We start from the raw sequence: 114575 nt of genomic DNA, 5'->3' as shown, positions 1-114575 counted from the left end.
TATCGGCTCATGGAGCCGGTCGGCCGCGGCGGTATGGGCACGGTTTGGCGAGCGCACGATGAGTTGCTCGACCGTTACGTAGCGGTCAAGGAAGTGCGCCTGCCCACGGTTCTCGACGAGGAGCTGAGGGCCGAACTCTGTGCCCGCACCGAGCGTGAGGGCAGGGCCACGGCGATGGTCGCGCACCCCTCGGTGATCACCGTCTTCGACGTCGTCACCGAGGACGAACGTCCATGGATCGTGATGGAGCTGCTCCAGGCCCGGTCTCTGGAGCAGCTCATCATGGAGGAGGGCCCGCTGCCGCCGCGCAGGGCCGCGGAGATCGGCAGGCAGGTGCTCGGCGCGCTGCGGGCCGTCCACGCCAAGGGCATCCTCCACCGCGACGTCAAGCCCAGCAACGTGCTGGTCACCGACGACAGGGCGGTGCTCACCGACTTCGGCCTGGCCGCCATGGAGGGCGACGCCTCGATCACGCAGGCGGGCATCGTGCTCGGCTCGGCCGGCTACATCGCGCCCGAGCGGGTACTCGGCGCGAAGGCCAGTCCCGCGGCCGACCTGTGGTCGCTCGGCGCGACCCTCTACACGGCCGTCGAGGGCAGGGGCCTGCACGGCAGGCGTACGGCCGCCGCCGCGCTGGCCGCGCTCACCAGCGGCGAGCCCATCCCCATGGTCAAGGCGGGGCCGCTGGCCCCCGTGCTCGACGCCCTGCTCAGGATCGACCCGGCCACCAGGCTCGACTCGGTGCGCGCCTCGCTCATGCTGGCCCGCGTCGCGGCCGGAGGGGCGGCGGAGGACCCGCTGGCCACCAGGACCAGCAGGATCCCGCGTCCAGGCCCGGCGCGCAGGCCCACCCATCGCGGCCTGCACAGGGCGGAGACGACCGCGCCGACTCCCGTCGTCCCGCTTCCGAGGGCGCACCGCAGGCCGGGCGAGGGCGTGCACAGGAAGGTCGTCGAGCAGCGGCCCAATCCATCGGCCTACGCCCGATTTATGGCCACGGTGATAAAGTTGTTCCTTCCACGACGCTTCTGGCCGCGTGAACTTCGCAAGCGTGGGTAAAGCGTTCTCCAAGCGAGAATAGATATCTTCTTCTCATGCCGGAACAGCAGAAGCGCCTGCTCGCGGAACGCTATGAGCTGATCACTCCGATCGGCAGAGGGACGATGGGAACCGTGTGGCGGGCCCACGACCGTGCCCTCGGCCGCGAGGTGGCGATCAAGGAGATCCGCCAGGATCCAGGGCTCACCGAGGAGCAGCGCGTCGAACTGCGCGAGCGCATGGTCCGCGAGGGCCGTACCGCCGCGCGGATCAGCCACCCTTCCGTGGCCTCGATCCACGACGTCCTCATCCAGGACGACAGTCCGTGGATCATCATGGAGCTCGTCGAGGCCCGCTCCATGGAGCAGGTCATCGAGGAGGAGGGTCCGCTGCCGCCGCGGCTGGTGGCCGAGATCGGCGTCGACCTGCTGGGCGCGTTGCGCGCCGCCCACGCCCAGGGCGTCACGCATCGCGACGTCAAGCCGGGCAACGTGCTCATCACCGAGAACGGCAGGATCGTCCTCACCGACTTCGGCATCGCCAAGGCCGAGGGCGACACCCGCCTGACCAAGACCGGCATGGTGATCGGCTCCCCCGGCTACACGGCGCCCGAGCGGGCGCGCGGCGAGTACACGGGCGCGGAGTCCGACATCTGGTCGCTCGGCGCGACCCTGTACTTCGCCGTGGAGGGCAGGCCCGCATACGAGCGCGCGACGGTGGCCGAGACGCTGGCCGCGCTGATGACGGAGAGCGCGGATCCGCCCACGCAGGCGGGGGCGCTGCGCCCCGTGCTCGAAGGGATGCTCCACAAGGACCACCGCCTGCGGCTGACCGCGGCCAAGGCCGAGACCCTGCTGCGGATGGTGGCCGACACGCCGACCAGCGACATCCCGAAGGTGATGGAGGCGTTCGACCCCGACAGGACGATGGCGGTGCAGCGACCCAAGCCGGCGCGGCCCACGCCGGTCGAACCGGTCGACGAGGGCGCCATCGTGACCTCGCGGCTGACCCTCCCCAACACGCGTGCCGACAAGCCGGTCTTCCCGCCGCCCGGCGCCGGGGCCCCCCAGGGCCCGCGCCCGCACGGCGAGCCGGGCGGCCCTGGAGCGTTCTCAGGGCCCGCCGGGCAGCAGGGGCCCGGCGCGTTCTCGGGACCCATGGGCCAGGACGGCAGAGGCGCCTTCGGGGGCCCGGCGGGGCCCGCTACCGGCGCGCCCGCGGGTCCCGCGCAGCAGCAGGGGCCCGGTCCCCGGCAGGGGCCTGGTGCTCAGCAGGGGCCAGGTGCCCAGCAGGGGCCAGGTGCCCAGCAGGGGTACGCCGGCGGGCCGGGGTTCCCCGGATACGCGGGTCCGCCGCCCGCCGCCCCCTACAACGGCATGCCCCCCGGACAGGGCGGCGGCTCGGCCGTACCGGCTCAGCCCGGCGGCTACGGGACCGACCACCCCGACCGGCAGCCGGGCCTGGGCACCGACCTGTTCGCCATCGCGGGAGCGAAGACCCCGGAGAAGGAGGGCAACAGGGCGGGCGTCCTCATCCTCATCGGCGTCGCCATCGTGGCCCTCGCCGTGATCGCGATTCTCGTCATCGCCGCCATCTCCTGACCCCGGCACGCCGCGCTCGATCCGGATCGCACAGACTTGGACACATGAGTGAATTCCGGATCGAGCACGACTCCATGGGTGAGGTCCGCGTCCCCGCCGACGCCCGGTGGCGCGCACAGACGCAGCGAGCCGTGGAGAACTTCCCCGTCTCGGGACGCCGCCTGGAGCCCTCTCACATCGCCGCGCTCGGCCTGATCAAGGCGGTGGCCGCCGAGGTCAACGCCGAACTCGGAGTCCTCGACAAGGACGTGGCGGAGGCCGTCGCGCAGGCCGCCGCCGACGTGGCGGAGAACGAGTACGACGCGCACTTCCCCATCGACGTGTTCCAGACCGGCTCGGGCACCTCCTCGAACATGAACGCCAACGAGGTCATCGCCACGCTGGCCCAGGAGCGGCTCGGCCGGCCTGTGCACCCGAACGACCACGTCAACGCCTCGCAGTCGTCCAACGACGTGTTCCCCACCTCGATCCGCGTCGCCGCCGCCACCGAGGTCGTCTTCCATCTGATCCCCTCGCTGCAGCACCTGGCGGTCGCGCTGCGGGCGAAGGCGACGGAGTTCGACCGGACCGTGAAGTCCGGCAGGACCCATCTCATGGACGCCACCCCGGTCACGCTGGGCCAGGAGTTCGGCGGCTACGCCTCCCAGATCGAGCACGGCGTCAACCGCGTCAGGTCGGCCCTCGCCCACGTGGTCGAGCTCCCGCTCGGCGGCACCGCCGTCGGCACCGGCATCAACACCCCGCCGGGCTTCGCGGCGAAGGCGATCGAGAAGCTCAGCGAGGCGACCGGCATCCGGTTCGTCGAGGCCGAGGACCACTTCGAGGCCCAGAGCAGCCAGGACGCGATCGTCGAGCTGTCCGGCCAGATGAAGGTCGTCGCCGTCTCCCTGAGCAAGATCGCCAACGACCTGCGATGGATGGGCTCGGGGCCCCGCGCGGGCCTCGGCGAGATCAACCTGCCCGACCTCCAGCCCGGCTCCTCGATCATGCCGGGGAAGGTCAACCCGGTCATCCCCGAGGCCACGGCCATGGTCGCCGCCCAGGTCATCGGCAACGACGCCGCCATCACCTTCGCGGGCGCCTCCGGCAACTTCGAGCTGAACGTCATGCTGCCCGTCATCGCCAGGAACGTCCTGGAGTCGATCGGCCTGCTCGCCAACGTCTCCCGCCTGCTGGCCGACCGCTGCGTCGGCGGCATCACCGCCAACACCGAGCGGCTGCGCGAGTACGCCGAGTCCTCGCCCTCGATCGTCACGCCGCTCAACCGGCACGTCGGCTACGAGGAGGCCGCGAAGATCGCCAAGCAGGCCCTGGCCGAGCGCAAGACCATCCGCGAGGTGGTCATCGAGCGCGGACACGTCGCCAACGGCACCATCTCGGAGGAGGAGCTCGACGCGATCCTGGACGTGCTGTCCATGACGAAGCCCTCCCCCTGAGGCGCTCCACGCGCGGAGCCGGGGCCTTCGGGGTGATCGGCCGCCCGAGGGTGCTGCCCTGGCCGGGGCCGGCAAAGGTATTCCCGGCATATGCCAACGTTCTGCCCGGCCTGCGATAACGATTCGCCAACGCCGCCATCCGAACGACCCATCACGTCGTCAGAGGAAGTCGTCAACCCTCTGGCGAAAGGCAGGACGGCCCCGTGCAACAACCGGATTGCGTTTCGCGCTCGGTGGTCAACGGCGCCGGCGACCGGGGTATCGATGCCGGTGTGGCCGTCCCGCGCCCGCGGGGAGCCGAGGGAGGCGATGTGAGCGTCCCAGGACAGCACAGGTCGGCGCAGCGCGGTCCGCCGTCGCTCCATGAGGTTGCCAGCTCTACGACAACGTCCCCCGAAGGAGCGAGAGGAGGCGTGGCGCCGACGCCGGCGTCACCGACCAGATGAAGATCCTGTTTCTCCGCCTCATGCAGGCCATGCGCGACGCCAGGACCAAGGACCTGACCAGGCACCTGTCCGCCACACCACTGGAGCACATCTACGCCCGTTTCGGACGCGACATCCTCGCTCAGGCCGCCCAGGACCGCACGCTGTCCGACGCCATCGCCAGGGAGGTCGCCGAGATCGACAGGTCACTGGAGGAGGAGGGCGTCGACCCCACCCCCGTCGAGCTGCGCTCCTTCCTCATGGGCTACGGCCAGGGCGTCATCGACTCCGCGGTGATCAGACCCGACCTGGTCGCCAAGGACACCAGTTGCGGCAGCGTCTACCCGAGTTCGGTGGTGAAGCTGGGCGCGCTGAGCCAGAAGGCGTTCGCGGGCGGGCTCATTAAGATGTCCACATAGTGATCCATAGAGGTATGTGGCCGGGCTCCATGTGCCTCGGAAGGGGAAGGGTCTAGGGTCCGAGGCATGACCGACGAGCTGACCGGGCGAACGGCCCTGGTGACGGGGGCGGGTAGCGGGATCGGCAGGGCCTGCGCCGTCAGGCTGGCCGCCGCCGGCGCCAGGGTGCTGGCCGTGGACATGTCGGCCGAGTCTGCGGAGCGGGTGGCGAAGGAGACGGGCGGCGTCGCGGTCGTCGCCGACCTGTCCGACCCCCGCTTCCTGGACGAGCTGCCCGACCAGCCTGTCGACATCCTGGTCAACAACGCGGGCTTCCAGCACGTCGCGCCGATCGAGGAGTTCCCTCCCGAGACGTTCGCCAAGATCGTCAAGGTCATGCTGGAAGCGCCGTTCCTGCTGGCCAGGCGGGTACTGCCGGGCATGTACGCCGCGGGCTGGGGCAGGATCGTCAACATCTCCTCCGTCCACGGCCTCAGGGCCTCGCCGTACAAGGCGGCCTACGTGGCCGCCAAGCACGGGCTCGAGGGGCTGTCGAAGGTGATCGCGCTCGAAGGGGCGGGCAAGGGTGTGACGTCGACGTGCGTCAACCCCGGCTACGTGCGCACCGAGCTGGTCGAGCGGCAGATCGCCGCGCAGGCCGCGTCCCACGGCATCCCCGAGTCCGAGGTCGTGGAGCAGATCATGCTCGCCCCCGCCGCGATCAAGCGCCTGATCGAGCCCGAGGAGGTCGCCGGGCTGGTCGCCTACCTGTGCGGGCCGGCGGGCTCGTTCATCACGGGCGTCTCCCTCCCCGTGGACGGCGGATGGACGGCTCGCTAGCGTTCCTCGACCTGCTGGCGCGCGAGGCGTCGGCGGTCGAGTTCGAGGGACCGACGCTCAAGGCCAGGGCCGAGGGCGCGAGCGCGCGGACGATCGAGGAGCTCGAAGAGGCCAAGCTGGCCGCGCTCAAGGTCCGGGCGCTGCTCAGGCGGAGGGCGCGCCGCGAGGCCGAGCTGAGCGCGCTCTACGACACCGCGGGCGACCTGGCGGGGCTGCGCGACCTCGACGCCGTGCTCGAGGCGATCGTGCACAGGGCCAGGCAGCTGCTCGGCACCGACACCGCGTACATGACGCTGCACGACCCCGAGCGCGGCGACACCTACATGCGGGTCACCGACGGCTCGATCTCCGCCGCCTTCCGGGCGCTCAGGCTGGCGATGGGCGCCGGGCTCGGCGGCCTGGTGGCGCAGACCGCGACGCCGTACTCCACCGCCGACTACTTCGCCGACGCTCGTTTCCGCCACACCACCGTCATCGACGAGGCGGTCAAGGAGGAGGGCCTGGTGGCCATCCTCGGCGTGCCGCTGCGCCTGGGCCAGCGGGTGATCGGCGTGCTGATGGCCGCCAACCGCAGCGCGCGGCCGTTCGCTCAGGAGGAGGTGGCGCTGCTGGCCAGCCTGGCGGCGCACGCGGCGGTCGCGATCGACAACGCCAGGCTGCTGCAGGAGACGCGCAACGCCCTGGAGGAGCTCTCGCACGCGCACAGGATCGCGAGGGAGCACAGCGACGCGGTGGAGCGCGCGGCGCTCGCCCACGACAGGATGACCTCGCTGGTGCTGCGCGGAGGCGGCATCGAGGACGTGGCCGCCGTGGTGACCGAGGTGCTCGGCGGCACGCTGGCCGTGCTCGACGAGACGGGAAGGCCACTGGTCGGCGAGGTGGAGCCGGGCGTCCTCGACGCGGCCGTGCCGGGCAGGACCGTCCGCAGGGGCGATCTCATGATCACGGCGAGCGCCCCGCTGTGCACGCTGGTGCTGAGGAGCGACCCGCACAGAAGGGACGCCGCGGACGAGCGGATCCTGGAGCGGGCGGCGCTGGTCTGCGCGCTGCTGCTGCTGTTCCGCAGGAGCGTGGCCGAGGCCGAGGGCAGGGTGCGCGGCGAACTGCTCGACGATCTCATCTCCCGCGCGGCCGTTGACCCGCAGGGCCTCACCGACCGCGCCCGCAGGCTCGGTGTCGACCTGACCGCCCCGCACGTGGTCGTGGTGGCCAGGCACGAGGGCCAGCGAGAGCGGGCCGCCTTCTGGGCCTCCTCGCAGGCCACGCTCTCCGGCGGCCTGGCCGCCGCCCGCGGACAGGAGGCGGTGCTGCTGCTGCCGGGCGCCGACCCCGGCGCGGCGGCCCAGCGTGTGGCCGCCGAGCTGACCATCTCGCTCGGCTCCCCCGCCACGGCGGGCGCGACGGGCCCGATCACCGACCCCACGCACGTCCCGCGGGCGCACAAGGAGGCGCTGCGCTGCGCCGAGTCGCTCCTGGCGCTCGGCCGGGCGGGTGAGGGCGCGAGCGCGACCGAGCTCGGTTTCGTCGGGCTGCTGATCGGCGAGGGCCGCGACGTGAGCGCCTTCGTCACCGGCACGCTGGGCCCCGTGATCGACTACGACGAGCGCAGGGGCACCGCGCTTCTCAAGACGCTGGCCGCCTACTTCGGCTCCGGCTCCTCGCCCTCACGCACCGCCGAGGTCATGCACATCCACGTCAACACCGTCACCCAGCGGCTCGACCGCGTCGCCCAGTTGCTCGGCGACGGCTGGCAGGAGCCCGAACGCGCCCTGGAGATCCAGCTGGCGCTCCGCCTGCACCGGCTCAGCGGCTGACCCACATATCACCGCCCCAGAGTGTGGGGTGTGCGCCCATATGAGTGACACCGGTCACTCTTTACCGTGGGCGCAACCCCCCACTCCATCAGACAGGCGAAAGCGCATGAGCATCAAAAAGATCGTGGCCGCGAGCCTGATCGGCACGACCATCGAGTGGTACGACTTCTTCCTGTACGGCTCGGCGGCCGCACTCGTGTTCAACAAGCTGTTCTTCCCCGACTCCGACCCGCTGACCGGCACGCTGCTGGCCTTCCTCACCTACGCCGTCGGCTTCGTCGCCCGCCCCCTCGGCGGCCTCGTCTTCGGCCACTTCGGCGACCGGCTCGGCCGCAAGACGCTGCTCGTCATCAGCCTGCTCATGATGGGTGTCGCGACCTTCCTCATCGGCTGCCTGCCCACCCACGCCGCTATCGGCGCGGGCGCGCCGCTGCTGCTGACCGCGCTGCGGCTGGTGCAGGGCTTCGCGCTCGGCGGGGAGTGGGGCGGCGCGGTCCTCATCGTCTCCGAGCACGGCGATGCCGGCAGGCGCGGCTTCTGGGCCTCGTGGCCGCAGGCGGGCGCTCCTGGCGGCAACCTGCTCGCCACGGGCGTGCTCGCCCTGCTGGCCGCCTTCCAGTCCGACGAGACGTTCCTGTCGTGGGGATGGCGGGTGCCGTTCCTGCTGTCGGGCGTGCTGGTGCTGATCGGGCTGTGGATCCGGCTGTCCATCACCGAGTCGCCGGTCTTCCAGCAGGCCCCTCCCCTCGAGGACAAGACGCCGATCGCGGGCGTCCTCCGGCACCACTGGCGCGACGTGCTGATCGCCATCGGCGCCCGCATGGCCGAGAACATCTCCTTCTACCTGATCACCGTGTTCGTCATCACCTACGGCACGACCGTCGTGAAGCTGGACAAGCCGACCGTCCTGAACGCGGTGCTCATCGCCTCGGCGATCCACTTCATCACGATCCCGCTGTGGGGCGCGCTGTCCGACCGCGTCGGCCGCCGGCCGATCTACCTGGCGGGCGCGGCGGGAATCGGCGTGTGGATCTTCGCTTTCTTCCCGCTCATCAACACCGGCGGCTTCCTGGCCATCACGCTGGCCGTGACGGTGGGCCTGCTCTTCCACGGCATGATGTACGGCCCGCAGGCCGCCTTCTTCTCCGAGCTGTTCGGCACCCGGATGCGCTACACGGGCGTGTCGATCGGCGCCCAGCTGTCGGCCATCGTGGCGGGCGCGCTGGCTCCGATCATCGCGGTCAAGCTCCTGCAGGACTTCGGCACCTGGGTGCCGATCTCCGTCTACCTGGCGGTGGCGGCGGCGCTCACGCTCATCGCGGTCTACGCTGCCCGCGAGACGCAGGGCAGCGACCTCGCGGAAGGGAAGGTCAGCGCATGAAGGTCACCACCACCAGGCTCACCCACAACGTCCTGAGCGGGCCACGCGACGAGGGCGAGCCCGTGCTGTTCGTCCACGGCAACGTGTCGTCGGCCGCGTTCTGGCGCGACACCCTGGCCGCGCTGCCCGAGCCGTACCGGGCGCTCGCGGTGGACCTGCGCGGCTTCGGCGACAGCGACCCCGCCCCCGTGGACGCCACGCGCGGCCTGCGCGACTTTTCCGACGACCTGATCGCCCTGGTCGAGGCCATGGAGCTGGGCCCTGTCCACCTGGTGGGCTGGAGCATGGGCGGCGGCGTCATCACCCAGCTCCTGCGTGACAGGCCCGGCCTGGTCCGCTCGCTCACTCTCGTCAACCCCGTCTCCCCGTACGGCTACGGCGGCACGGAGGGCGCCGACGGCGTCCTCACCCACGCCGACGGCACCGGGTCGGGCGCGGGCGCCGTGAACCCCGACTTCCTCGACAGGCTCGCCAAGGGCGACCTGTCTGAGGAGGCGCCCACGTCCCCCCGCAGCGTCTTCCGCTCCTCCTACGTCGCCAAGCCCGTCGCCGACGAGGACTTCTACGTGGCCGCGATGCTGACCACGAAGGTCGGCGAGGACCACTACCCCGGCGACGCCGCCACGTCCGAGGCCTGGCCCGGTGTGCGTCCCGGCACCCGCGGCGTCCTGAACGCCATGGCGCCGAACCACTTCCGCGTCGACGACCTCCACACGATCGACCCCAGGCCGCCGATCCTGTGGATCAGGGGCGCCGACGACGTCATCGTCTCCGACGCCTCGCTGTTCGACCTCGCCCACCTGGGCGTTCTCGGCGTCGTGCCCGGCTCGCCCGGCACCCAGGCGCAGCCCATGGTCACCCAGACCAGGGCGGCGCTGGAGCGCTACGGCCACTACCGCGAGGCCGTGCTGGCCGAGTGCGGACACAGCCCGCACCTCGAACACCCCGAGGAGTTCCGCAGGCTGCTCGTGGAGCACCTTCAGTCGCGTAGGTAGCGATGCCTGCCCGCGCGTGCCAGCCGCAGGACGAACCGTGCGCCTGGCACGCGACGGGCCAGCCTGCGCAGCGGGGTGTCGGGGCCCATCGGGTCGTGCTCGGGGTCGACCGCCGTGATCGGCACGATCTCGATCCTGCCGCCGCGCATCTCCAGCGCGAATCGCAGCCCCGTCTCCGACTCGTCGGTGCGCAGCGACGACACCCACGAGCCAGGACCGAGCTGGTCCTTGCCCGGCAGCAGCCGGGCGACGGGCACCTTGGCGACCAGCTGCCCCGCGGTCCTGCCGGGCAGCCCCGGCTCGACCAGCGCGGGAGCGCTGATCTCCCGGTGCCGGGTGGTGTGGCGCAGCACCAGCTCGATGGCGGGACCGCCGCTCGGCGGCACGTACGGCACCGGCACCACCACGTAGATGTGGCGCTTCTGCCTGGTGACGGTCGTTCCGCGGGAGACGAGCGCGATCGAGTGGGAGAACGACCTGGGCTCGATGCACAGGCTGAGCTCCCCGTCGTCGCTCCAGCACGGCACGACCAGGCGCCGCCTCGGCCGTTCGGCCAGCACGCCCAGGCAGGTGAACGGCCCTTCGGAGTGCCTGACCGTGGTGGCGGCGCGGTGCGCTCCGCCGTACATCCTGACGTGGACCGCCCAGAGGCCCGACGGCAGCGCCTCGCCGAGCGCGGCGGTGGTGACGTCGATCCGCGCCTGCCCGTGCACCTGGACCCTGACCCTGCCGCCTTCCCTGATGCGCACGATGTCGCAGACCACGGGGACGAAGTAGACGTCGCCTGTCTCCTCCTGCCTGACGTAGACCTCGATGCGGGCCTTGGCGACGGCGTCGGTGACGTCCGTGACCGCGTCGGGCAGCAGCGTCTGGTCGACCGACCCCGGCGGACGCCAGTACAGCCTGTCCTCCTCCTCGCGGAACCTGGCCGGCTCGCCCGCGGAGGTGTGGATCTCCACCGCGAGGCCCAGCTCCAGCACCTCCCCCGACCAGCGCACATCGCTCAGCTCGGCCCTCAGCTCGCCGCGCCGGGACTCGTTGGCGAAGCTGACGAGCTGGTCCAGGCGGCCCGCGCGCATCATGGACGCGACGGCGCGCAGGTGGACGGGCAGGTAGCGGTCCAGGCGCTCGGGGAAGCGCTCGAGCACCAGCTCCCTGAAGATGGTGAAGGTGAGGCCCCTGTCGACCGACGACCCCGCGAACCTGGGGGTCAGGAACGGGCGCAGCACCATCGAGCGGTACCAGAACGCGTAGATCCGGTCGCGCTGGCGCCCCTCCTCCGTGCCGCCGTCGACGACGTCGAGCAGCGCGCGCAGTTCGGTGACCACGACCGCGGGCTCGTCGACCCGTTCCTCCTGCTCGCCCAGGTGGCAGCACACCTCGTCGGCGAGCACGGCGATGATCTTCGCCCTCAGGTAGGCGCAGAGCGAGAACGCCTGCTCCGCCACCTTCCCCCCAGACACGGCGAAGCCGAGCCGCTCCTGCTCGAGGAAGGACCGCCGGTAGAGCTTGTGCGGCGTGAGCAGCGTGAGCAGCCGGTCGCGCAGGATGTCGGCGCGCTCGCTGTTGGCCTCGAAGGCGACCATCGGCGGCCCCGCGTCGCGTACGAGCCTGCCGACGAGCACGTCGGCCTCCGTCTCCACGGCCCGCCCGTGCATCAGGGCGAGCGCCCCCCGCTCCAGCCTGTCGCCCTGGTCGAGCAGGTAGACGTAGTCGCCCCTGGCGCTGGCGATGCCCACGTTGCGACCGCGCAGGGGCGTGCCGGTGTACGGCAGGTGCAGCACCCGCACGTTGCGCCTGACGGACGCGACGGTGTCGAGCCGCTCGGCGATCCCGTCCGTGGAACCGTCGTCCACGAAGATCACTTCGTACTCGTCCGGCGGCAGCGTCTGCTCCAGCACGGAGCGGATGCACTCGTCGGCGGTGTCGCCGGGATTGTGAACATTCACGATCACGCTGACCTTCACATGGCCAGCGTGAGCCGTCCCGTCACCGTCGGCGAGCGGACTTGCCCATCACTGGGGGTGTCAGTACCAGCCCGTTGCCGTGGAATGGCCCCACGCGCCACAAGGCGTACCGTAACGACCCTTGATATAACCCAGGCCCCACTTGATCTGGGTGGTCGCATTGGTCTGCCAGTCGCCGCCCGCGCTGGCCATCTTGCTGCCCGGCAGCGACTGCGGGATGCCGTAGGCGCCGGAGTAGCGGTTCATGGCCCGCTCGTTCCAGCCGGACTCCTTCTGCCAGAGCTTCTCCAGGCAGCCCCACTGGTCGTCGCCGAAGCCGAAGCTCGACAGCATGCCCTTGGCCACGGCCTTGTTGCTGCCGGGCGAGGGGTTGCTGCCGGGAGGGAAGTTGGCGGCGGGGATGCCGTCGCCGCCCGGTCCCTGGTCGACGACCTCGATCGGGTTCAGCTTGGGCTTGCCCTTGCGGCTGGCGGCGAGCTGGTCCTTGCGCATCGCGTCGACCGCGGCGGACTTGAGCACGTCGGCGCTGGGGTCGGTGGCGAAGGGGTCGCCGCCGAGCAGGCCGTTCATCTCCGCGAGGCTGAGCTGCTGCGGGGGCGGGGACGAGGCGTTCTGGTAGGCGGTGTAGGCGACGAAGCCGCCGCCGCCGAAGACGACCACGAGGGTCAGGCCGATGATCAGAACCCGCTTGGCTGACAGCCTGGAGGAACGGGCCGGGCGCCGCCGGCCGCGGGGCACCTCGGGTGCGGAGCGCTCACTCAACTGCGGACCTGGGTTCACGACCTATGAGCTTGCCCTGACTTGGGGGGTGGTTCGCAACCCAAACATGGCATTCGGTTGGACTTCCCTTGACCAACCAGGGCTTTTCAGATCATGTGATTTTCGTCACAGCAGAGAAGCGGTCCGCCCCTCGAACCCCCGCACCGAGGGGAGGACTCCCCTCAGGCTGCCCGGTGTTCTTTGTGGTCTTGTGCCTGACATGTCACAGTTTCATGACACGGAACGTATGTGCCCAGGTTGGAAGAATAATGTGCGCGTGGCAGGAATCCTCCTCGTCGAAGACGACCCGTCCGTCCGGACCGCGCTCGAGCTGGCCCTGACCCGTCAAGGTCACTCCGTCACCTCCTACGCGACCGGCGAGGAGGCCCTCGACCACGTCAGATCGCGCAGGCCCGAGATCGCCATCCTGGACGTCATGCTGCCCGGCATCGACGGCGTCGAGGTCTGCAGGCGCATCCGCAGGCTCGACCAGTTGCCCGTCATCCTCCTCACCGCCAGGGGCGACGACCTCGACGTGGTCGTCGGCCTGGAGGCGGGCGCCGACGACTACGTGGTCAAGCCGGTCGAGCCCCGCGTGCTCGACGCGCGCATCAGGGCGATCCTGCGCAGGGCCGAGTCGAGCACCTCCGACCGCATCACCTTCGGCGACCTGGTCATCGACAGGGGCGCGTTGAAGGTCAGCCTGGCGGGCAAGGAGATCCACCTCACCCCCACCGAGCTACGCCTGCTGCTGGAACTGGTCCGCCATCCCGGCCAGGTGCTCAACCGGCGCTACCTGCTGCGCGTGGTCTGGGACCACACCCACGTGGCCGACTCCCGCCTGGTCGACGCCTGCGTCCAGCGGGTGCGCGCGAAGATCGAGCCCAGGCCGGCCGAGCCGACGTTCATCCACACAGTGCGCGGCTTCGGCTACCGGTTCAGCCCCCCGTGATCGCGTTCCTCACCGGCCTGCGCGGCCGACTCGTCATCACCTTCACCGTGGTCGCCGTGGCGGCCTCCGCCCTGGTCGCCGGCATCGGCTTCGAACTGGCCAAGGGCGCGCTGATCGACAGGACCACCAGGGACGCGGTCGACAACCTCACCAAGGACCTGCGTCGCATCGACTTCGCCGTCGGGGCGCTGCGCCCCGGCGAGGTGCCGCCGAGCGGCGAGGAGCTGAACAACCTCGCCAACTCGTTGTCCGGGCCCGACAGGCACGCGCTCCTGGAGTACCGGGGTCTCTACTACCGCGACGAGGCGGGCGCGTTCGGCCCCGACGACGTCACGGGAGAGCTGCGCGGCCAGGCGCTCCGCAAGCTCGTCAGCCAGCGCAGGATCATCGACGGCGAGCTGTGGCTCGTGCTGGGCACGCAGGTCTACCGCTCCGGCATCGACGACGTCCCCAGGCCCACGGGGCTGCTGGTGTTCGAGTACGTGTCGTTGAGCGAGGAGCAGCGGACGCTGTCCAACCTCAGGGAGGCCTTCGCGCAGGCGGGCGCCATCACCCTGCTCATCGCGCTGACGGTGGCGCTGGTGTCGGCCAGGCACGTGCTCCTTCCCGTCGGCAGGCTCAGCGCCGCCGCCCAGGCGCTCGGCCGCGGCAGGCTGGACACGCGGCTGCCCGTCCACGGCAAGGACGAGCTGTCCGAGCTCACCGCGCATTTCAACGACGCCGCCGCCGCGCTCGAACTGAGCGTCTCCGAACTGCGCGCGCTGGAGGCCATGTCGCGCAGGTTCGTCGCCGACGTCTCCCACGAGCTGCGCACCCCGCTCACCGCGATGACCGCGGTGGCCGACATGCTGTCCGAGGAGGCCGACCGGCTGCCCGAGCAGCCCGCCCAGGCGGTCAGGCTGGTGCTGTCGGAGGTGGAGCGGCTGAGAGAGCTGGTGGAGCACCTCATCGAGGTCAGCAGGTTCGACGCGGGCACGGCCACGCTGGCGCTGGAATCCGTCGACGTCGCCGACGCCATCAGCGACAGCCTGGAGATGCGCGGCTGGGGCGAGGACGTCAGGGTGCAGGCGCCCACGGGTGTCGTCGTCAACGTCGACCCCCGCAGGTTCGACGTCATCGTGGCCAACCTGGTCGGCAACGCGCTCAAGCACGGCGGCCCGCCCGTCCTGGTCACCGCCCGCAGCACGCCCAACGGACTGGAGGTGAAGGTGCGCGACCACGGCGACGGCATCCCCGCGGACGCGCTGCCGCACGTCTTCGACCGGTTCTTCAAGGCGGGCACCGGCCGCGTCCGCAGCCAGGGCAGCGGCCTCGGCCTGTCCATCGCGCGGGCCAACGCCCACCTGCACGGCGGCACGATCTCGGTGCGGTCGCAGAAGCCCGGCACCCTCTTCACGGTCTGGCTGCCCCACCCATGAGACGCCTGCCGTTCCTTCTGGCCGCCCTGCTGCTGCTCCCCGGGTGCGGCATCACGCCCAGCCCGGTCGCCACCCTCACGTCGGCGCCCGTGATCAGCACCGAGCCGATCTGGGCCAAGATCTACCTGATCAAGAAGGGACGCCTGGCGCTGCAGGAGGTCAGGGTGGCGAGCAAGACCACCGAGGACCTCATGCGCACGCTGATGGACCTCGCCAACCACCCTGTGGAGTCCGGCCAGGACACCGACCTGTACGGCATGCGCTACCAGGACGTCGACTCCGAGCCCATGGGCCAGCGGACGCAGCGCATGGACCCGGAGAACAAGAGCCTCGTCCTCTACGTCACCCTGCAGGGCGAGAGGGAGCTGAGCCGCGTGGCGCTCGCCCAGATCGTGTGCACGGCGCGGATGCGCCCCGAGGTCGCCAAGGTGCAGGTGAACATCACCAGGAGCGTCTCACCGTCGTCGACGACGGGAAGGCGCACCTGCGGGGAGTTCCACGACCTGGTCCCCGCGGGCGCGCCCTCCTGAGCCCGTCTACAGGGTGATGTCCTCCAGCATCTCCGTCACCAGCGCGGCGATCGGCGAGCGCTCGGACCTGGTCAGCGTCACATGCGCGAACAGCGGGTGGCCCTTGAGCTTCTCCACCACCGCAACCACGCCGTCGTGCCTGCCGACCCTGAGGTTGTCGCGCTGGGCGATGTCATGGGTGAGCACGACCCGGGAGTTGGCCCCGATCCGGCTCAGCACCGTCAGCAGCACCCCGCGTTCCAGCGACTGCGCCTCGTCCACGATCACGAAGGCGTCGTGGAGCGAGCGTCCGCGGATGTGGGTGAGCGGCAGGACCTCCAGCATGCCCCTGTCGAGGACCTCCTCGATCACCTCGGGCGTGGTCACCGCGCCCAGCGTGTCGTAGACGGCCTGCGCCCACGGGCCCATCTTCTCGCCCTCGGTGCCTGGCAGGTAGCCGAGCTCCTGACCGCCGACCGCGTAGAGCGGGCGGAACACCACGACCTTGCGGTGCTGGCGGCGCTCCAGAACGGCCTCGAGGCCCGCGCAGAGCGCCAGAGCCGACTTGCCGGTGCCCGCCCTTCCGCCGAGGGACACGATGCCCACCTCGGGGTCCATGAGGAGGTCCAGGGCGATGCGCTGCTCGGCCGAGCGACCGTGCAGGCCGAACGCCTCCCTGTCGCCGCGGACCAGCCGTACGGACTTGTCGGGCAGCACCCTGCCGAGCGCCGAGCCCCTGCTGGACAGCAGCCTCAGGCCGGTGTGCGTGGGCAGCTCCCGCGCCTCCTCCAGGTCGGCCGTGCCGTGCTCGAAGAGCGCCCCGACGTCATCGGCGGTGACCTGGATCTCGGCCATGCCGGTCCAGCCCGACTCGGCGACCAGTTCGGCGCGGTACTCCTCCGCCGACAGGCCGACCGAGGCGGCCTTGATCCGCAGCGGCAGGTCCTTGGACACCAGCACGACGTCCTTGCCCTCGGCCGCGAGCGTGCGCGCCACGGTGAGGATGCGGGTGTCGTTGTCGCCGAGCCTGAACCCGACCGGCAGGATCGACGGGTCGCTGTGGTTCAGCTCGACCCTGATCGTGCCCTCGCCCGCCGGCATCGGCTCGTCGAGCCTGCCGTGCTTCACCCGCAGGTCATCGAGGTAGCGCAGTGCCTTGCGTGCGAAGTAGCCGAGCTCGGGATGGTGCCGCTTGGCCTCCAGCTCCGTGATCACGACGATCGGAAGGACGATCTCATGCTCGGCGAAGCGGGTCATCGCCGCCGGGTCGGCGAGCAGGACCGACGTGTCCAGCACGTAGGTGCGCTTGGTGGTGGGGTAGTTGCTCGAGGACACTGCCACACGTTCTCCCCCGGGCGCCCCATGGAATGGGCGCCCTGCAGACGAGGCGGGAATTCGGACCGGACCCGCACCCGCGAGAGGCGCCGGGTACCGGCCCCCCTCGGCAGGTCTATGCGCAAAGGCGGGCCCTCTCCGGAGTGACCGGCCTGTGGTCGGCCACTTGCAACGTTAGGTCCTGAATACCCGCCACCGAAGCGGCCAAGCGTCTGTTCACGAGCTGTTCGTGAACTTGTCTCAGGACCCGTAACGTCGGTGTCTCGCGGCGTAGTCGCGCAGCGCCCGCAGGAAATCGACCCTGCGGAAGTCAGGCCAGTAGGCCTCGCAGAAGTAGAACTCGGAGTGGGCGCTCTGCCAGAGCATGAAGCCTGACAGTCGCTGCTCGCCCGACGTCCTGATGAGGAGGTCGGGATCGGGCTGGCCGCGAGTGTAGAGATGCTCCGCGATGTGCTCCACATCGAGAACCTCGACCAGGTCCTCGATGCTCGCCCCCTTGCTGGCGTGCTCCTGAAGGAGTGAGCGCACCGCATCGGCAATCTCACGTCTTCCTCCATACCCAACCGCAACGTTCACAATCAGCCCTGGACGGTGTGATGTGACTTCTTTTGCGTTTTTCAGGACATTCGCCGTCCTGGCTGGGAGGAGATCCAGCGCGCCGACGGGGCTGATGCGCCAGCCCTCGTCCACCAGCTCCTGCGTGACGTCCTCGATGATCTTCAGGAGCTGTTCGAGCTCCTCCTTGGGCCTGTTGAGGTTGTCGCTGGACAGCATCCAGACGGTGACGACCTCCACGCCCGCCTCACGACACCACGTGAGCAGCTCGGAGATCTTGTCGGCGCCCTTCCTGTGCCCCTTGCTGACGTCGCGCATGCCCATCGCGCGCGCCCAACGGCGGTTGCCGTCGATGATGACCCCGACATGGCGGGGGAAGTTGTCGCTGTCAGCTGACAGCTTGGCCTCCAACCGGCGCTCGTACAGCCGGTAGACCAGATCGCGCAGGCCCACGGAGTCCCTCCCCAGCGGTGCTGTGCCTTTGTGGTCGACTCACGACCTAACAGGCAATTATCACCGCCTTTCGAGACTGCTGGCCCCCTCAATCGGATTCCTTGCGAGCTCCTGGGGCTCCAATGCCCCTTCCGCCTCTGCGACCAGCGACTCCACGAATTCCGCGAGTTCGCCCGAAGTCAGCACCGCCCGCATCCCGATTCCCGCGGGACCCCACGCCTCCACGTAGGCCCGCCTGGTCACGCGCCACTCGCCGCCGCCGTCGCGCCCGGGCACCCAGATGGGAAGGGTTCGCAGCTGGCAGCGCAGCTCACCGCCGCCCACCACCTGCGACCTGGTCCGGTACCTGAAGGCGAACAGCTCACCGTCCGGCTCGTCGCCGGGGAACCTGTCGTCGGGATCCGGCCACGTCCACGCCTGCTCCCGCCCCGCGCGGGCGGCCCACACCCCGCGCGCCAGCCGCGCGAGCAACCAGCCGCACCGCTCCCCCACCATCCCGTACGGCGCGCCGTCGCGATGCAGCGCCAGGGTGACCTCGTACGGCACGCCGAGGCTGTCCGTGCACACCACGGGTGTGACACTCAGATATGAGCCGTCGACGCAGCGTAGTCCCCCCATGGACAGAAGTTATCCGTCCTAAATCTCGCTAAACCCATAGAAACGGGCAGCATTACCGCCGAGCACCTTGTCCTGGTCGACCCCGCCCAGAAGCGCCCTGTACACCGTGAAGACCGTCTGATAGTCGGCCGCCAGCAGCGCCACGGGCCAGTCGCTGCCGAACATCAGCCGGTCGGGGCCGAACACCTCCACCGCGTGCTCCACGTAGGGCCGCAGGTCCTCCACCGTCCAGCTCCCGTGGTCGGCCTCGGTGACCAGGCCCGACACCTTGGCGTGCACGTTGGGGCAGCCCGCGGCGGCGCGCAGCAGGGAGGCCCACGGCTCGAGCTCGTGAGCGGCGATCCTGGGCTTGGAGAGGTGGTCGACGATGACGTTCAGCGTCGGATGACGCTCCGCGATCGTGACGACGTGCTCCAGGTGCCGGGGCAACAGCGACACCACGTCGAACGGCACGCCCGCCTCGGCCAGCAGCCCCAGCCCTTCGAGCACGGCGTCCTGGACCAGCCAGTCGGGATCCGGCTCCGTGTGGATGAGGTGCCGGACACCGGAAAACTTCGGATGTCTGAGGTAGCGGTCGAGCGCCGCGGCCGCTTCCTCGGGACGGTCGAGCGGGACCCAGCCGACGACTCCCGCGATGAAGTCGTGCGCCTCGGCGAGGGCGAGCATCGCGTCTGTCTCCCAGAAGGAGTCGTCGGCCTGGACCACGACCGTCCTGTCGACGCCCGCGGCGGCCAGCTCGGGAGCGAGGTCCTCGGGGGCGAAGGTGCGGTGGATCGCCGGCAGCTCGGGGGTGGGCCAGGCGTAGGCGCCGGTCTCCAGGTTCCAGAAGTGCTGGTGTGCGTCGACTATCACGCGGCAAACATAGGATGTCTGCCTGGCTCCGGCAAGACCCGCCTTCCCGCCCGTCGCCCATGGCCCAGGCACGCCGACCGCTCGACGCGTCAGACGGCACGGCGAGGCCCTCGCCGATCGCTCGACACGACGGACGGCACGGCGAGGCCCTCGCCGATCGCGGCTCTGGGACACGCCGCCGGCGGGGAGCGCCGACGCAGGCTCCCCACGCCAGGTGCGGCCGGGAGACCCGGCTCCCCGGGTCAGGCTCGTCCAGGAGACCCGGCGGGAGCGTCTGCACCGGCTCCCCAGATCAGGTGCGGCTGGAAGGCCCAGTTCCCCAGGTCAGGCTCGTCCAGGAGACCCGGCGGGAGCGTCGGCACCGACCCTCCAGGTCAGGTGCGACCGGGAGGTCCTCCTGAGGGTGGATGCCCCGGCTCAGCGGCGGCGGAGTGAGAAGGGCCAGCGGGTGCGGGGGCTCTGGGCGGGTGCCGGGTCGTGGAGGATCCCCCGGGCGCGCAACCAGTCGGCGAAGTCGTCGGCGTCGGCGCGGTACCTCGGCGGGGGCTCTGTGCGGGCGGCCGCGTAGGCGGCGAACTCGTCGACCAGCCGGGGCCCCGCCGCGGCGGCCGCGTCGGGACGGAGCCTGGCCACGATGCCGCGCCGCTTGCCCAGCAGGCTCCGCGCCTGGACGGCCAGCCGTACCTCGTCGAACCCGGCGGGCGGCGCGCCCCCGGCGACCAGCGCCGCGACCACGCCCGCCTGCGCGGCCTCCAACCGCGCCCGCACGTCCTCCACCGCCGTCTCCCCCGTCTCCCCCGTCTTCCGCGTCTTCCGCGTCTTCCGGCCGGCCGACGCGGCCCCCAGACCCGCCCGCAGTGCCGCCCCACCAACCGGCACGACACCCGACCCCGCCCGCGGCACCCCTCCACCGGCCGACGCGGTGACCGGGTCCGTACGCGGCACCCCTCCACCAACCGACGCGGTGACCGGGTCCGTGCGCAGCACCTCTCCACCGGCGGACGTGGTGACCGGGTCCGTGCGCGGTGCCCCGGCGGCGGGCGCCTCGGAGGCCGCCGTCTCCGCCTGCTCGGCTGCGGGCTCCGGGGCTCGTCGTGCGGTGGTCATCGCGGCCCTACGAGCCCGTCAGGCGGCGGCCGCCCGTGGCCATCGCCGTGCGGACACGGTCGAGTTCGGCGGCAAGGGCGGCGTCGCTCGGGTAGTGGTCGTCCCACTCGAGCAGCACGCCCGGCGGCGCGACGCGGGCGCACAGCTCCTCCAGCACGTCCAGCACCTGGTCGGGGACCGCATGGGCGTGGGTGTCGTGCCAGACCCCGTCGTGCAGGTGCCCTCCCGCCACGTGCACGTAGGCGAGGGACGCCAGCGGCAGCACGTCCAGCGCCTCCACTGCGGACAGGCCGAGGTTGACCTGGTTGGTGTAGAGGTTCGCGACGTCGACGAGGAGCTGGACGCCTGTGCGGTCGACGAGTTCGCCGAGGAACTCGGCCTCGGTCAGCTCGTCCTCGGGCCAGCCGAAGATGGCCGCCACGTTCTCCAGCGCCAGCGGGACGGGCAGCGCGTCCTGGGCGCGCATGATGTTCTCGGCGACGACCGCGAGGCTCTCGCGGGTGCGCGGGACGGGCAGCAGGTGCCCCGCCTCCATCCCGCCCGCGCGCACGAACGCCAGGTGCTCGCTCACCAGGGGCGATTCGAGGGCCTTCGCGCAGGCCGCCAGGTGTGCCAGGCGTACGGGGTCGGGAGGGGCGGCGTCGCCGAGGCCGAGGCCGACGCCGTGCGGGATCACGGGGACGCCTCTCTGGCGCAGCACCCGCAGCGACTCGGGGAGCGCGACGGGCCTGATGTTCTCGGCGACGACCTCGACGAAGTCGACGTCCGGGAGGCGTTCGACGGTCAGGTCGATCTCGGGCCGCCAGCCGATGCCCACGCCGAGCCTGTGGTCGGTGGACTTCACCGCTCACCCGCCGCCGCAGCCGCCGCCGCACCCGCCACCGCAGCCGGAGCCGCCGCCGCAGCTGGACCCGCCGCCTCCGTCGGAGGAGGATCCGCCGAAGTCGCCTCCGCCGCTGCTGATGTCGGAGCTCGACCCGCCGCCGCAGGAGCCTGACGCGCAGCCGCCCGAGGAGGACGAGGAGGTCCTGGCGTGGACGTCGTCCTCGAGCTCCTGCCTGAGGGACGGGTCGTCGAGCTCGCTCAGGCCGTACAGGGCGACGGGCACGCCGATGGCGAACGCCAGGTCGGGGGCGTGGGAGCGGCCGGCGCCCCGTACGTGCCGCTGCTGGGCCCTGGACAGCTCGAGCCGGCCTGCGGCGCTCAGAAGGTCGGCGAGCGCGCGACGCTGCCGGCGGACGACGGCGCGTCCGCCGAGCCAGAGTCCGGCGCAGATCAGCAGCGTCAGCACCGTGACGAGCTCGGCCGGCACCGTGCCGGAGATCATCATGACCAGCGTGAAGATTCCGAGGACGGCCGCGAGACCGGACCATCCCGACAGGCGGGTCAGGCGGGTGCGCACCGGCACGAGGGAGCCGTCGGGCACGAGCAGGCCGACCGCCGTCAGGTGGTGCCGCAGATCGTTCATGACGGGCCCGTTGCCGATGTCGTGGCGCAGCGTGCCGATCGAGGCGCCGCCAGGCCTGGCGGCGACGGCGGCGAGCACCGCCTGCTCGACGGGGTCGCTCGAGCCTGCCCCCGCCACGTGGTGGACCAGGCCGCCCCTGGAGATCCGCAGCGCGCCGGCCCTGGCCATGAGGGCGATCGCGGTGTTGACGACCCGCCGGGGGCCGCCGGCGAGGTAGGCGAGCTCGTAGTGGCCGAGTTCGCCGCCGCCGACGTTGGCGGCGACCTCTCGGACTCGCGCGTGCTCCCGCCTGAGGGAGGATGCGGCGCTGGTGACCGCGACGGCCAGGAGTAACGCCAGGACGAACAGAACAAATTCCATGCACTGCCTCCCTGAAGGGAAGGAGAACCGTCTCCCTATGAGACGCGCGGTGCCCCTTCAGAAGTTTCCCTCAAACCGGTCCGGCGCAGGAAGAGCACGGACGGCCGGTGCATGGCGCACGGAAGAACTGTCCCAAGCCATGCCGGACCGTGGCGCCCGGCATGGCGACGACATCACAAACGGTCGAGGAGCGCCTCGTACTCGCTCCACAGCTCCTTGGGCAGGTGGTCGCCGAACTTCTCGAAGTGCGCGGGGATCAGCGCCGCCTCCTCCCTCCACACTTCACGGTCGACGGTGAGGAGCGTGCGCAGGTCCTCCTCCGGCAGGTCGAGACCCTCGGTGTCCAGCTCCTTCGGCAGCAGGCCGATCGGCGTCGGCACGGCCTCCGCCTGGCCGTTCAGCCGGTCGACGATCCACTTGAGCACGCGGCTGTTCTCGCCGAAGCCCGGCCAGATGAAGCGGCCCGAGTCGTCCTTGCGGAACCAGTTCACGTAGTAGATGCGCGGCGGCTTCGCGCCCTCGCGTCGGCCGATCGACAGCCAGTGGCCGAAGTAGTCGCCCATGTTGTAGCCGCAGAACGGCAGCATCGCGAACGGGTCGTAGCGCAGCTCGCCGACCTTGCCCTCGGCGGCGGCGGTCTTCTCGGAGGCGACGTTGGCTCCGAGGAAGACGCCGTGCTGCCAGCTCAGCGATTCGGTCACCAGCGGCACCGCGGTCGCGCGGCGGCCGCCGAACAGGATCGCCGAGATGGGCACGCCCTTGGGGTCCTGCCACTCGGGCGCGATCGTGGGCGCCTGGGAGGCGGGCGTGGTGAAGCGGGCGTTCGGGTGGGCGGCGGGCTCATCGGAGTCCGGCGTCCACGAACGGCCCTTCCAGTCGGTCAGGTGCGCGGGCGGCTCGTCGGTGAGCCCCTCCCACCACACGTCGCCGTCGTCGGTGAGCGCGACGTTGGTGAAGATGCTGTTGCCCCAGAGCGTCTTCACGGCGTTGGCGTTGGTGGTCTGGCCGGTGCCGGGCGCGACGCCGAAGAATCCGGCCTCCGGGTTGATGGCATACAGTCTGCCGTCGGCGCCATAACGCATCCACGCGATGTCGTCGCCGATCGTCTCGACCTTCCAGCCAGGGATGGTGGGCTGGAGCATGGCGAGGTTCGTCTTGCCGCAGGCGCTCGGGAACGCGGCGGCCACGTAGCGGGTCTCGCCCGAGGGCGGGGTCAGCTTGAGGATGAGCATATGCTCGGCCAGCCAGCCCTCGTCGCGGGCCATCACGCTGGCGATGCGCAGCGCGTAGCACTTCTTGCCGAGCAGCGCGTTGCCTCCGTAGCCGGAGCCGTACGACCAGATCTCGCGGGTCTCGGGGAAGTGGCTGATGTACTTGGTGGTGCTGCACGGCCACGGCACGTCCTGCTGACCCTCGGCGAGGGGCGCGCCGACGGAGTGGACCGCCTTCACGAAGTCACCGCGCCGCTCGATCAGCCGGAGCGCCTCAGCGCCCATGCGCGTCATGATCCGCATGGACACCGCGACGTACGGCGAGTCGGTGATCTCGACACCGAGCTGGGAGATGTCACCGCCCAGCGGCCCCATGCAGAACGGCACCACGTACATCGTGCGCCCGCGCATGCAGCCCTTGAACAGCTCGCCGAAGGTCTCGCGCATCTCGGCGGGCGCGATCCAGTTGTTCGTGGGACCCGCGTCCTCCTCGCGCTCGGAGCAGATGTAGGTGCGGTCCTCCACGCGGGCGACATCGCTCGGGTCGGACTTGGCATAGAAGCTGTTGGGCCGCTTGGCGAGCCGGGTGAAGGTTCCCTGGTCCACGAGCAGGTTGGTCAGGCGCGTCCATTCGGCCTCGGACCCGTCGCACCATTCGATCCTGGCGGGCTGGGTCAGGGCGGCGATCTCGTTCACCCAGTCGACCAATTTCTGGTTGGTCGTCGGGGTGGGTACTTCCACGGAAAGGGACACGGTGGTGGCTCCTCCACTCTTTTCTGGGCCACGTCATCATTAACGACTAATGCCGACAAAGGCTAATTGGAGTAGACCTTTGCGCAGGCAGTGGCCTTGATGGAGGGGGAACCTACCCATCGCGAAGCGATTTAAAGAACGGAAATTGGTCCAGACCAAGAGGAAAGGTCTACACCAATTCCCGCATTGGTTCAGTCCATTCCCGATGGACCAGCTGCTCTAATGCGGTCGACGTGCTGGAGCGCGTCGCGCAGCTCGGTGAGCCAGGTGTCGGTGTTCTTGCCGACCAGCCGTACGCACCAGGCGAGCGCGTCGCTGCGGCTGCGGGCCACGCCCGCGGAGACCAGGGTGTCGAGCACCTGCCGCTCCGACTGGCGCAGACGGGTCATGACGGGCACGGACAGTGTGGTGAACATCACGGTCTCGTCGCCGCAGACGACACCCCAGGAGACCTTGCGGCGGAACTTCCGCTCGGCCTCCGCCGCGATCTCGATGCGGCGCTCCCTGGTCTCCTCGCGGAAGCGCCTGATGAGGCCGTCGATCGTGGCGGCCTTCTCGGCGTCGGACTCGGCCGTGGGCTCGGGCAGGGTGCCGAGCACGGCGATCTCCTCGCGGTCGAGGACGATGGTGACGGGACCGGTGAACCAGGCCTCGGGCAGGCGTCCCGTGAACCACCCGCGCAGCGTGCTGGCTGCTTCGTCAGTATCCATGTAATTAGAATTACACACGCACAGGGCAAGAACCAGCCTTGGCCGTCCTGTCGATGGAACGCTGTCAGCGAACGCGGGCCGCGATGACCGGGCTCACGCGGACGATGCCCGCGAGGTTGCGTGTGCTGAGCGGCGAGATCTTCACCACGTCACCGGTCCTGGGCGCCTGCAGCACCTTGCCGTTACCCCAATAGATCGCCACATGGGAGATGTAGCCGGGATTGGTCGGGTCGCTCCGCCAGAAGATGAGGTCGCCCGGCTGCGCCTGCGACAGCTTCACCTGCGGCCCTGTCACCCACTGCTGGTGGGTGACGCGCGGCATGCGCACCCCTGCCTGGGCGAACGCCCACTGCACCAGGCCCGAGCAGTCGAAGGTGTCCGGCCCCTCGGCCCCCCACACGTACGGCCTGCCCAGCTTGCCGGCCGCCGCCTGCAACGCGGTGGTCAGCTGCGAAGCCGACATGAACGACCCCGAACTCCACTGCGTCACCTGCTTCGGCGCCGCCAGTACCGGGTTGATCGCGGCGACCTGCGAGCCCTTCGGCAGCACCCGCAGCAGCGCCCTGCGCAGGGCGGAGGTGTCGGCCTTCGGGGCGCTGACCACGATCGCGTTGTTCTGCGGGAAGCCGAGGGAACGGGCCTTGTCCCTGGAGACGACGGCGTCGACCGCGCCCATGCCCATCGTCGCGTAGGCGCCGATCCTGAGCTGGCCGCCCGGCCCCGGCACACTGCGACCGAGCGTGAGCCCGCCGTCGTTGCCGAGGACGAACGAGACCGCCACGTCACCGCCCGCGATGTTGGCCCACAGGCCGTCGGACTTGGCGGTCACCTTGGGCGTGTACGCCCTGAAGCTGGAGGGGTCGACGCCGAGCGTCTGCACACGCTTGCCGTCGATCTGGACGGACGCGGCGTCGGCGAGCTCGACTGCCTGGATGCCCTTGACCTTGACGACCTTCTCCATCGTGGCGCGCTGCAAGGGCTTGCGCGTGACCACGAACACGCTCGGCGAGCGGAGCTTGCCGAGCGGCTGCACGGGAGGCGCCGTCTTGCTCTCGGCGACCGTGTTCTCCTGGGGGGCCAGCTTCTTGGCCGTCACGGCGGCCGAGGGAGGCTCCGGGTCGGAGAACTCACCGAGTAAGGCCACGTCGGCGGCGATCACCATGGCCAGTGTCACCGCGATGAACGGCACGAGCCTGTGGCCGCGCGGCGGTCTGCGCGGGCGGTGGCCGTACATGCCGGGAGGAGGCGCCGGGCGGCGGTCGCCGTGCACCAGGAACGAGAGATCCTGCTTGATCCCGCCGCCCGCACGCTGAAGATCCGCCGGGCCAGCGGCCCGGCGGATCGTCTCTCCGTTGCTCAGTTGCCGATGTACGGCACGGCCTCGAGGATCTCGACCGTGTTCTGACGGCCGTTGGGCATGGCGTAGGTCGCCTTCTCCCCGATCTTCTTGCCGTTGATCGCGGCGCCAAGAGGAGACTTGGGAGAGTAGACGTCGATCGGCGCGCCGGTCTCCTCGCGAGAGGCGAGCAGGAAGGTGACCTCGTCGTCGTCACCCTCGAAGCGGATCGTGACGGTCATGCCGGGACCCACCACCCCCTCCGTCTTGGGGGCCTCGCCCACCCTGGCGCTGTCCAGGAGCTGCCTGAGGTGGTAGATGCGCGCCTCGATCTTGCCCTGCTCGTCCTTGGCCGCGTGGTAGCCGCCGTTCTCACGCAGGTCGCCCTCTTCGCGAGCAGCCTCGATCTTCTTGGCGATGTCAACGCGGCCCGGGCCCGAAAGGTAGTCGTACTCCTCCTTCAGGCGGTCGTACGCCTCCTGCGTCAGCCAGGTGACGTTCTCATCGCGAGAGTCGGCCACGGGTTCTCCTTGCTTCCTTAGGGGGCCCTGAGTTCACTTGGGTTCGCGAATCGCGAAAGACTAACAACTTTACACGGTCGAACGCTTCCCCAAATGTCTCACTATACGAGATTGCAGTACTGGATGTGGACTGAAGAGGCCTGGCCACTGGTGTCCAAGCTCTCCTTCAGTCGGGTATACCCCTCGCCGGCGGGAATCTTTACTTCCTTGCTGCCGACTTCTACATGGTTCGCGTCGGTGGCGCGCAACCGGCACACCGCCGCCCTGTCGGCGGGCTTGGCGATCTCGAAAGTGATCTCTGCGGACTCGGGCCTGGTCGCGTCGAAGGCGATGACCTGCTTGGTGACCCCGACGTTGCCGGTGGCCGACCACATCACGTAGCCCCAGCCACCTGCGATGATCGCCACCAGTACTCCGATCACGACGTGGACGACGAACCTGCCCTGCCGTTCCGGGCGGTCGCTGAAGTCGTCCGGGGTGCCGAGAACCGGACCGTTCTCGACATCTCTGGTGGCCATGACGGAATCTCCCTGCACTCCCTGGTGTTGTCCGAGACAATTGTCGCCTGTTGGGGGTCCGCCCCCGCGACCCGCCCAAGAGAAGTAAACCTCTTGCGGCGAGTGACCCGGTCCGAAGTGAGGAGACAGCGAGCCAGTGAGCGCAGCGCTGAGGCTGATGGCCGTCCACGCCCATCCCGATGACGAGTCGAGCAAGGGCGCGGCGACGATGGCCCGTTACGTCGCGGAAGGCGTTGAGGTCCTCGTCTGTACCCTCACAGGCGGTGAGCGCGGTTCCGTGCTCAATCCGAAGATGGACCGCCCGGAGATCGTCGCCAACATCGGCGAGGTCCGCCGCAAGGAGATGGATCGCGCGCGGGAGATCCTTGGCGTGAGCCAGCGGTTCCTCGGTTTCGTCGACTCGGGCCTGCCCGAGAGCGAGGAGGAGGCGCTTCCCGAGGGCTGCTTCGCCCTCCAGCCGCTGGAAGAGGCCTCCAGGCCGCTGGTGGCGGCGGTGCGCGAGTTCAGGCCGCACGTGATGCTCACCTATGACGACGACGGCGGCTACCCGCACCCTGACCACATCATGACCAACAGGGTGTCGGTGGAGGCGTTCAACGCCGCCGGAGACCCCGACCGTTACCAGGGCGCGGGCGAGCCGTGGCAGCCGTTGAAGCTCTACTACCAGATGGGCTTCACCAAGGAGCGGTTCGAGGCGCTGCACGAGGCGATGAACAAGCGCGGGATCGGCTCGCCGTACGCCGACTGGATCGCCCGCTGGGAGGACAGGCCGCAGAAGTGGCCGGTGACCACGCGGGTGCCGTGCGGCGACTTCTTCAAGACCCGCGACGAGGCGCTGATGGCGCACGCCACGCAGGTCGACCCCGACGGGTTCTGGTTCGTGTGCCCCAGGGAACTGCAGCAGGAGATCTGGCCGACCGAGGACTACCACCTGGCGCGCTCGCTGGTCGACACCAAGCTTCCCGAGGACGACCTGTTCGCGGGCATACACGCCGAGGAGACCGCGGGCGCGTGCAAGTAAGCTGGAAGGCGTGACGTACTTCGCCATTGGTGACGTGAGCCCGGGGATCCTGGGCTTCACCGTCGTGGCCCTCATGGGATTCGCGCTGTTCTTCCTCATCAAGTCGATGAACAAGCAGATTTCCAAGATCGAGGTCCCCCACGAAGCCGACCTGGACAAGAAGTGACCCGAGAGATCACGGTCATCGACAACCCTGACGCGAGCCGCTTCGAGATCCACGTGGGCGACGAGCTCGCCGGGTTCGCCGAGTACAAGCTGCTGCCCACGACCATCGTCTTCACCCACACCGAGGTGGACCCGGCGTTCGAGGGGCAGGGGCTGGCGGGCAGGCTCGTCCGGCGGGCGCTCGACGTGAGCAGGGACACCGGGCTGAAGGTGCGCCCGCTGTGCCCCTACGTGGTCAAGTGGATCGACCGCCACCCCGAGTACCAGGATCTGCTCGAGGCAGCGTGACGGTGAACCTCGCCCCCTCCCCGGGGGGTGAGGAGACTGTGGCGCTTCCGCCGTGGGCGTGGGCCACCGCGGCGACGATGGCGAGCCCCAGCCCCGCACCGCCCTGGTCGCGGACACGCGCGGGATCGCCGCGGTAGAACCTCTCGAAGACCTTGTCGAGCTGGTCGCCGGGGATGCCCTCACCCGCGTCGTCGACCTCGATCACGACGCTGTCCCCCTCGCCCCCCTCGCGGACCCGAACGGTCGCCGGTGTCCCCTTCGACGTGTGCCGGCGGACGTTGGCCAGCAGGTTGTCGACGAGCTGGCGCAGCCGCACCGCGTCGCCGTCGATCACGACGTCGTCCACCTCCAGCGTCAGCGGCCGGTCGGGCTCGACGGCGTGCGCGGCCGCCACGGCCTCGGCCACGAGCACCCCCAGGTCGACGGGCCTGCGCTCCACCGCCCTGCCCTGGTCGAGCCTGGCCAGCAGCAGCAGCTCGTCCACGAGCACGCCCATCCGCGTCGCCTCCGACTCGATCCTGCTCATCGTCAGTGCCAGGTCGTCGGGACGGCCTGCCGCGCCGCGTCTGAACAGCTCGGCGTAGCCCCTGATCGCCGCCACTGGCGTGCGCAGCTCGTGCGAGGCGTCGGCCACGAACCTGCGCAGCCGCTGCTCGGACACGATCCGCTGGCGGAAGGCCTCGTTCAGGGCCAGTCCCAGCCGGCCCGCCTCCGACGCGTCGTCGGCGGGTTCCACCTTGCGCGACAGGTCTCCCTCGCCGATGGCCCTGGCGGCCGCGGCGATCTCCTCCAGCGGGCGCACGGACCTGCGGATGATCCGGTAGGCGAACACGCCGAGGACCAGCAGGGCGAGCGCGGTGATCGTCGAGTGGACGCCGGTGAGCCTGCCGCCGAGGTCGTCGAAGCCCGACGCGGGCACGCCCAGGACGAGCAGGCGGCCGTCGGGCAGCCACGAAGCGCGCAACCACCAGCCCTTCCCCCGGGGTTCGCGATCGGCGCTCCTGGAGAAGGACCAGCCCTGAGGGCCGGGCGGGCGGAGGTTGTCGAGGTCGGGGGGCGTGCCGTACGAGATGGACTGCAGGACCGTGCCGCGCGGATCGCGCAACTGGACGAGCCCAGGCCCGAGGGCGGCCTGCAGGGGGTCGCCCATGGACAGCTCCCGTCCACCCGCCAATACCGGCGCCAGGCGGCCCGCCGCCTGGGCGAGCTGGTCGCGGGCGGTGTCGGCCAGGAAGTCGCGGGCGACGGCGAACGTCGTCAGCGGGACCACGATCAGCCCCGCCGCGAGCAGGGCGAGCACCGTCATCGTGAGCCTCCTGCGCAGGCTCATCGCGGCAGCCTCAGGACGTAGCCGACGCGCGGCACGGTGTGGATGAGCTGAGGCTCCCGGTCGTCGACCTTGCGGCGCAGGTAGCTGACATACGTCTGGACGACGCCGTCGCTGCCGCCGAAGTCGAAATCCCACACGTGGTCGAGGATCTGCTGCTTGGTGAGCACGCGTCCAGCGTTGACCATGAGGTAGCGCAGCAGCTTGTACTCCGTGGGGGTGAGCTCGACCAGCGTGCCGCCGCGCCGCACCTCGTAGCGGTCCTCGTCCATGGACAGGTCGGCGAACTCCATGCGCGGGCCTGTGGACGGCCTGGTACGGCGCAGCACCACCCGCACCCGTGCGACCAGTTCCTCCAGGCTGAACGGCTTGGTGACGTAGTCGTCACCACCGGAGGTCAGCCCGGTGATCTTGTCCTCGTGCGCGTCCTTGGCGGTCAGGAAGATCACCGGGGTGTGCACGGCCTGCCTGCGCAGCCGGCGGCAGACCTCCACACCGGTGATGTCGGGCAGCATGACGTCGAGCACGATCAGGTCGGGCCCGAAGTCGGCCACCCTGGCCAGCGCCGCGCCGCCGGAGTCGGCGGTCACCGCCTCGAAGCCCTCGTAGCGCAGCGCCATCGCCACGAGGTCGGCCAGGTTCCGCTCGTCGTCCACCACGAGTATGCGCGCCTTCACGCGCTCCAGTCTGGTCGAGCGTTCTTAGAGAACCCTCAGAACGGCCACCCACGCTCGGGCACGCTCAGTCCTCGGGCGACCAGGCCCGCTCCAGCGCCTCGGGCAGGCCCCACCAGCCCAGCGGTGTGAGCACGTCGTCCTCGTCCACGATCCCCAGATAGGCCCACAGCCCTGTGACGTGCGAGAACAGGGTCTCCGTCGTGTCGAGGTCGTCGGGGTCGTCCATGTCGACCGTGATGTCCTCGGACTCGGCGATGAGCTGGGCGATCCGCTCGGGCGAGGCCAGCGCGCCAGGCCCCAGCCTGGCCAGCGCCGCCACCGCGGCCAGCCAGTCGGCGTGGTGGATCGCGCACAGCGCCGCCAGCGCCGCCTCCTCGTGGCTGAGCTCCTCGTGCTCCTCGGCCGGCTCCTCGTCCAGGTCGGAGATCGGGCCCGCGATGCCGGCGACGACGGCGAGCCACAACTCGCGGTCGTCATCGGGGATCAGTCCGCCCTCGAACCCCGCGCACGCCCTCAACACGTTGCCCGGATAGCCGGGGAAGACGAGCATCTCCCGCAGCCTGGCCGCCGCGTGCCGCAGGTCGGGCTCCGGCAGCTCAGGACGCTTGGGCAGCTCGGCGAGGATCCGCCGCAGCTCGGCCAGCGCGTAGGACTCCTCCTCGTCCCAGGCGGCGAACAGCTCCTCGTCCTGCTCGTCGCTCACCACGAGGACGGGCACCCTGCCGTCGGGCAGCGGGGTGTTGAGCCAGCGCTCCTGCATCTCCTCGTAGGCGGCCCGGGCCGCCGGGTTGCCGCTCGCCAGCTCGTCGGGGTCGATCTCGCCCGCCTTGATGCGTTCCTCCAGGTAGGCGATGAAACGCGTGTACATCTCCTCGGCGACCGGGCCCCGCTCGTCCTCCTCGGGCCAGACGAAGTAGCTGGGCGTGAGCAGGATCGGCTCGCTGCCCGTGGCCTCCAGCCACCGCTGCACGTCGCCGACCGTGGCCGTGCCCGACTCGATCGCGCTGAGCGTGCTCCTCGCGGTGTCCCAGAACGTCGCCGAGAGCGGGTTGCCCACGGCCATCATCTCCCGCCGCAGGTCGGGCAGCGCCACGAGCGCCACGCCCGAAGGGACGGCCAGCAGCACGCGGGCCACGTCCCTGCGGGTGAGCGCGGTCGCGGAGCGCTCGGCATGGGCGCTCACGAAGTCAAGGTCCACGCTCGGTAACCTACCCGCCCCTTTCCCTCATCTACGTCAGGCCCGTCCACCACCTCGGTACCAGGTCGCCCGGGTCCTGTCAGAGCCTGGGCGGGGCGGGCGTCGGGCGGGGTGGGCGACGCGTCAGGAAGTGCGGACGCACGTGAGAGGCTGGTTGCATGAACAGGCTGAAGCACGCCACCAGCCCCTATCTTCAGCAGCACGCCGACAACCCGGTCGACTGGTTCGAGTGGGGTCAGGAGGCCTTCGACGAGGCGCGGCGGCGTGACGTCCCGCTGCTGATCTCGGTCGGCTACTCAGCCTGTCACTGGTGCCATGTCATGGCCCACGAGAGTTTCGAGGACGCCGAGACCGCCCGTCTGATGAACGAGCGTTTCGTCAACGTCAAGGTCGACAGGGAGGAAAGGCCGGACGTCGACGCCGTCTACATGAGCGCCACGCAGGCCATGACGCAGCACGGCGGGTGGCCGATGACGGTGTTCGCGACGCCGGAGGGGCACCCGTTCTACTGCGGCACCTACTTCCCGAAGCCCCAGTTCCAGCGTCTGCTCGTCGGGGTGCACAACGCGTGGACCGGCGACAGGGAGCAGGTGCTCGAGCAGGGCTCGAAGGTCGTCGAGGCGCTCACGGGGGGCTCGACGCTGCCGAGCGGTCCCGTGCCGACGCCCGAGACGCTGGCGCTGGCCGTACAGAACCTGATGCAGTCGTTCGACCACGCGCGCGGGGGGTTCGGCGGGGCGCCGAAGTTCCCGCCGTCGATGGTGCTGGAGTTCCTGCTGAGGTACCAGGGCGACGGCGCGGCCGTGGCGCGGGAGATGGCGCACAGGACGCTGGAGGCGATGGCAAGAGGCGGCATCTACGACCAGCTCGGGGGCGGGTTCGCGCGTTACAGCGTGGACGCCGAGTGGGTGGTGCCGCACTTCGAGAAGATGCTCTACGACAACGCGCTGCTGTTGCGCGTCTACACGCACTGGTGGAAGGCCACGGGCGCGCCGCAGGCCAGGAGGGTCGCGCTGGAGACCGCCGACTGGCTGCTGAGGGAGATGCGTACGCCGGAGGGCGGGTTCGCCTCGGCGCTCGACGCCGACAGCGAGGGCGAGGAGGGCAGGTTCTACGTCTGGACGCCCGCCCGGCTGCGCGAGGTCCTGGAGCCGCAGGACGCGGAGTGGGCGATCGAGCTGTTCGAGGTGAAGGGCACGTTCGAGCACGGCACGTCGGTGCTGCAGCTGCTGACCGATCCCGACGACCCCGCCAGGTTCGCGCGGGTGCGGTCGCGGCTGATGGCCGCCAGGGACGAGCGCGTACGGCCCGGCCGCGACGACAAGGTGGTCGCGGCGTGGAACGGCCTGGCCGTCGCGGCCCTCGCGGAGACGGGAGCGGTCTTCGAGCGCCCCGACCTGGTGGAGGCGGCCAGGGAGGCGGCGATGCTGCTGGAGAAGGTGCACGTCGAGGGCGACCGGCTGCTGAGGACCTCACGCGACGGGCACGCGGGGCGCAACGCGGGCGTGCTGGAGGACTACGCCGACCTGGCGGAAGGGCTGCTCTCGCTGTACGGGGTGACGGGCGAGGTCCGGTGGTTCACGCTGGCGGGGCGGCTGCTGGAGGTGATCCTGTCCCGGTTCGCGGACGAGTCGGGCGGCTTCTTCGACACGGCCGACGACGCCGAGCGGCTGTTCCAGCGGCCGCAGGACCCGACGGACAACGCGACGCCTTCGGGGCAGTTCGCGGCCGCGGGCGCGTTGCTGTCGTATGCGGCGTTGACCGGGTCGGCCCGGCACAGGCAGGCGGCGGAGTCGGCGCTCGGGACGGTGTCGGTGCTGGCGAGGGGGCATGCGAGGTTCGCGGGGTGGGGGCTGGCCGCGGCGCAGGCCGCGCTGGCGGGGCCGGTGGAGGTGGCGATCGTCGGGCCGGCCGACGATCCGCGGACGAAGGCGCTGCACAGGGCGGCCCTGCTGGCCGACGTTCCCGGCATGGTCATCGCCCTCGGTGAGGAGCCTGCCGCCGTGGACGGTTCCGGCGGCGAGACAGGCCAGGCGACCCGGGACCGCGCCACCGGCGCGGGAACCACGGACGGGCAGGTGGGCGTCAGGGTGCCGTTGCTCGAAGGGCGGGGGCCGGTCGGAGGGGCGCCTGCGGCCTACGTCTGCAGGGGGTTCGCCTGCAGGCTCCCCGTGACCACCCCCGCCGACCTGGTGGCCGAGCTATCGGTTCCCGGGCCCGTGTGAGGTGTCGTCGAGCTGGTCGGGCTCGGCCGGCGCTTCGCTGGGCGGCGCCTCGGAGTTGTCGGCGTCGCCCCGGTCGGTCTCCTCAGGGATGACCGGGTTCTGGGGCGTGGAGGTCTCGTCGGGCTGCGGCGTGCTCGGCTCGTCGCTGTCCAGCCGCTCGCCGCTCCACTCGTTGTTCCACGGGTTGTCGCGCCTGTCGTAGCCGTTGTCGAACCCCCGGTCGTCGCCGGGCATCTCCTGCTCGTCCCATTGGCTGTAGCCGTAGTCCGACGGCTCGGGGAACTCCTCGACGGGCTTGCCTTCGAGGGCCTCGGTCATGAACGCCTTCCAGATCCGCGCGGGCAGCTGGCCGCCGAACTGCACGCCGTACCCGGGGACCTCGACGGTCTTGTTGTCGTCGCGGAACATGTTGACCGCGGTGGCCAGCTGCGGGGTGAAGCCGTTGAACCAGACCGCGCCCGAGCTGTCGGTGGTGCCGGTCTTGCCCGCCACGGGCCGGTCGTAGAGGCGGGCGCCGGTGCCGGTGCCGTACTTGACGACCTGCTCCATGGCGTAGATCGCGTCGGCGGCGGCCTGCTTGCCGACCACGGTCGTCGACTTGGGCTTGATGACGGACTTCTTGCCGTTGGCGTCGGTCACCGACTTGATGACGTGGGTCTCCATGTGGACGCCGCCGTTGGCGAAGCTGGCGAAGCCTGAGGCGTTCTGGACGGCGCTGACGGAGGCGACGCCGAGCGGGAACGAGGCCGCGATCTTGTGTTGGTCGAGCTGGCTCGCGGGGATCCCGGCCGCCTCGGCGACCTTGGCGACCTTGTCGAGGCCGACCTTCTGGCCGAGGTCGACGAAGGCGGTGTTGACGGAGTTCTGCGTGGCGCGGACCAGGTCGATGTACCCGTAGGAGCGTCCGCTGTCGTTCGGGATGGCCTGGGAGGCGCCGCGCACCGAGATGGGCGAGTTGCCGTTGACCGTGGTCGACAGGTCGAAGCCGTTGTCGAGGGCCGTGGCCAGCGTGTACGGCTTGAACGTCGAGCCCGCCTGGACCTTGGCGGAGAAGGCGTTGTCCCACGACTGGTCCTTGCGCCCGCCGTAGAAGGCGACGACCTCGCCGGTCGCGGGGTCGATCGCGGCCAGTCCCGTGCGCACCTTCTTGGACGTGGACTCGGGCAGCACGGACTTCACGGCGCGCTCGGCCGCGCCCATGAGGTTCTTGTCGAAGGTGGTCACGATCTTGAGGCCGCCGTTGTCGATGACCTCGTCGGTGTAGCCGCGGGCGTTGAGCTCCTCGCGGACCCTGTCGACCATCACCTGGTCCTGGCCCTTGAGCGCGAAGGCCGCCCTGGGCTTCTTCAGCGCGGGGAAGACCTGCTTGGCCGCGTCCTGGGCGGTGATGGCGCGGGTCTGCACCATGGCGTCGACGATCGCCTTCCAGCGCGTCCTCGCCGCGTCGAGATCGGCGGCCTTGGGGTCGGCGAACCTGCTGGGCTGCTGGATGACGGCGGCGAGGTAGGCGCCCTCGGCGACGGTCAGGTCCTCGACGTTCTTACCGAAGTACGCCTGCGCGGCGGCCTGGACGCCGTTGGCGCCCCTGCCGAAGTAGATCGTGTTGAGGTACTGCTCGAGGACCCAGTCCTTCGACTTGGACTGGTCGACCTTGATGGAGATCAGGATCTCCTTGAACTTCCTCGTGATCGATCGTTCCTGGCTGAGGCCGCTGTAGTAGTTGCGGACCATCTGCTGGGTGATCGTGGAGCCGCCCTGGAGCTGCTGGCCCGTGACCGTCGACCAGACGGCGCGCGCGGTGCCCTTGAGGGACACGCCGCCGTCGCTGTAGAAGGAGCGGTTCTCGGCGGCGATGACCGCGTCGCGGACGTGCGCGGGCACCTGGCCGAGTTTGACGTTCTTACGGTTGACGCCCTGCTTGGCGAGGACGGACTTGCCGTCGCGGTAGTAGATCACCGAGCCCTGCGCCGTGGCTTCCTTCTGGGTGCTGTCCGGGATCGGGGTCATCGCCCATGCGATCCCGAAGAGGCCGACCATGGCGAGGATCCCGGCACCGAACGCGATCGCCACCCAGCGGAGTATTCGCCGTCTCCGCGTGCTCTTCGCCACAGACTCCCCCGATCGCAAGCTCAGCAAACCCCCGTCAGCTGGGCGGAAGGCCAAGAATAAACGATCGGTAACGATGCTACGGCTTTAGACCCCCTCGACGTGGTACATCCGTGACCAATGGCATAACCCGGTATGGGACCGGAGTGTCGAGCACGATCACCGAAGAAGTCCGCAGAACCCCTTGCACAGCGACGATCCGGTCGATGACGCGCTGAAGGTCGGCGTTGGTGCGCGCCACGACCCTGCACAACAGGTCGCTGCCGCCGGTGATGGTGTGGACCTCCAGCACTTCGGGTATGCGCGCGAGCTGGTCGGCGACCGGATCGTGCCCGCTGACCTGACGGATCTCCATGGTCACGAAAGCGGTGACGTCGTAGCCGAGCGCGGCCGCCGAGACGTCGGGGCCGAAACCTGTGATGACCCCCCTGGCGATCATCCTGTCGAGCCGGGCCTGCACGGTGCCTCGGGCGACGCCGAGCCTGCGGGAATACTCCAGAACTCCGAGGCGTGGCTCCGTGGCGAGCAGACTGAGCAGTTTGGCGTCCAGATCGTCGATGGTCATGGACAAATTGTCCACTGTTTCAAGTGACAGTTGCACAAGCCGTCCACATAAATCGAGAGTTATCGGTATGAGCGATGAGTTTCCGGTCAAGGGCATGGACGCCGTGGTGTTCGCCGTGGGCAACGCCAAGCAGGCGGCTCACTACTACTCCACCGCGTTCGGGATGAAGCTGGTCGCCTACCGCGGCCCCGAGAACGGCAGCAGGGACGAGGTGGCCTACGTGCTGACCTCGGGTGGTGCGCGGTTCGAGTTCCGCTCGTCGGTACGGCCCGGCACCGACCTGGCCCGCCACGTCGCCGAGCACGGCGACGGCGTGATCGACCTGGCCATCGAGGTGCCCGACGTCGAGGCGGCCTACGAGCACGCCGTCGCGCGGGGCGCCCGGGGGCTCGCCGAGCCGTACACGCTGGAGGACGAGAGCGGCAAGGTCGTGATCGCGGCCATCGCCACCTACGGCGAGACCCGGCACACCCTGGTGGACAGGTCCAACTACTCGGGCGCCTACCTGCCCGGCTACCGCCAGGCCGAGCCGATGGTGGCGCCGCCCGCCAAGCGGTTCTTCCAGGCGGTCGACCACTGCGTGGGCAACGTCGAGCTCGGCAAGATGGACGAGTGGGTCGAGTTCTACCGGAACGTGATGGGCTTCACCAACATGGCGGAGTTCGTCGGCGACGACATCGCCACCGAGTACTCCGCGCTGATGTCGAAGGTCGTCGCGGACGGCACCCGCAAGGTGAAGTTCCCGCTCAACGAGCCCGCGATCAGCCGTAAGAAGTCGCAGATCGACGAGTACCTGGAGTTCTACGGCGGACCCGGCGTGCAGCACATCGCGCTGGCCACCAACGACATCCTCACCACCGTCGACAACATGCGGGCGGCGGGCGTGGAGTTCCTCGACACCCCCGACTCCTACTACGACGACCCCGAGCTGCGCGCCAGGATCGGCGAGGTGCGGGCGCCGATCGACGAGCTGAAGCAGCGCAAGATCCTGGTGGACCGCGACGAGGACGGCTACCTGCTGCAGATCTTCACCAAGCCGGTGCAGGACCGCCCGACGGTGTTCTTCGAGCTCATCGAGCGGCACGGCTCGCTCGGCTTCGGCAAGGGCAACTTCAAGGCACTGTTCGAGGCGATCGAGCGCGAGCAGGAGCGCCGCGGCAACCTGTAGATGTTTGTCCTGGTCAGAGGTGGGTGATCATCAGATCATGCCACCTCTCGCAGGACGTTGGCGACGGCTTTTCGCCGGGATCGTCGACAGCGTCATCGTCTCCGCCATCGCGTCGCCGTTCACCTGGACGAGCTGGCAGTACGTCTGGGACCCCTCGAAGGAGATGGCGGTACGCGTGCCCGTGCAGCACGTCTTCATCGCCGGGGTGATCTCGTTCCTCTACTACTGGCTGCTGCACGCCTACTGGCACGGGCAGACGCTGGGCAAGAGACTGTTCGGGATGCGGGTGGTCGCCGACACGGGCCAGCCGATCACGGTCGGGCAGGCGGCGATCAGGCAGGCGGTCGCCGCCATTCTGGACTATTCATGCTGTTTCGGGATCATCAATCTTGGTTGGATCCTGTTCGACCCACGTAAACAGGCCCTGCACGACAAGGCGGCCAAGACCCTTGTCGTAGATGCCTGACCGGCGGCAATGGCTCGCGTAGTCTCTGTGGCCATGCGCTGTGCTGTGCTGTTGACGCTCCTCGGGGCGGTCGCCTGCGCCCCTTCTTCCACCGGGGCCCAGGTTCCGCCCGCCGCCACCCCCGCCCCCGCGGCCCCTCAGGCCGAGCCGGGGCGAGGCATCGGCGACCCCGACTTCCCCTTGGACGGCAACGGCGGCTACGACGTCACCCGCTATCACCTGAAGATCGGCTACGACCCCACCGCCAAGCACCTGAACGGGCTGACCTCGATCCAGGCCAAGGCCACGCAGTCGCTGCCGCGCTTCAACCTCGACCTGTCCGGCTTCGAGGTGGGCAAGGTCGAGGTGGACGGCGCTCCTGCGAGGTTCGAGCGCAGCGGCAGCGAGCTGACGGTGACGCCCGCCAAACGGCTGCGCGAGAACCACGCCTTCACCGTCACCGTCGCCTACGAGGGCACGCCGAAGCCGGTGAGGGACTCCTCCAACCTCGGCACCTACGGCTTCATCCCGACCCCCGACGGCGCCTTCGTCGCCTGCCAGCCCAACGGCGCCAAGACCTGGTTCCCCTCCAACGACCACCCCGCCGACAAGGCGCGCTTCGACTTCGAGCTGACCGTGCCGCGGGGGGTGACGGCGCTGGCGAACGGCGAGCAGACCAGGCAGCCCGTCACGAACGGCGGCAAGACCACGTTCACGTGGTCGGAGAAGCATCCGATGGCGACGTACCTGGCCACGATGACGCTCGGCAAGTTCGAGCTGCGCCAGGGCACGACCGCGACCGGTATCCCCAACCTGGCCGCCGTCGATCCGCAGTTCGCCTCGGCGCTCGACGACCTCTACGCCACCTCGGGCGAGGTGACCGACTACTGGACCAAGGTCTTCGGCCCGTACCCGTTCTCGTCCACCGGCGGCGTCATCGACGACTTCGCGGCGGGCTACGCGCTGGAGAACCAGACCAAGCCGATGTACGGCGGCTTCCGGCCGGCGGAGAGCATCATCGCCCACGAGCTGGCTCACCAGTGGTTCGGCAACAGCCTGTCCGTCAGGCGGTGGAGGGACCTGTGGCTCAACGAGGGCTTCGCCACCTACGCCGAGTGGCTGTGGTCTGAGCACAAGGGCAGGGCCAGCGCGGAGAGCGTCTTCGACGGCTTCTACGCCAGGCCCGCCTCCGACCCGATGTGGACCTACCCGCCGGGCCGCGCGCTGCCAGACGACCTGTTCAACGAGTCGGTCTACACGCGTGGCGGCATGGCGCTGCACGCGCTGCGCAAGGCCGTGGGCGATCCCGTCTTCTTCAAGATCGTCAAGGAATGGACGGCCCGCTACAAGTACGGGTATGTCACGACGCCGCAGCTCATCGCACTCGCCGAGCAGCTCTCCGGCAAGCAGCTCGACGAGCTCTTCGACGCCTGGCTCTTCGAGCCGAGAAAGCCGGTCTTGTCCTCACTCCGTTAAACGGAGTATCTTGATCGCCATGCCGCGAAGATCAACGGAAGTCAGCGAGCCGATGTACTTCGTGCTCGCCGCTCTGCTCGACGGCCCCCTGCACGGACACGCGATCGTCGGACGGGTCATCGAGCTGTCCCGCGATCGCGTCAAGCCGTCGATCAGCACCCTCTACGGCATCCTGGAGCGCCTCACCTCCCAGGGCACCCTCACCGTCGACCGCGAAGAGGTCGTCGACGGCCGCAACCGCCGCTACTTCCGCATCACCGATCGCGGCAGGGCGATCGCCGAGGCCGAGGCCGAGCGCATGCATCACGCCGCCAGCGTGATCAGAGGGCGCCGCGACCCGGGCCTGACGTGACCCCACTCGAACGGCGCTACCGGCGGCTACTGCGGGCCTACCCCCGCGCCTACCGCTCGGCTCACGGCGATGAACTGCTCGACGTCCTGCTCGGACACACCGACCCGAAGCGTTCGAGGCCGCCACTGAAAGAGGCGGCGGGACTCCTGGTCAACGGGCTGCGGGAGCGGGTCTGGCAGGCCACCACGGCCCCGATGTGGGCCGACGGGCTGCACCTCGGCGTAACCGCGCTCTGCGCGGCCCACCTCTCAGGGTGGCTGCCCTACGCCACGTCGATCCCGGTGTGGTGCGCACTGTCCACGCTCGGGCTGATCCTCACCATCATGGGACGGTTTCGGCTCGCGCTGCCGCTGGTCCTGCTGACCGGGATCAAGTCGTGGACGCTCGGCACCGGCGTCGTCTTCGTGGACGCCACGCTGCTGCCGATCGAACCTGCCTTCCTGATGCATGACGCGCTCTACGGCAACAGCGGCCCGATCGGGGCGGCCGCCTGGTCGCTGCCGGCGTGCGCGGGGCTGGCGATCCTGGCCGTTCGCGGGGAGCGGCCCCGGCGGCGCTCGCTGTGGTGGCCGGCGGTCGTCCCCCTGCTGGCGGTCGCCGATCCGGCGTGGATGGCGCTCGACGATCCCTCCCCCCTCGTCCTGGTCAGGGTCGTGGCCGAGGCCGCGACACTGGCGGGCGCGGTGTGGGCGGGACGGATGACCGGCGATCAGCGCTGGGCGCTGGCCGCCGCGCTCTACCTGGTTGCCGGCTCGACGGCCTTCGGCGAGCACCTGGTCGACCAATCACGCCAGAACCTGGCCTATTGGGGGCTGCTGGCGTTCCTCACCCTTGTCGCGGCCGTCGCGCCGCGCGGGTCGCGCACGCGCGCGTTCGACTGATCTGGAGATTTCCATGCGTCGTGTCACATGGTTGCTTTCGCTTGCCCTCCTATCGGGATGCGCGGCCGAACAGGCCGCCGCTCCCGCGCCCACCAAGGGGCCCGATCCGCGGCCCAGGATGGAGCAGATCAAGGCCGACTGCATGAAGCAGAAGGGCTTCAAGTACATCGCCTTTGTGTCGCCGGAGCAGCCGAAACCCGATCTGAGCACCTACGAGGCCATAAAGGTCTACCGCCAGAAGTACGGCTTCGGGGTGTTCGCCCAGTACGTCTACCCGAAGGATCCCCTGAGCGGCAGCATCGAGAGCTCCCCCGACCACGGCGACCCGAACCACGAGCTCGTATGGAAGTTGAACGACCGCCAGCTCGCTTCCTACAACAAGGCGAAGGACAGCTGCTATCAGAAGGCCGCCAAGGAGGTGCTGAACAAGGAGGTGGGCTCGAAGCTGAAGGGAGTCATCCTGCTGAGGGATGCCAGAAAGCAGCTGGAGGCCGCCGAGATCGATGGCGACACCGAGCTGGTCGGCCTCGCCTCGGCCTTCGCCGACTGCCTCGTCCGCAAGGGGCAGCGCATGTCCACGACCAAGCCGACCGCTCTGGCCAAGAGAGGTGAAAACCAGTTCTTCGACGAGGCGGACAAGCTTGGCAAGGCGCCCAACGAGCCTCTGGACCTCACGCCGGCGCAGGCCAGGCCGTACCTGGATCGGGAGGTCAAGGCGGCGATGGAGGACCTGGAATGCGGCAAGGACTTCTACACCCGCTTCGCCCCCAAGCAGGCCTCGATCAATACTCGGGTATGGGCCGAGTACGGGCCGCTGCTCGGACGCTGACTCAGAAGAAGACCTTGTAGCCTTCTCTTGCGAGCACCCCCAGCACCTCGTCGCAGTGCGCCTGGCCGCGGGTCTCGAGCTGGAGCCGCACCTCCACCTCGTCGACGTGGAGCCTGGCGTTGACCCGCTCGTGAACGATGTCGATCACGTTGGCGCGCAGCTCGCCCAGGGTGGCGAGCAGCGCGGCGAGCGCGCCGGGCCGGTCGTGGAGCCTGATCCTGACCGTGAGGTAGCGACCGGCGGCGGCCAGGCCGTGCCGGAGCACCTTCGACAGCAGCAGCGGGTCGATGTTGCCGCCCGACAGCACCGCCACGGCGGGCGGCTCGAAGGCGTGCGGGTGCGCGAGCAGCGCCGCCACGCCGACCACTCCCGCGGGCTCGACCACCAGCTTGCCGCGCTCGACGCACAGCACGAGCGCCCTGGAGATCTCCTCCTCCGACACGGTCACCACGCTGTCGACCAGGTAGTGGATCATCTCGAACGGCAGCTCGCCGGGGCGGCCCACCGCGATGCCGTCGGCCATGGTGCCCGACGGGTCGACCACCACGGGCTCCCCCATGGCGAGCGAGGCCAGGTAGGCGGCCGCCTGCTCGGCCTGCACGCCGACGATCCGCACGCCGGGCCGTAGCGACTTGACGGCCAGGGCCACGCCCGCGGCCAGCCCGCCGCCGCCGATGCCGAGCACGATCGTGCCCGTGTCGGGGAGCTGCTCGATGATCTCCAAGCCGATCGTGCCCTGGCCCGCGATGACGTCGGGGTGGTCGAAGGGGTGGATGAAGACCGCCCCCGTCCGCTCGGCGTGCTCTTTCGCCTTGGCCAGCGCCACGTCGACGCTGGCGCCGCCGAGCACGACCTCGGCGCCGTAGGCCTGCGTCGCCTCCACCTTGGGCAGCGGCGCGGCCTCCGGCATGTAGACCGTGGCCCGCGCGCCGACCAGCCCTGAGGCGAGCGCGACACCCTGCGCGTGGTTGCCCGCGCTGGCGGCGACCACGCCCTTCCGTCTGTCGTCCTCGGTGAGCTTGGCGATGCGGACGTAGGCGCCGCGGACCTTGAACGAGCCCGCCCGCTGGAGGTTCTCGCACTTGAGGTGCACGGGGCCACCGATGGTCTCCGACAGGACACGGGACCGGAGCACGGGAGTCTGGACGGCGACGCCCGCCAGGAGGTCGCGTGCGGCCACCACGTCGTCGAGGGTCACTCGCGGGAGAACCATGCCGACCAGTCTCCCACCGCCCGGACGGGCCCGAGGTCGTCGAAAGGTCCAGGTGGGACGCCGGTCATGCGTGAAGCGCGGGACCCGGGCCGGCGGCTTGAGCCCCTCGACGGGGGAGGCGCAGGGCGCGACGCACCGCTTGACCATACTTCGTCGCACGAAGTATGGTCCTCACCATGCCTAACCGATCAATGGCGGATCACCCGCCGACCTTATTCTCGCCACCCTCCGCCGAGGCCGGGCCGTCCCTCTCCGACGCCACCCATGGTCGCCCCCCGGCGAACACCGCCAAGGGCGCGCAGCGCCGCGCGGTACGGCCGGCGTGGTGCGCGGCGGGGTTCCTCACCCTCGCCCTGCTGGCCGGGTGCGGCGCCACCGCGGCCGAGACGGAGCCGAGCCCCCAGGCCGCCCAGGGGATCGAGCAGCGTAAGGAGGCCGAGCTCGCCACCTGCATGAAGGGCAAGGGCTTCAAGTACGTCGCGTTCGTGGCCAAGGGCCGGCAACTGAGCGAGCAGCGCAAGGCGGCCTTCGGCGGCGACTACGCGGCGATGAAGGCGGAACGCGGCAAGTACGGCTTCGGGCACTTCTCCCTCTACGTCTACCCCAAGGAATTCGACAGCCCGATGTACAAACCGGAGAAGCCGGAGATCAACCCGAACTGGGCGATCCAGAGCTCGCTGTCCGAACAGCAGCGCAAGGCCTACGACGACGCCCACGAGTCCTGCTACACGGCCGCGATCAAGAAGCTCACGGGCAAGGTCGTGAAGTCGTCGATGGACCACTACGAGCAGGTGGCCAAGGCCAGGACGCAGGCCGAGATCCGCGAGCTCGACGGCGATCCCACCCTGGTGGAGAAGGCCGCGCGCATGGCCGACTGCCTGAAGGGCCAGGGCTACAGGGTGTCGAAGACCAATCCGACCGCCATCGCCACGCGCGGCTCGGACGAGATCCGCGCCCAGGTCGAGAACCTGGGCAAGACCGACGACGTCGACGACAGCAAGCTGCCCGAGGGGCAGTTCTACGAGCCCACGCTCACGGCCGCGCAGGCCAGGCCCTATCTCACCAAGGAGATCAAGGTCGCGCTCGACGACCTGGAGTGCGGCAAGGACTTCTACGCGGCCTACCTGCCACGAGAGCAGGAGATCGACACGAAGGTGGACGCGGAGTACGGGATACGGACATGGGGTTGACGATACTTCGCCGCACGAAGTACGTTTCCGGCTATGTCTAAGGGATCATCCGGTTTGAGTGAGCAGACCTATTTCGTCCTCGCCGCACTCCTGGACGGTCCGCTCCACGGACACGCGATCATCAAGAAGGTCGTCGACCTCTCCCACGGCAGGATCACACTGGCCGTCGGTACCCTCTACGGCGCCCTCGACCGGCTGGCCGCCAACGGCGTCATCATGGTCGAGCGCGAGGAGATCGTCAACGGCCGCAAACGCCGCTACTTCAGGATCACCGACGAGGGCAGCGGCATGGTCGAGGCGGAGGCCAGGCGCATGCAGCAGGCGGCCGCCGTCGTGACGGGACGCCACAACCTCGGGGCGACGTTCGGATGACCTCGCTCGAGCGGCGTTATCGCTGGCTGTTGCGGGCCTACCCCGACGGCTACCGGGCCGACCATGGTGACGAGCTTCTCGACGTCCTGCTGGACAGCGCCGAGCCAGGCCAGGCGCTTCCACCGGCGCGCGAGGCCTACGCCCTGGTGGTCGGCGGGATACGCACCCGGATCATCGCGGCGGCACAGGGGCCCGCCTGGGCGGACGGGTTGCACCTGGGCGTCGCGGCGCTGGCCATGCTCAACCTCGCGGTGCTCGTTCCCTACGCCACCAGCGTGCCGTTGTGGCTGGCGCTGTCGGCCGTCGCTCTCGTGCTCATCCTGCGCGGCCACGTACGGCCGGCGCTCCCCGTCGCGGGAGCCGTCGCCGTCAAGGTCACCTCGATCACCATGGGGCAGCAGTGGCTCGACGCCACGCTGCTGCCCGTCTTCCCCGACTTTCCCGAAGAGCTGTGGTCGGGTCCCGCGCTGTACGGCAACGGCGGCCCCATCGCCCCGCTGACCTCCAACGTGCTGACCATCGCGGGACTGCTGGTCCTGGCGAGCAGGCGTGAGCGGCCTCGCACCCGCTCGTGGTGGTGGCTGGCGGCGGTGCCGCTCGTCGCCGGCGCGGACCCCGCGTGGCTCGACATCGCGGCGGGCTCGCCCACGGCCATGACGAGGGTGTGCCTGGAGGCGGCGCTGCTGTTCGGCGCCGCCCTCGCCGGGCACCTCACCGCCGACCTGCGATGGGCGATCGCGGCGACCGTCTACCTGGTGCCCGCCACGGCCGTGCTCTACGAGAACACCGAGAGCATCGAGCACATCACCAGGCAGGACATCGCGCACGCCGCCCTCCTGGTGGTTCTGACGATCGCGGCGGCGGCCGTGCCGTACCGCGCCAGGCGCCGCATCCTCCTCTAGCTCGCCGCAGGGCCACGAGCTCTGTTCGGCATGCCCGAAATCAAGGAGTTCCGACGTGAAGTCCCCCCGCAAGGTGCTCATCGGCACCGTCGCCGGCGTGATCGTGATCGCGGGCGTCGGCTGGGGAGTCAGCACCAGGCTGCGCTCGCCCGCCGACGAGGCGGCCCTGCGCAAGCCTCCGAAGGCCTCGCTGGTCACCGCCCCGGTCGAACGCACCAAGCTGGCCAGCACGATCGTCGTCAACGGCACCCTCGAGTACGGCTCGCCGCTGCCCGTCACGCTGGCGGGCGTCGTCGGCGGAGCCGATGCCGGCCAGCGCGCCACCCGCGCGCCCCACCCCGGCCAGGTCAGGGAGGGCGGGATCCTCATGGAGGTGAACGGAAGGCCCGTCTTCGCCATGTCGGGCAAGGTGCCGATGCACCGCACCATCAATCCGGGCGCCAAGGGCGACGACGTCAAGCAGCTGCAGCGGTCGCTGCGCAGGCTGGGGTACGGCACCTCCGTGACCGGCGTGTTCGACCAGGCCACCGTCGCGGCGGTCACCAGGTTCTACGCCAAGAAGGGCTACGAGGCCCAGCAGCCCACGCTCGAAGCCCGCCAGCAGCTTGACACGCTGCGCAAGGCCGTACAGACCGCGCAGGAGACGCTGGCCGCCGAGCAGAAGACTCTGGACCAGGGCGGCGACGTCCTGCCGCTGAAGCTGAAACTCGCCAACGCCAGGGCGGACCTGAAGGCTGCCGAGTTCGCCCACCGGCAGGCCAGGGCGCAGCAGTACACCACCGAGGACATCGCCAAGATCGAGGCCGCCGACGCGGCCGTCAGGGCGGCCGAGGAGAAGCTGCTGCAGGCCGAGCAGGACCTGGCGGCCGCGAGGGCGGAGAACAGCCGGCCTGAGCCGAGCACGCCGGCCGGCACTCCTGGGGCCACACCCGCGCCCTCTTCGCCGCCGAAGCAGCCCACCGACACCACGCTGCTGGAGCTGAAGGTGTCCAACGCGCGGGCCGACCTGGACGCCGCGCGCGGGACGTACGGGCGGATCGAGGAGGAGGCGCGGCAGGCCCGCGAGAAGAAGCTGGCCGAGCTGAGCAAGACCGTGCGCGACGCGAAGGAGGCCGTCGCCCTCGCCGGGCAGGGGTTGCGTCAGGCTCGCGAGCTGTCGCCCGTCAAGCTCAAGGTCGCCAACGCCAAGAAGGACGTGAGCGCCGCGCAGGCGTTGATGGCCGAGTACACGAGGACCTACGGCACCACGATCCCGCCCGGCGAGCTGGTGTTCCTGCCGAAGCTTCCCGCCCGCCTCCACAAGGCGGGGGTCAAGGCGGGCGAGACCGTGGACAAGGCGATCGCCACCGTGACCAGCTCGTCCTTCGTGGTGACGGGATCGGTGGAGGCCGCCGAGGCCGACCTGCTCAAAGAGGGGCTCCCGGCGGTCATCGAGACCGATGCGGGCAAGACCCATCCGGCGCGGCTGATCGCGTTCGGGGAGAAGGCGAAGCTGTCCACCGGCGAGGCCAAGGCGGGTGACGGCTCCCAGCAGATGAGCTCGGTGCCCGTGCTGATCAGCCCGTTGTCGGAGAAGGGGCTCAAGGGGCTGTCCGGCGCGAACGTCACCACGAGGGTGACGGTGGGCGCGACCGACGCCGAGGTGCTCGTCGTCCCGGTCGCCGCGGTGATCACCTCCGCGGACGGCAAAGCGCGGGTGCGGGTGGAGGTCTCTCCGGACAGGACCAAGGACGTCGAGGTGCGCACGGGCCTGACCGCCGACGGCAAGGTCGAGGTCACCGGCGAGCTCAAGGAGGGCGACAGGGTGGTGGTCAACGGTGCCTGAGCCCGTCATCGCGCTGGAGGCCGTCAGCAAGGAGTTCCCATCGGACCCGCCCGTGCACGCGCTGTCCGACGTCTCGCTCGTGGTGCGCCCGGCCGACTACCTCGCGATCGTCGGCCCCTCGGGGTCGGGCAAGTCCACGCTGCTCAACGTGCTCGGGCTGCTCGACAGGCCCAGCTCGGGCAGCTACCTGCTGGACGGCATCGAGACCACCAGGCTGCGCGACGGCGAGCGGACCAGGCTGCGCGGCAGCCGGATCGGCTTCGTCTTCCAGTCCTTCCACCTGCTCTCCCACCGCAGCGTGGCGGAGAACGTGATGCTCGCCGAGGTGTACCAGAGCGGCGCCGACAAGCGCGGGCGCAAGGACCGCAGGGACAGGGCGCTGCGGGCGCTCGACCGTGTCGGCCTGTCGCACAGGGTCGACTTCCTGCCCGACCGGCTGTCGGGCGGCGAGCGGCAGCGGGCGGCGATCGCCAGGGCGCTGATGGGCGGCCCCTCACTGTTGCTGTGCGACGAGCCCACAGGCAATCTCGACAGCCGTAACACCGACGCTGTCCTCGACCTCTTCGACGACCTGCGCGACCAGGGGCTGACGATCGTGGTGATCACCCACGAGACCGAGGTGAGCGGCCGGGCCAGGCGCAGGGTGCGGATCACCGACGGCATCCTGGTGGAGGAGTAGTGGACCTACGTGACCTGCTGAACGAGGCCGTGGCCGGCATGCTGGCCCGCCCCGTCAGAACCGCGCTCACCACCCTGGGCACCGTGCTCGGCATCACCACGCTGGTCGTGACGCTCGGCGTCGCCGCCACGGCGGGCAACCAGATCGTCGGCAGGTTCGACGAGCTGACCGCCACGACGATCACCGTCGAGGTGCCCGAGGACGGCAAGGTCGTCGTCGGGTGGAACGCCATCGACCAGGTCACCAGGCTGCGCGGGGTGACATCGGCCGCCGCGGTCGCGGAGACCAAGCAGAGCGCCAACCTGAGCGTGCGCTCCAACATGATCGTGGACCCCACCAGGGTGACCGACCAGACCCTGACCGTGGTGGCCGCCAGCCCCAGCCTCCCCCAGGCCGTCAAGGGCAGCATGATCGAGGGCCGGTTCTTCGACGCCGGGCACCTCACGCGCAAGGACAAGGTGGTCGTCGTCGGCGAGCAGGCGGCCAAGATGCTCGGCATCACCCGGCTGGAGCGAGCGCCTGCCGTCTTCATCGGCAGGCACGCCTACACGGTCATCGGCATCCTCGGCGGGATGAAGAGGGAACGGAACCTCGGCACCGCCGTCATGGTCCCGCCCACGATCGGCAGGCGGTTCGGGCTCAAGGACGTCACCAGGGTGCTCATCAACACCAGCCTCGGCGCCGCCGACCTCGTCGCCGGGCAGGCGGCGCTCGCGCTCAGCCCGGGCAACGAGAGCCTGCTGCAGGTCATCGCGCCGCCGAGCCCCACCAGGGCGCGCGACGGCGTGCAGAGCGACGTCAACGCGCTGTTCCTGATCCTGGGCCTGGTCTCGCTGGTCGTCGGCGCGGTCGGCATCGCCAACGTCACGCTGGTCACCGTCATGGAGCGGGTCGCGGAGATCGGCCTGCGCCGCTCGCTCGGCGCCGCGCGCAGGCACATCGCCGCCCAGTTCCTGCTGGAGTCGACGCTGACCGGGCTGACCGGCGGGGTGATCGGCGCCAGCCTCGGCGTGGTCTCGATCGTCGCCGTCGCGGCGGCCAAGCAGTGGACGCCCGTGCTCGACCTGCGGCTCGCCGTGGTCGCGCCGCTCGCGGGAGCGGTGGTGGGCCTGCTGGCGGGCCTGTATCCCGCGCTGCGGGCCGCCCGCATGGAGCCGGTCGACGCGCTGCGCTGAGGAGAACTCCGGGCACCCCCGCCCGCCACGGCCTGGATCACGAGGAGAAGACCAGGATGGAGGCGGTGAACCCGTGCACGTGGTTCTGGCCCCCCACGGGCCCCACCTCTCCCGCGGCGAAGAAGCCCGCCATGCCGATCGCGCCGAGCGTGTCGCGCAGCGCCACCGCGTCGTGGTCGGCGGTGCCGAACATCGCCGACCCCCTGCCGTTGCAGGCGAACAGGAGCGCGCCGTCGACCCTGCCCAGCTCCTCGCGGTGCGCGTCGAGCAGGTCGTAGAGGTCCTCGTCCGCGGTGGCGGCGTCGCGCACCTGGAAGCGCACGGTCCTGCCGACGTCGACCACGTCCCCTATCGCGACGGCCTCCCGCTCGGGATCGATGCCGAGGACTCCGCGGATCAGGAAGTCCCCCCGCTCGTGATGCTCGGCGTACTCGTCCATCGCCACGCCGATCTGCAGGCCCGACGCGACCAGCTCGCGGTCGTCCTCGTCCAGGTCGCTGACGATGTCCTCCAGCCTGGCCAGCGCGGGCTGGCCGGCCAGCTCGAGAAGCAGGTTCTCCTCGGCGCCCGTGACGACCATGGTCGGGCCGATCGGCCTGCACCCCTGGCTGACCACCGTGCTGACCTTGACCTCGCCGCTCAGCAGCACGCCGATGGCGCCCTCGGAGTAGACCTCGCCATCGGCGAACAGCCGTACCGATCCCCTGCCCTGCAGCCCGTTGGCCAGGCCGCCGATCAGCGGCAGGTCGCCGAGCACCTCGGCCGAGCGCTCGACGAAGGCGTCGGTGGGAAAGGTGTAGGGGTCGGCGAGCAGGATGGCCACCCTGTCGTCGACCTGCCGCTCGGGCAGGCCGATGACCACGAACCTGTCCTCGGCGCTCAGCGTCTCCAGCGCGAACGTGGTCAGCCGTCCCCCGTCGAGGGTGGCCGCCCACGCGCTCACCGACGGCGTGAGCTCCACGCCCTGGCCGTCCCCGATGACACCCGTCGCGCTGCAGCCGATCACATGAGCCGCCGGCGCCACCGCCATGGCCCGAAGCCCGGCCCTGGCCACGTCGTCGGGATCCTCACCGCAGATGAAGAAGCAGACGAGGTCCGCGGGCCCGCTCAGCCCTGCCAGGGCCTGCCGCACAGCCGTCTCGGCGGCGGCGACCAGATCGGAACCCACGGCGAGGCCGTCAGCGAAACGGCTCGTCAACAGGGCCACGCGTCTCGCCTCCCTACGCTTCGGTGATTTCCCTCGGGCGGATTCTCCCCACTGCGAGGACAAGCACGCGCCCTTATCGTCACGCATCAGTCAAATCCGAAAGACATTCCCGCATTCCCCCAAGGCGACGTAGTCTCGAACGCGTGCATCAGCCTCGTATTCTCCGCGAGTTGCGAGAGAGCGGCCACGCCCATCGCAGCGTCAAAACCGAGGTCCGCGACAACCTGCTCGCCAGGCTGCGGGCGGGCGAGCCGCGCTTTCCCGGCATCGTGGGCTTCGACGACACCGTCCTGCCCCACCTCGAACGCGCCCTGCTCGCGGGCCACGATCTGGTCCTGCTCGGCGAACGCGGCCAGGGCAAGACCCGCCTCATCCGCACGGTCACGGGCCTGCTCGACGAATGGACCCCCGTGGTCGAGGGTTGCGAGATCAACGACCACCCCTACGCGCCGGTCTGCGCCCGATGCGTACGGCTGGCCGCCGAGCACGGTGAGGAGCTGCCCGTCGCGTGGAAGCACCGCGACGAGCGCTACGGCGAGAAGCTGGCCACGCCCGACACCTCGGTCGGCGACCTGATCGGCGACGTCGACCCGATCAAGATCGCCGAAGGTCGCACGCTGGGCGACCCCGAGACGGTCCACTACGGTCTGGTGCCGCGCACCAACCGCGGCGTCTTCTCCGTCAACGAGCTGCCCGACCTCGCCGAGCGCATCCAGGTCTCGCTGCTGAACGTGCTGGAGGAGCGCGACATCCAGGTCCGCGGCTACAACCTGCGGCTGCCCCTGGACATCCTGCTCATCGCCAGCGCCAACCCCGAGGACTACACCAACCGCGGCCGGATCATCACCCCGCTGAAGGACCGCTTCGGCGCCGAGGTCCGCACCCACTACCCGCTGACGATCGAGGACGAGCTCACGCTCATCCGCCAGGAGTCGATGCCCGACATCGGCGCCGACGTCCCGGAGCACCTGGTCGAGGTCATCGCCCGCTTCACCCGCCTGGTCAGGGAGTCGACCGCCGTGGACGCCCGCTCGGGCGTGTCGGCGCGCTTCTCCATCGCCGCGGCTGAGACGGCGGCCGCCTCCGCCGTACGGCGGGCCGCGATCACCGGCGAGGAGCGCGCGGTGACGCGTGTCTGCGACCTGTCCACCGTCGTGCCCAGCCTGCGCGGCAAGGTGGAGTTCGAGGTCAGCGAGGAGGGTCGGGAGAACGAGATCCTCGCGCACCTGCTGCGCAGGGCCACGGCCGAGACCTTCCGCGGCAGGCTCGGCGGCATGGATCTGACGCCGCTGCTGGACAAGTTCGCCGCGGGCAACCAGGTGGAGTCCGGCGAGCTGGTCGCCGCCGCCGAGCTGCTGCGCCGCATCGGGCCCGTCGAGGGCCTGGCCAAGGTCATGTCCAAGCTCGGCATGGGTACCGGCGAGGAGTCTCCTGGCCACGCGGCCGCCGCCCTGGAGTTCACGCTGGAGGGCCTCTACCTCATGCGCCGCCTGTCGAAGGACGACGTGGACGGGGTCGCCGTCTACCGGACCTGATCCGCCGACACGCTCAGGTGAACATTTCTCCCCTGTCCCGCGTCCTAGATGATTGAACCTACGACCTCGGGGGAGATCATGCGCCTGCTCGCTCTGACCGCCAGTGCCGTTCTCTGCGCCGGCCTCTGCGCCACCGGTGCCGCCTCCGCCGCGGCCGCCGGCTCGGTCGCGTACGGCTTCGCCTGGGCGGACGGCAAGGGCGTGCTCAGGGTCACGCCCGCCCGCGCGACACTCGTCAAGGAGCACGGGATCCTGCGCCACAAGCTGAAGGCCGTCACCGGCGCCAAGGAGGTCAGGCTCGCGTACGGCAAGGCCGCCTACCGCCGGGTCACCGTCGCGTGCGACCTGGTCGAGACCGAGGGCCACGTGGCTCTGGACGCCAAGGGCCTGGGCAGGACGGAGTGCGCGGCCGCCGATCTCGCCTTCACGCTGCAGCGCGGGCCCGCCCCCGTCAAGGTCGAGTACACGGGGAAGACGGCGGTCAGGGTCAGCGAGTTCCTGACCGACTGGGGCGGCTCGAAGACCGCCTTCGGCACGATCAAGCGGATCAACGACACCACGGTCTCCTTCAAGGGGATCAAGCTCGGCTACACCCACGCCGTCGGCTTCAACAGGGTCACCGCCTCGTGCGCGTCGGGCTGGCTGTCCGGCAAGCCCGTCAACGCCGACCGCGACGGGCTCGGCAAGAAGCACTGCGACGCCGCCGAGTTCACCAAGGTCCTGAAGGCGCAGCAGCACCCCGTGCTGGTCAAGGCCGACTACAACCCGCTGAGCGGTGAACTGCAGGAGGTCTGGGAGGTCTTCGGCGACGCATAGACGGATATCTCGGGTTAGCGTGGGCCCATGGTCTACCGCTATGGCGAGTACCACGACGGGCCCGACCCGCTCGCTCCGCCGTACGACGTGCGGGCGGCGCTCGACGAGATGGGCGACGCCATCCTGTCCGGGTCCACCCCCATCCACGCGCTGCGCGACCTGCTCAAGCGGGGCCTGCCCGGCGCGCAGGACCGCCGGGGCCTGGACGACATGCTGCGCGAGGTCCGGCGCCGCCGCCGCGAGCTGCGCGAGCGCGGACGGCTCGACGGCACCCTCGACCGGGCTCGTTCGCTGCTGGACAAGGCGATCGGGCAGGAGCGCGCCGAGCTGTTCCCCGACCCTTCGGACGACGCCAGGCTGCGCGAGGCCTCGCTCGACGCCCTCCCCGATGACACCGCGAGCGCGATCCAGGAGCTGAACTCTTACGAGTGGCGCTCGGCGGCGGCGCGGCGGACCTTCGAGGAACTGCGCGACCTGCTGCGCAGGGAGGTGCTCGACTCGCAGTTCAAGGGCATGCGCGACGCGCTGGCCAACCCTGATCCCGCCGCGATGGAGCGGATCAGGCAGATGATGAGCGACCTGAACGACATGCTCGACAGGGACGCCCGAGGTGAGCACACCCAAGCGGACTTCGATTCCTTCATGTCGAGATATGGCGACATGTTCCCTGAGAAGCCGCGCACCCTCGACGAGCTCGTCGACGCCCTCGCCCGCAGGGCCGCCGCCACTCAGCGGATGCTGGCCTCGCTCACCCCTCGCCAGCGCGAGGAGCTCGCCAACCTGATCAACCAGACGCTCGACCAGGCAGGCCTGTCGGAGCAGATGCGCCGCCTCGGCGACTCCCTCTACGCGCGCAGGCCCGACCTGGCGTGGGGCACGCCCGAGCGGCTGACCGGCGAGGACCCGATGGGCATGGGCGACGCCGTGAGCGCGCTGGAGGAACTGGCCGACCTCACCCAGCTGGAGGCCGCGCTTCGCCAGGACTACCCCGGCGCGCGCCTGGACGACATCGACGAGGCCGCGATCCGCCGCGCCCTCGGGCGTTCGGCGGTCGACGACCTGGAGGCGTTGAAGCGGATCGAACGCGAGCTGGAGGAGCAGGGGTACCTGCTGCGGCGGCGCGGCAAGCTCGAACTCACCCCCAAGGCGGTGCGCCGCCTCGGGGAGACCGCGCTGCGCCGTGTCTTCTCCTCCCTCGACGCCGGACGGCGCGGCGACCACGACCAGCGCGACGCGGGATCGGCGGGCGAGCTGACCGGGTCGTCCCGGGCGTGGCGCTTCGGGGACGAGCAGCCGATCGACGTGGTCCGCACGCTCGTCAACGGCATCCGGCGGGGCGACACCGCCGCCCGCCGTACCGTGAGCCCGGCTCGCGCCCCTGTACAGCGGGGCGACGGCCCCGGCGGGCACCCGCGCGTCGCCGCCGCAAGCCCGAGGGTCAGGCTGTCGGTGGACGACTTCGAGGTCAGCGAGACCGAGCGGCGCAGCGCCGCCGCCGTCTGCCTGCTCGTCGACCTGTCCTACTCGATGGCGCTCAGGGGCACCTGGGCCGCCGCCAAGCAGACCGCGCTGGCCCTGCAGGCCCTGGTCGCCTCCAAGTTCCCCCAGGACGCCGTCCAGATCGTCGGCTTCTCCAACTACGCCAGGGTCCTGCAGCCCGACGAGCTGGCGGGCCTCGACTGGGACATGGTCCAGGGCACCAACCTGCACCACGCCCTGCTCATCGCCGGCCGGCACCTCGACAGGCACCCCGACTTCGAGCCCGTCGTCCTCGTGGTCACCGACGGCGAGCCGACCGCGCACCTGATGCGCAACGGCCGCTCCGCCTTCGAGTGGCCGCCCTCACCGGAGACGCTGGAGCTGACGCTCGCCGAGGTCGACAAGATGACCAGGCGGCGAGCCACGATCAACGTGTTCATGCTCGCCGCCGACGACCGGCTGAAGGAGTTCGTCGACGAGGTGGCCAGGCGCAACGGCGGCAGGGTCTTCTCGCCCAGCGCCGACCGGCTGGGAGAGTACGTCGTCAGCGACTTCCTCCGCCAGCGCAGGTCCCGCTAGACGATCGCGGGAATGGTGTAGGTGGCGAGCCGTTCGTCGAGCCCGTCGCCGTAGTCGCGGTAGGAGCGGTAGACGGGCCTGACCGGGCTGCCGCCCATGGCCTGCAGGACGGGCACGTTCGCGGGCCTGGGCAGCACACCGCCACCGAGGTAGCGCGGGTCGGCCAGCTCCGTGCGCACGCCCTTCTCCCCCGAGATGAACGTGCCGTGCCGCCAGCCGCTCTCCTCGTCCCAGACCAGCGCGGATCCCGAGACGAGCAGGATGGTGGCGTCGCGTGGGTCGAAGGGGTCGTCCCACCACTCGAGAGCGTCCACTGCCAGGGCGACTTCCGCGACATAGGCGACAGGCATCGAAAGCCATTCGGGCGTGTACGGCCGCATGCTCATCCCTTCGATGGGGGAAGCTTTACCCTAATGTAACCAACTTCCCGGGAAAGGGGGCCGCGGACGGTTATCCGGAGGTCCACCGACAGGCGGTACGCGCCTGTGGACGTCAGGCGTTGAGCAGGGAGCAGTAGTAGCTGAGCGCGACGTCGAATCCGTCGCGGCAGTGGCGGTGGGAACGGTAGCTGGGCCGCCACGCCGAACTCGCCCCGACCCCCGCGCGGGCGTCGGCCAGCGCGCCAGGCACCCGTTCCGGCTTCGGCAGCAGTCCGTGACCGAGGTAACGCACATCGGCCAGCTCGGTGTGCTCACCGCGACAGCCGGAGACGAACCGCCCGAGGCGCCAGCCGCTCTCCTCATCCCAGACCAGGGCACTGCCGTCACTCAGGCGCACGGTGGCGTCGCGAGGGTCGCACGGGCCCTCCCACCAGTCGCCCACCTCAGCTCCGAGCAGGCCGACGACCTGGCTGACGTAGGAGAACGGCTGGCGTACCCACTCGTCCGAGTACGGCTCGACGTGCCTGACGGCCACGACGGCACCCCCTTGTGCCTGGGAAACAGATAAACAACCTTACCGGCGCTGAACTTATTCCATTGCCAGAGCGTCTAGTCATTACGGACGATATTCGGGGAAGGAGGAGGCCCATGCTCCCCATGATTGTGATCATCATCGTGATGGCCGCGGCCATCGCGGCTTTCGAGCTGTGCATGAGCTGCCCTCACGACCGCGATGACTCCCAGGAGGAGAGTGTTTCCCGGTGAGATCACCGGGCGACTAATGTCAGCCTCATGAATAGCACGTTGCTCTGGCTGCACATCGCGTTCGCGATCTTCGCGATCGGTCCGCTCACCGCCGCGATCATGGCCGCGCCGCGCGCGATCCGGGCCAAGAACACGGCCGTCCTGCAGACCCTGCAGCGGATGACCAGGATCTACGGCCTCGGATCGCTCGGCGTCCTGGTCTTCGGCATCTGGCTGGCCGTCAGCCTCGGCGTGATCGGCGAATGGTACATGACGGCGTCGATGACGCTCTTCCTCGTCGCCCTCGTCCTGCTGTTCATCGTCGACCGCGACCTTCGCGCCGCTGTCAGGGTCTTCTCCAGCGAGACCCCTGACGACGACGCGAAGGTCGAGAACGGCCGCATCGCCGCGTTCGGCGGTCTGATCGGCCTGATCTACCTCGTGATCCTGTTCCTGATGGTCGTCCCCGGTACCTAGCCGCCCAGCGCCTGGGTCAGGTCGGCCAGCAGGTCGTCGATCGTCTCGATGCCGACCGACAGCCGCACCAGGTCGGAGGGCACCTCCAGCGGGGAGCCCGCCGCCGAGGCGTGCGTCATCCTGCCCGGGTGCTCGATGAGCGACTCGACGCCGCCCAGCGACTCGCCCAGCGTGAACAGCTTGGTCCTGTTGCAGATCTCGACGGCCTCCTGCTCGCCGCCGTCGACCCTGAACGACACCATGCCGCCGAAGCGCTTCATCTGCTTGGCCGCCACCTCGTGCCCGGGGTGCTCGTCAAGGCCCGGGTAGAGCACCTGGGTGACGCGCGGGTGCGCGAGCAGCAGATCGACCACGCGCTCGGCGTTGTCGCAGTGGCGGTCCATCCGCACGCCCAGCGTCTTGAGCCCGCGCAGCGTCAGCCACGCGTCGAACGGCCCCGCGACCCCGCCGATGGCGTTCTGGTGGTAGGCGAGCTCCTCGCCGACCGACTGAGACGCCGCGATCAGCGCGCCGCCTACGACGTCGGAGTGTCCGCCGACGTACTTCGTGGTCGAGTGCACCACCACGTCGGCGCCCAGCGACAGCGGCTGCTGCAGGTACGGCGAGGCGAAGGTGTTGTCCACCACGAGCAGCGCCTCGTTCTCGTGCGCGAGCTGGGCGAGCGCGGCGATGTCGGCGATGCCGAGCAGCGGGTTCGTCGGCGTCTCCACCCAGATGATCCTGGTCTTCTGCGTCATGGCGGCGGCGACGGCGTCGAGGTCGCCCAGCGGAACCGGGTCGTAGTGCAGGTCCCACCGCTGGTGCACCTTGGCGAACAGGCGGTAGGTGCCGCCGTAGGCGTCATTGGGAATGATGACGTGGTCGTTCGGCTTGCACACCGTGCGCAGCAGCGTGTCCTCGGCCGCCAGGCCCGAGGCGAACGCCAGGCCCCTCGCCCCTCCCTCGACCGCCGCCAGCGCCTCCTCCAACGCCGTCCGCGTCGGGTTCGCCGAGCGGCTGTACTCGTATCCGCCCCGCAGGCCGCCCACGCCGTCCTGCTTGTAGGTGGACGTGGCGTAGATCGGCGGCACGACCGCACCGGTCGTCGGGTCGGGCTCCTGGCCAGCATGAATGGCCAGAGTCTCAAATCCGTTGTTCATACCCCCCACGCTAAACCGTGAGGCCCGTGATCCGTCCCCCAACCGATCACGGGCCTCACCGCCGTCACGAGCGGGCCGTCCCCCAACCGCCCACCCGTGACGAGATCAGGGTGTCAAGCCGCCTTGGCCTCGCTGCGCTCTTCGGCGCGCCGCGGCAGCCGTACGACGTCGGCGCCGAGGTGCCGGCCGCTCCCGCCTTCGGCGGGCTCGCCGTTGATCCGGGACAGCAGCACCGGGTCTGCCAGTGCGAGAAGCAGCACGACGACGAGTCCGAGGAACAGCATCACGAATCCGATAACGACCATGTCCTTCATCTCCTTCGACGCTTCAAGCATCGGCGACCGGCGGTGTCATCCACCTCCGCTGAAGGGTTGGTCCGCAGGTGCGGCTCTCGGCCGAATGGTTGATATGGGTGGTCCGACTTCCGGCCTAGGCTCGGTGCCGTGGGGGACAACAAACGTTTCGTCTACTGGATCAGGCGGCTCAGCGAGATCGCGATGATCGGCTGGCTGGGCATGCTGCTGCTGGTGGACCTGGTGGCCTCCTTCAGCGTGGGCGCCCTGCAGCACCTGGTGCCGGTGTGCGGCGCGGTCGGGATCGCCGCCGTGGTGCTGCGCAGGCGCTACAGGATCGAGGGTTTCGTCGTCCTGTTGTCGTGCTCGCTCGCCGTCTCCCTGCTGATCCAGGCGACCGGCTCCGCGGGCTTCCCCGGGATGGCCGAGAGCGGCGCGCTGCTCATCCTCACCATCGGGATCCTTCGGCACGTCGAGCCCGTCCCGACGGCCGCGACGCTGTCGCTGGTCGCGATGGCCGTCCTCATGGCCGAGGGCGGCATGCGCGACTACAAGAACGGCGGGCTCGCCTTCTCGTTCGTGCTGTTCTTCGGCTGGGCGATCGCGGCGGGCGTCGGCGGCTACCTGCGCTTCATGCAGGAGCGCCGCACCGAGGCCATCGACTCGGTACGGCGGGCCGAACGCCTGGAGCTGGCCAGGGAGCTGCACGACCTGGTCGCCCACCACATCACCGGCATCGTCGTCCAGGCCCAGGCCGCCCGCACCGTGGCCGAGATGAAGCCGGAGGCCGTCGTGCCCGCCCTCGACGCCATCGCCAACGCGGGCGCGGACGCGCTCACCTCGATGCGCCGCCTGGTCGGCGTGCTGCGCGCGCAGGACGAGGCGGCCCGCACCCCCGGCACCTCGCTCGCCGACCTGCGCCTGCTGACCGAGCGCTTCTCCTCCAACGGCCCGAACGTCGCCTTCGAGGTCGGACAGGGCATCGACGACTCCACGCTGCCGCCCGAGGTCATGACGACCCTGCACAGGGTGCTGCAGGAGTCGCTCACCAACGTGCGCCGCCACGCGCCCGGCACCGGCTGGGTCGAGGTCGACCTGCGGCGCTACGACAAGGTCGTCGTGCTGCGGGTGCGCAACTACGGCTCGGCCACCGACCCGCGCATCTCACGACTGGGCGGTGGGTTCGGGCTGGTCGGCATGGCCGAGCGGATCGAGGCGCTGGGCGGCAGGCTGATGGCCGGGCCCACCGCGGAAGGCGCGTGGGAGGTGCGTGCGGAGTTCCCGCTGCCCTGAGTCGCGGGCCTCGGCGTAGGCGTGCTCGCCCAGCTCGGCCAGCGCCCTGGCGGCGATCCGCTCGACGTCGCCGCGTTCGGCGGGCGGCAGGGGCGCGCCGACCGACTCCCTGATGGCGGCCGCCGTACCGAGGAACCTGGCCGCGTCCCTGGCGGGCAGCGCCCCCGCCAGCCCCTCCAGCGCGAGCGCGACGGCCCTCGGGTCGCCACTGGCCCGCGCGCAGGCGTAGCCCTCGCGGTGCAGGGCCAGCGCCGCCGCCGTGTCGCCGCGCTGCTCGGCGGCGAAGCCCAGTTCGGCCAGGATCAGCGCGAGCCCCGGCTGCCCGTCCACCTGTCGCAGCCAGGCCAGCCATGGGCGCAGCAGCGTCTCCGCCTCCTCCAGCCGTCCCTGCCGCCGCGCGCTCAGCCCCAGGCCGAGCGCGGCGTGCTCCTCCGCCGACTTGTACGACTGCTCGACCGCCAGCTTCCTGGCCCGCTCGTGGTAGTCGTCGGCCAGCGCGTAGTCGCCTCTCAGCAGCGCGGTCCTGCCCAGCACCGACAGGCGGAAGGCCGATTCGAGCCCCAGTTCCTCGGCCAGTTCCAGCCCCCGTTCGCGCCGCCGTGCCGACTCCGCGTACTCGCCGCGGATCTCGGCCAGCAGGCCGAGCGTCTCCATCGCCTCGCTCTGGCCCCAGCCGTCGCCGACCTCCTGGAAGATCGCGAGACTGCGTTCGCCGTTCGCCTGCATCGCGGTCAGGTCGCCGCGGACGATCGCGAGCTTGGCCCGCACGTCCAGCGCCGCCGCCGTGCCCCAGCGGTCGCCCAGCTCCTCGAAGGCGGCCAGGGCCCGCTCCACCCTGACCTCGTGCGCGGGATGGTCGCCGTAGGCCCACCTCACGTAGCTGAGGAACCAGTCGGCGAACGCCGCCCCCGCCCTGTCCAGCTCCTCGTACGGCACGGTGTCGGCGGTGTCGCCCGTCGACAGCGTCATCCCCGCCTGCCACACCGCGGCCAGCGCCCGCTCGCCGGCCTCACCCCCGCCGGACGACAGCGCCCTGGCGATCGCCCTGCTCGCCTCGCCCCGCCTTCCGCGTAGGAACCAGTACCAGCCCAGCGCGTTGACCAGCCGCAGCGCGTGGCTCTCGCTCTCCAGGGCCAGGCGCAGGTTGGCGCCCTCGGCGTCGAGCCTGCGCAGCCACTCCCCCTGCCCGGACCCGCGCAGCTCGGCCCGTTCGGCCAGCTCGGTGTAGTACGCCGCGTGCCGCTCCCTCAGCTCCAGGGCCTCGCCCGCCTCCGCCAGCCGTTCGAGCCCGTAGGCCCTGACCGTCTCCAGCAGCCGGTAGCGCGGCCCCGGGCTCACCAGCGACCTGTCGACCAGCTGCGCGAGCGTCCCGAGGACGTCCACCCCCGGCTGCGCGCAGACCCGCTCGGCCGCCTCCAGCAGGCACCCGTCCGCGTGGACCGCCAGCCGGCGCAGCACCACCCGCTCGGGCTCCGACAGCAGCTCCCAGCTCCAGTCGATGACCGCCCGCAACGTCTGCTGCCTGCCGGGAGCGCCTCTGCGCCCCGCGCCGAGCACCCTGAACCTGTCGTCCAGCCGCGCGGCCAGCTCACGCACGCCCAGCGCCCGTACTCTCGTCGCCGCCAGCTCCAGCGCCAGCGGAAGCCCGTCGAGCCGCTCGACGATGGTCGCGACCGTCGCCGCGTTGCCGTCGTCCAGCGCGAAGCCGGGGTCGGCGGCCACGGCCCGCGCCGCGAACAGCCGCACCCCCTGCTCGATCTCCAGCGGGGGCACCGGCCACACCCGCTCCCCCTGTACGGCCAGCGGCTCCCTGCTCGTCGCCAGCACCCGCAGCCCTCCCGCGGCCCTCAGCAGCGTCGAGACCAGACCGGCCGTGCTGTCGATCACGTGCTCGCAGTTGTCCATGACGAGCAGCAGCCGCTTGTCCCGCAGCGCCGTGACGAGGCGCTCGACCGGGCCCGCGGACGCCCCGTCGTCGCGGACGCCCAGCGCCTCGATCACCGCCTGGACGGGATCGGTCGTGGCGGCCAGTTCGACCAGCCGCACGTCCTCCAGCCGACCGGCGGTCTCCATCGCGAGCCGTGTCTTGCCCACGCCGCCGGGCCCCGTGAGCGTCACCAGGCGGCCCGCGTCGAGGAGCGCGCGCACCTCGGCGACCGCGTCCTCGCGCCCGATCAGCTCGGTCAGGGGCAGCGGCAGCCGCACCCCCGGCACGCGCGCCGGGTCGAGCGACGGGTCGAGCGACGGGTCCTGGCGCAGGATCGCCTCGTACAGCGCCGCCAGCTCCCTGCCAGGGTCCACGCCCAGCTCGTCGGCCAGCCGCTCGCGCACCTCGGCGTAATTCTCCAGCGCCTCGCTCTGCCGCCCTCCCCTGTAGAGAGCGCGCATGTGCAGCCCGCGCAGCCGCTCCCTCAGCGGGTGCCGCAGGACCAGCGTGCCGAGCTCCACCGGCTCGCCCAGCGCCAGCCGTACCTCGGCCTGGTCTTCGAGCGCCGCCAGGCGTGCCTCCTCCAGCCTCGCGGCCGCCGCCGCCACGAACGGCGCGTCGGCGTGGTCGGCGTAGGCGGAACCCCGCCACAACGCCAGAGCGTCGGCCAGCAGGCCCGCCCTCGCCTCCGGCGTGCCCTCCCGTGCCCGCGCCACCAGAGCGGTGAACTCCTCCGCGTCGACCTCCGCCCCCGCCAGGCGGTACCCGGCGGGCTCGCGCACCACCGTCTCGGGACCGCCGAGCGCGCGGCGCAACTGCGAGACCCTCGCCTGCAGCGTCCCCGCCGGGTTGCTCGACGGGCGCCCGCCCCACAGGTCGTCGATCAGCCTGTCCATGGGCACGGGGCGGCCCTCGTGCACCAGCAGATCGACCAGCAGCGCACGGACCTTGGCCTCGGGCACCCGCACGGGACTCCCGTCGTCCGCCCACACCGCCAGCGGCCCCAGCACTCCGAAACGCATGACCCGTAGCTAACCAGAAGGATTCCCGAAGGGCGGTCGCCGAGTCTGGGCGCATGACAACACATGTGACGGTGATCGGGCTCGGCGCGATGGGCTCGGCGATGGCCGAGACGTTCCTGAAGGCGGGCCACCAGGTGACGGTGTGGAACAGGACGCCGGGCAGGGCGGGCGCGCTCGTGGCACTGGGCGCGCGCGAGGCGGCCTCCCCCGCCGAGGCGGGCGAGCTGGTGGTGGTCAGCCAGGTCGACTACCAGGCCATGTACGACAGCTTCTCCGGCGTCGACCTGACGGGGAAGGTGCTGGTCAACCTCAGCTCCGACTCCCCGTCGAAGCTACGCGAGGCCGCCGAGTGGGTGTCGGCCAGGGGCGGTGTGCTCATCACGGGCGGCATCATGACCCCGCCGCCGGGGATCGGCCAGCCCGGCGCGTACACGTTCTACAGCGGGCCGTCCGACGTGCTCTCCCGGCACGAGGAGACGCTGAAGGCGCTGACCGATGTGACCTACGTCGGGGCCGACCCCGGGCTGGCGATGCTGTTCTACCAGTCGCAGCTGCTCATGTTCTGGTCGGGGCTGACCTCGTTCATGTACGCGAGCGCGCTGGCGGAGAGCGCGGGGCTGCCGGTGTCGACGATGCTGCCGTACGCGCAGGAGACGTTCGGCGGGCTGGCGGGCGAGGGGCCGATGGGGTTCCTGAAGATCCTGGCGGCGGAGTTCGAGGCGCGGGCGTATCCGGGCGAGCTGAACAACCTGCACATGCAGGCCGTCGGGATGGAGCACGTGGTGCACACGTTCGAGGACGCGGGGCTGGACCCGACGGTGCCGGTCGCGCTGAAGGAGCTGTTCGCCCGCGCGGTCGCCGAAGGCCACGGAGCGGAGGGGCTCGGGTCGGTCATCGAGTCCGTCAAGAAGCCGTAGCCCCGAACCGGGCGGGCGGTCCTTTCACGAGGTCATGAAGACCTCGGCAGGACCGCCCGCACGGCCGCGTCACGCGGCAACACCCCGGCTCCACGACCGTCGCCACGGCCGGGTCGGGTGCGACCCGGCCGGAAGGCCCCGGCTCAGCTCAGGGTCAGTGGTTGGCGAGGAAGGCCAGCAGGTCCTGGCGGGTGAGGAGCCCGACGGGCTTGCCGTCGTCCAGCACCACCGCCGCGTCCGCCTTCTCCAGCGCCTCGACCGCCCGCGACACCGGCTCGCCCGCGCCGATCATCGGCAGCGGCTGCGACATGTGGTCCGCGATCGGGTCGTCGGAGCTGAGCTTGCCCCGGTACAGCGCCTCCAGCAGGTCGCGCTCCACGATCGAGCCGACCACCTCGGCCGCCATCACCGGCGGCTCCTCCTTCATGACGGGAAGCTGCGACACCGAGTACTCACGCATGATCGAGATCGCGGTGCCCACCGACTCGTGCGGGTGCGCGTGCACGAACTCCGGCATCGTCCCGCCCTTGCGCGACAGCACGTCGCGCACGAGCCCGTCGTCCGAGGCCGTGGTCAGGAACCCGTAGTCCGCCATCCAGTCGTCGTTGAAGATCTTGGACAGGTAGCCGCGGCCGCCGTCGGGCAGCAGCACGACCACGACGTCGTCGGGACCGGCCTGCGCCGCCACCTCGAGCGCGGCGACCACGGCCATGCCGCAGGAGCCGCCGACGAGCAGGCCCTCCTCGCGGGCCAGGCGCCGCGTCATGTTGAAGGAGTCCTTGTCGGACACCGCGATGATCGAGTCGCAGATCGTCGTGTCGTAGGTCGCGGGCCAGATGTCCTCGCCGACCCCTTCGACGAGGTACGGGCGTCCCGTGCCGCCCGAGTAGACCGAGCCCTCGGGGTCCGCGCCGATGATCTTCACCCGGCCGCCGGAGACCTCCTTGAGGTAGCGCCCCGTGCCGCTGATGGTGCCGCCGGTGCCGACGCCCGCCACGAAGTGCGTGATCCTGCCCTCGGTCTGCTCCCACAGCTCAGGGCCGGTGGAGTGGTAGTGCGACTCGGGGTTCTGGACGTTGGAGTACTGGTCGGGCTTCCACGCGTTCGGGATCTCCCGCGCCAGCCTGTCCGACACCGAGTAGTAGGACTCCGGGTGGTCGGGCGAGACGGCCGTCGGGCACACCACGACGTCGGCCCCGTAGGCGCGCAGCACGGAGATCTTGTCCTGGGCGACCTTGTCGGGCACGACGAAGACGCACTTGTAGCCCTTCTTCTGGGCCACGATGGCCAGGCCGACGCCGGTGTTGCCCGAGGTCGGCTCGACGATCGTGCCGCCCGGCCGCAGTGCGCCCGACGCCTCGGCGGTCTCGATCATGCGAACCGCGATGCGGTCCTTCACCGAGCCGCCGGGGTTGAAGTACTCGACCTTGGCGAGCACCTGTGCGGGCAGGCCGGCGGAGACCTTGTGCAGCCTGACGAGCGGAGTGTTCCCCATGAGCTCGATCAGGGAATCGTAAACGCGCACTGAGGTGTTCACCTTCTTTGCCGAAGCTTGATCAGCTTGTGGATGGCCGCGGCTCCCAGGGGGTGGTGGAGCCTCGGTTAGGTTTCAGACCGATGAGGATCACGCAGGAAGTCCGCCCGAGCGGCCCCACCGGCGCGTTTCTCAAGGACAACGCTACCGTCGCGACAGGTGGAGAGGGGCCGCTGAGGTGATCTGGACTCCCGGGGTGGCGCGCGCCGCCCGCAGGATCGCGGCGGCGGCGGCGCTCGGCGGCGGCGGTCTGACCGCGCTGGGCGCGACGGCGTACGGTCTGCTCATCGCCGAGAGCCTGGTCGCCAGGAAGGTGATCGGCCGCCCGCACGGCATGGACGGCCCCGTGTCCGACGGCCGCTACGGTGACTTCCCCGGCGAGCCCATCAGGCTCGCGATGCTGGGCGACTCGACCTCCGTCGGCCTGGGCATGGCCGACCACGAGCACACCCCCGGCGTACGGCTGGCCCGCGGCCTGGCGGCGGTCGCCGAGCGCCCCGTGACGCTGACCGTCGTCGGGCAGTCGGGCGCGCCGTCGGCCGAGCTCGGCGACCAGGTCGACAGGGCCCTCAGGACCCGGCCCGAGGTGGCGGTCATCTTCATCGGCGCCAACGACGTGACCACGCAGACGCCACCGGCGACGGCCGTACGGCATCTGGCCAAGGCGGTGCGGCGGCTGCGGGAGGCGGAGGCGGAGGTCGTGGTGGGCACCTGTCCCGACCTGGGCACGGTGCGGCCGATCGGGCAGCCGCTGCGGTGGGTGACGCGGCGGTGGAGCCGCCAGCTCGCCGCGGCTCAGACGGTGGCGGTGGTGGAGGCGGGCGGCAGGACCGTGGCCTTCGCCGACATTCTGGGGCCGGAATTCGCTACAAACCCGACAGAAATGTTCGGACCCGATCGTTTCCATCCATCTGACCGAGGTTACGCACAGGCCGCTTACGCGGTGCTACCTTCTGTATGCGCTGCGTTGGGGTTGTGGCCTGAGCCACGGCCCGGACGTGGTGAAGGACTGCAACCGATCTACCTTGCGGCGGCGACGGCCGCGGAGGAGTCAGGCACCGAGGTCACCGCGACCAGGGTCGCCGGGCGGGCGACGGGTCCCCACGGGAGATGGGTGACGCTCTTCCGCCGGCGACCTGAAGACACCCTCCCTGGTTGAGCCGCCACTCCTCGCCCCCATTGGAGTGGAATAACGGTGCTCCGGCCTCTAGCGAAACCGGCCCTCGCCCTCGCCGGAACCCTGGCGCTGGCTGCCTGCTCGGGCAGCGACGCCGCCACGGCGGACTTCCCGACATGGCACAACTCCGACATCAACGTGGTCAGCCGCATGGTCACCGCCGCGGGCGTGGCCACCACCACCTCCATGAAGCCCGACGGCACGCTGGAGACGATCGCGCTCGACCTGGCAAGCGGCAGGAAGCTCTGGTCCCAGCCCGCCACGATGGAGGGCAGGCTGCCGGGCATGGGCGTGCCGCCGCCCGCGATCGTCGACGGCACCGTCGTCTCGCTCGACCCCCGCAAGCAACGGGGCAGGTGGAACGCCGACCTCGTCGCCCGTGACTCTCGCACGGGCAGGCAGAAGTGGGTCAGGCCCGTCCATTCGACGTTCGGCCCGCAGCGCTGCGGCTCCTACGTGTGCGTGTCCGAGCACACCGCTCTGGCGGCGGCCAGGGTCGTCGTGCTCGACCCTGCCACGGGCAAGGTGAAGTGGAAGCTGCCCGGCGTGGCCGAGGTGGAGTGGTCCGACGCCGACAGGGTGCTGCTCCTGCGCCTGGCCACCAACCCGATGATCGAGTCCTACGAGCTCAAGAGCGGCAGGCTGCAATGGCAGCAGCCGATCGAGCAGGCACTCGGCCCCGGCATCGACATGTCAGGCGGCTGGGCCTTCGGGGCGACGGGCGAGAACCTCGTCGGCTACGTCGCGCCGTACACCAGCCCGCGCACGAAGAAGCTCTCGACCTTCGGCCTGTTCTCGCTCAAGATCGTCGATGGCACGATCAACTGGATGCGCCCTTCGGTCGTGCGCGTCTACCCCAGCGGCAGCCCCGGCGTGGCGCCGGTGGTCCGTCCGGTCGACCAGCAGGGCCAGTACGGCGGGTTCGCCAGGCTCGACTCCGACACCGGTCGCGTCATGGGGCAGATCACCGCCGCCCAGGTGCCCGGCTCGGGCTGGTGGCTGGCCTTCCCCGGGCAGATGGAGCGGCTCGGGTTCCTCAAGCACAACAGCAGCGGCACCGCCTTCGACCTGGCCAGCGGCAAGTCGGTGCCGGTGAAGGAGCAGCACGGCTGGTCCTTCTGCGTCACCGATCCCAAGCCGCTGCCGTTGAAGGGGCAGGCGCCGGGCTTCTACTCGATCGCCTCGCTCTGCGAGTTCGACCTGTCGAACGGCAAGCGGGTGGCGGCGGAGAACGCGCCGCCCTCCTGGTTCACCGGCAGCCACGACGGCTGGCGACTCTGGCGCGACGAGAAGGGCGGCATCCACGGCATCAAGGACGGCACCGCCAGCGCGCCCGGCATGTACGGATGAGCGGAGGCCGGGCGGCCGAGGCGGCCTGGCCTTCTCCTTTCCGAAACAACATTCTGTTTTCCGGGCCCCAGATCGTTGTATCCGGGCTACCGAGGGGTAACCTCGCGGTTGGAGTGCTGACACGAACCCAGGAGAGCCCCATGCCCGAGGCAGTCATCGTCGCCACCGCGCGCTCGCCGATCGGCCGAGCCTTCAAGGGGTCGTTGAAGGACATCCGTCCCGACGACCTGACCGTCCAGATGATCCAGGCCGCGCTCGCCAAGGTGCCGCAGCTCGACCCGAAGACGATCGACGACATCATGCTCGGCTGTGGCCTGCCCGGCGGTGAGCAGGGCTTCAACATGGCCCGTGTGGTGTCGGTGATGATGGGCCTGGACAACGTCCCCGGCACCACGATCACCCGCTACTGCTCATCGTCGCTGCAGACCACCCGGATGGCCTTCCACGCCATCAAGGCCGGCGAGGGCGACGTCTTCGTGTCGGCGGGCGTGGAGACCGTCTCCCGCTTCGTGAAGGGCAACTCCGACGCCGCGGCCTGGCCCGAGGACAGCGCGCTGCCCAAGCCGCGCTTCGAGAACCCCGTCTTCGACGGCGCCCGCGCCAGGAGCGTCACCTTCGCGCAGGGCGGCCAGACCTGGCGCGACCCGCGCGAGGACGGCACCGTGCCCGACATCTACATCGCGATGGGCCAGACCGCGGAGAACCTCGCCCAGCTCAAGGGCATCTCCAGGACCGAGCAGGACGAGTTCGGCGTCCGCTCGCAGAACCTCGCCGAGAAGGCGCTCGCCGACGGCTTCTGGCAGAAGGACATCACGCCCGTCACGCTCCCCGACGGCACGGTCGTCAGCAAGGACGACGGCCCGCGCGCCGGCACGACCTACGAGGCCGTCTCGCAGCTCAAGCCGGTCTTCCGCCCTGACGGCACGGTCACGGCCGGCAACTGCTGCCCGCTGAACGACGGCGCGGCAGCGGTGATCGTCATGAGCGACACCAAGGCGGCCGAGCTGGGCATCACGCCGCTGGCCCGCATCGTCTCCACGGGCGTGACCGGCCTCTCGCCCGAGATCATGGGCCTGGGCCCGGTCGAGGCCTCCAAGCAGGCGCTGGCCCGGGCCGGGATGTCGATCTCCGACATCGACCTGGTCGAGATCAACGAGGCGTTCGCCGCCCAGGTGATCCCGTCGTACCAGGACCTCGGCATCGACATCGACCGGCTGAACGTCAACGGCGGCGCGATCGCGGTCGGCCACCCGTTCGGCATGACGGGCGCGCGCATCACCTCCACGCTGATCAACAGCCTCCAGCACCACGACAAGACCATGGGTCTCGAGACCATGTGCGTGGGCGGCGGCCAGGGCATGGCGCTCGTGCTCGAGCGCCTCTCCTGACCGACCCGGTACGGCAGGCCCGGCCACGCGCCACCGAGCGCGTGGCCGGGCTTCCCGCGGCGCCGGTATGGCCGGACGATCTCCCCGGAATCGGCGTGCCGTATTGGAAGCTTCGCCATAATCCGAGCGATGAAGATCGCAAACCGGGCCATGGCCGCGGTGAGCTGCCTGTCCCTTCTCGCGGCCTGCTCGGGCCTCACGGCCTGTTCGGGCGGGGGCGGGGGCGCGGGCGCGCGCGGGAGCACGGCGCCGGCGGCGAGGCCCGATGGCGGCGCGACCCGGCACCAGGCAGGCCCGACGGCGAGCCCCACGCCGAGCGCGGTCCCCGTCTCCAGACGGTGGAGGGACGTCGGGAGGCTCCCGCTCGCCGATTCCTCGGGGCTCATGGACGTGGTGGCGACAGGACCGCGGCAGGCCTGGGCGCTGGGGTTCGAGAACGGCGCGGAGGATGACGGCGGCTACGCCACCGTCGCCCGATGGAACGGCGCGAAATGGTCGAAACTGCCGATCCCCCGGTATCTCGGCTACGACGGCTTCGACGCCACGGGCCCGAACGACCTCTGGATCGCAGGCGGCGACACGGTCGCGCGCTGGGACGGCCGCCGCTGGACGGAGAAGCGGCCGTTCGGGATCTCCGAGGACAAGCGCTTTCACGACGTCGCCTCCGACGGCGACAGGGCGGTGCTGATCGGCTCGGACGGGCCGCGCTCGTTCATCGTCACCAGCGGGCGAGGCGGCTACGAACTCGTGACCGGCGACGGCGAGAGCATGCTCAACGCCGTCACGTCCCGGGCAGGACACACCTGGATCGTCGGTGCGAAGCCCCGCGCGAACTGCGACGGCGTCACCCCGGACATCGTGCACAGCAGGAAGGCCGACGGCTCGGGCTGGGACCACCTACGGGTTCCCGACATCCGCGGGGGCACGCTGACCTCGGTCGTGCAGATCAGCCCCACAGACGTGTGGGCCGTGGGGAAGATCGTCAACAGCCGTCAGGTCGATCCGCTTCCCGACAGGTCATGTCCCGCAGCGGTCTACGACGCGCCTGAGGGGGCCGAGTCCCGCGCCACTCCTCTGGCCCTGCACTGGGACGGACGCTCGTGGAAGCGCGAGGAACTGCCGCTCTTGACCGCCGAACCGACCGGCGTCACCGCCTTCGGCCCCGACGACGTGTGGGTCGCGGCAGCCGACCCCGACCGCCCGGCCGACCCGCTGTTCCTGCACTTCGACGGCAGGACGTGGACCGCGGAGCGCGGTGCGGGCGGCAGGATCGAGGCTGTCGCGGCGATCCCCGGCACGAAGGACCTGTGGGCGGTGGGCTGGCCGGGCGACTACGAGGACCACGGCTCGGCGGTCGTCCTCAGGCGTGATGGTCGGGCCCGGCCCGGTCGAGCGCGATCCTGAGCACGACGCGCCGCTCGCGCTCCATGGCCGCGCGGTAGTCCGCCCAGTCGGGATGCTCCCCTGAGATCGCCCGGTAGTAGGCGATCAGGTGGTCCATGGCCTCGGGCAGCGAGACGACCTCGGCCGTGCCCTCGACCTGGATCCACTCGCCGAAGAAGCCGTCGGTGAACGCGCAGACCGCGACCCGCGGGTCCCTGCGCACGTTGCGCGTCTTGGCCGCGCCCTCGCGGGTGCTGACGACCGCGTAGCCGTCCTCGTCGACGCCGACCAGCACCGGCGACATCTGGGGCCGCCCGTCGGCGTGGTGGGTGAGCAGGACGGCGTGATGGTTGCGCGCCAGGTATGCGCGCGCCTTGTCGAGATCCATTCCTCAATGATGCGCGCCCGAGCCGTATCCACGGCACGGGCGCGACGGTCCTTGAGGGGTTTAGATGAACCCCATCCTGTTACGGCGGTGCCGCTCGTGCTCCAGGACGATGGCGGCGGCGTAGCCGTGAGTGAGTCCGTGCTCCTCGGCGAGCCAGTGGGCCCGTTCGTCGCATCTGAGGAACGATGGACCGTTGTCTATGGCTTGGAACCACTCTGGGAGTTCGCGTCCCGTAATGGCAGGGACCCTTGCGATCAGCTTTGTCTGCATCTCCGGTGAGTGGTTCAAGGACATGGGCACCTCCACGGATTAAGGTCCTTTGCTTGACACTGCAACACCTCACCCCGAATGGCAACCCCTGGGCGGCCAGCGTTTTGTCACGCCGGGTAGATCACTGGTGGCGCAAAGAAAAGACCCCGCTGGTGGACCAGCGGGGTCTTTCGGGTTAGCGATCAGTCATCGCCCGAGAAATAGCTGATGAAGCGCAGCACCTCGAGGTAGATCCAGACCAGGCTCAGCGTGAGCCCGAACGCGCACTGCCACGCGAACTTCTCCGGAGCACCCGCCTTCACCCCGCGCTCGATCTCGTCGAAGTCGAGCAGCAGGAAGAACGTGCCGAGCAGGATCATCGCGGCGCTGAAGATCCAGCCGAGGGGGCTGTCGGTCCGCAGGCCGAGGCCTCCGTCGACGAAGAAGCCCGCGATGAGGTTGACCAGGACCAGCGCCAGCGCGCCGATCGCGGCGGCCACCACGAACTTGGTGAACTTCGGCGTGACCCTGACGATCCGCAGCGAGTAGACGGTCAGCACGGCCGCGAAGGCCAGCGCGGTGCCGATCACCGCCTGAAGCACGATGCCGTTGAAGAACGACTCGTACATGCGGCTCAACGCGCCCACGAAGACGCCGTAGAACAGGGCGTAGCCGAGGATGAGCGGCGGACTGGTGCTCTGCTTGAACGACGCGATCAGGCCGAGGACGACGCCGATGAGGGCCGAGACGACCGCGACGCCCATGCCCACCTCGAAGTACCACGAGGCGGCGCCGGCGACGACGAGCGTGCCGAGGGTCATGAACCCGCGGACCACGACGTCGTCGATGGTCATCGTCCTGGTGGCCGGCGCGGTGGGTGGTGCGTAGGCCGGGTTGTCGTACATCCCCTGCAGGTGCTCGGGGCTGGGGGTCCACCCTTGCTGCTGCTGGTGGGTGTATGGCGACCGGCTGAATACTGGGTTCTTACTCTCCATCGCTGCCTCCACGCTGCGACCAATGTGATCAGGGTATGGGACCGGCAGTCACACGGGCCGAGTCACGCCGGGATCTATGTACATTCGAGACTTCCGCAGAGATGCCAACGAACGAGATCCCCTGTCGGTTCCCGAGGTCGTTCACCGAGCTCGCGGCCCTGCACGGGCCGGCGGTCAGGGACCCGGTGATCCTTCACGACTCCCCCGACCTCCGGATCCGCCCGCGCCCTCATCCGGTCGCGGCCAGGGTGTGGGCAGGCCGAGGCCAGGCGAGGCGATGGCGCGCGAGGTTTCGTCGCCTCCTTCCTCGCCGGACGGGGCGCGGCGGCCGTGGTGCCGCCCACCGACGTCTACGGGGAGACCGCCACGGCCTGAGCGAGTGGCTGGGCGAGCATCCCGCGTGACCGCGACGCCGACCCTGACCGGTTCGGACCCGGGCACCGGTGTTCGAGTGATCGAGGTCGAGCCGCGGGGCGCTCCACCGAGCACGAAAGAAGTCCGAAATTACCTAATTGCCCGATTTGTCCTTTTCGAAGGAGTGGAGAGTGTTTCACTTCACGTTCCCGGCCCGTCACCTTGGCCAAGCGCGGCGCCATGGCACGGACGTTCACGCCGCTTTAACTGGGTCAGAAAACCGTTTTCGGGACGCCCGGATAAAGGCGCGGGAGCAACCAGAACAAAGACCTGTTGTCAAGCGCTTTGCCCGACTCCCCAGGGGCTGCCGCACCCCGCGAACACGCAGCGTGGCAACCCCCTGACTGCAGGTCCGGACGTCAAGGAGAAACGCCAGGTCAGAGCCATAAAATAGATATAAATAAGCGGTGCCCCCGGCGGGATTCGAACCCGCACGTCAACCCTTTTAAGGGGTTTGCCTCTGCCATTGGGCCACGGGGGCGCCGCAATCATACGAAACGGACCATGCTCACGAGGAGCACAACTTTGTATCAGGCGTAACAAGAGTGAGATCTGTGGTGAAGTGCTCGCGCTCCGGACACTCTGTCCAGGAAGAGCACACCGTCCAGATGATCCAGTTGATGCTGGATGCATCGGGCTTCGAAGGCATCGGCCTCGATCGTGATGGATTCGCCCGTCCTGGGCAGCTCGCCGTACACGGTGATCCTGGTGGCCCTGGGCACCTCGCCCAGGAGGCCGGGCACCGAGAAGCAGCCCTCCCTGCCCTGACGCCAGTCGGAGGCCTCCGCCAGGCGTGGATTGACCAGCGTCAGCGCGCCCGCGCTCGACCTGCTTCTCGGGTGCAGGCTCGCGTTCACGGCGATGAGCCGCCAGCTCAGCCCGATCTGGGGCGCGGACAGCCCCGAGGGCTTGCCGATCTCGCGCAGGGTCGTCAACAGGTCGGCGGCGGCCGAGACGACGAAGGGGTCGGTCGGGTCCACGACCTCGGCGGCCGTGGACAGCACGGGATGGGGGGCGCGGAGGACCGCCCGCGGGACTCCGCTCACAGCAGGTCCGGTTCACCGGGACGGAAGGTGATCTCCGAGCCGAGGTCGGCGCCGACGGCGGCGAGCTCGCGCATGAGATCGGCCACGTCGACCGAGGCCGGCAGGTCGACGTCGGCGATGAGCACGTACAGGCGGCCGCTCAGCCTGGTGCTCATCCCGGTGATGTTGCCGCCGACCGAGGCCAGCACACCGGCGACGGCGGAGATGATGCCCGGCTTGTCCGGGCCGTGCAGGGTGAGCACGTAGCCGAGCCCGGTGCCGGGACAGCTGAAGTGGCGGCGCGCGTCGACGGCCGCCGCGCTGACCACGACGTCGGGGACGCACACCTTCTCACGCAGCTGCTCGGCCGACAGCTCGCCCGCGACGAGAAGCATCATCGCGACGTGCCCGCCGAGCAGCGTCATGGTCGAGTCCTGGATGTTGACGCCGCAGTCGGCGAGCGAACCTGTCACCTCGGCTATCACGCCAGGCCGGTCGACGCCGAGCACGGTCACCGCAGAGAGCCCCACCCCTGGATCTCCCCCTTCTCATCGTGCGGGAAGGAGGGTTCCGAAGCGCTAGCGACGGCGATTGCTCGCGACCGCCGCCCTGAACCCGTCGCGCGGGTGTTCCATCTCGCCGAGAGACACGGTCTCCCGCTTGAAGAACAGCGCCAGGGTCCAGTCCGCGACGACGCGGACCTTGCGGTTCAGCGTCGGCACCCGGGACAGATGGTAGGTGCGGTGCATGAACCATGCAGCCAATCCGCGAAGCTTGATGCCGTAGACGTTCGCCACGCCCTGGTGGAGCCCCAGCCCGGCGACCGATCCGACATACTTGTGGCGGTATTCGACCAGCTGCTGTCCTCGGAGCGAGCGGACGATGTTGTCGGCCAGCACCTTGGCCTGCCGTACGGCGTGCTGGGCGTTGGGCGCGCAGTACTGACCCGGGTTGGTGACGTCGGGCACGCCCGCGGCGTCACCGGCGGCGAAGGCGTCCTTCGTTCCCGCGACGGTCAGCTTGGTGGTGGTCTTGATCCGGCCGCGCTCGTCGATCGGCAGGTCGCCCTCGGTCACGACAGGGCTGGGCTTGACGCCCGCGGTCCAGACGAGGGTCTCGGCGTCGAACTCGGTGCCGTCCGACAGCACCACGTGGCCGCCGGTGGCCGATTCCAGGCGCGTCTCCAGCTTCACCTCGATGCCGCGCTCGCGCAGCTGCTCCAGCGTCCACTTGCCCATCTCGGGGCCGACCTCGGGCAGCACCCTGTTGGTCGCCTCGACGAGCACCCAGCGCACGTCCGCCGGGGTGATGTTGCGGTAGTAGCGCGTGGAGTCCTTGGCCATGTCCTCGAGCTCGGCCAGCGCCTCGACGCCCGCGAACCCGGCGCCGACGACCACGAAGGTGAGCGCCCGCCTGCGGACCTCGGCGTCCTCGGTCGACTCGGCCACGTCGAGCTGGTGCAGGACCCTGTTGCGCAGGGCGATGGCCTCGCCGACGGTCTTGAATCCGATGCCGATGTCGGTGAGCCCCGGGATGGGGAGGGTCCTCGAGATCGAACCCGCGGCCATCACCAGCATGTCGTAGGGGATGTCCCTCGGCTCGCCCTCGGCGGGCGCGAAGGTGACCAGCTTGCCGGCGTGGTTGACCTTGGTGACCACGCCGTTGAGGATCTCGACCTTCGGCAGCACGCGTCGCAGCGGGGCCACGACGTGCCGCGGCGACAGGTTGCCCGCGGCGGCCTCCGGCAGGAAGGGCTGGTAGGTCATGTAGGAGTTGGGGTCGACGACGGTGATGTGCACGCTGCCGTCGCGCAGCTCCTTACCGAGCTTGCGCTGCAGCCGCAGGGCGGTGTACATGCCGACGTATCCTCCGCCGACGATCACGATGTGCTTGTTCACCTGAGGTCCCATCCTCGAGCACGCTTGTGAAATCTTTCACAAGCATATCTGTGCAACCTCGCTGGAGGCCATGGCATTCCCAGTGAGTCTCCCCACACTTCGAGAGGGAAATCTAGGCTTGCGTTTTCCCCGCTCTTGCGGATGCCCTGGCGAAGATGCCGTCGAGCATGGCCGCGGTGACCCTGCCGGTGAAGGTGTTCTGCTGGCTGGGGTGGTAGCAGCCGAGCAGCGTCACCTCGGCGCCGCCGTACGACAGGGGGACCTCGACGCCGTGGCCGAACGGCGGCCTGGTGCGCGGCACGCTGTACCCGGTCTCCTTCAGTGCGGGCCAGACGGCCTGCCACGCGTAGCCGCCGAGCGCCACCACCACGCGCACGCTGTCGGCGGTCAGCGCCAGCTCGCGCTGGAGCCACGGGTAGCAGGCGGCCCTCTCCTCGGGCAGCGGCTTGTTGGCCGGCGGCGCGCAGCGCACGGCCGCCACCATGCGCGTGTCGATGAGCCGCTGCCCGTCGCCCGCCCTCACGCTGGTCTCCTGTACGGCCAGCCCCGTGCGGTACAGCGAGGCGAACAGCCAGTCCCCGCTACGGTCGCCGGTGAAGATGCGCCCCGTCCTGTTGCCGCCGTGCGCGGCGGGCGCGAGCCCCACGAGCAGGATGCGCGGCTTCTCCTCGCCCCAGCCCGCGACGGGCCGCCCCCAGTAGGTCTCCTCGGCGAAGGCCCGCCGCCTGACGTCCGCGACCTCCTCCCGCCACTCCACAAGCCGGGGACAGGCCCTGCAGACCGACACCCTGGCCGTCAGCTCGGCGAGGGTACGGCCGGCGGCCGCCAGCTCCCGCACCTCCTCCGGCGAGTGCGCCACGGGGGTGTCAGGAGCCGCGGGATCATCAGGCCAGCCGGCGCCGGGAGGTACGAAGCTCATGGCACCGATAGTGCCCGATCAGCGATAGCGCACGGTCGCGGGGCCGTCGGTGACGCGGATGCCGGTGACGAGTCTCCAGCGGACAACGGGGCCGTCCGGCGGGCCTGAGCAGCCGGTTACTCCGATTCCTTCGTGGGAGAGGGACTCGGCACGAGGGACGCCATGGGCACGGCCGAGGGGGAAGGCGCGGCACAGGCCGTAGGAGACCTGGTGGGTGTGGGCGCCTGCATGGTGCCGTTCTCGTCCATGCCCCCGTTGTCCTCGACCAGAGGCAGCGGGTAGCGGTTGAGCACGGGCTCGCCACAGGCGCGGTCCACGATGTAGCCGGAGTCGGCGAAGTTCGTGGTGACCGGCCTGCCGTCCTGGTCGTAGAGGTAGACGTCGCTCAGCGGAGTCCCGTCCTTGGAGTACGGCCTGATGTTGACGACGTCGCCGAACGAGGAGACGGTGTTCATCATCACCGGCTCCTCGTAGGCGATCGGCGGCTCGTCGCTCCTCGACCTCAACGCCTCCGCGGCGGCGAAACCGACGAGCAGGGCGAGCACGCCGAGGCCGGAGGCGAGCGCCGAGGCGATCGTCATCCATCGGCCCCTGTTCGCCCTGCCGAGCGCGTACGACAACCAGATGGCGAAAGCGACCAGGGCGAATTCGCCCAACGCGTTGGGCACCAGCTGCGGCCTGTCCACTACCGAGATCAGCAGCATGGCCAGGACGTAGCCGCGCAGTACCCACCACCCTGGCCGCAGCTCGGGAAACAGGCCCGTCAGGCGGGCCATAACCGGATGTCCAGCCAGAGAGGCTCCCGTCGCCCTCAGGTTGAACCTCCTGCGCCGCTCGCCCGTCCGGCCACCGTAGGCGGCGGCCAGCTCGGCCGCGTACGCCTCGGGCGGCCCCAGGCGCACCTCCAGCGGAACCTCCGATTCCGACGCCACCTCCGCCAGATGGTCGTCGAGATCCTCCAGCAGCTCCTCGCTGTTGGGGTGGCCGGCGAGAGCCTCTCGTACGGCCTGCGCGTACTGTTCGGGTGTCATCAGTGGTGCCTCTCCTTGAGCAGGTCGGCCATGGTGGCGGCGAAGGAGGTCCAGGTCGTGGCCGAGGCGGCGAGCTGGGCCCTGCCGACGTCGTTCAGGCCGTAGTACTTGCGATGCGGCCCCTCGTCGGAGGCCACCACGTACGAGGTCAGCGCGCCCGATTTGAACAGGCGGCGCAGCGTGCCGTAGACGGACGCGTCGCCCACGTCCTCCAGCCCTGCTTCTCTCAGCCGCCTGACGACGTCGTAGCCATAGCTGTCGCGTTCGTCGAGGACCGCCAAGACGGCGAGGTCGAGCACGCCCTTGAGGAGCTGGCTGCTATCCACGCGATGCACACTACTGTGCAATGCGCAGTAGTGGCAACAGAAAAACCGGGCGGCGCCGGCGAAGGCACCGCCCGGTCTCAGTTCAACCGATCAGGCACCCGCAGGGGCCTTCTCGTCCTTCTTCTAGCTGGCAGCCGGAGCCGGGCAGGTGGCGTTGTAAACCGCGGAAGCGGACCCACCGTTCGGGCTGTCGATCACGAGCTCGATGGAGCCAGAGGTGACGGAGGCGCCGTGCGTGCCACCGATACCCCAGGTGACGTCGAGGCTACCGTTCACCTGACGCTCGAGCTGCGGACCGTCCTGCTTGCCGTTGACCACCCAGTGGTACTTCACCGTGGTCGGACCGGTGCTGTTGAGGGTCGCCTTGAAGTCCACACCGGGACCCCGCTTGTCGGCGCACATCTCGTTGCGCTGACCGACGACCGACAGACCGGACACGGTCACCTTCGGCTCGGGCTTCTGGCAAGCCGCGTACGACTGGGAAGCCGAGTCGCGGTTGTTCGGGCCCGAGATGGAGATCGACACGGTGCCGCCCTTGGTGGCCTCACCGCTCAGCGCCTGCTCCGACAGCGAGACCGACTTGCTGCCGGCGTCACCGAAGTAGGTGTCACCGGTCGCGACGGCCTTGCCGTTCACCGACCACACGTACTCGACGCGGCCGCGGCCGGTCGAGGAGATGGTGGCGTTGGCGCCGACGGCGCAGGTGTTGTGGTTGGTGCCGGTGGTGGGAGTGGACACCGAGACCTTGGTCTCGTGGTGGCCGCCGTCACCCTTGCACCAGACCTTGTAGCCGACGCGGTTGGACTCGGTCGCGCCACGGCCGAGGGTCTCGAGGACCGCCCAGCCACGGTGGCTGGAACGCGGGGAGAAGCCGAAGCCGACCTTCCGCGAGTTCCAGACCTTGACCTTGCCCCCGTCGACGACGTCACCGTTGAGGATCCAGCGGTAGTGCACCCAACGCGGGCTGTCCACGCTGATCACACCGGTGAAGTCGATCTTGTCGCCGGGAGTACACGGACCGACGTACGTGCTCGGGGACGCCCACGCGCGGGCGGTCACGTCGTCGTAGTCGGCCTCGTGCAGGCCATCGCCGTCGTTGTTGTCACCACACGTGACCGAGAAGTAGACCTTCTTCGACTTCACGTGCTTCGGGCCGAGGACCTCGACGGCCTCCCAACCCTTGACGTTGTCCGTGAACTTGATGGCCTGGGACACGTTGATCGTCTTGACCCCGTTGCCCGCGACCTTCTTGGTCTGGACCTTGCCCTTGGACCCATTGCCATGCAGCCAACGCCACGCGACCGTGGTCTTGCCCTTGAGCTTGACCTTGATCTGCGAGGAGAACTTGACGGTCACCGGGCACGAGCCCTCGTAGTCGCGGACGGACGCCTTGGGCGTCGCGACCGAAACCGCGAGGGGCTTGGCCTTGGTGGCGGAGGCGGCAGTGGAGAGCGTGCCCGCCTTGGCCGTGGTCGCCGCCTGTGCGGGGGCGGCGGCCAACCCCGCGACCATGGCGGCCAGCATCGCAGTCGTGGCGCCGAAGGCGGCCACTCTGCGAGCCAGTCCTGAGGACTTCATCTGAGAGTGCTCCATTCCGTGAGGGAAAAGGTGCGCTCGGGAACGGTCGCCACGCCGGCACACCCCGTGCCGAACCATATGGCAAAGCCCCCGTAAAGCTCCTTTACCTAATCACAGAACAGAATGCACTCTCAACACGCCCCAAAGGGCGAGAATGTCCGAAATCCCGGAAATTTCAGGCGATGGACCAGGCGATTCCGTCCAGAATGTCGTGTTCGCTGACAACGACCTGCGAAAACGCGAAACGGCGCACGATGCGGTCCAGAATCAGGGCACCCGTCCCAATCACGTCCACTCGCCCCGGGTGCATGACGGGAATCGCGGCTCGCTCACCATGCGTCATGGCGAGCAGTCGGCGCGTCACTTCATGAACCTGTTCGGCGTGGAGAATGGTGTGATGAATCCGCTCCGGATCGTAAGCGGGTAGGTCGAGCGCGATCCCCGCGACCGTCGTGACGGAGCCCGCGAGGCCGACGAGCGTGCGCGCCTGCCGTACGGGAACCTCCGACTCGACCCTGTCGAGCGCGGCCTCGATGTCGGCGACCACCCGCTCGAGCGCCTCCGCCGAGGGCGGGTCGCCCGCGTCACGAAGGTGCCGCTCGGTCAGCCGTACACACCCGATGTCGACCGACAGCGCCCCCAGCACATGATCGGAGCCGACGACGAACTCCGTGGAGCCGCCCCCGATGTCCACCACCAGGTACGGCGGCAGCGGACCGTCCGGTACCCCCGTCTCGGGAGACAGGTGGAGCAGCCCCTTCGTCGCCCCGGTGAAGGACAGCTCGGCCTCCTCGTCGCCCGAGACCACCTCCGGCTCCACGCCGAAGATCTCGCGCACCCCGCCGACGAACACCTGGCGGTTCTCGGCGTCCCGCGTCGCGCTCGTCGCCACGACCCTGGTGGCGGTCGCGCCGTGCTGCTCGATCAGCTTGCGATACTCGCGCATCACCGTGAACGTGCGCTCCAGCGCCTCGGGCGCCAGCCGTCCCGTCTTGTCGACGCCCTGACCGAGCCTGACGATCTCCATACGCCGCTCGATCTCGGTGAGCTCACCGCACGACACGTCGGCGATCAACAGGCGGACGGAGTTGGTGCCGCAGTCGACGGCCGCCACGCGCTTCACTGTCACTGCTCGTCCTCCGCCCGCACACAGGGGCCGTCGGCCCACCACTCCGGCAACCGCTCCAACGCCTCCGCCCCGAACGGGTTGCCCCCCTGCACCGCCAGCTCGTGCGCGACCAGCGCGTGCAGGCACTTCACCCGGTACGGCATGCCGCCCGTGCTCTGCATGTCACGCGGCAGCGGCTCCATGCCCTCCTCCGCCGCGGCCTTGTCGCGCCTGGCGATGTAGTCATCATGCGCTGCCCGGTAGGCGGCGGCCAGTTCGGCGTCGTCGGCCAGCCTTGCCTGCATCTCCTTCATCAGCCCCGAACCTTCGAGAGTGCCGATCGCGGAGGCGGCCTTGGGGCAGGTCAGGTAGTAGAGCGTGGGAAACGGGGTGCCGTCGGGCAGCCGCGGCGCCGTCTCGACCACGTCGGGGTTGCCGCAGGGGCAGCGGTGCGCGACCTTGCGCAGGCCTCGCGGCGGACGGCCGAGCTGCCGCTCGACCGCCTCGATGTCATGGCTTTCCATCGTCCTTCTTCTCCTCGGCCGTGGCTCCCGCAGAGGCCTTGACGCCCTTGCCCGTGTCGGCCGCCTCGACCGACTCCCACAGCGTCTGGTACCAGGGCGGCGTGATCGCGGCCTGTTGCCGCGCGCCCGCCTGGGTCTGCTTCGGTTTGCTGTCGGCGACCATGTAGCACTTCTCGCCCGCGCCGCAGTAGTGGAGCCTGCGCCTGGCTTCGCGCTTGATGTAGTTGGGGTCCTCCAGCTGCCGCCGGCGCTCGGCCAGCACGCGCTGTTCCTCCTGCTCCTTGGCCTTCTCGGCCTCCAGCTCGGCGATCGCACGGCGCTGGGCGACGTATTCGCGCACGGGGTAGGCCAGGCTCATGGCGATCGCGCACACCACCACCGCGAGGATCGCGGCCCGTCCCGTCAACTGCGGTCGTTTCGCCACCTGTGCTCCCTCCGCCTCACTCCGCCGCTTCCCCTACCCCCGGCCGTGGCCGCCTCCCCTGCGGGGGCCTCGCACCCAAGGTGGCCGCGCCACCGCGAGCCGTCAGGCGGCGCCATCCCGTCCCGGGCCGGCCAGGCCGTCTTGGCCCAGGCTGGTCGTCCCATCCCGAGCTGGTCGTCCCACCCCGAGCTGGTCATCCCACCCCGAGCTGGTCATCCCACCCCGAGCTAGTCATCCCACCCTGAGCTGATCGTCCCATCCCACACCGGTCATCCCATCCCGCGCTGGTCGTCCCGCCGGGGTCGCAGGCGTTCGGCTCGCCCGCTGACCGATGACTCGACCGGCGACCTCCCGCCTCCGGAACCGACCTCCTGCCCTCCAGAACCGGCCGCCCGACGCTCGACCGACCGATGGCCGCCCAACGCCCGACCGGCTGACGGTCGCCTCGCGTCCGTCCGACTGACGGTCTGCCGATGGTTGTCGGACGTCGGCCACTCGGCGCCACCAGTCGACCACTCGACTCACGCCGACCGCCGGTCATCCGATGGCCGCCGGTCACCCGATGGCCGCCGGTCACCCGATGGCCGCCGTCATCCGATGGCCGCCGGTCGACCATCCGGCTCACGACCGCCGTCGGACGTCCAGACCGCGGGTGACCCGGCCGATCCGGGTGACCGACCAACCCCCGCCCCGTCCAGACGACCGCACACCCAACCCGGCCAGACCGGTTCACGCGGCCGGCCAGGCCGACCGGCCCGTCAAGGCCGGCCAGGCCGATCAGTCCGTCAAGGCCGGTCAGGCCGATCAGCCCGTCAAGGCCTGTCGGGGCGACCGGCCAGGCCGGGGTCGGTCTGCCTACGACCGGAGACGACCACGAGGGCGAGCGACCCGAGAGTCGTCCGCCTCGGCGGTCGTTCCGCTCACCAGCCGGCCGTCCCGCCCGAAGGGGTGCCCAGGGCGGCACGGACGCCCGGTGCGCGGGAAGCCTGTCCGAGCGAGCCCGGCGCGGCGGTCTCGGGGAGGTGCCCGAGACCGGACGCCGGGCCGTACTTGAAACTAGCGCCGGAAGCGCGGGAAAGCCCCGCGACCCGCGTAACGCGCGGCGTCGTCGAGGATTTCCTCGATGCGGAGCAGCTGGTTGTACTTGGCCACCCGGTCGGAGCGTGCGGGCGCGCCCGTCTTGATCTGGCCGCAGTTGGTCGCCACGGCCAGGTCGGCGATCGTGGTGTCCTCGGTCTCACCCGAACGGTGGCTCATCATGCAGCGGTAGCCGTTGCGGTGGGCCAGGTCGACCGCGTCGAGCGTCTCGGTCAGCGTGCCGATCTGGTTGACCTTGACCAGCAGCGCGTTCGCGGTGCCCTCGGCGATGCCGCGGGCCAGCCGCTCGGGGTTGGTCACGAACAGGTCGTCGCCGACCAGCTGAACCTTGTCGCCGAGCGCCTTGGTGATCTTGTTCCAGCCTTCCCAGTCGCTCTCGTCGAGCGGGTCCTCGATGGAGACCAGCGGGTAGGAGTCGACCAGGTCGGCGTAGAAGGCGATCAGCTCGTCGGCCGACAGCCCCTTGCCGTCGATGGTGTAGACGCCGTCCTTGTGGAACTCGGAGGCGGCCACGTCGAGGGCGAGCGCCACGTCCTCGCCGGGCGTGTAGCCCGCGCGCTCGATGGCGACCAGGATCAGGTCGAGAGCGTCGCGGTTGGAGGGCAGGTTGGGGGCGAAGCCGCCCTCGTCGCCCAGCCCCGTGGCGTAGCCCTTCTCCTTCAGCACGCCCTTGAGCGCGTGGTAGACCTCGGTGCCCATGCGGACGGCCTCGCGGAACGTCTCGGCACCGATCGGCGCGATCATGAACTCCTGGATGTCCACGTTGGTGTCGGCGTGGGCGCCGCCGTTGAGGATGTTCATCATCGGGACGGGCAGCACGTGCGCGTTGGGGCCGCCGACGTAGCGGAACAGCGACAGGTCGGCGCTGTCGGCCGCGGCCTTGGCCACGGCCAGCGACACGCCGAGGATGGCGTTGGCGCCGAGCTTGGCCTTGTTGGGCGTGGCGTCCAGGTCGATCATGATCTGGTCGATGATGCGCTGCTCGTCGGCGTCGATGCCGAGGATCTCGTCGGCGATCTCGTCGGTGATGCCGAGCACGGCCTTCTCGACGCCCTTGCCGCCGTAGCGCTCGTCGCCGTCGCGGAGCTCCACGGCCTCGAACGCGCCGGTGGACGCGCCGCTGGGGACCGCTGCGCGGCCTGTGCTGTTGTCGTCGAGGAGAACCTCGACCTCGACCGTCGGGTTGCCCCGGGAGTCGAGGATCTCGCGGGCGGAAACGGCCTCGATGGAAGCCACGTCAGGCGCTCCTAGAGTCGAAGGGCGGTTTGCCATGAAAGCCTATCGACCCTAGCCAGCTGGCACGTCATCGAGGCTCCACATCACCAGGCCCTTGCCGTCGACGCTCGCGACCGCGTACGGCCGGCCGCCGGCGTCCCCGGTGGCGAGGACGCCGACCTGGCCCGAGTCGGTCACGGTGGCGAAGGGCTCGCAGGTCCGCAGGTTCCACGCGCGAACGCCCTCGCCCGCCCCGATCAGCAGGTTCCTGCTGCTCGCCAGCCGGGACGGGGGCGAGCCGACCGCGCAGATCCGCCTGCCGCTGTCGAAGTCGACGACGTCCAGCCCCGCTCGCCCCTGTACGGCCAGCATCCGCTGGTCGACGGCGTGCACGGCGGTGCCGCCCGCCCAGGTGATCGTCTCGGGCCGCTGCTTGGCCCACGGCTTCCACCTCTGGACCCGGCCGTCGAGGCCGACGGCGAACACGGTCTCGCCGTCCCCCGCCGACGACACACTCGTGACCCCACGGGCGAGGAAGGACCACAGGCCCGACGGCTTGCCCGTCGCCAGGTCCCACCCCTGGATCCGGCCCTCCTCGCAGCCGGCGACCACCGCGTCGCCATCCGGCCGCTGGACGACCGCCATGTGGGGCTGCTTCTTGCAGACAACCGTCGATCTCACGGGCGCGGATCCGCCTGGGTGCCACCAGTGCGCCCGGCCGTCGGGGGTGGCCCATACCAGCGCAGTCTGATCGCCCACGGACGCGAAGGCCAGCGAGCCGACGTCGATGACGCGTTGCGGCATGCGGGCCAGCAGCTTGCCCTTGACCGGGTCCCACACGCCCAGCCTGCTGGTCTTCACCTCGGCGGCGGCCACGACAGCCGATCCGTTGAGCTCTCCGACGGCCAGCGCGCTCACCTCGCCCGTGCCGAAGGGGCCGCCCAGGGGTCTGCCGAATGCCGACGCGGGCGACGCGCTGGTGACGGCCTTGCCGACAGCCGATCCGCCACCCGATCGGCCTGTGGGCGTCTGGTCGCCCTGCCACGCGAGCCCGAGGGCCAGTCCCCCGGCCAGCGCCACGCCCACGCCCGCCACCACGATCGGGCGGCGCCGCCTGGCGGGTGCCGTGTGCCGAGCCCTGTGCGACGGCCCGCGAGGGGCGCGGCGGGCGGCGGCCGCGGCCTTGGCGTGGAAGGCGTCGTCGGCGGTGGAGCCGTCCAGGAGGGACTGCAGCACGTCGTCGGCCGAAGGGCGGGTGGATGGTTCCTTGTCCAGGCACGCGGCCAGCAGCGAGCGCAGCGGCTCCCCGATCTCGCGCAGGTCGGGCTGCGCGGTGAGGATGCGGTGCATCACCGCGGGGATCGACTCGCCGGCGAACAGCGCCCTGCCGGTGGCGGCGAAGGCCATCGTGGTCGCCCACGCGAACATGTCGGAGGCGGGGCTGGCGGGCTGTCCCGCGATCTGCTCGGGCGACATGTAGCCGGGGGTGCCGACCACGCTGGAGGCCGTGGTCCCCGCGTCCATGGCCTTGGCGATACCGAAGTCGATCACTCTGGGCCCGTCGGGGCCGATGAGCACGTTGCTCGGCTTGAAGTCGCGGTGCACGATGCCCGCCCTGTGGATGGCGGCCAGCGCGGCCGCCGTGCCGACGGCCAGCCGCTCCACCGCGCCGTCGGCGCGCGGGCCCTCCCTGGCGACCAGCTCCTGCAGCGATGGGCCCTCGACGTACTCGCTGACGATGTACGGCCTGCCCTCCACCAGGCCCGTCTCGATCACCTTCGCCGTCGAGAACGCGGCCACCCGCGCGGCGGTCGCGCCCTCCTGCAGGAACCGCCGCTTGGCGTGCTGGTCACCGAGCAGCCTCGCGTGCAGGATCTTCACCGCCACCCTGCGGCCGTCGGGTCCCTCCCCCAGGAACACCGAACCCTGACCGCCGTCGCCGATCCCGCCGAGCAGGCGATAGCCGCCCACCTCTGGCGGCTCACCGGCCTGCAATCGCCTCAATTCCCCCATGCCGGACGATCCTGGCATCAGGGGAAGCCGTCCGCTACCGGGACTCCCAGGCTTCCACCCGATCGCGGTAGGTCCTGGCCGCGGCCCGCAGCTCGGCCTCCGGGTCGAGTCCCGCCTGCTGTGCCCGCCGTACCAGGTCGAACAGCTCCCTGGCCACGCCCTGCCCGACGGCATGGGACAGGCCCTCCGGCGCGCCCGCGCCCTCGGCCCTGCGGATCAGCTGCGCGGCGAGCGACAGGGCGGGCTGGCCCATCGGCACCCCGTCGAAGAGATCCTTGCCCTCCCGTTCGGTGGCCTTGATGGCCTCCCAGTTCGCGTTGACCTCGTCGGCGCTCTCGACGATCACGCTGCCGAACACGTGCGGGTGGCGTCGCACCAGCTTGGTGACGATCGCGTCGGCCACGTCGTCGATGTCGAAGCCCTCGGCCACCCTCGAGTGGAAGGCGACCTGCAGCAGCACGTCGCCGAGCTCCTCGCGCAGCGCGGAGTAGTCGCCCCGCTCGACGGACTCCTGGACCTCGTAGGCCTCCTCGATCAGGTAGGGCACGAGGGAGGAGTGGGTCTGCTTGCGGTCCCACGGGCACTCGGTGCGCAGCCTGTCCATCACCGCGACCAGGTCGAGGACGCGGGCGCCCGGCAGGTCGTAGGAGCCGGGCACGACCTCGATCACCGGCGGCTCGTCGAGCGCGAGAGCCGCGTGGCCGACGGCGCGCATGAAGTGCTCGTCCTCGGTGGCCAGCCAGACCACCGTGCCGTCGACGGCCTGCCGTACGAGGGCCGCGTGGTCGGGGACCACCACCTCCACCTCGACGCCCGCCTCCGCCAGGAACGGCAGCTGCGGGTGGTCCTCGGAGGCGGTCAGCACCCGCCCCGACGCCAGCGCCCGCCACGCCTGGTGGCTGAGCACTCCTGGCGCGACGCGCGGCGAGGTGGTGACGATGACGAGCGGCATCTCAGCCCTGGGCGGCGGCGGCCGGCCTGCCGAAGCGGCCCGCGTCGACGAAGCCCTTGTTGGGGTCGAAGGTGCCGTAGCGCGGGCTGTAGGTGATCTTGATGGCCGCGGCCTCCTTGATCAGCCTCTCCTGGCCGCGCTGCTGGGCGGCCTGGTCGGTGCCGCCGCCGTACTGCTGCATCAGCTTCGAGATGGCGATCGAGGTGCCGAGCCACTGGCGGGTGTAGGCCGGCGGCACGCCCTGGACGAGCGTCTTCTGCTCCAGCGCCTCCAGACCGCCCTGAGCGGCGATGAACTGGTCGATCTCGCCGTCGGTGACCCTGGCGCCCGCCTTGGCGGCAAGCTGCCTGAACTGCTCGACGTTGACCATCTGCAGCAGCACGTACTGCGTGACGGGCAGCTGCAGCTGCGACTGCGGGATCTTGGCCTTGACAAGCGCCTCTTCGAGCTGCTTGACGTGCGTGTTCAGATCGCTGGCCGCGATGCGCTCATTGCCGACGATGGCCGCGGAGCCGGCCTGCACGGGCGACGAACAGGCGGTCACCGCGACACCCAGCGCGGCGACGGCCACGGCCACTCGAATCGACTTCACCCTTGATCCCTTCGCGATCCATCGCGACGCCCTGGGCCGGTTGCGGACGGTATGGGCGCGCGTTTCTCGTCGGTTACTTTACCCTCGCCGGTTCGAGGAACATGACCTCGACCAGGTCGGAGCACCATTTCAGCAGTTCCAGGTCGCGCAGCGGCACGCCGCCCAGCGGCTTGGTCTTCGGCGCGGGCACGAGCAGCGTCTCCGCGGCCTGCTTGTAGATCGCCTTCTTGTAGAGGCGGTCCAGCCTGACCTGCTGGGACTCCCTCAGCACGACGGGGCCGAACTTGATGTTCTGGCCCTGGAGCGTCACGTCCGTCAGCCCTGCCCTGCGGGCCTTGAGCCGGAAGCGCGCCACCTCCAGGAGGTTCTCCACCTCGACGGGCGGCTTGCCGTACCGGTCGGTGAGCTCGTCGCGCACCTCGTCGATGTTGATCTCGGCGGTGATGGCGGCGATCCGCTTGTACGCCTCCAGCCGCAGCCGCTCCGACGTGACGTAGTCGTGCGGGATGTGCGCGTTGATGGGCAGTTCGACCTTGACGTCCTGGTGCTCCTCCTCGACCTCGACGCCCGACAGCTTGGCCTTCTGCTCCTGGACCGCCTCCGCCATGAGCCTGACGTACAGGTCGAAGCCGACGCCGGCGATGAATCCCGACTGCTCGGCGCCGAGCACGTTGCCCGCGCCGCGGATCTCCAGGTCCTTCATCGCGACGTACATGCCCGCGCCCATCTCCGTGTGCTGGGAGATGGTGGCGAGGCGCTCGTGCGCGGTCTCGGTGAGCGGCTTCTCCGGCGGGTAGAGGAAGTAGGCGTAGCCGCGCTCGCGGCCCCGGCCGACGCGTCCGCGCAGCTGGTGGAGCTGGGACAGGCCGTAGTTGTCCGCCCTGTCCACGATCAGCGTGTTGGCGTTGGGCACGTCGAGGCCCGACTCGACGATCGTCGTGGAGACGAGCACGTCGTACTCCCGCTCCCAGAACCCGACCATGATCTTCTCGAGCTGGTGCTCGTTCATCTGGCCGTGCGCGACCGCGATGCGCGCCTCGGGGACCAGCTCCCTCAGCCTGGAGGCGACCTTGTTGATCGAGGCGACCCTGTTGTGGACGAAGAAGATCTGGCCGTCGCGCATCAGCTCGCGCCTGATGGCGGCCCCGATCTGCTTCTCGTCGTACGGTCCGACGAAGGTCAGGATCGGGTGCCGCTCCTCCGGCGGCGTCAGGATCGTCGACATCTCGCGGATGCCCGTCAGGCCCATCTCCAGCGTGCGCGGGATCGGCGTGGCCGACATCGCCAGCACGTCGACCTGCGTGCGCAGGTGCTTCATGGCCTCCTTGTGCTCGACGCCGAAGCGCTGCTCCTCGTCGATGATGATCAGGCCGAGGTCCTTGAAGCGGACTTCGGGGCTGAGCAGCCTGTGCGTGCCGATCACGAGGTCGACCTGGCCCGACCTGAGCCCTTCGAGGGTGACCTTGACCTCGCCGTCGGTCTGGAACCGGGAGACGGGCTTGACGCTGACGGGGAAGCTGGAGAAGCGCTCGCTGAACGTCGACAGGTGCTGTTGCACCAGCAGCGTCGTCGGCACGAGCACCGCGACCTGCTTGCCGTCCTGCACCGCCTTGAACGCCGCCCGCACCGCGATCTCGGTCTTGCCGTAGCCGACGTCGCCGCAGACCAGCCTGTCCATCGGGACGGCCCGCTCCATGTCGCGCTTGACCTCGTCGATGGCCTCCAGCTGGTCGCCGGTCTCGGCGTAGGGGAAGGCGTCCTCCATCTCCCTCTGCCACGGCGAGTCGGGCGCGAAGGGATGGCCTGGACTGGCCATGCGCGCGCTGTAGAGGCGGATCAGCTCGCCGGCGATCTCCTTGACCGCCTTCTTGGCCCGCGACTTGGCCTTGGCCCAGTCGGCTCCGCCCATCCTGTTGAGTGTGGGCGCCTCGCCGCCGACGTAGCGCGTCACCTCGTCGAGCTGGTCGGTCGGCACGTAGAGGCGGTCGCCCTTGGCGTACTCGATGACCAGGTACTCGCGGGTAGCGCCCTGCACGGTCCGCTGGACCATCTCGATGTAGCGGCCCACGCCGTGCTGCTCGTGCACCACGTGGTCGCCGACCTTGAGCTGCAGCGGGTCGACCATGTTCCGCCGCCTGCTGGGCAGGCGGCGCATGTCCTTGGTGCTGGCCTTCTGCCCCACCAGGTCCAGGTGCGTCAGTACGGCGAGCCCCGACGTCACGAATCCGTGCTCGATGAGCCCGGTCGAGACGTGCACCACCTTCGGCTCCGGCGCGCTGTCCAGATATTTCGACAGACGAGCGGGAACATCCACGCCCTTGAGCAGCTCGACCATCCGCTCGGCCGGCCCCATGCCCTCACTGAGCAGCACGACGGCCTTGTCCTCGCCCAGCCAGCCCTTGATGTCGGCCAGCGCCTTCTGGGTGTCGCCCCTGTAGGACTCGCTGTCCTGCGCGTCGAGCTCCACGCCTTCGCCGAAGGGCGCCATCGTCCACCACGGAAGGCCGAGCGAGTCGGCCTGGTCACGGACCTCCTCCAGCGTGCGGAAGGCCGCCGCGTCGAGGTCGATCGGCGCCTCGCCGCCCGCCGCCGCGTTGATCCACGACGCCTCGAGGAACTCCTGGCTCGTCCTTACCAGTTCCTCGGCCCTGCCCCTGATGCGCTCGGGATCGCACACGAACACCGTCGCCGTCGAGGGCAGGTGGTCGATGAGCAGATCCATCTCGCCGGCGAGCACGGGCGCGAACGCCTCCATGCCCTCCACCGGCATGCCCTCGGCGAGCCGGTCGAGCACCTCGGCCAGCGAGGGGTGCTCGCCGGCCAGCTCCGCCGCTCTGGCCCTGACCTCGTCGGTCAGCAGCAGCTCGCGGCACGGCGGTGCGAACAGACCGTCGTCGGCCACCTCCAGCGAACGCTGGTCGGCGACCTTGAACCAGCGGATCTCCTCCACCGTGTCGCCCCAGAACTCCAGGCGTAGCGGGTGCTCCTCCGTCGGGGGGAACACGTCGAGCAGGCCGCCGCGCACGGCGACCTCGCCGCGCTTCTCGACCATGTCGACCCTGGCGTAGCCGTTCTGGATGAGCTGCGCGACCACGTCCTCGAGGTCGGCGTCGTCGCCCGCCTTGAGGCGGATCGGCTCCAGGTCGCCCAGACCCTTCACGATCGGCTGCAGCAGCGCGCGGATCGGCGCGACGATGACCGACAGCGGGCCCGCCGTCGCGTCGCCCTTCACGGGGTGCGCGAGCCTCCTCAGGACGGCCAGCCGCTGCCCCACCGTGTCGCTGCGCGGCGACAGGCGCTCGTGCGGCAGCGTCTCCCACGCGGGGAAGACGGCCACCGAGCCCGGCTCGATGAGGCTGGTGAGCGCTGCGGCCAGGTCCTCGGCCTCACGGCCTGTCGCGGTGACGGCCAGGACGGCGCGCTGGTCGTGCTCGGCCAGCGCGGCGACCCCGAAAGGGCGCAGCGCGGCAGGCGCGATCAACGAGGCGTCGCCGCCCTGCTTCAGAGCGGCGGTCAGCTTCGGGTCGGCGGAGACTAGGTCTAGCAGTCCGGACAGACTCATCAGATACGCCCTCAAGCCCCACGACGGCAACACGACTACCCCCGGCCGAGTGAGGTCGCGGGGGTCTGTCCGACCAGACTACTTCCACCGCGGGCCCGTGCCTCCACCTGACCGCGCGGGGGACGGGTCTCGCTTCGCCTGCCGGGCGGGCCGGTTACGCGGAGCAACGGGTCGCCGCGTCCCCTCTCGGCGGCGGCCGCGACGATCGAGGGGTTCGGGCGGGGTTCGGGCGGGTCGCCCGTCGCCCGGAAAGCGCCGCGGTCCGGGGGATGGGCCGCCGGAAGGGCATCCCAAGTACGCCCAGGAAATCACTAACAGATCGCGTTTATATGATTACTCTGGGTGACATGGCTGACGTGTGGTCGGTCGCCAGAGGCGACCTCTTCGAGCAGCGGATCCGCGAGCAGTGGACCGAGCAACTGGGGCGCAGGCTCGACCTGCTCGTCGCCGGGTGTGCCCACGATCCGCCGCCGGCCCTCGACGCGATCGAGACCAGGGTCGTCGGCGTCGACGAGGACCTGCCCGCCATCAGGGCGGTCATGTCCGAGCGCGGCGACCTCGACTCGTGGACCCTCGGCGACCTCCGCTCGGTCCCCGTCCCGCCGCGCTCGTTCGACGCCGTCCAGGTGACCTTCCTCGTTGAGCGCATCCAGCACGCGGAGCTCGTCCTGGACCGCCTGCTCAACGGCCTGCGCCCCGGCGGCCTCCTGCTGCTGCGCATGCGCGACAGGTCCACCGCTTACGGCCTGTGCGACAGACTCACCCCCGGGTGGCTCCGCCGCCTGCTGTGGTCGCGCCTGTCGAAGGGCGTGGGCACGGGCCCGCTGCCGGCCGTCTACGAGCCGGTCGCCTCCCGCGAGGGCATGCACGCGTTCTGCCTCATGCGCGGCCTGATGGTCAGCGACGATGTCTCCTCGACCAGCGGTCCCGCCATGGGAGGCATAGGTTCGGCGATGGTGCGCCTGGTCGACAAGCTGTCGGGCGGAAGGTTCACCTCTTCGTACGACGAGGTGACGATGGTCATCAGGAAGCCCCAGAATCATTTCGCCCGGTTGATATGACAGGGTAAGGTATATCCGACTAAGTCGATCGGAAATGTGGAGCGATGACGGCGCACCTCCAGTGGACCCCCGACCCTCGCGAGCTCGCCGACCTCGAGTTGCTGATCTCCGGCGCCTTCCACCCGCTGACCGGCTTCCTCGGCCATGACGACCTCCACGAGGTCGAAGAGCGCGGCACCCTCGCCGACGGCACGCCGTGGCCCGCGCCGGTCACGCTGCGCGTCCCCGAGGCCAAGCAGGGCGACAGGGTCACGCTGCTCGACCCCGAGGGCGTGGCGCTCGCCGTCCTCACCGTGACGGAGACCGGGCACGACGATCTGGTCGCAGGCCCCGTCGAGGCCCTGGGCGCCGTCGAGCACGGCCCCTTCGCCAGGCTGCGACGCTCGCCCGCCGAGGTGCGCGAGGAGCTGGCGGGGCGTCCCGCGCTGGCCGTCACCATGCGCGGCCCCCTGGACGACCTCAGCACGCAGGAGATCCTGGCCGTCGCCGAGGAGCTCGAAGGCGTCGTCCTGCTGCTCCCCCTGGCGTACGGCGAAGGCGGCCCCGCGGTGGTCAGAGCCGCGCTGAAGGCCCGCGAGAAGCTGCCGGAGGGCACGATCGTGGTCTCGGCACCCCTCGCCCCTCGCGACGACCAGGCGATCGACCTGGAGTTGCGCGAGCACGTCGCGACCGCCTACGGCGCGGCCGAGCACCTGGCGGGACCCGAACCCGTCACCCTGCCAGGACCTCCCCACCGCAGGGGCGTCGTGGTGTTCCTCACCGGCCTGTCGGGCTCCGGCAAGTCGACCATCGCCCGCGGCCTGCGCGACGCCCTGCTGGAGCTCGGCACCCGCACCGTCACCTACCTCGACGGCGACGTGGTGCGTCACCTGCTGTCCAAGGGGCTGACCTTCTCCAAGGACGACCGCGACCTCAACATCCGCCGCATCGGCTTCGTCGCCGCCGAGGCGGCGCGCCACGGCGGGCTGGCCATCTGCGCGCCGATCGCACCCTACGCCGCCACCCGCGAGGAGGTGCGCGGGCTCGTCGAGTCCGTCGGCGCCGACTTCCTGCTCGTGCACGTGTCCACGCCGCTGGAGGAGTGCGAGCGCCGCGACCGCAAGGGCCTGTACGCCAAGGCCCGCGCGGGCGAGATCCCCGAGTTCACCGGCATCTCCGATCCGTACGAGGAGCCCGAGGACGCCGACCTGGTCATCGACACCACGCACATCTCGATCGGGGCCGCCGTCTCCCGGGTCCTCGACGCGCTCAGAAGCGGAGGATGGGTCCGTTGATCGATTTCCCCCTGGTGGCCGGGTCGTTCCTGGTCGCGATCGTCGTCGGGCTGACCGGCATGGGCGGCGGCGCGCTGATGACGCCCATGATGATGCTCTTCTTCAACGTCCCCCCGCTGGCCGCCGTCTCCAGCGACCTGGTCGCCTCGGCGATCATGAAGCCGGTCGGCGGCCTGGTCCACCTGCGCAGGGGCACCGTCAATCTGCGTCTGGTCGGCTGGCTGTGCGTGGGCTCGGTGCCCGCGGCCTTCAGCGGGGTCTTCCTCGTCAGTGCCTTCGGCGACGGCGCCGCCGTCCAGCAGGCGGTGAAGGTGGCGCTGGGCGTCGCGCTCCTGCTGGCCGTCGCGGGCCTGGTACTGAAGACCTGGCTCGGCGACAGGGGCGGCTCGTCGGGTGCCCGCGATATTCACGTGCGCCCTATTCCGACTGTACTGGTCGGTATCGTCGGTGGTGTGGTCGTCGGCGTATCCTCCGTCGGCTCGGGATCGCTGATCATCGTGGCGCTGCTGGCCCTCTATCCCGCGCTCAAGGCCAACCAGCTCGTGGGGACCGACCTGGTGCAGGCCGTCCCCCTCGTCGCCGCGGCGGCGCTCGGCCACCTGCTCTATGGCGACTTCCAGCTCGACCTCACGCTCTCGCTTCTGATCGGCTCGATCCCCGGCGTCTATCTCGGCGCGCGGATCTCGGCATGGGCGCCCGGCGGCGCGATCAGGGCGCTGCTGGCCGTGGTGCTGCTCGCGTCGGCGCTCAAGCTCCTGGACGTGCCCAACACGGCCACCGCCTGGATCCTCGGCGGGGCCGTGGTCCTCGGCGGGGCGGCGCTCACGGTCGCGGCACGCGCGTCGCGGAGAAGTGAGGATCCGTTGCGAGTGTCGTGAAGGCGCGCGCGGCCCCAGGATCGGTGTCGAACCTGGTGTCGCCCCTCGGCGCGCGCGGCGAGTCGAAGTAGACCAGCGCCTTGATCTGCGGATAGCGCGTGACCTGCGCCCGCGTCGACTCGAAGAAGGCGCGCTTGCGGTCGGAGGAGAACACGCCCCACTCCGCGATCATGATGGGCTTGCCGGGGAAGCGCCACTGCATCCACCGGTAGAAGCCCGGCCATCGCGCGTAGTCCTTGCGGGTCTTGTTCACCAGCCCGTCGAAGTCGCGGACCATGGCGTCGGCGTAGGGGTCCATCGCCACCCAGTCGACCACGTCGTCGCCGGGGTAGAGCTGCTCGAACCACGGCTGCGAGGCCCAGTTCGGCGCGCCCATGTAGGTCATGACCGTGATCGCGTTCTTGACCCCCTTCTCGCGCAGCCGCTGCACGACGTGGCGGAACATCGCGGCATAGTCGGGGGCGGTCATGCCCGAGCCCGGGTTCGCCCTGACGTCGTCCTCCGGCTCGTGGTGGACGGTGAGGAAGAACCGCTCGGGGAAGGTCTGCCTGATGTGCTCGGCCAGCCGGTCGATGCGCCGGTCGAGCGCCCCGTCGGCGATCGCCGCCCAGGTCGTGTCGAACGACGGCTTCCAGTTGATCAGCAACATCCTGGGATGGCCGGGATCGCGCGCGAGCGCGATCTCCCTGCCGGTCGGGAACAGCTCCTTGCCCCGGTGGTAGACGTGCAGGATGTCGGCGGCGCGGCCCATCCGCCGCTCCGCCTGCGCCAGCGCCCTGTCGGACGTCAGCCCCGTGAAGATCTCGGGCGCGATCCCCCACCATGCGCCGCAGGACGGGATGAGCTTGGCCGTGACCTCGCACGCCGGCGACTCCGTGATGCCGAGCAGGCCGTTGATCCTGGCCTCCACCTGGGTGTCCGCCGGGGTGGGCCGGGCCGTTCCCGAGGCCGTGGAACAGGCGGGCAGTACGGCGAGCAGAATCAGGGCCGTCGCTTTTCTCAGACGCAATTCTTCTTCACTCCCCTCGGTATTCATGTCAACCCCCGCCGCGTTGCCGATCCACCCTGCCACGCCACCCACCTGCGAGGTCACGAGTTTCCCGGATCGCCAACCCCGACATTTCACGCTAATTCGCGATATTTGACGGGGGCGTCGGGAGAAAATCTTCGGTATTCGACCGGGGAAATATCCGCCCGCCCTATAGTGACGTGACCCCAGTAACTCACAGTCGCGTGGCGACTACAGGGAGATTGCTTTTGATGTCCTCCGGCGCGGACCTGGCCGAGCATGTCTCGCTGCTACGCAGGCGCAAGACCCTCTTCCTCGCCTGTCTGCTCACCGGACTGCTCGGCGGCGTCGCGCTGTTGCGCCTCACCCCGCCCGCCTACACCGCCACGACACAGGTCCTCGTCGCCTCCACCGGCGTGCAGGAGCAGCCCAACCAGGTGACGGGCAGGCAGCGCGAGGCGCTCAACCTCGACACCGAGGCCCAGATCGCCCAGTCGGCGGTCGTGTCGGCCAAGGCCGCCGAGGCGCTGACGACCACACCCGCTCCGGCGGACGTGACCGTTCCGCCCAACTCCTCGGTGCTGTCCATCGCGGTCACGGCCGACACCCCCGCCATCGCCGCCGCGCAGTCGCGCGCCTACGCGCTGGCCTACCTCGAACACCGCACCGAGACCGCGCAGGCCGCGCTCGCCACCCAGCTCAAGGCGCTGGCCACCAAGCTCAAGCAGGTCAACACCAGCCTCGGCAAGGTGGTCGAGGAGCTGGCCGGGCTCCGCAGAGGCACCGCCCAGCACACCATCGCGGCCCAGCGGCAGAACGTGCTGACCAGGCAGATCTACAGCCTCACGATGAAATACGACTCGCTGAAGACCGTGGCGGTGACGCCCGGCTACGTCATCAGCCAGGCGGCCGAGCCGACCGCGCCCAGCTCGCCCAGCCTCCCGCTCTACCTCGGCAGCGGCCTGATGATCGGGCTCGTGTCCGGCGCCGCCGCCGCCTACACACGCGACCTGCTCGACAAAGGGCTGCGTACGGCAGGTGACGTCGAGCGGCTGACCGGGCTGGCCGTCCTCGCCGACCTGTCGGAACCGGCCGACCCCCACGCGCTGCGCGAGCTGGCCGCCTCCGTGGTCGCCACATGCCCGGGTTCGCGGCTGCTGCTGCGCCCTGTGCCGCCCGCGCTGGGCTCGACGGCGGTGGCGCGGCCGCTGTCCGCCGCCGCGCCTGTCACCGTGCTCACCGGCTCCGACGTCGGCGACCTGGCCAGAGCCGACGGGGCGCTGCTGGTGGTCGGGCTCGGCGCGGCCAGGGCGGACGACGTTGCGCTGGCAGTACGACGGCTGGAGCGGCACGCGGTGCCGGTCATCGGCGCGGTCACCGTCACGAACCGGGGCCCCGCCGCCGCCCCGGCCGAGCCCGCGCCCTCGAGGCTCACCACCGGACTGCCCGCACCGCTCGTGCCCGCCCCCGCGCGGCGGCCCCCGCAGAGGATCAGCCCGGTCACCGGCGACATCCTCGCCAAGGGCGGCTCGGGCGGTCAGCAGGGACGCAAGCCCGAAGCGGCGGACACGTCCCCCATCCCCCAGGTGTCCGACACGTGACGGTGCGGGACACCCGCCGAGACAGCCGGGCAGCATGGCCGATCGGGGCCCTGCTGGTCGGCTATCCCGTATGGTGGGCGCTCGGCTTCGGCGGCCTCGCGGTGATCGTCCTCGCCTTCCCCATGGCGTACATCCTGTGGCGCAGGCGGCCGATCAGGTTGCCGCGCGGCCTGGGCCTGTGGGTGCTCCTGCTGGCCGGATACCTGCTCAGCGCGCTGATGCTGGCCGAGATGCCGCAGGACACCTACGGGGAGTTCGGCGCGGGCCGGATCGTCGGCTACCTCATGCGCCTCGCGCTCTACGTCTCGCTCCTCATCATGGTGCTCTACCTCGGCAACCTGACCGAGCGCGAACTCCCGCAGCTGCGCCTGGTCAGGATGCTCGGCGTGCTGTTCGTCACCACCGTGGCGGGCGGGCTGCTCGGCGTGCTGTTCCCCTCGTTCGCCTTCACCTCGCCACTCGAACGCGTCCTGCCCGGCTGGATCAGCGGAAACGCCTTCGTCCAGAACCTCATTCACCCCACCGCCGCCCAGATCCAGAAGGTGCTCGGCCACGCCTCGCCGCGGCCCGAGGCGCCCTTCGAATGGGCCAACGCGTGGGGCAGCAACCTGTCGGTGCTGCTCATCTGGTTCGTGGTCGGCTGGTGGGTGTACGGCGGGCCGCGCAGGAAGGCCGTGACCGCCGTGCTCGTCGCGGCGGCCGCCGTGCCCGTCGTCTACTCGCTCAACAGAGGCCTGTGGATCGGCCTCGGCCTGGCCGCGCTCTACGTCGTCGTCAGGGTCGGCGGCCGCGCCCGCCTGGCGATCTGCGCGGCCGGCGCGCTCGGCGCCGTGGTGTTCGTCGCCAGCCCCCTGGCCGACCTGGTCGTCCAGCGCCTGGACAACCCCCACAGCAACGACATCAGGGCCTTCACCGTGTCCGCCACCATCGAGGCGGCAGAGGGCTCTCCGATCATCGGCTACGGCAACACCCGCAACGCCATGGGCAACCACCGCACGATCACCACGGGCAAGACCGACTGGTGCCGGGAGTGCGGACACCCACCCCTCGGCAGCGACGGCCAACTCTGGCACCTGATCATCACGCAGGGCTTCGTGGGCGCCGCGCTCTACGTCGCCTTCTTCCTCGGCGCCATCCGCCGCTACTGGCCCGACCGCAGTCCCGTCGGCCTGGCGGGGGTTCTGGTGATGATCCTCGTGCTGCTCTACATGTTCGTCTACGACGGCCTGGTCACGCCGCTCAGCCTCTACCTCATCTCCTTCGCCCTCCTGTGGAGGAACACATATGCGTGACGCCCGCATCAGGCTGCGTTATCTCGGCCAGACCATCCGCCTGCTGTATCCGGGGCCTGGCGCCCCCCAGGCCTACAGCCTGCTGCCACATGCCGTGCTCCCCCGGCGGCTGCGCCCGCGCCGCTGGTGGCACGCGCCCCTCGGGCCGAAGGTCATGCTGCCCCTGGAGGGGTCGATCGAGAGCCACCTCGGCGAGGTGTTCGGCGCCCCCGTCCGCGCGGTCCTCCACGTACGGCCCGCCCGCAGAGCCAACCGCAAGCCCATCCTCGAGCTCCACTCGGGCGGCTCCCTGATGGCCTTCGCGAAGATCGGCGACACGCCCCGCTCACGCGAGCTCATCACCAACGAGGCCGCCGCGTTGACGAAGCTCGCCGACCTGCCGCTCAAGACCGTGGTCCCGCCGGTCGTGCTCTACCACGGGATGTGGAACGGGCTCGCCGTCCTCGCCATGTCCGCCCTCCCCGTACGGCGGGCCCGCGTCGCGCCCGCACTGCTCACGGCCGCCGTCAAGGAGATCGCGGCCACCGGCGGGCCGGCGGGACCCGCCTGGCACGGCGACCTGTCCCCGTGGAACATCGCGCCCACCGGCGACGGCCGCCTCCACGTGTGGGACTGGGAACGCTACGAGGTCGGCGTGCCGCCCGGCTTCGACGCCCTCCACCACCTGTTCCAGCGAGCGCTGCGCCGTATGCCGCCCGACCAGGCCGCCAAGGCCTGCCTGGCCCAGTCAGGGCGCGCGCTCGCGCCGCTCGGGCTCTCCGGAGCACAGGCGCGGCTGACCGCGATCCGCTACCTCATCGCGCTCGCCGACCGGCACGCGGCCGACGGGCACGAGCCGCTGGGGCCGCCCTCGTCCTGGCTCAACCCGCTCGTCGACCACCAGGAGCTCCTCCTATGAACGCCATGAAGCACTCGGTCATGTCCGTCTCCCGCACCACGGGACGGCTGACCTCCGGCGGCCGGATGCTGCCCTCCTTCCTGATCATGGGAGCCCAGCGCTGCGGCACCACCTCGCTCTACCGTGCGCTCGCCCAGCACCCGCTCCTGCTCAAGCCCGTGCTGCACAAGGGCGTCCACTACTTCGACACCGGCTACGCCAAGGGCGTGTCCTGGTACCAGGGACACTTCCCGCTGAAGGTGGGCGCGGCGCTGCTCAAGAAGAGGTACGGCATCCAGCCCATGGCCTTCGAGTCGGCGCCCTACTACCTGTTCCACCCGCTGGCGGGCGAACGGATCGCCAGGGACCTGCCGGGCGTCAAGCTGATCGTGCTGGTCCGCGACCCCGTCGAGCGGGCTTTCTCGGCGCACTCCCACGAGCTGGCGCGCGGGTTCGAGACCGAATCGCACTTCGAGTACGCGGTGGAGCTCGAGGTCAGGCGGCTGGCCGGGGCGGCCGAGCAGCTGAGGTCCCAGCCGCACTCACTCCACCACTCCCACCGCCACCACGCCTACCTGGCCCGCGGGCGGTACGCGGAGCAGCTCAACCGGCTGGAGCCGCTGTTCGGGCGCGAGCGGATCCTCGTCCTCGACAGCCACGTGTTCTTCGCCGAGCCCGAGCGGGTCTACCGCCAGGTGCTCGAGTTCCTCGGCGTGCCCGAGCTGGGCGGCCCGGTGTTCGAGCGGCACAACGGCAGGTCCAGGCCCAAACCGCTGCCCGAGTCGGTACGGCAGACGCTGATGGAGCACTTCGAGGTGTACGACACGGACCTCGTGCCATGGCTGGGCGGTGATCCTTCGTGGCGCCAGTGACCCCCGACCGTTCCGAGGAACCCCACCCCTCCACCCCGCCGGACCTTCCTGACCGCCCCGCGTCGACCCCTCGCGCGAGCCCCGCACCCGGTGCTCCCCCGGAGCCCGCGACCACGACCGCGTGCGGCGCCCGCGTGGGCAGCCCCACCTCCGACATTCCCGGAGACCGCCCCACCTCCGACATTCCCAGAGACGGTCCCACCTCCGATGCCCGCGGACGCAGCGGGACCCCCGGCGTTCGTGGGGGCGGCGGGATGCTGGGGCGGGTGGCCAGAGGGGGGATCGCGGGCATCACCGGAGCCGGAGTGGGCGCGCTCGCCCAGTTCCTCCTGGTCGTGGTGGTGACCAGAGCCCTCAGCGCCGACCAGGCGGGCGGCTTCTTCACGGCGACCGCGCTGGCCCTGATGGTCGCCGGGGTCGCCAAGCTCGACGCGGGCACCGGCCTCATCTACTTCATCGCCCGAGCCAAGACCTACGACTACCGCGGCATATCCGGATATATCCGGGCAGCCGTCGCCCCTGGCGCCGCGCTCTCCCTCGCGGCGAGCGCGCTGCTGTACCCCCACCTCGGCCCGCTCGCCCTCGCCCTGCCCTTCGTCGTCGTCGCCGACGTCCTCCTCGCGGCCACCAGAGGGTTCGGCACCATGCGCCCGACCGTGCTGCTCGACGGCGTGCTGCTCCCTGTCGCACAGCTCGCGCTGGTGGGCGCCGTGGCCTTCACCTCGCCGGCAGGCCTCCTCCCCGGCTCCTCCGACGGCCACGACGAGCAGGTCACCGGCCCGCTCGCCGCCGCGTGGGGCGTGCCGTACCTGCTGCTGGTGGTGCTGGCCGCGGCGAGCCTGCGCGGGCGGGTGCCGCGCACGCCGTACCTTCCCGGCACGGGACGCGACCTGTGGCGGCACACCGCGCCGAGATCGGCCGCGGGCGCGATCCAGGCGGTGTTCCAGCGGCTCGACATCATGATCGTGGCCCTGCTCGCCGGACCTGCCCAGGTGGCGGTCTATACGGCTGCGACCAGGTTCAAGGTGGTCGGACAGCTGGCGAACCAGGGGCTCTCCCAGGCCGCGCAGCCCCGCCTGGTGCGCGCGATGGCCGAGGGCGACCTGACGCGCGCCCGTGAGCTCTACCAGGTGACCACCATGTGGCTGGTGCTGCTGACCTGGCCGGTCTGGCTCGGCTACGCGCTGCTCGCGCCGTGGCTGCTGCGCGTCTTCGGCACGGGCTACGGCGACGCGGTGCCCGTGGCGCTGGTGCTGGCGGCGACGATGATGGTCGCGACCGCGTGCGGCATGGTCGACGTCGTGCTCACCTCGGCGGGGCACACCACCTCCAGCCTCGCCAACCTGCTCGCCGCCGTCGGATTCACCGTGGTGCTCGACCTGGCGCTGATCCCCACGCAGGGGGCGCTGGGCGCGGCGCTCGGCTGGTCCGGCGGCGCGCTGCTGAAGAACCTGCTGCCGCTGTGGCAGATCCACCAGCGTTACGGCCTGCGTCCCTTCGGCCGCCACAGCCTGACCGCCCTGCGGTTCCGTTCATGGGCGGCCGCGTGACGCCGGTCCTCGTCACCGGGCTTCCCCGCAGCGGCACGAGCTGGGCCGGCAAGATGCTGTGCGCCTCGGGCGAACTCGTCTACGTCAACGAGCCGCTCAACCCGCAGCACCCGCCCGGCCGCTGCCCCGGCGTGCTGCGCGCCTCCGTGACACACCGCTTCCAGTACATCTGCGACGACAACTCCGCCGACTGGCTGCCGGCGTTCCGCGACACCGCCGCTCTCCGCTACGGCTTCCTGGCCGAGCTGCGCGCCAACCGCTCGCCGTACGACCTGGCCAGGCTCGCCCGCTATGGCGCCGCCTTCACGTGGGGACGCCTCGCCGGACGCCGCGCGCTGCTCGACGATCCCTTCGCCGTGCTGTCGGCCGGATGGTTCGCGCGCGGGCTCGGCTGCACGGTGATCGCGCTGGTCCGCGACCCCGTGTCGTTCGTCGGCTCGTGGACCCGGCTCGGCTGGACCGTCTACTTCCACGAGCTGCTCGAACAGCCCCTGCTCGTCCGCGACCACCCCGAGATCGGGGAGTTGCGGGCGCTCGTCGGCTCCCAGGACCGTATCGCCAAGATCTGCGCGCTCTGGCGGGTCGCCCGCGCCGTCCTGGCCCGCGCCGAGGGCATCACCGTGGTCTCGTACGAGGACCTCGCCACCGCGCCTGTGCCCGGTTTCCGCAGGCTCTACGAGGTCGCGGGGCTGCGCTGGTCGCCTGCCGCCGAACGTCGCATCACCCGCGCCTGCACGGCATCCCGTACGGCGGAGCGTGGCTTCACCTGGTCCGGCCTCTCCCGCACCGCGTACCGCCCGATGGACTCCAGCCGGGCGCTCCACTCCTACCGCGACCGCCTGAGCCACGACGACATCGCCAGGATCCGCCATCTCACTCGGTGACACGCCCTCCCCGCCCCCTGACGACCGGCGCCCTCACCACCAGCCCCGCACCCTCACCACTCGCCGCGCCCGGGCGGCCCGCCCCCGCGCTCTCACCATCCGCCCGCGCACCCTCCTCGCGGTGCGCCGCCATCGCCCAAGGCCCTTCGGCCGCTCTCACGAGGCCTCTCTGATCTTTCGCGCGGGGGAACCTCACCGTCGGCCCAGCAACGACCTCGCCATGAGCCGCATCGCGAACGGAACGTCGTCGACCAGGTAGCGCCTGGCCAGCCGCCCTGGCTCGCCGACCAGGCGGAACAGCCACTCGGCGCCCGCCCGCCGCGCCCACGCCGGTGCCCTGGATACCGCGCCGGCCGCGAACGCGATCGCCGACCCGCACCCCACGAACCACGCGCCCGGCGCATCGGCACGCAGCTCGGCGATCAGCCGGTCCTGCTTGGGAAACCCCAGCCCGACGAAGACGATGCTCGGCCGTGCGGCGACGAGCTTGGCCCTCAGCCTGCCCACTTCCTCGGGGTCCTTCTCGAACCCGAACGGCGGAGCGTCCACCCCGCACACCTCCAGCCCGTGGCAGCGGCCAGCCAGCGCCTTCGCCGCCCTCGCCGCCACGCCAGGCGGGCCGCCGAGCAGGTAGACGGGCCGACCCGCGGTGGCCGCCATCGCGCTGAGCGACCAGATCAGGTCCGCGCCCGTCACCCGCTCAGGGATGGGTGTGCCGAGCAGCCTGGACGCCCAGACCAGCGGCATCCCGTCGGCGACCACGACATCGGCGGCGGCGACCAGCGCCCTGAGGGCGGGGTTCGTGGAGACGGCGCGGCAGATGTCGACGTTCGGGGTGACGATGTGACCGCCCGTGCCCTGGTCGAGAGCTCCGGCCACCCAGTCGACCACTTGCCGCTCGGTCAACGGGTCCACCTCGACCCCGGCCACCCGCACCCTCTGAGGACGGCCTACCGGGTCGGCGGGCACGCGTGGAGCGAACCCGTCACCCGGTGGGGACGACCCGGCCCCACGCGGCCCGTCGCCGGCGGGAGGGCGGGTGAGTCCGTGGAGTTCCGGGTGCGGGGTGAGACGCGTGGCCGTGACCCGCGCCGGATGCGAGGCGACGACGGCCTCCTCGGAGACCCAGCCGAAGGCCGACGCCCGGTCGGAGACGAAGTCCTCACCGGAAACCCAGGCCCCGCTGAAGACCGAAGACCCACCGGAGACGAAAACCCCCCGAGGGACCGCGGCCCCGCCAAAGACCGAGACCCTCCCAGGGGCGGAGGCACCGTCGAAGGCGCCCATCTCGCGGGACACCGAAGACTCCCCGCCCACCGAGACCTCATCGCAAGCGGAAACCGCACCAGACACGGCGTCCCCGCCAACAGCGGAAGGGGTCCCGGAGCGGCCGACTCCACCCAAAGCGCCCATCTCACCGGACACCGAGAACTCCCCACCGGCCGAGACCCCACCGCAAGCGGAAACCGCACCAGACACGGCGACCCCACCAACAGCAGAAGGGCCCCCGGAGCGGCCGACTCCACCCAAAGCGCCCATCTCACCGGACACCGAGGATTCCCCGCAGGCGGAGAACGCTTCGAGCGCGGAAGGCTCGCTGGTGGTGGCGAAGGCGGGGTGCGCGCCGGAGTCACGGGCGGCGGACGTGCGACCGGCGTCACAGGTCGTGGTGCCGCCGCAGGTGCAGGTCGTGGTGCCGCCGCAGGTGCAGGTCGTGGTGCCGCCGCAGGTGCAGGTCGTGGTGCCGCCGCAGGTGCAGGTCGTGGTGCCGCCGCAGGTGCAGGTCGCGTTGCCGCCGCAGGTGGGGCTCGTGGAGGTGCCGGAGAGGTGGGTCGTGGAGGTGCCTGAGAGGTGAGTCGTGATGGTGTCGGCGGGGTCGGCGGGGTCGGCGGGGTGGGTGGGGTTGATCGCGGGCGGGTGGAGGCCCTCGGCGGGGGTCAGGCCGGGGGCGGCGGCGGGGCGCGGGGTTGTACCGCTCAAATCCCGTGGCCTCTGTCGTGCAGCAGGGCGAGCACCGCGGGAGCGGACACCAGCCCCGCCGCCACCGCCAGCGCGATCGGCGCGCGGGGTTCGCCGAGGCGGGCGGCGAAGGTGCGCAGCGCCCACCGGCCCGCCTCCCCGCGCCGCCCGAGGGCCGCGTTGTGGAACGCGAGTTGGCCGTAGATCCGCGCCGCGCCGCGCGGATCCACGGCCAGTTCAGGGTGCCGGGCGAGCATCCACTCGAGCCCGGCGATGCGGTCGGCCCACTTGGCGACGTACTGCGACGCGCCCCAGCGGACCCTGACCAGGGGGCGGTCGACGTGCGCGATCGGCCGGCGCTTGGCGGCGCGCAGCGCGAGGTCCCAGTCCTCGTTCTGTCCCGCGGGCGCGCTCTCGTCGACCCAGTAGGCGCCCCGCTCGAACAGGAACGTCGAGGAGTGGACCATCACCATCCGCGAGCGCACCAGGTCGGCCTTGGTGACCCGGTTGACGCCCGCCAGCCTGGGGATGCGACGGGTGCCGTACTCGACCTCGATGGAGCAGCTGGCGAAGTCGGCGCCGCCGGTGAGCGCGCCGCGCTGTGCGGCGAGCTTGCCCGGCAGCCAGACGTCGTCGTCGTCACAGAAGGCGACCAGGTCGGTGTCGGAGGCGGCGATGCCGGTGTTGCGAGCCCCCGGCAGGCCGGGGCTGAGCCTGTTGGGCAGCACCCGCACCCTGTGGTGGTCGTCGGCGCCCGACGCGGGCGCGACGATGTCGGCCACCTGCTCGGCGACCGCGGCGGGGTCGCCGCCGTCGACCACGATGACCAGGTCGATCCTGCCCGGGTAGACCTGGGCGAGCACCGCGCGCGTCGCCGCCCGCAGCTGCTCTGGCCGCTTGCCCGTGGTGGGGATCACCACGCCGACCGAGGGAGTCATGCCGCCGCTCCGCGATAGCCGTACTTGGTCATGAGGGGGGCCGTCAGGCCCGAGACGACGGCGCGCTGGACGGCGGGCAGGCCGCCGCGCCAGGCGTCGTCGTGGAAGAGCCGCACCTGGCCGACCGCGAACCGCATGGGGTTGCCCGAGGCGGTGTGCGCGGGGCCGAGGCTGGCGGTGGCGCCGTCGAGGAAGCCGAGGCGGGTGTCGAGGCCCAGCTCGGTCGCGAGCGCGGTGAGGGTGGTGCGGGGATCGGCGAGCAGGTCCTCGTAGCGGACCCTGGTCACCTGGACGTTCCATCGCGACAGCAGGTCGAGCGCGAGGTTCTGGGCGCTCCAGTGCAGTGATGTGCGCATCGCTCCCCACCTGGTCATGGGCCGGCCGTCCTCGGGGCGGGCGACCGTCCTGCGCCACGAGTGGGCCACGGCGCGCGGGTCGCGCACGACGTGGACCACGCGGGGGGCCACGCCGCCGGCCGACAGGCAGAACGCCAGCGAGGCGTGCTTGCTGGAGTCGACGACGACCGTGCCGCCGGCGACGTCCATGGCGGCGGAGTAGACGCGGTCGTAGGCGGCGACGTACTCGGCCAGGTCGGGATGGCCGACCGCGGGGATGCGCCTGGTGCGGTCGACCCTGTGGCGCAGCGCCAGCACCCGCTCGGCCAGCTCGCGCGGCCAGCCGCCGAAGGCGCGCTCGCCCACCTCGCGCCAGAACGGGCAGCGCCCGAACGGCTCGCCGCACCCGCACGGCTCGTCGGCCAGCACGCCGCGCGCCCAGAGGTGGACGACCTCACCGAGCGGCACCACGCCGGGCAGCTCGCCGAGAAGACGCTCGAGCAGCGTGGTTCCGCTGCGGCCGAGGCCACCGAGAAAGATCACCCGGCTACTCACTGGCACGCCTCCGGCGGTGCGACGGATACGGACCGTGGAGACGTTAGCGCGGAGAGTAATCGCGGCGTCACCAAAACGTAAAATGATCTACCTAAGGCCTGCGCCCGCACGCGAAAGCGCCGCGTGGAAGGACCACGCGGCGCTCAGGCCGTACGGCGGGCACAAGCCGTCACGGGCTCGCGGTCACATGGGGGCCGCGAGCCCGACGGGCGTCACGCCCTGGCTTCGACGATCATTCCGGCGCCGACCGTCGTGTTGGTGCCCTCGTCGACGAGGATGAACCCGCCCGTCATCCGGTTGCGGGCGTAGTCGTCCACGAACAGCGGCTGGGTGACCCGCAGCGACACCCTCCCGATCTCGTTCAGCCCCAGCGAGGTCGCCGCCTCGTCGCGGTGCAGGGTGTTGACGTCGAGCCGGTAGTGCAGGTCGCGCACGAGCGCGCGGGCCGTACGCGTGGTGTGCTTGATGGTCAGCTTCGAGCGCGGCGCGAGCTTGACCGCGTCGGACATCCAGCAGACCATCGCCTCCAGCTCCTGCGCGACGTGCGGCCGGTTGTTCGGCCTGCAGATCAGGTCGCCGCGGGAGACGTCGATGTGGTCCTCCAGCCGGAGGGTGACCGACATGGGAGGGAACGCCTCCTCGACGGGCCCGTCGAAGGTGTCGATCGAGGCGATCCGCGTGGTCAGGCCCGAGGGCAGGTGCAGCACCTCGTCACCGGGCTTGAGGACGCCGCCCGCGACCTGCCCCGCGTAGCCGCGGTAGTCGTGGAACTCGGTCTTGTGCGGACGGATGACGTACTGCACGGGGAAGCGCACGTCGACCAGGTTGCGGTCGGAGGCGATGTGCACGTTCTCCAGGTGGTGCAGCAGCGAGGAGCCCTGGTACCAGGGCATGTTCTCCGACCTGGAGACCACGTTGTCGCCGTTGAGCGCGGAGATCGGGATGAAGGTGAGGTCGGCCACGTTCAGCTTGGAGGCGAACGCGGTGAACTCCTCGCGGATCTCCTCGAACCGGTCCTCGGAGTAGTCGACGAGGTCCATCTTGTTCACCGCGAGCACCAGGTGCGGCACCCGCAGCAGCGTGGTCAGGAACGCGTGCCGGCGCGACTGCTCCAGCACGCCCTTGCGCGCGTCGATCAGGATGATCGCCAGGTCGGCCGTGGAGGCGCCGGTGACCATGTTGCGCGTGTACTGGATGTGACCTGGGGTGTCGGCGATGATGAACTTCCGCCGGGGGGTCGCGAAGTAGCGGTAGGCCACGTCGATCGTGATGCCCTGCTCCCGCTCGGCGCGCAGGCCGTCGGTGAGCAGCGACAGGTCGGTGTACTCGGTGCCGCGGTCGCGCGAGGTGCGCTCGACGGCCTCCAACTGGTCCTCGAAGATGGCCTTGGAGTCGAAGAGCAGGCGCCCGATGAGGGTGGACTTGCCGTCGTCGACGCTTCCCGCCGTGGCAAAGCGGAGGATGTCCATTACAGCTGCTCTCCCGTGGTGGTACGGCTTGCGAGGGGAAGGGGGCCCATTAGAAGTACCCCTCCCTCTTGCGGTCTTCCATCGCGGCCTCGGAGGCCCGGTCGTCGGCCCTGGTGGCACCCCGCTCGGTGATCCTGGTGACCGCGATCTCCTCGATGATCTCCTCGACCGTGGCGGCCGTGGACTGGACGGCGCCCGTGCAGGTCATGTCGCCGACCGTGCGGTAGCGGACGACAGTCTCGAACAGCGGCTCGTCGTCGCCCCTGCTGACCACGGGGTCGTCCGGCAGCAGCATGCCGTCACGCTCGAAGACCTTGCGGGTGTGGGCGTAGTAGATCGAGGGGATCTCGATGCCCTCGCGCCGGATGTAGTCCCAGATGTCGAGCTCTGTCCAGTTGGACAGCGGGAACACCCTGATGTGCTCGCCCTTGCGGATCCGCGAGTTGTAGAGGTTCCACAGCTCGGGACGCTGGTTCTTCGGGTCCCACTGGCCGAACTCGTCGCGAAAGGAGAACACGCGCTCCTTGGCGCGGGCCTTCTCCTCGTCGCGGCGCGCGCCGCCGAAGACCGCGTCGAACTCGTTGTCCTCGATCGCGTCGAGCAGCGTCGTGGTCTGCAGGCGGTTGCGGGAGGCACGCCGCCCGGTCTCCTCCGTGACCCGCCCCGCGTCGATGGAGTCCTGGACGCTGGCCACCACCAGGCGCGCGCCGAGCTCCGCCGCCCGCCGGTCGCGGAAGTCGATGACCTCGGGGAAGTTGTGCCCGGTGTCGACGTGCATCAGCGGGAACGGGATCATCGCGGGCCAGAACGCCTTCTCCGCGATGCGGAGCATGACGATGGAGTCCTTGCCGCCGGAGAAGAGCAGACAGGGCCGCTCGAACTCCGCTGCCACCTCGCGCATGATGTGGATGGCCTCGGCCTCTAGGACGTCGAGCTGCGACGTCGTGTAGTCGCGCTGAAGCATGGGGGCTTCCTCCGGCATTAGCGGTGCAGGTCGCGGATCCCGGCGAGCAACGTTGGCGCCAGCTCCGGTAGGGAAACAAGGATATCCGGAAGAGTGGGGTCCTCCTGGTTGTAGGCCAGCTCAGAACCGTCGATTCGGCTCGCGAAGGCTCCGGAGGCCTGCGCGACCGCCACAGGCGCCGCGGAATCCCACTCATACTGCCCGCCCGCGTGGACGTACGCCTCCACCTCGCCGGTCAAAACCGCGGAGATCTTCGCTCCGGCCGAGCCGATCGGCACGAGGTCGGCGCCGGCGAGATAGGCGAGTTTCTGGACGAACTCGGGCGGTCTGGTACGGCTGACCGCGATACGGAACCTGCCGCCCTGGTGGACGGGCAGCTTGGGCGGCTCGCCCGTCGACAGCGTGCGCCCCTGAGCCGGCAGCGCCACCGCGCCCGCGACCAGGGCGCCGCGTTCCCAGAGCGCCACATGGACCGCCCAGTCCTCGCGGCCCTCCTCGGCGAACTCCCTGGTGCCGTCGAGCGGGTCGACGATCCACACCCTGCCCGCCGTCAGCCTCGCCGGGTCCTCGCGCTCCTCGCGGGTGGCCTCCTCCGACAGCACGCCGTCGCTGGGCCGCAGCCGCGCCAGCGCCTCGGTGAGGAAGACGTGGGACATCCGGTCGCCCTCGGCCCGCAGCGAGGGCGGGTGCTCGAAGCCGTCGCGGGCACGTAGCGCGAGCAGACGTTCTCCCGCCTCCGTCGCCAGGTCCGAGGCGAGCGAATGGTCGTCGCGAATCGTCATCAATAAGCTCCTTGCCCGCGGGCGACGGCCGACCAAGTCTTCCACAGGATCTGCAGATCCAGCATGAGTGACCAGTTCTCGACGTAACGCAAGTCGAGGCGGACGGATTCCTCCCACGACAGATCTGACCTGCCGGAAACCTGCCACAGCCCCGTCAGCCCCGGACGCACCAGCAGTCGCCGCCGGACGTCGTCGCCGTACCTGGCGACCTCCTCCGGCAGCGGCGGGCGCGGACCGACGAGCGACATGTGACCCAGCAGCACGTTGATCAGCTGCGGGAGCTCGTCCAGGGAGTGCCGGCGCATGAGGGCGCCGAGAGCGGTGACGCGTGGATCGTTCCTCACCTTGAACAGCAGGCCGTCGGCGTCGCTGACCAGCTCGACCTTCAGCCGTTCGGCGTCCTGCCGCATCGTGCGGAACTTCACGATCGTGAACAGCCTGCCGCCCTTGCCGACGCGCGTCTGCCTGAACAGCGCCGGACCCGGGCTGTCCAGCCGTACGGCGGCCGCCACCGCCAGCAGCAGCGGCGTGCCGAGCACCAGCAGCAGCAGCGCCACCAGCCTGTCGAACACGTTCTTCACCAGCTGCCGCGCGCCCGTCAGCTCAGGATGCTCCACGTGGAGCAGCGGCAGGCCCGCGGCCGGCCTGATCGTGGTGCGCGGACCCGCCACCTCCATGAGCGCGGGCGCCACGACCAGTTCGGTGTGCGTCCGCTCGAGCCGCCAGGCCAGGCGGCGCAGGGCCACGCCGTCCATCTCCTGGCAGGCCAGGACCGCCACCGTGTCGGCGCCGAGCTGGGCCACCACCAGGGGGACGTCGCCGAACCCGCCCGCCACGGGCACGCCGCCGACCTCTTTGTCAGGAGAGTCTTCGGGCAGGCACGCGGCCACGATCTCCATGCCGTGGTAGCGCTCCTTGCGGAACCTGCCCACCAGCTCGGCGACGCCGGCGGCGTGGCCGACGGCCACCACCCTGCGCATGCACTGGCCCGCGGCCCTGCGCCGGTGGAGCGCGCGGCGCAGGCCGTAGCGGAAGAGAACGGTCAGCAGCGTCGTCAACGGCAGCGCCAGCACGACATAGCCGCGTGCCACCTCGGTCTTGGTCGCGTAGGCGCAGATCGCCATCGCCGCCGTCAGCGTCAGGCCACACCTGACAACCCTGCGGAACTCCTCCGAGCCGATGCCGATGAGGCGCGGTTCGTAGACCCTGTTGAGCGCCACGGCGCACACCCACACGGGCGGCAGCGCGAGGCTGAGCACGATGTACGGCGCGGCGTGCGGCGTCAGCTCACCGAACCTGGCCGAGAAGGCGAGCATCGCTCCGGCCATCGCGCACGACAGGTCCACCCACAGCGCTCGCACGCGGTAGGAGCGCACCCATCTGGGCATGCGAGGGCCGGCTCGCCAGACGAGCGGCGGCTCGACCTTCGCGACCGTCATCAGCCCCCCATAACCTATCCCAACAGACAGTCATGGAATGGTAGCGGGGAGTAGTGCCGTGTGACCGGAATTCAGCGAGGTGGACCGGAGATCTTCAGATCGACGCTGTGGAAGGCGTTCTGCGTCGCCTCCAGCCCCTTCTCCACCAGGGACTCCACCACGTCCGCCGCCCGGTCGACCAGGAACGCCAGATCCTTGCGCTCCGCGGTGCCGAAGTCCTTCAGCACGAAGGCGGCGGCGTCCATCCGTCCCGGCGGGCGGCCGATGCCGAACCGCACCCTCAGGTAGTCGCGGGTGCCCAGCACCTTGGTGATCGACTTCAGCCCGTTGTGCCCGTTGTCGCCGCCGCCGAACTTGGCCCGCAGCGCGCCGTACGGGATGTCCAGCTCGTCGTGGACCACGATCACCCGATCGGGAGTGATCTTGTAGAAGTCGGCGAGCAGCTTCGTGGGGCCGCCCGACAGGTTCATGTACGTCTGCGGTTTGGCCAGCACCGCCCCTCTGGTCTCCAGGACGTGCGCCCGGCTCTTGTGCGCCTTGAACTTGCCGCCCGCCCTCGCGGCCAGCTCGTCCAGCACCATGAAGCCCGCGTTGTGCCTGTTGCCCTCGTACTCGGACCCGGGGTTGCCCAGGCCGACGATCAGCCAGCGATCCATCGCTCCTCCATGCAGAAACGGGGCGAGCTGGGCGGTGCCCGGCTCGCCCCGTTCCGGGCTCTGGCTACTTACTCGGCGGCCTCGGCGGACTCACCCTCGGCGGCGGCCTCGGCGGCCTCGCCCGCGGCCTCCTCCTCGGCGGGAGCCTCGGTCGGCTTGGCGATGACCTGGACGATGACCGTCTCGGGGTCGGCGGCGAGCGTCGCGCCCTGCGGCAGCTTCAGGTCGCCGGCGGTGATCGAGGCGCCGACCTCCAGACCCTCGACGTCGACCTCGACGCCGGTCGGGATGTGGGTGGCCTCGGCCTCGACCGCGATGCTCACGGACTGCTGGTCGAGCAGACCCTCGGAGTTGACGTCACCGGTGGTCGTGACCGGGATCTCGACCGTGACCTTCTCGCCGCGCTTGACCAGCAGCAGGTCGACGTGCTCGACGAAGCCCTTGATCGGGTCACGCTGGACGCCCTTGGGCAGCGCCAGCTCGTCCACGCCGTCGCCCTGGAGGCGGATGAGGACGTTGGCGGTGCGCAGCGCGAGCAGGACCTCGTGGCCGGGCAGGGTGAGGTGCTTGGGGTCGATGCCGTGCCCGTAGAGAACGGCGGGCACCTTGTCGGCGCGACGGATCTTGCGGGCGGCGCCCTTGCCGAACTCGGTGCGGGCTTCGGCGGCGATACGTACTTCGGACACGACATCTCCTAGGGATGCATCGGGAAGATTCGGATACTGCGTTCACCCTCACCCGCCCTAGCGGAAGGCGTTACGAACGCAACTTGAGAAGTCTACCCGCTCCCTTCCCCTCTCCCGCCTGCCGCGCTCGTGCGGGCGGTACCGACGATTCGTGCGCCTGCCCGCGCGTCCCCGTGCGACGATGCGGACGAAGGAGGCCCACGGTGACAGAGCCACGGTCACAGCGAGTACGGACGGCGCCGCCCATGCCGTCCGATCCCGGCGCGCGCTCGGACACCTTCGGGGCGGGAGTGTCATGTCCGTGATAGAGGCCGTCCGCCGCGTCTGGTCGCCCGGCGACAAGGTGATGGAGTTCGCCACAGGTGAGGGGCTCCCGCCCGCGGCCGGCACCTACACCGCTCCCTCCCTGGATCTCGGACGCCACCGGCTGCTGCTGACCGTCCTGACCGTCGCGGCTCTGGTCATCGGTCCGCTCGCCGCCGCCTACGGCACCTCGTGGGCGCCTCCGATCATGCTGGCGCCGATCATCCTGACCAGCGGCCTGCTGCTGCGGCCGCCCGCCGTCGCCGTCGTCCTGGCCGCGTCGGCCGTCTCCGCCGCCATCGGCCTGACGGTCCAGCTCGAACCCGAGCAGCTTGCCGTCCTGGTGGTGGTGGCCGTCCTCGCGGTGTCGCTGAGCCACGCCCGCGCCGGCGTCGGCATCTACGGCCTGCGCGGCGACCATGCCCTCATCGAGCTGAAGAGCCAGCTCAAGGCGATCAACCAGATCCCGCCGCTGCCGCGCCGCTGGGGCCGCAAGGTCGCGCTGCAGGCCGCGCCCGGCGCGTTGTTCGGCGGCGACTTCCTCGTCTCGCGCCTGGAGGGCTCGCGACTGCAGCTCGCCCTCGTCGACGTCTCCGGCAAGGGAAACGACGCCGCCGCCCACGCGCTGATGCTCGCGGGCACGTTCGGCGGGCTGCTGGCCTCCGTGCCGGCCGAGCGCTTCCTGCCCGCCTGCAACGACTACCTGCTGCGCCGGGGCGAGGAGCGCCTCGTCACGGCCGTCCATCTCGATCTCGATCTGTCCACCGGCGCCTACACCATCGCGTGCGCCGGGCACCCGCCTGCCGCCCAGTACTTCGGCGGCAGCGGCACCTGGCAGCCGTCAACCGCGGTGGGCATAGCTCTCGGGGTCATCGACCATGTCAGGTGGCCCACGGTGGAGGGCGCTCTCGGCAAGGGCGACGCGCTGATGCTGTTCACCAACGGGCTGTGGGGGCCACGCGCCGACCCCGACACGGGGCTCGACAGGATCCTCGGCGAGGCGCACTCCCTCGTCAGGGAAGGCTTCACCGAGACCGCCACGCTCGTGAAGAGCGTCCGCAACCGCGAGGACGACTCCGCGCTCGTGCTCATCTGGCGAACGTGAACCTGGAGCATGCCGTACCCTCCGCGCGCCGACCGGAAGACGCCCACGGCCCGCGCCTCGGGCCTTCGAGGACGCGGGCCGTGGCTCTCGGTCGACGTACGACTGCCGGCGGCCCGGCGGGATGCGACATCACCGCGGGGCCACGGCGTCAACGCCTGGCGCCCGGGTGACGCCTGTCGCCCGCGTAATGCCTGTCGCCCGTGTAACGCCTGTCGCCCGGGTAACGCTTGGCGCTCGTGTAACGCCTGTCGCTCGTGTAGCGCTTGGTGCTCGTGGCGCGCTTGGCGCTCGGGGCCTGGGGCGGGACGGCGACGAGCTTCGCCGCGAAGGTGCTCTGGCTCACGCTGTTCAGGGTGACCGTCCAACCGCCGATCACCACGGACTCGCCCTTCTTCACCTGCTTCTTCTCGGTACCCATCCCGAGCATGACCGAGTCGTCGGTGAAGTCACTGATGACCAGATCCGCCGCTCGCCGCTGGTCCGAGTTGCTGCGGGCCGCCTCCAGCGAGACGTCCTGGGTCGGCGAGCCCGACACCGTCACCGTGCAACTGCCGGTGGCGCACTGCCTGGACTTGCTCCTGCTCACGGGCGCGGACCGGTAGTCGGAGCCCGGGTCGGAATCGGATGTGGACTGCGATACGGACTCACCGGACTCGGAGGTCGACTCCTCGGAGTCGGACGTGGACTGCGATACGGACTCACCGGACTCGGAGGTGTACTGGGACGGCGGCGTGGGCGCGGCCATGAACGGTGCGGTCATGAACATGGACGTGGACAGCGAAGAGATATCGGCACCGCACGCGGTCAGGCCGCCCACCATCGCGGTCGCGGCCACCACCGTGACCCAGCGCAGTTGAAGACTCATGATCCATCCTGGTTATTTTCATAGGAACCCACAGGTGAGGTCCCTTTTGTGAGGTAGTGGGCGCGCTGATCGCATCTCCACCACTTGACTACGAAGAGTTATGATACATGCGCGCATGGTGACATACAGCGTGAGCTGGTCGAATGCACGGAAGGCCTCGGCAAACTCGCTCAGCGTGCCGGGCGCCCTCCCGAGCCGACGTCGCCGGACGCCTGCCGGGGGTCGAGAACGACGTCGTCACCGGCGGTTCCGGGGGCGGGGAGAGCTGGGACGGATCTCGCCTCACTGCACTCTCGGCGGCGGGCGAGCGCTACGGCGTGAACGGCTCGCGCAAAGGTGGGCGCTACGGCGTGAACGGCTCGCGCGCGGGGGTACTGCGGCGGGAAGGGCTCGCGCACAGGTGGGCGCTGCGGCGTGAACGGCTCGCGCGCGGGGGTACTGCGGCGGGAAGGGCTCGCGCACAGGTGGGCGCTGCGGCGTGAACGGCTCGCGCGCGGGGGCGCTACGGCGTGAACGGCTCGACTGAGCGTGGGCGAGTTGCCGAGCGAGTGGAAGGCCGAGCGAGTGGAAGGCCGAAGGCCGGGCGGTCCCTGCCTGCCCTACCTGTGCGCCCGGCGTGGCCGCCGGCGAGGAGGCCGGGCCGGCGGGGCGATCCGGTCGCAGTCGCGTATGTCCGGATGAAACGCGCGCTACCAGGAGGCCGGGGTCACGTCGGGCGCGCGGTCATGAAGGGCCGTGGCGAGGGAGCCTGGCTCCCCCGCCACAGCGGAGCGCTCACGCGCACATGATCAGGTGTTGCCCTCGAACAGGCTGGTGACCGACCCGTCGCTGAACACCTCGGTGATCGCGCGGGCGATGAGC

Annotated in this window: 104 protein-coding genes, 1 tRNA gene and 1 pseudogene (2 of these 106 cut by a window edge); 48 read left to right on the top strand and 58 right to left on the bottom strand. The window is 70.4% G+C overall.

The annotated features are described in order from the left end of the window. The 8 genes from AC3EO4_RS13590 to AC3EO4_RS13555 form a co-directional block, all read left to right on the top strand. Positions 1 to 1059: the 3' portion of a serine/threonine-protein kinase gene (locus tag AC3EO4_RS13590; RefSeq protein ID WP_379583039.1), read on the top strand. The gene continues 36 nt to the left of window position 1, outside the view; only the last 1059 of its 1095 coding nucleotides appear in the window; the start codon falls outside the window, past its left edge; its stop codon occupies positions 1057 to 1059. Positions 1060 to 1094: 35 nt separating this feature from the next. Then, a complete protein-coding gene (locus tag AC3EO4_RS13585; RefSeq protein ID WP_431895727.1) occupies positions 1095 to 2639 on the top strand; it encodes a serine/threonine-protein kinase in 1545 nt (514 codons plus the stop codon). Between the two features lie 44 nt (positions 2640 to 2683). Continuing rightward, positions 2684 to 4075, top strand: coding sequence for a class II fumarate hydratase (locus AC3EO4_RS13580; RefSeq protein ID WP_431895725.1), 1392 nt, complete (start codon positions 2684 to 2686; stop codon positions 4073 to 4075). A gap of 442 nt (positions 4076 to 4517) precedes the next feature. Beyond that, positions 4518 to 4919 carry a hypothetical protein gene (locus AC3EO4_RS13575; protein WP_379583034.1) on the top strand — a complete coding sequence of 134 codons (402 nt, stop codon included), beginning with the start codon at positions 4518 to 4520 and terminating at the stop codon, positions 4917 to 4919. A 66-nt stretch (positions 4920 to 4985) separates the two neighbouring features. Continuing rightward, on the top strand, positions 4986 to 5738 hold the full coding sequence (locus AC3EO4_RS13570) for a 3-hydroxybutyrate dehydrogenase (protein WP_431895723.1): 753 nt from the start codon (positions 4986 to 4988) through the stop codon (positions 5736 to 5738). Then, the gene (locus AC3EO4_RS13565) at positions 5723 to 7552 is read left to right on the top strand and encodes a helix-turn-helix domain-containing protein (RefSeq protein WP_431895721.1); all 1830 of its coding nucleotides are present in this window, start codon (positions 5723 to 5725) and stop codon (positions 7550 to 7552) included. The genes AC3EO4_RS13570 and AC3EO4_RS13565 overlap by 16 nt, the downstream gene beginning before the upstream one ends. A 106-nt stretch (positions 7553 to 7658) precedes the next feature. Continuing rightward, positions 7659 to 8933 (top strand): MFS transporter, encoded by a 1275-nt coding sequence (locus AC3EO4_RS13560; protein WP_379583028.1) that lies wholly within the window; start codon positions 7659 to 7661, stop codon positions 8931 to 8933. Continuing rightward, positions 8930 to 9928, top strand: coding sequence for an alpha/beta fold hydrolase (locus tag AC3EO4_RS13555; RefSeq protein ID WP_431895719.1), 999 nt, complete (start codon positions 8930 to 8932; stop codon positions 9926 to 9928). Before AC3EO4_RS13560 ends, AC3EO4_RS13555 begins: the two co-directional genes overlap by 4 nt. On the opposite strand, the gene AC3EO4_RS13550 is transcribed toward AC3EO4_RS13555, so the two are convergent. Together AC3EO4_RS13550 and AC3EO4_RS13545 are read right to left on the bottom strand one after the other, a co-directional pair. Continuing rightward, complete coding sequence (locus tag AC3EO4_RS13550) at positions 9913 to 11895, bottom strand: glycosyltransferase family 2 protein (protein WP_488186341.1); 1983 nt, start codon at positions 11893 to 11895, stop codon at positions 9913 to 9915. The two genes, AC3EO4_RS13555 and AC3EO4_RS13550, sit on opposite strands and share 16 nt — an antisense overlap. A gap of 60 nt (positions 11896 to 11955) precedes the next feature. Then, entirely contained in the window at positions 11956 to 12657 is a 702-nt protein-coding gene (locus AC3EO4_RS13545; RefSeq protein ID WP_379583022.1) for an aggregation-promoting factor C-terminal-like domain-containing protein, read from the bottom strand. Between the two features lie 274 nt (positions 12658 to 12931). Between AC3EO4_RS13545 and AC3EO4_RS13540 the strand changes: the two genes are divergently transcribed. From AC3EO4_RS13540 to AC3EO4_RS13530, 3 genes are read left to right on the top strand one after another with little or no spacing between them, the layout of a single operon-like run. Beyond that, the gene (locus tag AC3EO4_RS13540) at positions 12932 to 13606 is read left to right on the top strand and encodes a response regulator (protein WP_379583020.1); all 675 of its coding nucleotides are present in this window, start codon (positions 12932 to 12934) and stop codon (positions 13604 to 13606) included. Beyond that, positions 13603 to 15024, top strand: coding sequence for an ATP-binding protein (locus AC3EO4_RS13535; RefSeq protein ID WP_431895716.1), 1422 nt, complete (start codon positions 13603 to 13605; stop codon positions 15022 to 15024). The genes AC3EO4_RS13540 and AC3EO4_RS13535 overlap by 4 nt, the downstream gene beginning before the upstream one ends. Next, on the top strand, positions 15021 to 15554 hold the full coding sequence (locus AC3EO4_RS13530) for a hypothetical protein (RefSeq protein WP_379583016.1): 534 nt from the start codon (positions 15021 to 15023) through the stop codon (positions 15552 to 15554). Before AC3EO4_RS13535 ends, AC3EO4_RS13530 begins: the two co-directional genes overlap by 4 nt. Positions 15555 to 15560: 6 nt before the next feature. Here the strand turns inward: AC3EO4_RS13530 and phoH2 are convergent, their stop codons facing one another. The 12 genes from phoH2 to AC3EO4_RS13470 all read right to left on the bottom strand — a co-directional run bounded on the left by phoH2 (position 15561) and on the right by AC3EO4_RS13470 (position 27330). After that, on the bottom strand, positions 15561 to 16829 hold the full coding sequence (gene phoH2 / locus AC3EO4_RS13525; protein WP_379583434.1) for an RNA 5'-3' helicase PhoH2: 1269 nt from the start codon (positions 16827 to 16829) through the stop codon (positions 15561 to 15563). Positions 16830 to 17108: 279 nt separating this feature from the next. Beyond that, on the bottom strand, positions 17109 to 17876 hold the full coding sequence (locus tag AC3EO4_RS13520; protein ID WP_379583014.1) for an isoprenyl transferase: 768 nt from the start codon (positions 17874 to 17876) through the stop codon (positions 17109 to 17111). A 60-nt stretch (positions 17877 to 17936) separates the two neighbouring features. Then, complete coding sequence (locus AC3EO4_RS13515) at positions 17937 to 18494, bottom strand: hypothetical protein (protein WP_431895714.1); 558 nt, start codon at positions 18492 to 18494, stop codon at positions 17937 to 17939. 18 nt (positions 18495 to 18512) lie between these two features. Further along, positions 18513 to 19346, bottom strand: coding sequence for an amidohydrolase family protein (locus tag AC3EO4_RS13510; RefSeq protein WP_431895712.1), 834 nt, complete (start codon positions 19344 to 19346; stop codon positions 18513 to 18515). A 417-nt stretch (positions 19347 to 19763) separates the two neighbouring features. Beyond that, positions 19764 to 20453 (bottom strand): SCO6045 C-terminal-like domain-containing protein, encoded by a 690-nt coding sequence (locus AC3EO4_RS13505; protein ID WP_431895710.1) that lies wholly within the window; start codon positions 20451 to 20453, stop codon positions 19764 to 19766. Between the two features lie 7 nt (positions 20454 to 20460). Next, complete coding sequence (locus AC3EO4_RS13500; protein WP_431895708.1) at positions 20461 to 21297, bottom strand: MbnB/TglH/ChrH family RiPP precursor modification enzyme; 837 nt, start codon at positions 21295 to 21297, stop codon at positions 20461 to 20463. A 3-nt stretch (positions 21298 to 21300) separates the two neighbouring features. Further along, positions 21301 to 22281: a TIGR04222 domain-containing membrane protein gene (locus AC3EO4_RS13495; protein ID WP_431895706.1), complete on the bottom strand. Its 981-nt coding sequence runs from the start codon at positions 22279 to 22281 to the stop codon at positions 21301 to 21303. Positions 22282 to 22454: 173 nt separating this feature from the next. Next, the gene (locus AC3EO4_RS13490; protein WP_379583762.1) at positions 22455 to 24245 is read right to left on the bottom strand and encodes a phosphoenolpyruvate carboxykinase (GTP); all 1791 of its coding nucleotides are present in this window, start codon (positions 24243 to 24245) and stop codon (positions 22455 to 22457) included. 191 nt (positions 24246 to 24436) lie between these two features. Further along, the gene (locus AC3EO4_RS13485; protein WP_379583761.1) at positions 24437 to 24955 is read right to left on the bottom strand and encodes a hypothetical protein; all 519 of its coding nucleotides are present in this window, start codon (positions 24953 to 24955) and stop codon (positions 24437 to 24439) included. A gap of 64 nt (positions 24956 to 25019) precedes the next feature. Further along, the gene (locus AC3EO4_RS13480; RefSeq protein WP_431895704.1) at positions 25020 to 26189 is read right to left on the bottom strand and encodes a C40 family peptidase; all 1170 of its coding nucleotides are present in this window, start codon (positions 26187 to 26189) and stop codon (positions 25020 to 25022) included. A gap of 122 nt (positions 26190 to 26311) precedes the next feature. Further along, complete coding sequence (greA, locus tag AC3EO4_RS13475) at positions 26312 to 26812, bottom strand: transcription elongation factor GreA (RefSeq protein WP_379583757.1); 501 nt, start codon at positions 26810 to 26812, stop codon at positions 26312 to 26314. A gap of 101 nt (positions 26813 to 26913) precedes the next feature. Next, positions 26914 to 27330 (bottom strand): DUF4307 domain-containing protein, encoded by a 417-nt coding sequence (locus AC3EO4_RS13470; RefSeq protein ID WP_379583755.1) that lies wholly within the window; start codon positions 27328 to 27330, stop codon positions 26914 to 26916. 136 nt (positions 27331 to 27466) lie between these two features. Here AC3EO4_RS13470 and mca point away from each other — a divergent pair, with 136 nt between their 5' ends. Genes mca through AC3EO4_RS13455 form a run of 3 tightly spaced genes read left to right on the top strand, consistent with a single transcriptional unit; the run spans position 27467 to position 28804 of the window. After that, positions 27467 to 28351: a mycothiol conjugate amidase Mca gene (mca, locus tag AC3EO4_RS13465; protein ID WP_379583753.1), complete on the top strand. Its 885-nt coding sequence runs from the start codon at positions 27467 to 27469 to the stop codon at positions 28349 to 28351. A gap of 10 nt (positions 28352 to 28361) precedes the next feature. Continuing rightward, a complete protein-coding gene (locus tag AC3EO4_RS13460; RefSeq protein ID WP_358136247.1) occupies positions 28362 to 28517 on the top strand; it encodes a hypothetical protein in 156 nt (51 codons plus the stop codon). Further along, positions 28514 to 28804, top strand: a complete 291-nt coding sequence (locus AC3EO4_RS13455; RefSeq protein ID WP_379583751.1) for a GNAT family N-acetyltransferase — start codon at positions 28514 to 28516, stop codon at positions 28802 to 28804. The genes AC3EO4_RS13460 and AC3EO4_RS13455 overlap by 4 nt, the downstream gene beginning before the upstream one ends. Here AC3EO4_RS13455 and AC3EO4_RS13450 read toward each other — a convergent pair. From AC3EO4_RS13450 to AC3EO4_RS13440, 3 genes are read right to left on the bottom strand one after another with little or no spacing between them, the layout of a single operon-like run. Next, positions 28752 to 30134 carry a sensor histidine kinase gene (locus AC3EO4_RS13450; RefSeq protein ID WP_431895699.1) on the bottom strand — a complete coding sequence of 461 codons (1383 nt, stop codon included), beginning with the start codon at positions 30132 to 30134 and terminating at the stop codon, positions 28752 to 28754. The two genes, AC3EO4_RS13455 and AC3EO4_RS13450, sit on opposite strands and share 53 nt — an antisense overlap. After that, positions 30131 to 30817, bottom strand: a complete 687-nt coding sequence (locus AC3EO4_RS13445; RefSeq protein ID WP_431896022.1) for a response regulator transcription factor — start codon at positions 30815 to 30817, stop codon at positions 30131 to 30133. Before AC3EO4_RS13445 ends, AC3EO4_RS13450 begins: the two co-directional genes overlap by 4 nt. A gap of 55 nt (positions 30818 to 30872) precedes the next feature. Further along, a complete protein-coding gene (locus tag AC3EO4_RS13440; RefSeq protein WP_431895697.1) occupies positions 30873 to 32006 on the bottom strand; it encodes a hypothetical protein in 1134 nt (377 codons plus the stop codon). A gap of 158 nt (positions 32007 to 32164) precedes the next feature. Between AC3EO4_RS13440 and AC3EO4_RS13435 the strand changes: the two genes are divergently transcribed. Then, a complete protein-coding gene (locus AC3EO4_RS13435) occupies positions 32165 to 34231 on the top strand; it encodes a thioredoxin domain-containing protein (RefSeq protein ID WP_431895695.1) in 2067 nt (688 codons plus the stop codon). Here AC3EO4_RS13435 and AC3EO4_RS13430 read toward each other — a convergent pair. After that, positions 34208 to 36301 carry a transglycosylase domain-containing protein gene (locus AC3EO4_RS13430; protein WP_431895694.1) on the bottom strand — a complete coding sequence of 698 codons (2094 nt, stop codon included), beginning with the start codon at positions 36299 to 36301 and terminating at the stop codon, positions 34208 to 34210. The two genes, AC3EO4_RS13435 and AC3EO4_RS13430, sit on opposite strands and share 24 nt — an antisense overlap. Positions 36302 to 36416: 115 nt before the next feature. After that, positions 36417 to 36902: an Lrp/AsnC family transcriptional regulator gene (locus AC3EO4_RS13425; RefSeq protein ID WP_379583740.1), complete on the bottom strand. Its 486-nt coding sequence runs from the start codon at positions 36900 to 36902 to the stop codon at positions 36417 to 36419. Between the two features lie 67 nt (positions 36903 to 36969). Between AC3EO4_RS13425 and hppD the strand changes: the two genes are divergently transcribed. From hppD to AC3EO4_RS13395, 6 genes are read left to right on the top strand one after another with little or no spacing between them, the layout of a single operon-like run. Beyond that, entirely contained in the window at positions 36970 to 38070 is a 1101-nt protein-coding gene (gene hppD / locus AC3EO4_RS13420) for a 4-hydroxyphenylpyruvate dioxygenase (protein WP_379583738.1), read from the top strand. 37 nt (positions 38071 to 38107) lie between these two features. Then, positions 38108 to 38536 (top strand): RDD family protein, encoded by a 429-nt coding sequence (locus AC3EO4_RS13415; RefSeq protein WP_379583736.1) that lies wholly within the window; start codon positions 38108 to 38110, stop codon positions 38534 to 38536. Positions 38537 to 38569: 33 nt separating this feature from the next. Next, positions 38570 to 39991: a M1 family metallopeptidase gene (locus tag AC3EO4_RS13410; RefSeq protein ID WP_431895692.1), complete on the top strand. Its 1422-nt coding sequence runs from the start codon at positions 38570 to 38572 to the stop codon at positions 39989 to 39991. Between the two features lie 19 nt (positions 39992 to 40010). Beyond that, the gene (locus tag AC3EO4_RS13405) at positions 40011 to 40343 is read left to right on the top strand and encodes a PadR family transcriptional regulator (RefSeq protein WP_431895690.1); all 333 of its coding nucleotides are present in this window, start codon (positions 40011 to 40013) and stop codon (positions 40341 to 40343) included. Continuing rightward, on the top strand, positions 40340 to 41224 hold the full coding sequence (locus AC3EO4_RS13400; RefSeq protein WP_431895689.1) for a hypothetical protein: 885 nt from the start codon (positions 40340 to 40342) through the stop codon (positions 41222 to 41224). The genes AC3EO4_RS13405 and AC3EO4_RS13400 overlap by 4 nt, the downstream gene beginning before the upstream one ends. Before the next feature lie 13 nt (positions 41225 to 41237). Continuing rightward, positions 41238 to 42053: a hypothetical protein gene (locus tag AC3EO4_RS13395; RefSeq protein WP_379583728.1), complete on the top strand. Its 816-nt coding sequence runs from the start codon at positions 41238 to 41240 to the stop codon at positions 42051 to 42053. Position 42054: 1 nt separating this feature from the next. Here AC3EO4_RS13395 and ilvA read toward each other — a convergent pair whose 3' ends face one another. Next, positions 42055 to 43266 carry a threonine ammonia-lyase gene (gene ilvA / locus AC3EO4_RS13390; RefSeq protein ID WP_379583726.1) on the bottom strand — a complete coding sequence of 404 codons (1212 nt, stop codon included), beginning with the start codon at positions 43264 to 43266 and terminating at the stop codon, positions 42055 to 42057. A gap of 176 nt (positions 43267 to 43442) precedes the next feature. On the opposite strand from ilvA, the gene AC3EO4_RS13385 reads away from it, so the two are divergent. The 6 genes from AC3EO4_RS13385 to AC3EO4_RS13360 are packed head-to-tail and all read left to right on the top strand — an operon-like array spanning position 43443 to position 49409. Further along, a complete protein-coding gene (locus AC3EO4_RS13385) occupies positions 43443 to 44456 on the top strand; it encodes a hypothetical protein (RefSeq protein WP_431895687.1) in 1014 nt (337 codons plus the stop codon). A gap of 54 nt (positions 44457 to 44510) precedes the next feature. Next, on the top strand, positions 44511 to 44828 hold the full coding sequence (locus AC3EO4_RS13380; RefSeq protein ID WP_379583722.1) for a PadR family transcriptional regulator: 318 nt from the start codon (positions 44511 to 44513) through the stop codon (positions 44826 to 44828). Then, the gene (locus AC3EO4_RS13375; protein WP_431895685.1) at positions 44825 to 45730 is read left to right on the top strand and encodes a hypothetical protein; all 906 of its coding nucleotides are present in this window, start codon (positions 44825 to 44827) and stop codon (positions 45728 to 45730) included. The genes AC3EO4_RS13380 and AC3EO4_RS13375 overlap by 4 nt, the downstream gene beginning before the upstream one ends. Positions 45731 to 45785: 55 nt before the next feature. Further along, entirely contained in the window at positions 45786 to 47555 is a 1770-nt protein-coding gene (locus AC3EO4_RS13370; RefSeq protein ID WP_431895684.1) for a peptidoglycan-binding protein, read from the top strand. Continuing rightward, positions 47548 to 48234: an ABC transporter ATP-binding protein gene (locus AC3EO4_RS13365; RefSeq protein ID WP_379583717.1), complete on the top strand. Its 687-nt coding sequence runs from the start codon at positions 47548 to 47550 to the stop codon at positions 48232 to 48234. The genes AC3EO4_RS13370 and AC3EO4_RS13365 overlap by 8 nt, the downstream gene beginning before the upstream one ends. Further along, the gene (locus AC3EO4_RS13360) at positions 48234 to 49409 is read left to right on the top strand and encodes an ABC transporter permease (RefSeq protein ID WP_431895682.1); all 1176 of its coding nucleotides are present in this window, start codon (positions 48234 to 48236) and stop codon (positions 49407 to 49409) included. The genes AC3EO4_RS13365 and AC3EO4_RS13360 overlap by 1 nt, the downstream gene beginning before the upstream one ends. A gap of 37 nt (positions 49410 to 49446) precedes the next feature. On the opposite strand, the gene AC3EO4_RS13355 is transcribed toward AC3EO4_RS13360, so the two are convergent. Further along, positions 49447 to 50616 (bottom strand): FIST signal transduction protein, encoded by a 1170-nt coding sequence (locus AC3EO4_RS13355; protein ID WP_379583714.1) that lies wholly within the window; start codon positions 50614 to 50616, stop codon positions 49447 to 49449. 143 nt (positions 50617 to 50759) lie between these two features. Here AC3EO4_RS13355 and AC3EO4_RS13350 point away from each other — a divergent pair, with 143 nt between their 5' ends. The 3 genes from AC3EO4_RS13350 to AC3EO4_RS13340 are packed head-to-tail and all read left to right on the top strand — an operon-like array spanning position 50760 to position 55025. Further along, positions 50760 to 52151: a sigma 54-interacting transcriptional regulator gene (locus AC3EO4_RS13350; protein WP_431895680.1), complete on the top strand. Its 1392-nt coding sequence runs from the start codon at positions 50760 to 50762 to the stop codon at positions 52149 to 52151. A 48-nt stretch (positions 52152 to 52199) separates the two neighbouring features. Further along, complete coding sequence (locus tag AC3EO4_RS13345; RefSeq protein WP_379583711.1) at positions 52200 to 52967, top strand: hypothetical protein; 768 nt, start codon at positions 52200 to 52202, stop codon at positions 52965 to 52967. Positions 52968 to 52994: 27 nt separating this feature from the next. Further along, a complete protein-coding gene (locus tag AC3EO4_RS13340; RefSeq protein WP_431895677.1) occupies positions 52995 to 55025 on the top strand; it encodes a vWA domain-containing protein in 2031 nt (676 codons plus the stop codon). On the opposite strand, the gene AC3EO4_RS13335 is transcribed toward AC3EO4_RS13340, so the two are convergent. Together AC3EO4_RS13335 and AC3EO4_RS13330 are read right to left on the bottom strand one after the other, a co-directional pair. Then, complete coding sequence (locus tag AC3EO4_RS13335; RefSeq protein ID WP_379583709.1) at positions 55022 to 55375, bottom strand: DUF6292 family protein; 354 nt, start codon at positions 55373 to 55375, stop codon at positions 55022 to 55024. The genes AC3EO4_RS13340 and AC3EO4_RS13335 overlap by 4 nt on opposite strands. A 142-nt stretch (positions 55376 to 55517) precedes the next feature. Further along, positions 55518 to 55940: a DUF6292 family protein gene (locus AC3EO4_RS13330; RefSeq protein WP_379583707.1), complete on the bottom strand. Its 423-nt coding sequence runs from the start codon at positions 55938 to 55940 to the stop codon at positions 55518 to 55520. Positions 55941 to 56197: 257 nt separating this feature from the next. Here AC3EO4_RS13330 and AC3EO4_RS13325 point away from each other — a divergent pair, with 257 nt between their 5' ends. Next, a complete protein-coding gene (locus AC3EO4_RS13325) occupies positions 56198 to 56626 on the top strand; it encodes a DUF2269 family protein (RefSeq protein ID WP_379583705.1) in 429 nt (142 codons plus the stop codon). Here AC3EO4_RS13325 and AC3EO4_RS13320 read toward each other — a convergent pair. Both AC3EO4_RS13320 and AC3EO4_RS13315 read right to left on the bottom strand, forming a co-directional pair. After that, positions 56623 to 57765, bottom strand: coding sequence for a cystathionine gamma-synthase (locus AC3EO4_RS13320; protein ID WP_379583703.1), 1143 nt, complete (start codon positions 57763 to 57765; stop codon positions 56623 to 56625). The genes AC3EO4_RS13325 and AC3EO4_RS13320 overlap by 4 nt on opposite strands. A gap of 113 nt (positions 57766 to 57878) precedes the next feature. Next, positions 57879 to 58070, bottom strand: coding sequence for a hypothetical protein (locus AC3EO4_RS13315; protein WP_379583701.1), 192 nt, complete (start codon positions 58068 to 58070; stop codon positions 57879 to 57881). A gap of 192 nt (positions 58071 to 58262) precedes the next feature. Between AC3EO4_RS13315 and AC3EO4_RS13310 the strand changes: the two are divergent. Beyond that, a pseudogene (locus tag AC3EO4_RS13310) lies at positions 58263 to 59285 on the top strand (sensor histidine kinase); the annotation flags it as partial. On the opposite strand, the gene AC3EO4_RS13305 reads toward AC3EO4_RS13310, so the two are convergent. Then, positions 59223 to 62300 (bottom strand): ATP-binding protein, encoded by a 3078-nt coding sequence (locus AC3EO4_RS13305; protein ID WP_431895674.1) that lies wholly within the window; start codon positions 62298 to 62300, stop codon positions 59223 to 59225. The pseudogene AC3EO4_RS13310 and the gene AC3EO4_RS13305 overlap by 63 nt on opposite strands. A gap of 53 nt (positions 62301 to 62353) precedes the next feature. Between AC3EO4_RS13305 and AC3EO4_RS13300 the strand changes: the two genes are divergently transcribed. Continuing rightward, a complete protein-coding gene (locus AC3EO4_RS13300; RefSeq protein WP_379583697.1) occupies positions 62354 to 63217 on the top strand; it encodes an NAD(P)-dependent oxidoreductase in 864 nt (287 codons plus the stop codon). 154 nt (positions 63218 to 63371) lie between these two features. On the opposite strand, the gene AC3EO4_RS13295 is transcribed toward AC3EO4_RS13300, so the two are convergent. Beyond that, positions 63372 to 64742 (bottom strand): cystathionine beta-synthase, encoded by a 1371-nt coding sequence (locus AC3EO4_RS13295; RefSeq protein WP_431895672.1) that lies wholly within the window; start codon positions 64740 to 64742, stop codon positions 63372 to 63374. A gap of 187 nt (positions 64743 to 64929) precedes the next feature. On the opposite strand from AC3EO4_RS13295, the gene AC3EO4_RS13290 reads away from it, so the two are divergent. The 4 genes from AC3EO4_RS13290 (at position 64930) to AC3EO4_RS13275 (ending at position 70070) form a co-directional block, all read left to right on the top strand. After that, positions 64930 to 65910: an SGNH/GDSL hydrolase family protein gene (locus AC3EO4_RS13290; protein WP_379583693.1), complete on the top strand. Its 981-nt coding sequence runs from the start codon at positions 64930 to 64932 to the stop codon at positions 65908 to 65910. Positions 65911 to 65946: 36 nt separating this feature from the next. Continuing rightward, positions 65947 to 67278 carry an outer membrane protein assembly factor BamB family protein gene (locus tag AC3EO4_RS13285; protein ID WP_431895669.1) on the top strand — a complete coding sequence of 444 codons (1332 nt, stop codon included), beginning with the start codon at positions 65947 to 65949 and terminating at the stop codon, positions 67276 to 67278. Between the two features lie 140 nt (positions 67279 to 67418). Then, positions 67419 to 68666: an acetyl-CoA C-acetyltransferase gene (locus AC3EO4_RS13280; protein WP_379583689.1), complete on the top strand. Its 1248-nt coding sequence runs from the start codon at positions 67419 to 67421 to the stop codon at positions 68664 to 68666. Positions 68667 to 68795: 129 nt separating this feature from the next. Beyond that, on the top strand, positions 68796 to 70070 hold the full coding sequence (locus AC3EO4_RS13275; protein ID WP_431895667.1) for a hypothetical protein: 1275 nt from the start codon (positions 68796 to 68798) through the stop codon (positions 70068 to 70070). On the opposite strand, the gene AC3EO4_RS13270 is transcribed toward AC3EO4_RS13275, so the two are convergent. The 19 genes from AC3EO4_RS13270 to mfd form a co-directional block, all read right to left on the bottom strand. Continuing rightward, positions 70027 to 70437, bottom strand: coding sequence for a PPOX class F420-dependent oxidoreductase (locus AC3EO4_RS13270; RefSeq protein ID WP_431895665.1), 411 nt, complete (start codon positions 70435 to 70437; stop codon positions 70027 to 70029). The genes AC3EO4_RS13275 and AC3EO4_RS13270 overlap by 44 nt on opposite strands. A 60-nt stretch (positions 70438 to 70497) precedes the next feature. Beyond that, on the bottom strand, positions 70498 to 70731 hold the full coding sequence (locus AC3EO4_RS13265) for a DUF4287 domain-containing protein (protein WP_354905975.1): 234 nt from the start codon (positions 70729 to 70731) through the stop codon (positions 70498 to 70500). Positions 70732 to 70889: 158 nt separating this feature from the next. After that, entirely contained in the window at positions 70890 to 71681 is a 792-nt protein-coding gene (locus AC3EO4_RS13260) for a Bax inhibitor-1/YccA family protein (protein ID WP_379583683.1), read from the bottom strand. Between the two features lie 822 nt (positions 71682 to 72503). Further along, positions 72504 to 72576 (bottom strand) — tRNA-Leu (locus tag AC3EO4_RS13255). A gap of 49 nt (positions 72577 to 72625) precedes the next feature. Next, a complete protein-coding gene (locus AC3EO4_RS13250) occupies positions 72626 to 73141 on the bottom strand; it encodes a peptide deformylase (RefSeq protein WP_379583681.1) in 516 nt (171 codons plus the stop codon). After that, complete coding sequence (locus AC3EO4_RS13245; protein WP_379583679.1) at positions 73138 to 73650, bottom strand: glycine cleavage system transcriptional repressor; 513 nt, start codon at positions 73648 to 73650, stop codon at positions 73138 to 73140. The genes AC3EO4_RS13250 and AC3EO4_RS13245 overlap by 4 nt, the downstream gene beginning before the upstream one ends. 48 nt (positions 73651 to 73698) lie before the next feature. Continuing rightward, the gene (locus AC3EO4_RS13240; RefSeq protein WP_379583678.1) at positions 73699 to 75030 is read right to left on the bottom strand and encodes an NAD(P)/FAD-dependent oxidoreductase; all 1332 of its coding nucleotides are present in this window, start codon (positions 75028 to 75030) and stop codon (positions 73699 to 73701) included. Between the two features lie 100 nt (positions 75031 to 75130). Further along, a complete protein-coding gene (locus AC3EO4_RS13235) occupies positions 75131 to 75937 on the bottom strand; it encodes a uracil-DNA glycosylase (protein WP_431895663.1) in 807 nt (268 codons plus the stop codon). Positions 75938 to 76053: 116 nt separating this feature from the next. Beyond that, positions 76054 to 76968, bottom strand: a complete 915-nt coding sequence (locus AC3EO4_RS13230) for a hypothetical protein (RefSeq protein WP_431895661.1) — start codon at positions 76966 to 76968, stop codon at positions 76054 to 76056. Next, positions 76968 to 77294, bottom strand: a complete 327-nt coding sequence (locus AC3EO4_RS13225) for a PadR family transcriptional regulator (RefSeq protein ID WP_358142190.1) — start codon at positions 77292 to 77294, stop codon at positions 76968 to 76970. Before AC3EO4_RS13225 ends, AC3EO4_RS13230 begins: the two co-directional genes overlap by 1 nt. A 123-nt stretch (positions 77295 to 77417) precedes the next feature. Then, entirely contained in the window at positions 77418 to 78872 is a 1455-nt protein-coding gene (locus tag AC3EO4_RS13220; RefSeq protein WP_431895659.1) for a hypothetical protein, read from the bottom strand. 175 nt (positions 78873 to 79047) lie between these two features. Continuing rightward, complete coding sequence (locus AC3EO4_RS13215; protein WP_431896020.1) at positions 79048 to 79995, bottom strand: Ppx/GppA phosphatase family protein; 948 nt, start codon at positions 79993 to 79995, stop codon at positions 79048 to 79050. Positions 79996 to 79997: 2 nt separating this feature from the next. Next, positions 79998 to 80504: a DUF501 domain-containing protein gene (locus tag AC3EO4_RS13210; protein WP_379583671.1), complete on the bottom strand. Its 507-nt coding sequence runs from the start codon at positions 80502 to 80504 to the stop codon at positions 79998 to 80000. Further along, positions 80491 to 80928, bottom strand: a complete 438-nt coding sequence (locus tag AC3EO4_RS13205; RefSeq protein ID WP_431895657.1) for an FtsB family cell division protein — start codon at positions 80926 to 80928, stop codon at positions 80491 to 80493. The genes AC3EO4_RS13210 and AC3EO4_RS13205 overlap by 14 nt, the downstream gene beginning before the upstream one ends. Positions 80929 to 81984: 1056 nt before the next feature. Further along, complete coding sequence (eno, locus tag AC3EO4_RS13200; RefSeq protein ID WP_431895655.1) at positions 81985 to 83262, bottom strand: phosphopyruvate hydratase; 1278 nt, start codon at positions 83260 to 83262, stop codon at positions 81985 to 81987. A 51-nt stretch (positions 83263 to 83313) separates the two neighbouring features. Beyond that, complete coding sequence (locus AC3EO4_RS13195) at positions 83314 to 85254, bottom strand: WD40 repeat domain-containing serine/threonine protein kinase (RefSeq protein WP_431895653.1); 1941 nt, start codon at positions 85252 to 85254, stop codon at positions 83314 to 83316. 34 nt (positions 85255 to 85288) lie between these two features. After that, a complete protein-coding gene (locus AC3EO4_RS13190; RefSeq protein ID WP_379583663.1) occupies positions 85289 to 86206 on the bottom strand; it encodes a nucleoside triphosphate pyrophosphohydrolase in 918 nt (305 codons plus the stop codon). Position 86207: 1 nt separating this feature from the next. Beyond that, a complete protein-coding gene (locus AC3EO4_RS13185; RefSeq protein ID WP_379583661.1) occupies positions 86208 to 86798 on the bottom strand; it encodes a SurA N-terminal domain-containing protein in 591 nt (196 codons plus the stop codon). Positions 86799 to 86871: 73 nt separating this feature from the next. Continuing rightward, entirely contained in the window at positions 86872 to 90360 is a 3489-nt protein-coding gene (gene mfd / locus AC3EO4_RS13180; RefSeq protein ID WP_379583659.1) for a transcription-repair coupling factor, read from the bottom strand. Between the two features lie 347 nt (positions 90361 to 90707). On the opposite strand from mfd, the gene AC3EO4_RS13175 reads away from it, so the two are divergent. From AC3EO4_RS13175 to AC3EO4_RS13165, 3 genes are read left to right on the top strand one after another with little or no spacing between them, the layout of a single operon-like run. Beyond that, a complete protein-coding gene (locus AC3EO4_RS13175; protein WP_431895650.1) occupies positions 90708 to 91421 on the top strand; it encodes a methyltransferase domain-containing protein in 714 nt (237 codons plus the stop codon). Between the two features lie 44 nt (positions 91422 to 91465). Beyond that, positions 91466 to 92695: an adenylyl-sulfate kinase gene (gene cysC / locus AC3EO4_RS13170; RefSeq protein ID WP_379583655.1), complete on the top strand. Its 1230-nt coding sequence runs from the start codon at positions 91466 to 91468 to the stop codon at positions 92693 to 92695. Then, on the top strand, positions 92692 to 93573 hold the full coding sequence (locus AC3EO4_RS13165) for a sulfite exporter TauE/SafE family protein (RefSeq protein ID WP_379583653.1): 882 nt from the start codon (positions 92692 to 92694) through the stop codon (positions 93571 to 93573). The genes cysC and AC3EO4_RS13165 overlap by 4 nt, the downstream gene beginning before the upstream one ends. Here the strand turns inward: AC3EO4_RS13165 and AC3EO4_RS13160 are convergent. Further along, the gene (locus AC3EO4_RS13160) at positions 93518 to 94582 is read right to left on the bottom strand and encodes a glycoside hydrolase family 26 protein (protein ID WP_379583651.1); all 1065 of its coding nucleotides are present in this window, start codon (positions 94580 to 94582) and stop codon (positions 93518 to 93520) included. The two genes, AC3EO4_RS13165 and AC3EO4_RS13160, sit on opposite strands and share 56 nt — an antisense overlap. A gap of 251 nt (positions 94583 to 94833) precedes the next feature. Here AC3EO4_RS13160 and AC3EO4_RS13155 point away from each other — a divergent pair, with 251 nt between their 5' ends. The 6 genes from AC3EO4_RS13155 (at position 94834) to AC3EO4_RS13130 (ending at position 101658) form a co-directional block, all read left to right on the top strand. Next, on the top strand, positions 94834 to 96183 hold the full coding sequence (locus AC3EO4_RS13155) for a YveK family protein (RefSeq protein WP_431895647.1): 1350 nt from the start codon (positions 94834 to 94836) through the stop codon (positions 96181 to 96183). Further along, complete coding sequence (locus AC3EO4_RS13150; RefSeq protein WP_379583647.1) at positions 96180 to 97475, top strand: hypothetical protein; 1296 nt, start codon at positions 96180 to 96182, stop codon at positions 97473 to 97475. The genes AC3EO4_RS13155 and AC3EO4_RS13150 overlap by 4 nt, the downstream gene beginning before the upstream one ends. Further along, the gene (locus AC3EO4_RS13145) at positions 97468 to 98373 is read left to right on the top strand and encodes a hypothetical protein (protein WP_379583645.1); all 906 of its coding nucleotides are present in this window, start codon (positions 97468 to 97470) and stop codon (positions 98371 to 98373) included. The genes AC3EO4_RS13150 and AC3EO4_RS13145 overlap by 8 nt, the downstream gene beginning before the upstream one ends. After that, on the top strand, positions 98370 to 99224 hold the full coding sequence (locus tag AC3EO4_RS13140; protein ID WP_379583643.1) for a sulfotransferase domain-containing protein: 855 nt from the start codon (positions 98370 to 98372) through the stop codon (positions 99222 to 99224). The genes AC3EO4_RS13145 and AC3EO4_RS13140 overlap by 4 nt, the downstream gene beginning before the upstream one ends. 266 nt (positions 99225 to 99490) lie before the next feature. Then, positions 99491 to 100774: a lipopolysaccharide biosynthesis protein gene (locus tag AC3EO4_RS13135; RefSeq protein WP_431895645.1), complete on the top strand. Its 1284-nt coding sequence runs from the start codon at positions 99491 to 99493 to the stop codon at positions 100772 to 100774. After that, positions 100759 to 101658, top strand: a complete 900-nt coding sequence (locus AC3EO4_RS13130; protein ID WP_431895643.1) for a sulfotransferase — start codon at positions 100759 to 100761, stop codon at positions 101656 to 101658. Before AC3EO4_RS13135 ends, AC3EO4_RS13130 begins: the two co-directional genes overlap by 16 nt. 192 nt (positions 101659 to 101850) lie before the next feature. Here the strand turns inward: AC3EO4_RS13130 and AC3EO4_RS13125 are convergent, their stop codons facing one another. Further along, positions 101851 to 102588 (bottom strand): WecB/TagA/CpsF family glycosyltransferase, encoded by a 738-nt coding sequence (locus tag AC3EO4_RS13125; protein ID WP_488186342.1) that lies wholly within the window; start codon positions 102586 to 102588, stop codon positions 101851 to 101853. A gap of 715 nt (positions 102589 to 103303) precedes the next feature. Here AC3EO4_RS13125 and AC3EO4_RS13120 point away from each other — a divergent pair. Further along, entirely contained in the window at positions 103304 to 103513 is a 210-nt protein-coding gene (locus AC3EO4_RS13120; protein WP_431895641.1) for a hypothetical protein, read from the top strand. 121 nt (positions 103514 to 103634) lie between these two features. Here AC3EO4_RS13120 and AC3EO4_RS13115 read toward each other — a convergent pair whose 3' ends face one another. The 8 genes from AC3EO4_RS13115 to AC3EO4_RS13080 all read right to left on the bottom strand — a co-directional run bounded on the left by AC3EO4_RS13115 (position 103635) and on the right by AC3EO4_RS13080 (position 111441). Next, on the bottom strand, positions 103635 to 104555 hold the full coding sequence (locus tag AC3EO4_RS13115; RefSeq protein WP_379583633.1) for a glycosyltransferase family 2 protein: 921 nt from the start codon (positions 104553 to 104555) through the stop codon (positions 103635 to 103637). Continuing rightward, complete coding sequence (locus tag AC3EO4_RS13110) at positions 104552 to 105430, bottom strand: sulfotransferase family protein (RefSeq protein WP_379583776.1); 879 nt, start codon at positions 105428 to 105430, stop codon at positions 104552 to 104554. The genes AC3EO4_RS13115 and AC3EO4_RS13110 overlap by 4 nt, the downstream gene beginning before the upstream one ends. 227 nt (positions 105431 to 105657) lie before the next feature. After that, entirely contained in the window at positions 105658 to 106914 is a 1257-nt protein-coding gene (gene cysN / locus AC3EO4_RS13105; RefSeq protein WP_431895639.1) for a sulfate adenylyltransferase subunit CysN, read from the bottom strand. A 49-nt stretch (positions 106915 to 106963) separates the two neighbouring features. Beyond that, positions 106964 to 107878, bottom strand: coding sequence for a sulfate adenylyltransferase subunit CysD (gene cysD, locus AC3EO4_RS13100; protein ID WP_379583629.1), 915 nt, complete (start codon positions 107876 to 107878; stop codon positions 106964 to 106966). Between the two features lie 17 nt (positions 107879 to 107895). Beyond that, positions 107896 to 108660 (bottom strand): 3'(2'),5'-bisphosphate nucleotidase CysQ, encoded by a 765-nt coding sequence (locus tag AC3EO4_RS13095; RefSeq protein WP_379583627.1) that lies wholly within the window; start codon positions 108658 to 108660, stop codon positions 107896 to 107898. Next, positions 108660 to 110099 (bottom strand): sugar transferase, encoded by a 1440-nt coding sequence (locus AC3EO4_RS13090; protein ID WP_379583625.1) that lies wholly within the window; start codon positions 110097 to 110099, stop codon positions 108660 to 108662. The genes AC3EO4_RS13095 and AC3EO4_RS13090 overlap by 1 nt, the downstream gene beginning before the upstream one ends. 71 nt (positions 110100 to 110170) lie before the next feature. Then, positions 110171 to 110755: an aminoacyl-tRNA hydrolase gene (gene pth / locus AC3EO4_RS13085; RefSeq protein WP_379583623.1), complete on the bottom strand. Its 585-nt coding sequence runs from the start codon at positions 110753 to 110755 to the stop codon at positions 110171 to 110173. Between the two features lie 68 nt (positions 110756 to 110823). Continuing rightward, complete coding sequence (locus AC3EO4_RS13080; RefSeq protein WP_379583621.1) at positions 110824 to 111441, bottom strand: 50S ribosomal protein L25/general stress protein Ctc; 618 nt, start codon at positions 111439 to 111441, stop codon at positions 110824 to 110826. A 295-nt stretch (positions 111442 to 111736) separates the two neighbouring features. On the opposite strand from AC3EO4_RS13080, the gene AC3EO4_RS13075 reads away from it, so the two are divergent. Next, positions 111737 to 112849, top strand: coding sequence for a PP2C family protein-serine/threonine phosphatase (locus tag AC3EO4_RS13075; protein WP_431895636.1), 1113 nt, complete (start codon positions 111737 to 111739; stop codon positions 112847 to 112849). 148 nt (positions 112850 to 112997) lie between these two features. On the opposite strand, the gene AC3EO4_RS13070 is transcribed toward AC3EO4_RS13075, so the two are convergent. Both AC3EO4_RS13070 and AC3EO4_RS13065 read right to left on the bottom strand, forming a co-directional pair. Beyond that, entirely contained in the window at positions 112998 to 113714 is a 717-nt protein-coding gene (locus AC3EO4_RS13070) for a hypothetical protein (RefSeq protein WP_379583617.1), read from the bottom strand. Between the two features lie 788 nt (positions 113715 to 114502). After that, positions 114503 to 114575, bottom strand: the 3' end of a protein-coding gene (locus AC3EO4_RS13065) for a ribose-phosphate diphosphokinase (protein WP_379583615.1). It continues 905 nt past the right edge of the window; 73 of the gene's 978 nt are visible here — the last part of the coding sequence; its start codon lies off the right edge, out of view; its stop codon occupies positions 114503 to 114505.

It is taken from the genome of Nonomuraea sp. bgisy101, from assembly GCF_057708945.1.
This window is presented reverse-complemented; position numbering and strand designations above follow the sequence as displayed.

Bases quoted from the DNA above. Each gene is read 5' to 3' on its own strand.
- AC3EO4_RS13270 (WP_431895665.1), bottom strand. From the start codon at position 70,437: ATGGATCTCGACAAGGCGCGCGCATACCTGGCGCGCAACCATCACGCC.
- AC3EO4_RS13530 (WP_379583016.1), top strand. From the start codon at position 15,021: ATGAGACGCCTGCCGTTCCTTCTGGCCGCCCTGCTGCTGCTCCCCGGG.
- AC3EO4_RS13485 (WP_379583761.1), bottom strand. From the start codon at position 24,955: ATGGATACTGACGAAGCAGCCAGCACGCTGCGCGGGTGGTTCACGGGA.
- cysC (WP_379583655.1), top strand. From the start codon at position 91,466: ATGACGGCGCACCTCCAGTGGACCCCCGACCCTCGCGAGCTCGCCGAC.
- AC3EO4_RS13450 (WP_431895699.1), bottom strand. From the start codon at position 30,134: ATGAGCCTGCGCAGGAGGCTCACGATGACGGTGCTCGCCCTGCTCGCG.
- AC3EO4_RS13240 (WP_379583678.1), bottom strand. From the start codon at position 75,030: ATGGGACCTCAGGTGAACAAGCACATCGTGATCGTCGGCGGAGGATAC.
- AC3EO4_RS13155 (WP_431895647.1), top strand. From the start codon at position 94,834: ATGTCCTCCGGCGCGGACCTGGCCGAGCATGTCTCGCTGCTACGCAGG.
- AC3EO4_RS13435 (WP_431895695.1), top strand. From the start codon at position 32,165: ATGAACAGGCTGAAGCACGCCACCAGCCCCTATCTTCAGCAGCACGCC.
- AC3EO4_RS13095 (WP_379583627.1), bottom strand. From the start codon at position 108,660: ATGACGATTCGCGACGACCATTCGCTCGCCTCGGACCTGGCGACGGAG.
- AC3EO4_RS13265 (WP_354905975.1), bottom strand. From the start codon at position 70,731: ATGTCCTTGAACCACTCACCGGAGATGCAGACAAAGCTGATCGCAAGG.
- AC3EO4_RS13515 (WP_431895714.1), bottom strand. From the start codon at position 18,494: ATGGGGGGACTACGCTGCGTCGACGGCTCATATCTGAGTGTCACACCC.
- AC3EO4_RS13115 (WP_379583633.1), bottom strand. From the start codon at position 104,555: ATGACTCCCTCGGTCGGCGTGGTGATCCCCACCACGGGCAAGCGGCCA.
- AC3EO4_RS13305 (WP_431895674.1), bottom strand. From the start codon at position 62,300: ATGCGTTTCGGAGTGCTGGGGCCGCTGGCGGTGTGGGCGGACGACGGG.
- AC3EO4_RS13570 (WP_431895723.1), top strand. From the start codon at position 4,986: ATGACCGACGAGCTGACCGGGCGAACGGCCCTGGTGACGGGGGCGGGT.
- AC3EO4_RS13580 (WP_431895725.1), top strand. From the start codon at position 2,684: ATGAGTGAATTCCGGATCGAGCACGACTCCATGGGTGAGGTCCGCGTC.
- AC3EO4_RS13275 (WP_431895667.1), top strand. From the start codon at position 68,796: ATGAAGATCGCAAACCGGGCCATGGCCGCGGTGAGCTGCCTGTCCCTT.
- AC3EO4_RS13300 (WP_379583697.1), top strand. From the start codon at position 62,354: ATGACAACACATGTGACGGTGATCGGGCTCGGCGCGATGGGCTCGGCG.
- AC3EO4_RS13585 (WP_431895727.1), top strand. From the start codon at position 1,095: ATGCCGGAACAGCAGAAGCGCCTGCTCGCGGAACGCTATGAGCTGATC.
- AC3EO4_RS13555 (WP_431895719.1), top strand. From the start codon at position 8,930: ATGAAGGTCACCACCACCAGGCTCACCCACAACGTCCTGAGCGGGCCA.
- AC3EO4_RS13320 (WP_379583703.1), bottom strand. From the start codon at position 57,765: ATGAACAACGGATTTGAGACTCTGGCCATTCATGCTGGCCAGGAGCCC.
- AC3EO4_RS13480 (WP_431895704.1), bottom strand. From the start codon at position 26,189: ATGTACGGCCACCGCCCGCGCAGACCGCCGCGCGGCCACAGGCTCGTG.
- AC3EO4_RS13090 (WP_379583625.1), bottom strand. From the start codon at position 110,099: ATGACGGTCGCGAAGGTCGAGCCGCCGCTCGTCTGGCGAGCCGGCCCT.
- AC3EO4_RS13565 (WP_431895721.1), top strand. From the start codon at position 5,723: ATGGACGGCTCGCTAGCGTTCCTCGACCTGCTGGCGCGCGAGGCGTCG.
- hppD (WP_379583738.1), top strand. From the start codon at position 36,970: ATGAGCGATGAGTTTCCGGTCAAGGGCATGGACGCCGTGGTGTTCGCC.
- AC3EO4_RS13375 (WP_431895685.1), top strand. From the start codon at position 44,825: ATGACCTCGCTCGAGCGGCGTTATCGCTGGCTGTTGCGGGCCTACCCC.
- AC3EO4_RS13195 (WP_431895653.1), bottom strand. From the start codon at position 85,254: ATGGGGGAATTGAGGCGATTGCAGGCCGGTGAGCCGCCAGAGGTGGGC.
- AC3EO4_RS13190 (WP_379583663.1), bottom strand. From the start codon at position 86,206: ATGCCGCTCGTCATCGTCACCACCTCGCCGCGCGTCGCGCCAGGAGTG.
- AC3EO4_RS13340 (WP_431895677.1), top strand. From the start codon at position 52,995: ATGGTCTACCGCTATGGCGAGTACCACGACGGGCCCGACCCGCTCGCT.
- AC3EO4_RS13560 (WP_379583028.1), top strand. From the start codon at position 7,659: ATGAGCATCAAAAAGATCGTGGCCGCGAGCCTGATCGGCACGACCATC.
- AC3EO4_RS13140 (WP_379583643.1), top strand. From the start codon at position 98,370: ATGAACGCCATGAAGCACTCGGTCATGTCCGTCTCCCGCACCACGGGA.
- cysD (WP_379583629.1), bottom strand. From the start codon at position 107,878: ATGCTTCAGCGCGACTACACGACGTCGCAGCTCGACGTCCTAGAGGCC.
- AC3EO4_RS13210 (WP_379583671.1), bottom strand. From the start codon at position 80,504: ATGGAAAGCCATGACATCGAGGCGGTCGAGCGGCAGCTCGGCCGTCCG.
- AC3EO4_RS13415 (WP_379583736.1), top strand. From the start codon at position 38,108: ATGCCACCTCTCGCAGGACGTTGGCGACGGCTTTTCGCCGGGATCGTC.
- ilvA (WP_379583726.1), bottom strand. From the start codon at position 43,266: ATGGTTCTCCCGCGAGTGACCCTCGACGACGTGGTGGCCGCACGCGAC.
- AC3EO4_RS13335 (WP_379583709.1), bottom strand. From the start codon at position 55,375: ATGCCTGTCGCCTATGTCGCGGAAGTCGCCCTGGCAGTGGACGCTCTC.
- cysN (WP_431895639.1), bottom strand. From the start codon at position 106,914: ATGGACATCCTCCGCTTTGCCACGGCGGGAAGCGTCGACGACGGCAAG.
- AC3EO4_RS13175 (WP_431895650.1), top strand. From the start codon at position 90,708: ATGGCTGACGTGTGGTCGGTCGCCAGAGGCGACCTCTTCGAGCAGCGG.
- AC3EO4_RS13260 (WP_379583683.1), bottom strand. From the start codon at position 71,681: ATGGAGAGTAAGAACCCAGTATTCAGCCGGTCGCCATACACCCACCAG.
- AC3EO4_RS13230 (WP_431895661.1), bottom strand. From the start codon at position 76,968: ATGACACCCGAACAGTACGCGCAGGCCGTACGAGAGGCTCTCGCCGGC.
- AC3EO4_RS13130 (WP_431895643.1), top strand. From the start codon at position 100,759: ATGGGCGGCCGCGTGACGCCGGTCCTCGTCACCGGGCTTCCCCGCAGC.
- AC3EO4_RS13495 (WP_431895706.1), bottom strand. From the start codon at position 22,281: ATGGAATTTGTTCTGTTCGTCCTGGCGTTACTCCTGGCCGTCGCGGTC.
- AC3EO4_RS13505 (WP_431895710.1), bottom strand. From the start codon at position 20,453: ATGACCACCGCACGACGAGCCCCGGAGCCCGCAGCCGAGCAGGCGGAG.
- AC3EO4_RS13145 (WP_379583645.1), top strand. From the start codon at position 97,468: ATGCGTGACGCCCGCATCAGGCTGCGTTATCTCGGCCAGACCATCCGC.
- pth (WP_379583623.1), bottom strand. From the start codon at position 110,755: ATGGATCGCTGGCTGATCGTCGGCCTGGGCAACCCCGGGTCCGAGTAC.
- AC3EO4_RS13235 (WP_431895663.1), bottom strand. From the start codon at position 75,937: ATGAGCTTCGTACCTCCCGGCGCCGGCTGGCCTGATGATCCCGCGGCT.
- AC3EO4_RS13410 (WP_431895692.1), top strand. From the start codon at position 38,570: ATGCGCTGTGCTGTGCTGTTGACGCTCCTCGGGGCGGTCGCCTGCGCC.
- AC3EO4_RS13075 (WP_431895636.1), top strand. From the start codon at position 111,737: ATGTCCGTGATAGAGGCCGTCCGCCGCGTCTGGTCGCCCGGCGACAAG.
- AC3EO4_RS13315 (WP_379583701.1), bottom strand. From the start codon at position 58,070: ATGGTCGTTATCGGATTCGTGATGCTGTTCCTCGGACTCGTCGTCGTG.
- AC3EO4_RS13070 (WP_379583617.1), bottom strand. From the start codon at position 113,714: ATGAGTCTTCAACTGCGCTGGGTCACGGTGGTGGCCGCGACCGCGATG.
- AC3EO4_RS13470 (WP_379583755.1), bottom strand. From the start codon at position 27,330: ATGGCCACCAGAGATGTCGAGAACGGTCCGGTTCTCGGCACCCCGGAC.
- AC3EO4_RS13575 (WP_379583034.1), top strand. From the start codon at position 4,518: ATGAAGATCCTGTTTCTCCGCCTCATGCAGGCCATGCGCGACGCCAGG.
- AC3EO4_RS13280 (WP_379583689.1), top strand. From the start codon at position 67,419: ATGCCCGAGGCAGTCATCGTCGCCACCGCGCGCTCGCCGATCGGCCGA.
- AC3EO4_RS13425 (WP_379583740.1), bottom strand. From the start codon at position 36,902: ATGACCATCGACGATCTGGACGCCAAACTGCTCAGTCTGCTCGCCACG.
- AC3EO4_RS13345 (WP_379583711.1), top strand. From the start codon at position 52,200: ATGATTGAACCTACGACCTCGGGGGAGATCATGCGCCTGCTCGCTCTG.
- AC3EO4_RS13395 (WP_379583728.1), top strand. From the start codon at position 41,238: ATGCGTCGTGTCACATGGTTGCTTTCGCTTGCCCTCCTATCGGGATGC.
- AC3EO4_RS13405 (WP_431895690.1), top strand. From the start codon at position 40,011: ATGCCGCGAAGATCAACGGAAGTCAGCGAGCCGATGTACTTCGTGCTC.
- AC3EO4_RS13385 (WP_431895687.1), top strand. From the start codon at position 43,443: ATGCCTAACCGATCAATGGCGGATCACCCGCCGACCTTATTCTCGCCA.
- AC3EO4_RS13220 (WP_431895659.1), bottom strand. From the start codon at position 78,872: ATGAAGTCCTCAGGACTGGCTCGCAGAGTGGCCGCCTTCGGCGCCACG.
- mfd (WP_379583659.1), bottom strand. From the start codon at position 90,360: ATGAGTCTGTCCGGACTGCTAGACCTAGTCTCCGCCGACCCGAAGCTG.
- AC3EO4_RS13325 (WP_379583705.1), top strand. From the start codon at position 56,198: ATGAATAGCACGTTGCTCTGGCTGCACATCGCGTTCGCGATCTTCGCG.